The organism is Psychroflexus curvus (genome assembly GCF_020164585.1).
In the GTDB taxonomy this organism is placed as follows: Bacteria; Bacteroidota; Bacteroidia; order Flavobacteriales; family Flavobacteriaceae; genus Psychroflexus; species Psychroflexus curvus.
This window is the reverse complement of the sequence record NZ_JAIQZF010000007.1, coordinates 57,672-171,555: the sequence shown is the minus strand read 5'-3', so window position 1 is coordinate 171,555 and position 113,884 is coordinate 57,672. Positions and strand designations below refer to the sequence as shown.

At 38.8% G+C, this 113,884-nt stretch carries 103 protein-coding genes and 2 tRNA genes (1 of these 105 running past the window's edge); 64 read left to right on the top strand and 41 right to left on the bottom strand.

Features of this window, described 5'->3' with window-relative positions; all coding sequences use genetic code 11:
- Positions 1–551: 551 nt before the first annotated feature.
- The 5 genes from LB450_RS11950 to LB450_RS11930 all read right to left on the bottom strand — a co-directional run bounded on the left by LB450_RS11950 (position 552) and on the right by LB450_RS11930 (position 4,533).
- A complete protein-coding gene (locus LB450_RS11950; RefSeq protein WP_224489089.1) occupies positions 552–758 on the bottom strand; it encodes a hypothetical protein in 207 nt (68 codons plus the stop codon).
- 18 nt (positions 759–776) lie between these two features.
- The gene (locus LB450_RS11945) at positions 777–959 is read right to left on the bottom strand and encodes a hypothetical protein (RefSeq protein WP_224489087.1); all 183 of its coding nucleotides are present in this window, start codon (positions 957–959) and stop codon (positions 777–779) included.
- A 429-nt stretch (positions 960–1,388) separates the two neighbouring features.
- A complete protein-coding gene (locus tag LB450_RS11940) occupies positions 1,389–3,443 on the bottom strand; it encodes a M13 family metallopeptidase (protein WP_224489086.1) in 2,055 nt (684 codons plus the stop codon).
- Positions 3,444–3,498: 55 nt separating this feature from the next.
- The gene (locus LB450_RS11935; protein ID WP_224489085.1) at positions 3,499–3,987 is read right to left on the bottom strand and encodes a nuclear transport factor 2 family protein; all 489 of its coding nucleotides are present in this window, start codon (positions 3,985–3,987) and stop codon (positions 3,499–3,501) included.
- Positions 3,988–3,990: 3 nt separating this feature from the next.
- The gene (locus tag LB450_RS11930; RefSeq protein WP_224489084.1) at positions 3,991–4,533 is read right to left on the bottom strand and encodes a hypothetical protein; all 543 of its coding nucleotides are present in this window, start codon (positions 4,531–4,533) and stop codon (positions 3,991–3,993) included.
- 113 nt (positions 4,534–4,646) lie between these two features.
- Here LB450_RS11930 and LB450_RS11925 point away from each other — a divergent pair, with 113 nt between their 5' ends.
- The 3 genes from LB450_RS11925 to LB450_RS11915 all read left to right on the top strand — a co-directional run bounded on the left by LB450_RS11925 (position 4,647) and on the right by LB450_RS11915 (position 8,083).
- A complete protein-coding gene (locus LB450_RS11925; protein ID WP_224489083.1) occupies positions 4,647–5,603 on the top strand; it encodes an NAD-dependent epimerase/dehydratase family protein in 957 nt (318 codons plus the stop codon).
- A 188-nt stretch (positions 5,604–5,791) separates the two neighbouring features.
- Positions 5,792–6,709, top strand: coding sequence for a WCX domain-containing protein (locus tag LB450_RS11920; RefSeq protein WP_224489082.1), 918 nt, complete (start codon positions 5,792–5,794; stop codon positions 6,707–6,709).
- Between the two features lie 87 nt (positions 6,710–6,796).
- Entirely contained in the window at positions 6,797–8,083 is a 1,287-nt protein-coding gene (locus tag LB450_RS11915) for a M20/M25/M40 family metallo-hydrolase (protein ID WP_224489072.1), read from the top strand.
- A gap of 86 nt (positions 8,084–8,169) precedes the next feature.
- Here the strand turns inward: LB450_RS11915 and LB450_RS11910 are convergent, their stop codons facing one another.
- From LB450_RS11910 to LB450_RS11880, 7 genes are all read right to left on the bottom strand, one after another.
- On the bottom strand, positions 8,170–8,343 hold the full coding sequence (locus LB450_RS11910) for a hypothetical protein (RefSeq protein WP_224489070.1): 174 nt from the start codon (positions 8,341–8,343) through the stop codon (positions 8,170–8,172).
- 573 nt (positions 8,344–8,916) lie between these two features.
- Positions 8,917–9,105 (bottom strand): hypothetical protein, encoded by a 189-nt coding sequence (locus LB450_RS11905; RefSeq protein ID WP_224489068.1) that lies wholly within the window; start codon positions 9,103–9,105, stop codon positions 8,917–8,919.
- A gap of 7 nt (positions 9,106–9,112) precedes the next feature.
- Positions 9,113–9,316 (bottom strand): hypothetical protein, encoded by a 204-nt coding sequence (locus tag LB450_RS11900; protein WP_224489060.1) that lies wholly within the window; start codon positions 9,314–9,316, stop codon positions 9,113–9,115.
- A gap of 30 nt (positions 9,317–9,346) precedes the next feature.
- Positions 9,347–9,553, bottom strand: coding sequence for a hypothetical protein (locus tag LB450_RS11895; RefSeq protein ID WP_224489058.1), 207 nt, complete (start codon positions 9,551–9,553; stop codon positions 9,347–9,349).
- 206 nt (positions 9,554–9,759) lie between these two features.
- Positions 9,760–10,506, bottom strand: a complete 747-nt coding sequence (locus LB450_RS11890; RefSeq protein ID WP_224489056.1) for a succinate dehydrogenase/fumarate reductase iron-sulfur subunit — start codon at positions 10,504–10,506, stop codon at positions 9,760–9,762.
- A 7-nt stretch (positions 10,507–10,513) separates the two neighbouring features.
- Positions 10,514–12,517 (bottom strand): fumarate reductase/succinate dehydrogenase flavoprotein subunit, encoded by a 2,004-nt coding sequence (locus tag LB450_RS11885; protein ID WP_224489054.1) that lies wholly within the window; start codon positions 12,515–12,517, stop codon positions 10,514–10,516.
- A gap of 11 nt (positions 12,518–12,528) precedes the next feature.
- Positions 12,529–13,194, bottom strand: a complete 666-nt coding sequence (locus tag LB450_RS11880) for a succinate dehydrogenase cytochrome b subunit (RefSeq protein ID WP_224489051.1) — start codon at positions 13,192–13,194, stop codon at positions 12,529–12,531.
- 242 nt (positions 13,195–13,436) lie between these two features.
- On the opposite strand from LB450_RS11880, the gene LB450_RS11875 reads away from it, so the two are divergent.
- Both LB450_RS11875 and LB450_RS11870 read left to right on the top strand, forming a co-directional pair.
- Positions 13,437–14,732 carry an aminopeptidase P family protein gene (locus LB450_RS11875; RefSeq protein ID WP_224489049.1) on the top strand — a complete coding sequence of 432 codons (1,296 nt, stop codon included), beginning with the start codon at positions 13,437–13,439 and terminating at the stop codon, positions 14,730–14,732.
- Between the two features lie 114 nt (positions 14,733–14,846).
- The gene (locus tag LB450_RS11870) at positions 14,847–15,677 is read left to right on the top strand and encodes an alpha/beta fold hydrolase (protein WP_224489047.1); all 831 of its coding nucleotides are present in this window, start codon (positions 14,847–14,849) and stop codon (positions 15,675–15,677) included.
- Positions 15,678–16,030: 353 nt separating this feature from the next.
- On the opposite strand, the gene dgt is transcribed toward LB450_RS11870, so the two are convergent.
- The 3 genes from dgt to LB450_RS11855 all read right to left on the bottom strand — a co-directional run bounded on the left by dgt (position 16,031) and on the right by LB450_RS11855 (position 18,043).
- Entirely contained in the window at positions 16,031–17,377 is a 1,347-nt protein-coding gene (gene dgt, locus LB450_RS11865; protein WP_224489045.1) for a dGTP triphosphohydrolase, read from the bottom strand.
- Positions 17,378–17,458: 81 nt separating this feature from the next.
- Positions 17,459–17,851 carry a type II toxin-antitoxin system HicB family antitoxin gene (locus LB450_RS11860; RefSeq protein ID WP_224489044.1) on the bottom strand — a complete coding sequence of 131 codons (393 nt, stop codon included), beginning with the start codon at positions 17,849–17,851 and terminating at the stop codon, positions 17,459–17,461.
- A gap of 3 nt (positions 17,852–17,854) precedes the next feature.
- Complete coding sequence (locus tag LB450_RS11855) at positions 17,855–18,043, bottom strand: type II toxin-antitoxin system HicA family toxin (RefSeq protein ID WP_093368880.1); 189 nt, start codon at positions 18,041–18,043, stop codon at positions 17,855–17,857.
- 187 nt (positions 18,044–18,230) lie between these two features.
- On the opposite strand from LB450_RS11855, the gene LB450_RS11850 reads away from it, so the two are divergent.
- Both LB450_RS11850 and LB450_RS11845 read left to right on the top strand, forming a co-directional pair.
- Entirely contained in the window at positions 18,231–18,596 is a 366-nt protein-coding gene (locus LB450_RS11850; RefSeq protein ID WP_224489042.1) for a BlaI/MecI/CopY family transcriptional regulator, read from the top strand.
- On the top strand, positions 18,596–21,007 hold the full coding sequence (locus LB450_RS11845; RefSeq protein ID WP_224489040.1) for a M56 family metallopeptidase: 2,412 nt from the start codon (positions 18,596–18,598) through the stop codon (positions 21,005–21,007). The genes LB450_RS11850 and LB450_RS11845 overlap by 1 nt, the downstream gene beginning before the upstream one ends.
- Positions 21,008–21,093: 86 nt before the next feature.
- Here LB450_RS11845 and LB450_RS11840 read toward each other — a convergent pair whose 3' ends face one another.
- From LB450_RS11840 to LB450_RS11820, 5 genes are all read right to left on the bottom strand, one after another.
- Complete coding sequence (locus LB450_RS11840; protein WP_224489031.1) at positions 21,094–23,541, bottom strand: ribonucleoside-diphosphate reductase subunit alpha; 2,448 nt, start codon at positions 23,539–23,541, stop codon at positions 21,094–21,096.
- Between the two features lie 436 nt (positions 23,542–23,977).
- A complete protein-coding gene (locus LB450_RS11835) occupies positions 23,978–24,349 on the bottom strand; it encodes a four helix bundle protein (RefSeq protein WP_224489023.1) in 372 nt (123 codons plus the stop codon).
- 11 nt (positions 24,350–24,360) lie between these two features.
- On the bottom strand, positions 24,361–24,555 hold the full coding sequence (locus LB450_RS11830) for a hypothetical protein (protein ID WP_224489020.1): 195 nt from the start codon (positions 24,553–24,555) through the stop codon (positions 24,361–24,363).
- 64 nt (positions 24,556–24,619) lie between these two features.
- On the bottom strand, positions 24,620–25,600 hold the full coding sequence (locus LB450_RS11825) for a ribonucleotide-diphosphate reductase subunit beta (protein ID WP_224489018.1): 981 nt from the start codon (positions 25,598–25,600) through the stop codon (positions 24,620–24,622).
- A gap of 212 nt (positions 25,601–25,812) precedes the next feature.
- The gene (locus tag LB450_RS11820; RefSeq protein WP_224489016.1) at positions 25,813–26,382 is read right to left on the bottom strand and encodes a DUF3109 family protein; all 570 of its coding nucleotides are present in this window, start codon (positions 26,380–26,382) and stop codon (positions 25,813–25,815) included.
- A gap of 165 nt (positions 26,383–26,547) precedes the next feature.
- Here LB450_RS11820 and LB450_RS11815 point away from each other — a divergent pair, with 165 nt between their 5' ends.
- Positions 26,548–27,120, top strand: coding sequence for a MarC family protein (locus tag LB450_RS11815; RefSeq protein ID WP_224489015.1), 573 nt, complete (start codon positions 26,548–26,550; stop codon positions 27,118–27,120).
- 5 nt (positions 27,121–27,125) lie between these two features.
- Complete coding sequence (locus tag LB450_RS11810) at positions 27,126–27,326, top strand: hypothetical protein (protein ID WP_224489013.1); 201 nt, start codon at positions 27,126–27,128, stop codon at positions 27,324–27,326.
- Between the two features lie 105 nt (positions 27,327–27,431).
- Here the strand turns inward: LB450_RS11810 and LB450_RS11805 are convergent, their stop codons facing one another.
- From LB450_RS11805 to LB450_RS11790, 4 genes are all read right to left on the bottom strand, one after another.
- Positions 27,432–31,118, bottom strand: coding sequence for a M1 family aminopeptidase (locus LB450_RS11805; protein WP_224489004.1), 3,687 nt, complete (start codon positions 31,116–31,118; stop codon positions 27,432–27,434).
- Between the two features lie 5 nt (positions 31,119–31,123).
- Positions 31,124–32,026: an ABC transporter ATP-binding protein gene (locus LB450_RS11800; RefSeq protein ID WP_224489002.1), complete on the bottom strand. Its 903-nt coding sequence runs from the start codon at positions 32,024–32,026 to the stop codon at positions 31,124–31,126.
- Between the two features lie 108 nt (positions 32,027–32,134).
- Entirely contained in the window at positions 32,135–33,136 is a 1,002-nt protein-coding gene (locus LB450_RS11795; RefSeq protein ID WP_224489000.1) for a ligase-associated DNA damage response exonuclease, read from the bottom strand.
- 20 nt (positions 33,137–33,156) lie between these two features.
- Positions 33,157–33,843 carry a head GIN domain-containing protein gene (locus LB450_RS11790; protein ID WP_224488998.1) on the bottom strand — a complete coding sequence of 229 codons (687 nt, stop codon included), beginning with the start codon at positions 33,841–33,843 and terminating at the stop codon, positions 33,157–33,159.
- Positions 33,844–34,014: 171 nt separating this feature from the next.
- Here LB450_RS11790 and LB450_RS11785 point away from each other — a divergent pair, with 171 nt between their 5' ends.
- Positions 34,015–34,779: a UDP-2,3-diacylglucosamine diphosphatase gene (locus LB450_RS11785; RefSeq protein ID WP_224488996.1), complete on the top strand. Its 765-nt coding sequence runs from the start codon at positions 34,015–34,017 to the stop codon at positions 34,777–34,779.
- A gap of 40 nt (positions 34,780–34,819) precedes the next feature.
- Here the strand turns inward: LB450_RS11785 and LB450_RS11780 are convergent, their stop codons facing one another.
- Positions 34,820–35,020 (bottom strand): twin-arginine translocase TatA/TatE family subunit, encoded by a 201-nt coding sequence (locus tag LB450_RS11780; protein WP_224488987.1) that lies wholly within the window; start codon positions 35,018–35,020, stop codon positions 34,820–34,822.
- A 108-nt stretch (positions 35,021–35,128) separates the two neighbouring features.
- Here LB450_RS11780 and LB450_RS11775 point away from each other — a divergent pair, with 108 nt between their 5' ends.
- Genes LB450_RS11775 through rfbD form a run of 7 tightly spaced genes read left to right on the top strand, consistent with a single transcriptional unit; the run spans position 35,129 to position 42,501 of the window.
- Positions 35,129–36,001 (top strand): M23 family metallopeptidase, encoded by an 873-nt coding sequence (locus LB450_RS11775; protein ID WP_224488985.1) that lies wholly within the window; start codon positions 35,129–35,131, stop codon positions 35,999–36,001.
- Positions 36,002–36,009: 8 nt separating this feature from the next.
- A complete protein-coding gene (locus tag LB450_RS11770) occupies positions 36,010–37,500 on the top strand; it encodes a GH3 auxin-responsive promoter family protein (protein WP_224488983.1) in 1,491 nt (496 codons plus the stop codon).
- Positions 37,501–37,523: 23 nt separating this feature from the next.
- Positions 37,524–39,224, top strand: a complete 1,701-nt coding sequence (locus LB450_RS11765; RefSeq protein WP_224488981.1) for a DUF6909 family protein — start codon at positions 37,524–37,526, stop codon at positions 39,222–39,224.
- A gap of 3 nt (positions 39,225–39,227) precedes the next feature.
- Positions 39,228–40,247, top strand: a complete 1,020-nt coding sequence (rfbB, locus tag LB450_RS11760; RefSeq protein ID WP_224488979.1) for a dTDP-glucose 4,6-dehydratase — start codon at positions 39,228–39,230, stop codon at positions 40,245–40,247.
- Between the two features lie 2 nt (positions 40,248–40,249).
- Positions 40,250–41,104 (top strand): glucose-1-phosphate thymidylyltransferase RfbA, encoded by an 855-nt coding sequence (gene rfbA / locus LB450_RS11755; protein WP_224488977.1) that lies wholly within the window; start codon positions 40,250–40,252, stop codon positions 41,102–41,104.
- Positions 41,105–41,653, top strand: a complete 549-nt coding sequence (gene rfbC / locus LB450_RS11750; RefSeq protein WP_224488975.1) for a dTDP-4-dehydrorhamnose 3,5-epimerase — start codon at positions 41,105–41,107, stop codon at positions 41,651–41,653. It begins immediately after the preceding gene.
- Entirely contained in the window at positions 41,650–42,501 is an 852-nt protein-coding gene (gene rfbD / locus LB450_RS11745; RefSeq protein WP_224488974.1) for a dTDP-4-dehydrorhamnose reductase, read from the top strand. The genes rfbC and rfbD overlap by 4 nt, the downstream gene beginning before the upstream one ends.
- Positions 42,502–43,784: 1,283 nt before the next feature.
- Here the strand turns inward: rfbD and mfd are convergent.
- A complete protein-coding gene (mfd, locus tag LB450_RS11740) occupies positions 43,785–47,141 on the bottom strand; it encodes a transcription-repair coupling factor (protein ID WP_224488972.1) in 3,357 nt (1,118 codons plus the stop codon).
- A gap of 514 nt (positions 47,142–47,655) precedes the next feature.
- Entirely contained in the window at positions 47,656–48,483 is an 828-nt protein-coding gene (locus LB450_RS11735; protein WP_224488970.1) for an O-methyltransferase, read from the bottom strand.
- A 73-nt stretch (positions 48,484–48,556) separates the two neighbouring features.
- Here LB450_RS11735 and LB450_RS11730 point away from each other — a divergent pair, with 73 nt between their 5' ends.
- Positions 48,557–48,718, top strand: a complete 162-nt coding sequence (locus LB450_RS11730; protein WP_224488968.1) for a hypothetical protein — start codon at positions 48,557–48,559, stop codon at positions 48,716–48,718.
- Between the two features lie 40 nt (positions 48,719–48,758).
- On the opposite strand, the gene LB450_RS13725 is transcribed toward LB450_RS11730, so the two are convergent.
- The 4 genes from LB450_RS13725 to LB450_RS11715 all read right to left on the bottom strand — a co-directional run bounded on the left by LB450_RS13725 (position 48,759) and on the right by LB450_RS11715 (position 51,281).
- Positions 48,759–48,893, bottom strand: coding sequence for a hypothetical protein (locus tag LB450_RS13725; protein ID WP_262902919.1), 135 nt, complete (start codon positions 48,891–48,893; stop codon positions 48,759–48,761).
- A complete protein-coding gene (locus LB450_RS11725) occupies positions 48,890–49,084 on the bottom strand; it encodes a hypothetical protein (RefSeq protein ID WP_224488966.1) in 195 nt (64 codons plus the stop codon). The genes LB450_RS13725 and LB450_RS11725 overlap by 4 nt, the downstream gene beginning before the upstream one ends.
- On the bottom strand, positions 49,071–49,292 hold the full coding sequence (locus LB450_RS11720) for a hypothetical protein (RefSeq protein WP_224488964.1): 222 nt from the start codon (positions 49,290–49,292) through the stop codon (positions 49,071–49,073). Before LB450_RS11720 ends, LB450_RS11725 begins: the two co-directional genes overlap by 14 nt.
- A 117-nt stretch (positions 49,293–49,409) precedes the next feature.
- Positions 49,410–51,281 (bottom strand): ABC-F family ATP-binding cassette domain-containing protein, encoded by a 1,872-nt coding sequence (locus LB450_RS11715; RefSeq protein ID WP_224488962.1) that lies wholly within the window; start codon positions 51,279–51,281, stop codon positions 49,410–49,412.
- Positions 51,282–51,440: 159 nt separating this feature from the next.
- Here LB450_RS11715 and LB450_RS11710 point away from each other — a divergent pair, with 159 nt between their 5' ends.
- From LB450_RS11710 to LB450_RS11700, 3 genes are all read left to right on the top strand, one after another.
- Positions 51,441–52,433, top strand: coding sequence for an aspartate-semialdehyde dehydrogenase (locus LB450_RS11710; protein WP_224488961.1), 993 nt, complete (start codon positions 51,441–51,443; stop codon positions 52,431–52,433).
- A 381-nt stretch (positions 52,434–52,814) separates the two neighbouring features.
- Positions 52,815–54,944, top strand: coding sequence for a prolyl oligopeptidase family serine peptidase (locus tag LB450_RS11705; RefSeq protein ID WP_224488950.1), 2,130 nt, complete (start codon positions 52,815–52,817; stop codon positions 54,942–54,944).
- A 124-nt stretch (positions 54,945–55,068) separates the two neighbouring features.
- Positions 55,069–55,260: a hypothetical protein gene (locus tag LB450_RS11700; protein WP_224488949.1), complete on the top strand. Its 192-nt coding sequence runs from the start codon at positions 55,069–55,071 to the stop codon at positions 55,258–55,260.
- 421 nt (positions 55,261–55,681) lie between these two features.
- Here the strand turns inward: LB450_RS11700 and LB450_RS11695 are convergent.
- Positions 55,682–55,754: transfer RNA gene (locus LB450_RS11695), tRNA-Phe, on the bottom strand.
- A gap of 95 nt (positions 55,755–55,849) precedes the next feature.
- Between LB450_RS11695 and LB450_RS11690 the strand changes: the two genes are divergently transcribed.
- The 7 genes from LB450_RS11690 (at position 55,850) to LB450_RS11660 (ending at position 63,473) form a co-directional block, all read left to right on the top strand.
- On the top strand, positions 55,850–56,581 hold the full coding sequence (locus LB450_RS11690; protein WP_224488947.1) for a type III pantothenate kinase: 732 nt from the start codon (positions 55,850–55,852) through the stop codon (positions 56,579–56,581).
- On the top strand, positions 56,581–57,831 hold the full coding sequence (locus tag LB450_RS11685) for a lipid outer membrane transport protein FadL-like protein (RefSeq protein WP_224488945.1): 1,251 nt from the start codon (positions 56,581–56,583) through the stop codon (positions 57,829–57,831). Before LB450_RS11690 ends, LB450_RS11685 begins: the two co-directional genes overlap by 1 nt.
- A 12-nt stretch (positions 57,832–57,843) precedes the next feature.
- Complete coding sequence (locus tag LB450_RS11680; RefSeq protein WP_224488944.1) at positions 57,844–59,214, top strand: tetratricopeptide repeat protein; 1,371 nt, start codon at positions 57,844–57,846, stop codon at positions 59,212–59,214.
- 1 nt (position 59,215) lies between these two features.
- Complete coding sequence (lptC, locus tag LB450_RS11675; protein WP_224488942.1) at positions 59,216–59,773, top strand: LPS export ABC transporter periplasmic protein LptC; 558 nt, start codon at positions 59,216–59,218, stop codon at positions 59,771–59,773.
- The gene (locus LB450_RS11670) at positions 59,773–59,964 is read left to right on the top strand and encodes a hypothetical protein (RefSeq protein ID WP_224488940.1); all 192 of its coding nucleotides are present in this window, start codon (positions 59,773–59,775) and stop codon (positions 59,962–59,964) included. The genes lptC and LB450_RS11670 overlap by 1 nt, the downstream gene beginning before the upstream one ends.
- Entirely contained in the window at positions 59,964–61,253 is a 1,290-nt protein-coding gene (locus LB450_RS11665) for a hemolysin family protein (RefSeq protein ID WP_224488938.1), read from the top strand. Before LB450_RS11670 ends, LB450_RS11665 begins: the two co-directional genes overlap by 1 nt.
- A 126-nt stretch (positions 61,254–61,379) precedes the next feature.
- Positions 61,380–63,473 (top strand): peptidylprolyl isomerase, encoded by a 2,094-nt coding sequence (locus LB450_RS11660; protein ID WP_224488936.1) that lies wholly within the window; start codon positions 61,380–61,382, stop codon positions 63,471–63,473.
- Between the two features lie 59 nt (positions 63,474–63,532).
- Here LB450_RS11660 and LB450_RS11655 read toward each other — a convergent pair whose 3' ends face one another.
- Positions 63,533–64,444 (bottom strand): GYDIA family GHMP kinase, encoded by a 912-nt coding sequence (locus tag LB450_RS11655; RefSeq protein WP_224488934.1) that lies wholly within the window; start codon positions 64,442–64,444, stop codon positions 63,533–63,535.
- Entirely contained in the window at positions 64,444–65,754 is a 1,311-nt protein-coding gene (locus tag LB450_RS11650; protein WP_224488932.1) for a hydroxymethylglutaryl-CoA reductase, degradative, read from the bottom strand. The genes LB450_RS11655 and LB450_RS11650 overlap by 1 nt, the downstream gene beginning before the upstream one ends.
- Positions 65,755–65,958: 204 nt before the next feature.
- On the opposite strand from LB450_RS11650, the gene LB450_RS11645 reads away from it, so the two are divergent.
- The 4 genes from LB450_RS11645 to LB450_RS11630 all read left to right on the top strand — a co-directional run bounded on the left by LB450_RS11645 (position 65,959) and on the right by LB450_RS11630 (position 71,274).
- On the top strand, positions 65,959–68,148 hold the full coding sequence (locus tag LB450_RS11645) for a S9 family peptidase (protein ID WP_224488931.1): 2,190 nt from the start codon (positions 65,959–65,961) through the stop codon (positions 68,146–68,148).
- 202 nt (positions 68,149–68,350) lie between these two features.
- Entirely contained in the window at positions 68,351–68,824 is a 474-nt protein-coding gene (locus LB450_RS11640) for a DUF6036 family nucleotidyltransferase (protein ID WP_224488929.1), read from the top strand.
- 6 nt (positions 68,825–68,830) lie between these two features.
- Positions 68,831–70,735 (top strand): peptide MFS transporter, encoded by a 1,905-nt coding sequence (locus LB450_RS11635; protein WP_224488927.1) that lies wholly within the window; start codon positions 68,831–68,833, stop codon positions 70,733–70,735.
- Positions 70,736–70,740: 5 nt separating this feature from the next.
- On the top strand, positions 70,741–71,274 hold the full coding sequence (locus LB450_RS11630; protein WP_224488926.1) for a thioredoxin family protein: 534 nt from the start codon (positions 70,741–70,743) through the stop codon (positions 71,272–71,274).
- Positions 71,275–71,276: 2 nt separating this feature from the next.
- On the opposite strand, the gene LB450_RS11625 is transcribed toward LB450_RS11630, so the two are convergent.
- Both LB450_RS11625 and LB450_RS11620 read right to left on the bottom strand, forming a co-directional pair.
- On the bottom strand, positions 71,277–73,337 hold the full coding sequence (locus LB450_RS11625; RefSeq protein WP_224488924.1) for a ComEC/Rec2 family competence protein: 2,061 nt from the start codon (positions 73,335–73,337) through the stop codon (positions 71,277–71,279).
- A 16-nt stretch (positions 73,338–73,353) separates the two neighbouring features.
- Positions 73,354–73,866, bottom strand: coding sequence for a C40 family peptidase (locus LB450_RS11620; RefSeq protein ID WP_224488922.1), 513 nt, complete (start codon positions 73,864–73,866; stop codon positions 73,354–73,356).
- Between the two features lie 329 nt (positions 73,867–74,195).
- Here LB450_RS11620 and LB450_RS11615 point away from each other — a divergent pair, with 329 nt between their 5' ends.
- Entirely contained in the window at positions 74,196–76,112 is a 1,917-nt protein-coding gene (locus LB450_RS11615) for a polysaccharide biosynthesis protein (RefSeq protein ID WP_224488920.1), read from the top strand.
- On the opposite strand, the gene LB450_RS11610 is transcribed toward LB450_RS11615, so the two are convergent.
- Positions 76,113–76,574, bottom strand: coding sequence for a GAF domain-containing protein (locus LB450_RS11610; protein WP_224488919.1), 462 nt, complete (start codon positions 76,572–76,574; stop codon positions 76,113–76,115).
- A gap of 101 nt (positions 76,575–76,675) precedes the next feature.
- Between LB450_RS11610 and xrtF the strand changes: the two genes are divergently transcribed.
- The 17 genes from xrtF to LB450_RS11525 all read left to right on the top strand — a co-directional run bounded on the left by xrtF (position 76,676) and on the right by LB450_RS11525 (position 95,635).
- Positions 76,676–77,254 carry an exosortase family protein XrtF gene (gene xrtF / locus LB450_RS11605; RefSeq protein ID WP_322962782.1) on the top strand — a complete coding sequence of 193 codons (579 nt, stop codon included), beginning with the start codon at positions 76,676–76,678 and terminating at the stop codon, positions 77,252–77,254.
- Entirely contained in the window at positions 77,247–77,684 is a 438-nt protein-coding gene (locus tag LB450_RS11600) for an exosortase F system-associated membrane protein (protein WP_407692577.1), read from the top strand. The genes xrtF and LB450_RS11600 overlap by 8 nt, the downstream gene beginning before the upstream one ends.
- 29 nt (positions 77,685–77,713) lie before the next feature.
- On the top strand, positions 77,714–78,112 hold the full coding sequence (locus LB450_RS11595; RefSeq protein WP_407692576.1) for an HYC_CC_PP family protein: 399 nt from the start codon (positions 77,714–77,716) through the stop codon (positions 78,110–78,112).
- 88 nt (positions 78,113–78,200) lie between these two features.
- Positions 78,201–82,115, top strand: coding sequence for an efflux RND transporter permease subunit (locus tag LB450_RS11590; RefSeq protein WP_224488887.1), 3,915 nt, complete (start codon positions 78,201–78,203; stop codon positions 82,113–82,115).
- Positions 82,116–82,135: 20 nt separating this feature from the next.
- Positions 82,136–83,401 carry a TolC family protein gene (locus tag LB450_RS11585; RefSeq protein WP_224488885.1) on the top strand — a complete coding sequence of 422 codons (1,266 nt, stop codon included), beginning with the start codon at positions 82,136–82,138 and terminating at the stop codon, positions 83,399–83,401.
- Complete coding sequence (locus LB450_RS11580) at positions 83,398–85,167, top strand: efflux RND transporter periplasmic adaptor subunit (protein WP_224488883.1); 1,770 nt, start codon at positions 83,398–83,400, stop codon at positions 85,165–85,167. The genes LB450_RS11585 and LB450_RS11580 overlap by 4 nt, the downstream gene beginning before the upstream one ends.
- A gap of 28 nt (positions 85,168–85,195) precedes the next feature.
- Entirely contained in the window at positions 85,196–85,705 is a 510-nt protein-coding gene (locus LB450_RS11575; RefSeq protein WP_224488881.1) for a DUF3347 domain-containing protein, read from the top strand.
- Between the two features lie 70 nt (positions 85,706–85,775).
- Positions 85,776–86,192 (top strand): hypothetical protein, encoded by a 417-nt coding sequence (locus tag LB450_RS11570; RefSeq protein WP_224488879.1) that lies wholly within the window; start codon positions 85,776–85,778, stop codon positions 86,190–86,192.
- A gap of 189 nt (positions 86,193–86,381) precedes the next feature.
- Entirely contained in the window at positions 86,382–86,612 is a 231-nt protein-coding gene (locus tag LB450_RS11565; RefSeq protein WP_224488877.1) for a hypothetical protein, read from the top strand.
- A gap of 87 nt (positions 86,613–86,699) precedes the next feature.
- Entirely contained in the window at positions 86,700–88,361 is a 1,662-nt protein-coding gene (locus LB450_RS11560) for a multicopper oxidase family protein (protein WP_224488875.1), read from the top strand.
- A 96-nt stretch (positions 88,362–88,457) separates the two neighbouring features.
- Complete coding sequence (locus LB450_RS11555) at positions 88,458–88,958, top strand: DUF4175 domain-containing protein (RefSeq protein ID WP_224488874.1); 501 nt, start codon at positions 88,458–88,460, stop codon at positions 88,956–88,958.
- Between the two features lie 35 nt (positions 88,959–88,993).
- The gene (locus LB450_RS11550; RefSeq protein ID WP_224488872.1) at positions 88,994–89,206 is read left to right on the top strand and encodes an SHOCT domain-containing protein; all 213 of its coding nucleotides are present in this window, start codon (positions 88,994–88,996) and stop codon (positions 89,204–89,206) included.
- Positions 89,207–89,209: 3 nt separating this feature from the next.
- The gene (locus LB450_RS11545) at positions 89,210–90,526 is read left to right on the top strand and encodes an APC family permease (RefSeq protein WP_224488870.1); all 1,317 of its coding nucleotides are present in this window, start codon (positions 89,210–89,212) and stop codon (positions 90,524–90,526) included.
- A gap of 87 nt (positions 90,527–90,613) precedes the next feature.
- Entirely contained in the window at positions 90,614–91,891 is a 1,278-nt protein-coding gene (locus LB450_RS11540; RefSeq protein WP_224488868.1) for a permease, read from the top strand.
- 63 nt (positions 91,892–91,954) lie between these two features.
- Positions 91,955–93,970, top strand: coding sequence for a copper-translocating P-type ATPase (locus LB450_RS11535; RefSeq protein ID WP_224488866.1), 2,016 nt, complete (start codon positions 91,955–91,957; stop codon positions 93,968–93,970).
- 69 nt (positions 93,971–94,039) lie between these two features.
- Positions 94,040–94,735 carry a DUF3347 domain-containing protein gene (locus LB450_RS11530; RefSeq protein ID WP_224488864.1) on the top strand — a complete coding sequence of 232 codons (696 nt, stop codon included), beginning with the start codon at positions 94,040–94,042 and terminating at the stop codon, positions 94,733–94,735.
- A 186-nt stretch (positions 94,736–94,921) separates the two neighbouring features.
- Positions 94,922–95,635, top strand: a complete 714-nt coding sequence (locus LB450_RS11525; protein ID WP_224488862.1) for a heavy-metal-associated domain-containing protein — start codon at positions 94,922–94,924, stop codon at positions 95,633–95,635.
- A gap of 88 nt (positions 95,636–95,723) precedes the next feature.
- Here LB450_RS11525 and dinB read toward each other — a convergent pair whose 3' ends face one another.
- Positions 95,724–96,827: a DNA polymerase IV gene (gene dinB, locus LB450_RS11520; protein ID WP_224488860.1), complete on the bottom strand. Its 1,104-nt coding sequence runs from the start codon at positions 96,825–96,827 to the stop codon at positions 95,724–95,726.
- 133 nt (positions 96,828–96,960) lie between these two features.
- Between dinB and LB450_RS11515 the strand changes: the two genes are divergently transcribed.
- Complete coding sequence (locus LB450_RS11515; RefSeq protein WP_224488858.1) at positions 96,961–97,410, top strand: nucleoside deaminase; 450 nt, start codon at positions 96,961–96,963, stop codon at positions 97,408–97,410.
- Positions 97,411–97,497: 87 nt separating this feature from the next.
- Here the strand turns inward: LB450_RS11515 and LB450_RS11510 are convergent.
- The 3 genes from LB450_RS11510 to LB450_RS11500 all read right to left on the bottom strand — a co-directional run bounded on the left by LB450_RS11510 (position 97,498) and on the right by LB450_RS11500 (position 98,981).
- A tRNA-Arg gene (locus LB450_RS11510) sits at positions 97,498–97,569 on the bottom strand.
- Entirely contained in the window at positions 97,570–97,797 is a 228-nt protein-coding gene (locus LB450_RS11505; RefSeq protein WP_224488856.1) for a hypothetical protein, read from the bottom strand.
- Positions 97,798–97,862: 65 nt separating this feature from the next.
- The gene (locus LB450_RS11500; protein ID WP_224488854.1) at positions 97,863–98,981 is read right to left on the bottom strand and encodes an endonuclease/exonuclease/phosphatase family protein; all 1,119 of its coding nucleotides are present in this window, start codon (positions 98,979–98,981) and stop codon (positions 97,863–97,865) included.
- A 102-nt stretch (positions 98,982–99,083) separates the two neighbouring features.
- Here LB450_RS11500 and LB450_RS11495 point away from each other — a divergent pair, with 102 nt between their 5' ends.
- The 13 genes from LB450_RS11495 to LB450_RS11435 all read left to right on the top strand — a co-directional run.
- Positions 99,084–101,957 carry a TonB-dependent receptor gene (locus tag LB450_RS11495; protein WP_224488846.1) on the top strand — a complete coding sequence of 958 codons (2,874 nt, stop codon included), beginning with the start codon at positions 99,084–99,086 and terminating at the stop codon, positions 101,955–101,957.
- A gap of 20 nt (positions 101,958–101,977) precedes the next feature.
- Complete coding sequence (locus tag LB450_RS11490; protein WP_224488844.1) at positions 101,978–103,414, top strand: DUF5689 domain-containing protein; 1,437 nt, start codon at positions 101,978–101,980, stop codon at positions 103,412–103,414.
- Positions 103,415–103,930: 516 nt separating this feature from the next.
- Entirely contained in the window at positions 103,931–104,065 is a 135-nt protein-coding gene (locus LB450_RS13850; RefSeq protein ID WP_224488843.1) for a DUF3024 domain-containing protein, read from the top strand.
- Between the two features lie 323 nt (positions 104,066–104,388).
- A complete protein-coding gene (locus tag LB450_RS11480; protein WP_224488841.1) occupies positions 104,389–105,843 on the top strand; it encodes a lipopolysaccharide biosynthesis protein in 1,455 nt (484 codons plus the stop codon).
- A gap of 3 nt (positions 105,844–105,846) precedes the next feature.
- Positions 105,847–106,281, top strand: coding sequence for a dUTP diphosphatase (gene dut, locus LB450_RS11475; RefSeq protein WP_224488839.1), 435 nt, complete (start codon positions 105,847–105,849; stop codon positions 106,279–106,281).
- Positions 106,282–106,314: 33 nt separating this feature from the next.
- Positions 106,315–106,944 (top strand): hypothetical protein, encoded by a 630-nt coding sequence (locus tag LB450_RS11470; protein WP_224488837.1) that lies wholly within the window; start codon positions 106,315–106,317, stop codon positions 106,942–106,944.
- 11 nt (positions 106,945–106,955) lie between these two features.
- Positions 106,956–107,969, top strand: coding sequence for a sugar phosphate nucleotidyltransferase (locus tag LB450_RS11465; protein WP_224488835.1), 1,014 nt, complete (start codon positions 106,956–106,958; stop codon positions 107,967–107,969).
- A 5-nt stretch (positions 107,970–107,974) separates the two neighbouring features.
- Positions 107,975–109,339, top strand: a complete 1,365-nt coding sequence (locus LB450_RS11460; protein ID WP_224488833.1) for a tetratricopeptide repeat protein — start codon at positions 107,975–107,977, stop codon at positions 109,337–109,339.
- Positions 109,339–110,106: a DUF4292 domain-containing protein gene (locus LB450_RS11455; protein WP_224488832.1), complete on the top strand. Its 768-nt coding sequence runs from the start codon at positions 109,339–109,341 to the stop codon at positions 110,104–110,106. The genes LB450_RS11460 and LB450_RS11455 overlap by 1 nt, the downstream gene beginning before the upstream one ends.
- Positions 110,106–111,314 (top strand): murein hydrolase activator EnvC family protein, encoded by a 1,209-nt coding sequence (locus LB450_RS11450; RefSeq protein WP_224488829.1) that lies wholly within the window; start codon positions 110,106–110,108, stop codon positions 111,312–111,314. Before LB450_RS11455 ends, LB450_RS11450 begins: the two co-directional genes overlap by 1 nt.
- Before the next feature lie 149 nt (positions 111,315–111,463).
- Complete coding sequence (locus LB450_RS11445; protein ID WP_224488827.1) at positions 111,464–112,468, top strand: AAA family ATPase; 1,005 nt, start codon at positions 111,464–111,466, stop codon at positions 112,466–112,468.
- 94 nt (positions 112,469–112,562) lie between these two features.
- A complete protein-coding gene (locus LB450_RS11440; protein ID WP_224488825.1) occupies positions 112,563–113,426 on the top strand; it encodes a DUF58 domain-containing protein in 864 nt (287 codons plus the stop codon).
- A gap of 6 nt (positions 113,427–113,432) precedes the next feature.
- Positions 113,433–113,884: the 5' portion of a hypothetical protein gene (locus LB450_RS11435; protein WP_224488823.1), read on the top strand. It continues 1,189 nt past the right edge of the window; the window shows 452 of its 1,641 coding nt (coding positions 1–452); the start codon lies at positions 113,433–113,435; its stop codon lies beyond the right edge, outside the window.

The following is a 113,884-nucleotide window of genomic DNA, read 5'->3' as shown; positions in this document are numbered from 1 at the left end:
TGATCCAACTTATGATTGGACAAAAAAAAGACGAGACCGTAGCCCCGTCGCAGGATAGTCAGATAACTTCCTAAAGAATAAAAATATGAAAAAAACTTAAGATTGCTTGTGTTTTTACACAGTATCTTGAGGGAAGATTGAGATGGGTGTTTTTTAGTATTGGGGTAAGTGCCCTTTTTAAAAATGCAAAATCAATTTTTCTATCCAAAACACCATTATACATCTAGGGCTTGGTGTTGACTTTATAATAAGAAAAACCGCCTTGATGGGAGGCGGTTATATTGTATTAAGAATAATTAACAAATTTTCTAATTAGTAATGTATTTTAAAAATTATTTAGCTTTACTTTCATGCTTATGAATAATTATCATGGAATAGATTGACGATAATAATAGAATGATAACCATAAAATTTTTAAAAAAAATATCTTCAAAGTTAATATATAAAAGAAAAATACAGATTACGCTTAGAATTCCTAAAAAAGTTTTTTGTTTATTAGTCATAACACTAAATTAAGTGGTTGTAATACAAAATTAACCAAATTATTATATCTACTCATAGGCTCTATAAGCCAAATATCCAACACAACCAATAGTTAAGGCCGTAAAAATTCCTGAACTAACAGGACCTCCTAATACAAAAAGACCTAATCGTAGACCTATACCTGCACCACTCACCGCGACACATGCTCCTGTTGCAATATCTGAAATATCACCTCCTGATATATTCTCTAAACTATTTATTTCTAAAGTTTTCATGTTTTTTAATTTTTAGTTTTAGTCTCTACAGAAAGCTTCATTTGCAGCACCATTTACAGCTCCTCCAACTGCTAGAAAAGCTCCAATACCAACAGCAGCTACCCCTCCTGTTAGAATTGATACCACGCCTATTCCAATTACTATGCCCCATGTCGTTGAGGCATTGGCACATGTCCAACCACCCCCACTCAAATGTTCCATCTGAGTTAATTCTAAATTTTTCATAATTATAAGTATTAAATTAAAGCCAAGCATTTTTTGGGATTTAAAATTGGGCTTGGCGTTACCAATAATAAATTTGTTTATGTAAAGATGCATCCAAAAATCATTAACAGTTTATCCAAATTTTAATTAAACTATTTATTTTAAGCATAAATGTATAGAAATGATGAATGTTTTGGGCAAAACATTATAAAATAATGAGCAAAAAACCATTTTTCATGAATATGCGTAAGAAGTTTTTACGATATCTCTATTCAAACTTGATTAGTAGTTAAAAGCATGATTTGTATAAAATGTATTAATCAAAAGCAGAAAATAGGATAAATTATTTAAAACCAAAAAGCGGTTACAACTTGAGTTGTAACCGCTTTTTTATTGTAGCCGTTGTTGTTTACAAAAACAGAAAACTTACCAAATTCTGACTCGTTCTTCTTGAGCGATATATAGGCTATCCCCTTCTTTTACGTCGAAGGCTTCATAGAAAGCATCCACGTTTTGTAAAGGCACATAAGCTCTGTATTGCCCAGGCGAGTGCGGATCTGTTTTGACTTGTGTTCTCAAGGCTTCGTCTCTCACTTTGGTTCTCCAAACGGTTGCCCAGGACATGAAGAAACGTTGTTCAGGAGTGAATCCATCAATTTTTCCTGGCTTGTCTTCATTTTCATAATGCAACATCAATCCATCGTAAGCCCCTAACACACCACCAAGATCTCCAATGTTTTCACCAAGCGTAAATTTACCGTTGATGTAAACACTGTCCAAGACTTCAATGCTGCTGTAAAGCGCTGCTAAATTATCTCCACGTTCTGTGAATTTTTCTAAATCTTCATCGGTCCACCAGTTTTTTAAGTTACCGTTGGCATCAAATCTGGCACCGCTGTCATCAAAAGCATGTGAGATTTCATGACCAATAACGGCACCAATGCCCCCATAATTCACAGCAGCATCTGCTTTGTAGTCGTAGAAAGGAGGCTGTAAAATAGCAGCAGGAAATACGATCTCGTTGTATAACGGGTTAAAGTAAGCATTCACCGTTTGAGGTGACATACCCCATTCGGTTTTATCAACAGGCTCACCTATTTTGCTGAGGTTGTCTTTATAGCTCCACATAGAAACCGCTTGCATGTTTTCGTAGTAGGTGTTCTCTGGAGTTACCTTTAAGTCGCTATAATCTTCAAATTCGTCTGGATAGCCTATTTTCACAGTAAACTTATTTAGCTTTTCGATGGCTTTCGTTTTGGTTGAATCCTGCATCCATTCCAGGTTTTCAATTCTATTTTTGAAAGCAGTAATCACATTACCAACCATGTCTTCAGCTTTTTCTTTAGCTTCTGGCGGAAATTTTTGATCTACATATAATTTACCAACGGCTTCTCCTATACTACCGTTCACTACCGAAAGCGCTCTTTCGTCAAGAGGTCTTTGTGCTTTGGCACCGCTTAAGGTTTTGCTATAGAACTCCCAGTTAGTCGTAGCAATTTCAGTAGACAATTGATTGGCTGCGTCATTGATTGTGGACCAGGTCATTAAGGTTTTAAGCTCTTCTAATGGTGTTTCGGCAATCATTTCATCAAGAGCTTTCATATACTTGGGCTCCATCACTAAAACGGTATCAGGTAATTTTTCAATTCCTATGTCTGACATATAAGCCTTAAGATCTATGTTTTTAGTAACATCACCAAGGTCTTTAACCGCATATCGGTTATTGAAATTTCTGAAATCTCGTCTGGCGACTTTGTCCAGTCTTGGCTCAGCAAGTTCAGTTTCAAGCTTTAGGATAGTCTCTGCTTTATATTTTGCATCGTCTTTTGACCCTCCAAAATAAGCCATCATTTTTACGATGTGCTCTTTGTATTGCTCTCTTATTTCTTTGGATTTATCGTCTTGATCCAAATAGTAATCTCTATCTGGTAAACCAAGACTTCCAGTGCCTACATAAGCTACATTCGTATTGCTATCGTTGGGATCTGAATAGGCGGAAACTCCAAAAAACGGCGAAGAAATTGCTGTTGGATATTCTGCTAAAAGCTCTTGAATTTCCTCTTTGGTTTTTATTTCTTCAATAAGATCTAATTTGTCCATAATAGGATTTACACCAGCAACATCCCTGGACACAGTGTCCATAATAGAATTGAATACTGAAATCGCTTTGCCTTGGTCTGACGTTTTAGAGTATTTGCCCGACTCTTCCGCATTTTTTAAAATTTTCAAAACATCGGTGTCTGTCGATTTTCTCAAAATTTGAAATCCTCCCCATGAGGTGCGGTCGTCTGGAATTTCGTTTTCTTTCATCCAGCCGCCATTCACATAGCTATAGAAATCATCTTGCGGATTTACAGTGGTATCCATGTATTGTATGGCAATGCCTCTGCTTTCGTTTGAAGACCCATCATTGGAATCCTGACACGAAAAAAACAATGTTGAAGCACCAATGGCTACAAACATCAATTTTAATTTATTCATAGTTTATTATTTTAATTTGGGTTAAAAATACAGCTTTTTCCTGATGAAAGAAAACTCAGTGCTGAGACTCCAGGTATTTGTGGTCTAACTTTGACTTTTGCTCAACAAGTTGGTCGACCAACGGATTCGGTACAGCCAGCGAAAGCACATAATGTTTTATTTTCCATTCGCCATTTTTAGTCTGAATAAGTACTCCAGATCCTCTACACACTCCCATGTGATCAGAATTCAGAACTTCATCAAACCAGGCTATGTTTTGATTTTCATCGCTATAAACATTTCGGTTCACGGGTATAAACGTCCAGGCTTTGCCAGCATCAAAATAAGGCTTAGAAAAGGCTTTAAATTCTGTATAGTTCCAAACTTCAGAAGCATCTGAACCTACGAAAACGGCGTCATCGGTCATCAATCCAAAGTAAGTATTAAAATCAGCTTCCTCAGCAGCTTTATGCCATCTATCGATAGTAGAGTCTATCTTTTCAGTTTGAGCAAAGCCTGAGGCTGTAAATAGCAGCGAAAGGATTAAAAGGATTGGCTTTGTCATTGGTTATTGAGTTGAGTTAGTTTCAGATTGAACAGTGCTTTCTTGAATAATAAAAACCTCATTTAACTGAATGTTGAGGTTGTTAAAGTCTAATTTCAGTTTGGCACTCAGGTCCTCAATTTTTTTAGGGTTGGGTTCAATACGTTTTGAATTTTCCTGAAGTAATTTAGCATGTGTTTTAAGCGTGATGATCCTGGCCTTAATGGCATTGGTTTCAAAAGTTTCAGGAACTGTTACGGACAAGGAATCCACAACATCTTCTATGGTTTCTGAATTATTCACAACATCAAGAATGGTGTAATTCTCTAATCGTTCTACTTCAGAATTCAGAGCTATGTACATGATCCAATCTTCCGTTAGCCTTTTCGATTTTTCTGACAAGGCCACCGGCTTTATACTGTCCAGATTGATTTTTTTCTGAAGCTGAGCAGGAATTACAGCTTTACTTTCGCTTTTACCCTCTTCTTTTTTTTGGTCAGTACAGGATGCTGCAAGCGTCAAAATAACAAGAGCAAAAAAGCCAGCAACTAAAGATTTCAATTTCATAATTAATTATTTTCAAACCAAATGTAGAGGTTGAATCTCTAAGTTTATCATAATTACGAATTTTTTATTCTGATATCTCTTTCAAAGCTTAAATTTGCATAAAATTTAAAAATATGCCCTCTAAGATATTAATCGTTGGTGCTTGTGGTCAGATTGGTTCTGAACTCACTCTTGCTTTACGAGACATTCATGGTGAAGATGCTGTAATTGCAAGTGACATAAAATCATCAACTTCTCCTGAGCTTGCTTCTGGCCCTTTTGAAATACTGGACGCTACAGATTATGATAATTTCAAAACAGTGGTTTTAACACATGATATCGATACAGTTTATATGATGGCGGCCATGCTTAGCGGTACAGCCGAGAAGTTTCCGGAAAAAGGCTGGGATCTCAACATGACGTCTTTATTCAATGTATTGAATCTTGGTAAAGAGAAATTGGTAAATAAAATATTTTGGCCCTCAAGTATTGCTGTTTTTGGACCGACTACCCCAAAGGTAGATACGCCTCAACAAACCATCATGGAGCCAACAACCGTTTACGGCATAAGCAAACAAGCCGGGGAACGCTGGTGTGCCTATTATTATAAGCGCTACGGTGTGGATGTAAGAAGTATTCGTTACCCAGGATTAATAAGTTACAAAACACCTCCTGGTGGCGGAACTACCGATTATGCTATAGAAATATTTCATGAAGCACTTAAATCCTCAAGTTATACTTCTTTTTTATCCCAGGAAACCACTTTACCGATGATGTATATGGATGATGCTATAAACGCAACTATATCCATAATGGACGCTCCAACAGAGTCTATCAAAATAAGATCGTCTTACAATTTGGCGGGGGTTAGTTTTACTCCAGAAGAACTTTATGCTGAAGTCAAAAAACACATTCCAGATTTTGAAATGAATTATGAATCGGATTTTAGACAAGACATCGCCGATTCCTGGCCAAATAGTATTGATGATTCTGAAGCTGCATCAGATTGGGGATGGAAAAAAGATTTTGACTTAGAGATGATTGTAAAAGAAATGCTTGTAGGAGTGAAGTCAATGAAAGAAGTGAACTAATATTTACTTTCTCTTAAACCATTTAAATAGATACGATTTAAAAAAATAAGACACCTGTTCATATGCAGGTGTCTTTATTTACAGAGATTAGGATGAAGCTCTAGTAAATATCTTTTTCTTGTGCAAAGTTATATCCGATTGCCATTTTTCTTATATTTATTTTCTAAAACGACATAAAATGTCCAATCATGGGTGAATACTTAAGACGTTTGTCCTTTATTGTTAAGATTATTAAGGAAAATGAATACACATCAGAACAACTAATGATGATTCTAAGCGAAAAGGGATTTTCTGTGTCTCAGAGGCAATTGCAAAGAGACCTCAAATCTTTACAGGATATAGTACCTCATGATGAGGAGCTAAAAAGTTATTTCTTAGAGGGAAAAAAGTACTTTTATATCAAAAAATCATTAGAGCCCAATCTTAAGCCTGTTGGCTTTGATTCTGTTTATACAGAATCTACACGCTTCTATCATCAAAATCTTGATGTAAAAAAAGTCAAAGCTTTAGAAGGAATTGAAACAGCTATTTATCAAAGAAAGACATTAGAAATAGAATTGGTTAAAGACGATGAGACAGGACACAATTTAGATTTGGATGCTTCTAAACTGATTGTTTGTCCGGTAAAATTGATTCTGCATAGAGCTTCCTATTATCTAGCCTGTATGAATTGTAAAACCAAAACAGTTGAAGTTTATGGGATTCGTCAACTGGTACAGATCAATCTCAGCAAATCTTTTTCGGATTTTCAAAACATGAAAAATGCAGTCGATCAGGAACTCAATAAACGCTTCGGAGTCACCAAAAATATTGATGATCAGGTTCACGATATAGAAATTGAATTTACTTCTGCTACGGGTCGATTCATTGAAGACCATCACTGGCATTCTTCTCAAAAAATAACCAAAACTAATGGCACCTATCTTATGACAATGCATTGTGGAATCAACAGAGAATTGATGGGTTGGTTATTTCTTTGGATGTATAATGTTAGGATTATACGGCCCAAGATTTTGAAATCCCTGTATAAACAAACTTTACAGGAGTGTGAGTCCACACTTAAAGAACAAACGCCTTTTGTGTACAGAAATATATTTAAGAGTTAGTTTTAACTCTGTACTTATCAAAAGCTTTATCCGTTAGCTTGCCAATGTCCATTTAATTATATTTGGATTAATTGTAATTCTCAACTTATGAAATATCAGGTTTTATTTTTGGTGTTAATGACGACCATATCTACACTGGCTCAGGAAATTTCTTCAAAAGAAGAACAAATGCTTAATTTTCTAAAGTTGAATGAGCAGGAGCAAATAAATTTTCTTGAACAAACGGTCAATATCAATAGTGGTACACTTAACCTTGATGGCGTTCGTAAAGTAGGAATGTTATACAAAAAAGAACTGGAGTATTTGGGTTTCGATACACGCTGGATAAGCATGCCGGATAGTTTGAACAGAGCGGGTCATCTTTTTGCAGAAATTAAAGGCGGGAGCGGAAAAACTATTCTATTGATAGGTCATTTGGATACCGTTTTTGAGGAAGATCATGAATTTCAATCCTTCTCACGTTCAGGTAAAACTGCAGAAGGCCCGGGGGCTAATGATATGAAAGGCGGGAATGCCATCATCATTTATGCGCTCAAAGCTTTAGAGGCCGCTGGTGAACTGGATAACAAGCATATAATTGTAGCCTTTACCGGAGACGAAGAAAAACCTGGGAAACCCTTAAGTATTAGTCGACATGATCTTGTAGAAGCAGGAAAAAAAGCGGACATCGCTTTAGGTTTTGAGACAGCATCGGGAATGAATTATGCCACGGTTGCTAGGAGGGGCTCCAGCGGATGGACTTTGAAAGTGAAGGGTAAACAGGCACATTCATCCGGCATCTTTAACGAAAATACGGGAGCAGGTGCTATTTTTGAAGCCTCTAGAATACTCCATTCTTTTTATGAGGATGTCAAAGGGGAGGACCTGCTAAGCTTTAATCCAGGGGTTATTCTAGGGGGGACCAAAGTAGAGTACGATTCCAACACATCAACAGGAACCGCTTTTGGAAAAACTAATGTTGTCGCGAGTGAGCTCGAAGTTTATGGGGGCTTGCGTTTTATTTCTGAAGAGCAGAAAGAAAAAACGCGAGACAAGATGAGAGCGATTGTGAAAAATAATTTACCTCAGACGTCCGCGGTTATCAGCTTCTCAGATTCCTATCCAGCCATGGAACCCACCGAAGGGAATGCTAAGCTTCTTGAGGTTTTGGATGAGGTTAGTCAGAATCTTGGGTATGGAGAAGTCAAGGCTTATGACCCTGGTCGCCGTGGTGCCGCCGATATTTCATTTATAGCGCAGTATGTGGATGGTTTGGATGGTCTGGGAGCGATGGGCAATGGCGCTCATTCTCCATCCGAAACGGTCAACCTTGAAACCTTTATTCCGCTTACAGAGAGAGCAGCACTTTTAATTCATCGGCTTGGGAGTGAATAAAATAGCTAGTCAGAATTGGATTGGTTTTGAATTGATGAAAGACTTTATTGATAAAATTAGTCTTTAAGTTTACGCAATTCGTATATTTATTTTTGTCTTTTTCTATTGAAATAGTCTCTACTAATAAAATATAAACCAATGAGCATCAACACCGTAAATTCAATTTTATGTTGTTGGTAGGAAAGCTCTCCAAAGGCAAAAATCTTTATCAGAAGTATTGCAATACCAATGAGTAGAATGTTATAGAGTGCTTTTTTCATTGTCAACATCAGCTTTTAATCCATGACAACTAGTTATTTAGATTTTTTGTCATGATTGTGAATTACTACCATAGAATAAATCAGTGCCAGCGAAATTAGGATCACCATAAAATTTTTAAAAAATATATCCTCAAAACTAAAATAGAGTAGAAGGGTAGAAATAACCCCTAAAATACCTAAAGCAGTTTTTTGATTGTTAGTCATCCTCTTTTCAATTTAAAGATTGAATACGTTATTACCAGAAGAGTGACTATTATTAAGCACAGATTTATCCAAGTATTCATTATATAGAACTCGAAAATCTGATTTAACCCAAGAACTATTATCAATATTGTGGACAGTAATGCTAATACTTTGAATTTCATCATCTATCCTTTTTTTTCTCACTTACAAAATATAGTCTGATAAATATGAAACTCATTATAAAGTACAAACTAGCTTTCACATAATTTTGAAATGACATGAGGTCAATCAACTCCAAAATTAATAGAACAGTAATTATTAAAAGTAAAATAAATTCTATTTGATTAATCTTTTTCTTCATTCTTAGAGAGTGATAAACAAATTTCTAAGCTATTTTAATAAGCCGTATTTACTGGCAAAGTGATAAAATATTAATAATGCCCCAGTTCCATAGAATAGCATTCTGGATTGAATATCCACAGTTCCATTATGAATTAAAACTAAACCCACTAAGCCACTAATTTCTAATGTATAGACTATAATCTTTAATAGCTGTTGGCTTAAATTATTTTTTTTCATACAGATATTATTTTCCTCTTGAAATCGCTTTTAGTATCGAAAACCTGCATAGCACCAATGCCGCTAAAGAGGCTATCAAAACAATTTTGATGCCTTGATTTCCCTCGTCGAATAAAGTTTTTTCAACAGTGATAAAGTAAGCCACATTAATCCCTACCACGAAAACAATGGCCAAGTTTATTACAGAAACGAGGGTTTTTTTATTTATCATCAGATCAGATTTTTAATTCACGATTATTGCTTAAAAGTCAGTTTTCTTCTTATCCTTGATATAGTGCTGTTGTGCCACTAACGTAAAAGCCACAACCTGAATCATTGTAAAAATATAAACCGGTTTCTGATAAAAATTCAGATAACTGGCCTCTTCATCCACAAAAACAGCTACAATTAAAGATATCAGAATAACTGACGGGATAGCAATCAATACTTTAAATCTCTTAGTTAACATGTTCTTAGAATTAATTTAGATCTGACCGTATTTTCTTTCCTGAGTTTTTCAAAGGACTAATCCTCATGTCAAATAGGCTATCATCACTATGAAACAGCCTTCTTAAGCAAAAAAGCAATTATAAAGTTAAGAAAACTTGTACTAAAAAAAGCGTTTTAGAAGTTATCTAAAACGCTTTTTTTAATTTAATTCAGTTTATACAGAGCTTATCCGGCAACACTAGCGCTTAGATATTCTCGATTCATTCTGGCGATGTTTTCCAGAGAAATGCCTTTTGGACATTCAATTTCACAGGCACCAGTGTTGGTACAGTGACCAAAGCCTTCTTTATCCATTTGATGTACCATTTCTAAGACACGCTCGTGGGCTTCAATCTCCCCTTGTGGTAGTAGGGCAAACTGAGACACCTTAGCTGAAGTGAACAGCATAGCACTGGCGTTTTTACAAGCGGCTACACAGGCTCCACAACCAATACAGGTTGCTGCGTAAAACGCATCATCAGCTTTTTCCTTTTCAATAGGAATGGAATTGGCATCCTGAGTATTACCAGAGGTATTCACAGAGATATATCCTCCTGCATGTTGTATTCTGTCAAATGCTGATCTATCTATCACCAAATCTTTAATTACAGGGAATGCAGTCGCTCTGAAGGGCTCAATAACGATTTCATCCCCGTCTTTAAACTTTCTCATGTGGAGCTGACAGGTTGTTATACGTCTGTCTGGTCCGTGAGGTTCTCCATTGATTTGCAACGAACATGAACCACATATGCCTTCTCTACAATCGTGATCAAATTCAACAGGATCTACACCCTCGTTGACTAAATTATTATTTAAAACATCGAGCATTTCCAAAAATGACATATCGCCATCGATTCCTTCTACGTCGTAGTTTTGAAATCCTCCTTTATCTTGAGCATCTTCCTGACGCCATACTTTTAGTTTAAGCTTCATAAGTCAATTATTTATAGCTTCTTGTTTTTAATTCAATATTTTCAAACTCTAGCTGCTCCTTGTGAAGTTTGGCATCTCTTGGATTTCCAACATACTCCCAGGCAGAGACGAATTTAAAGTTTTCGTCATCTCTCAAGGCTTCACCATCTTCAGTTTGGTATTCTTCTCTAAAGTGTCCTCCACAAGACTCATTTCTTTCCAGGGCATCTTTAGCAAAAAGTTCACCGAGTTCCAAGAAATCTGCCACTCGTCCTGCTTTTTCTAATTCAGCATTTTTAGTTTCAGCTTTACCGGTTATTCTTACATTCTTCCAGAAATCCTCTCTTAATTCTTTGATTTCCTCCATCGCTTCTCTTAGCTCTTTCTCATTACGAGACATGCCGCATTTGTCCCACATGATTTTACCCAATTTCTTGTGGTAATAATCAACAGGATTCTTGCCTTTGGCATCAAACATCTTTTGGATTCTATCTTTGACCGCTTTCTCCGTGGTTTCAAACTCTTCCGTTTCTGTTGAAATTGGTCCCGTTCTAATGTCATCTGCCAGATAATCTCCAATGGTGTAAGGAAGAACGAAATATCCATCGGCAAGACCTTGCATTAAAGCTGAAGCTCCAAGTCTGTTAGCGCCGTGATCTGAAAAGTTAGCTTCTCCAGCGGCAAAACAGCCAGGTACTGTTGTCATTAAATTATAATCTACCCAAAGTCCACCCATAGTGTAATGCACAGCAGGGAAAATCATCATGGGAGTTTTGTAGGGGTTTTGGTCTGTAATCTTTTCATACATTTCAAATAAGTTACCATACTTGGACTCGACAACTTCTTCACCTAGTTTTATAATTTCTTCTTTACTTGGGTTTTTATGCCCGGAAGTAAATGCTTTTTCTTTCCCATAACGCTCGATAGCTGCTTTAAAATCAAGATAAACCGCCTGTCCTGTTTTGTTAACACCGTAACCTTCGTCACAACGTTCTTTTGCAGCTCTGGATGCCACATCGCGTGGTACCAGATTACCAAAAGCAGGATATCTGCGTTCTAAGTAATAATCTCTGTCATTTTCGTCTATTTCGGTAGGTTTCAGTTTACCTCCACGAATAGCTTTAGCGTCTTTTTCATGTTTTGGTACCCAAATACGACCGTCATTTCTCAACGATTCTGACATTAACGTCAATTTGGATTGTAAATCACCAGAAACAGGAATACAAGTCGGGTGAATTTGTGTAAAGCAGGGATTAGCGAAGAAGGCTCCTTTTTTATGAGCTCTCCAGGCTGCCATCACATTACTACCCATAGCATTTGTAGAGAGGTAAAAAACGTTTCCGTAACCACCTGATGCTAGAACAACAGCGTGAGCAGAATGTCTTTCAATTTCTCCTGAAACAAGATTACGGGCGATAATCCCTCTGGCTTTTCCATCTACAAGCACCAAATCCATCATTTCGTGCCTGTTGAACGTCTGGATCTTTCCTCTATTGATTTGTCTATTCATTGCTGAATACGCTCCGAGTAATAATTGTTGTCCTGTTTGGCCTTTAGCGTAAAAGGTTCTTGATACCAGGACACCTCCAAAGGATCTGTTATCCAAAAGGCCGCCGTATTCTCTGGCAAAAGGAACACCTTGTGCTACACACTGGTCAATAATATTACTAGACACTTCAGCAAGTCTGTATACATTGGCTTCTCTGGACCTATAGTCACCCCCTTTTACAGTGTCGTAAAACAACCTGTAGTCGGAGTCACCGTCACCCTGGTAATTTTTGGAAGCATTAATTCCTCCTTGTGCTGCAATAGAGTGTGCACGACGAGGGGAGTCCTGATAACAAAATGTTTTAACATTGTAGCCAAGTTCTGCAAAAGTTGCAGCAGCACTTCCTCCTGCAAGTCCTGTTCCAACGACAATAATGTCGATGTTTCTCTTATTTGCTGGGTTTACAAGGTTGATTTCGTTTTTATGTTTAGTCCATTTTTTCTCTATAGGACCTTCTGGTATTTTTGATTCTAAAACTGACATAATCCTTTCGCTTATAAGTTATTAAAGTAGTGAAATATCGCAATAAATACAAAACCCATTGGAATAACAATCGCAAAAGCTTTGGTAAATATCTTGATCCCCGGAGAGTATTTGTTGTTTAGACCCATAGTTTGGAAGGAAGAAGCAAAACCATGTAACAGGTGAAGCATTAAAAACACAAAACATAACGCATAAAAACCGGTTCTAATTGGGTCTCCGGCAAATTTTGCAACAGTTTCGTCGTAGTATCTGAATGGATCATCAGGATTGGTCTCTACATATTTATGAATCAGTTCCGGGATCCAAAAGTCATAAAAGTGCAAACCTAAAAAAGCCAGTACCACAATTCCGGAAAGAATCATATTTCTAGATACCCAAGAGGAATTTGCAGCCCCATTATACTTTCCATAACTAACAGATCTTGCCTTTTTTTGTCGAATCTCAAGGACAAATCCCATGATGAAGTGAAAAACTACACCTGCGATTAAAATAGGTTGAAGCACAGCCTGCACCAAAAAATTGGTTCCCATAAAATGGGAAATTTCATTAAATGTGGAAGGGCTTACGACCGAGGTAAAATTAATTGTAAAGTGTTGAGCTAAAAAAAGGACTAAAAAAAGTCCTGAAAGAGCCATAGCAACTTTTCTTGCTATTGTTGATTTGTTTATTCCAGCCATTATTCTGAATTTGATTTTGCACAAAAGTACACTACATCGCTTTCTGAAACAAATGAAGTCAGGCTTTTACGTATAATTTAGAATAGTTTTAAAACCTTTTGAACCAAAATAACGAAAACCTTGTCGTTAAATTTACCTTTTTAAAACCTTGTTTGTTCTTTTATGATATGTCCAAAGCTTTTTTTTTGCTCTAGCTGATTTTTTCAAAGGGCTTTCTTTACCTTTGAAAAAACTACTATTTTATGCGTTACGAGCCTATATCCAAAGAATTATTTATACAGAACCGGAAGAATTTTAGGAGTCAGATGCTGCCGGGAAGTCTGGCTGTATTCAACTCCAACGATATTTATCCCATAGGAGCAGACAGTACCATTCCTTTTCAGCAAGACCGAAATATTTATTATTTGTCTGGAGTGGATCAGGAAGATAGCATTTTGGTGTTATTTCCAGATGCACCAGATCCTAAGCATCGCGAAATTTTGTTTTTGACCGAAACCAATCCGCATATCGCGGTCTGGGAAGGGGAGAAACTCAATAAAGACCGAGCTCTGGAAACTTCGGGGATCACAAACGTTTACTGGAAGCAGGACTTTGAAAAAGTCTTTAACGAGTTGATGGCTCAAAGCCATACCGTTTATATGAATACCAACGAGCATTACAGAGCAGCTCACGCCACTCAAACGCGGGAAGACCGTTTCAATAAATGGCTTAAAGAAAATTATCCGGCGCATCAAGTCGCCAAGAGTAATCCCATTTTACAACGGTTGAGAGCCGTAAAACATCCCCTGGAATTGGAGGTGATGCAGAAAGCCTGTAATATTACCGAAAAAGGCTTTAGAAGAATTTTAGAATTTACAAAACCTGGCAAATGGGAGTATGAACTGGAAGCCGAGTTTATGCATGAATTTTTAATCAATAAATCTCGTGGTTTTTCTTATACGCCCATCATTGCCGGAGGAAAAAATGCTACCGTACTTCACTATATAGAAAACAAAGAACAACTGAAGGCTGGAGATTTAATTTTAATAGATGTAGGTGCAGAATATGCTAACTACGCCAGTGACATGACGCGTACCATTCCCGTGTCCGGGAAATATACCGACAGACAAAAGCAGGTGTATACGGCAGTCAATAAAGTCAAAAACCTGGCTACCGATATGCTGGTGCCTGGAACCATTTGGAAAGAGTTCCATATGGAGGTGGGTAAGTTGATGACTTCCGAATTATTGGACCTCAAACTTCTAGACAAAGCCGATGTTCAAAATGAAAACCCGGACTGGCCGGCTTATAAAAAATACTTCATGCACGGGACTTCCCATAATATCGGCCTTGACACTCACGATTACGGCTTGTTGCACGAACCTATGAAAGCCAATCAGGTGTTTACCGTGGAACCTGGAATCTACCTGCCCGAGGAGAATATGGGCATTCGTTTAGAAGACGATGTGGTGATTCAGGACAAAGGAAGTCCGAAAAACCTGATGGCCAACATTCCTATCGAGATGGAAGAGATTGAAGATTTGATGAATAATAAATAGTCTCTTAGTGGTGAGTTTTTAGACGTGAGTGATTTTTTACCGCTTTCTCACCTTAACGTTTTTTCCAGTCAACTGGTTTTCTAGTCTGCCAGTTGACTAGTTTTATTTAGATTCATGACCTTCACCTACAAGCAAACCAAAATTCACTATACCTCTTCAGGGGAAGGAGAACCCATTATCTTATTGCATGGATTTTTGGAGAACGCTACGATGTGGAGAACTCTTCAAAAGGAGCTTTCTAAAACACTTAGCGTTTACGCTTTAGATTTACCTGGTCATGGCGAGACTGAAGCTATCGGTTACATCCACAGCATGGAAGACTATGCGGCCCTGGTTTTAGCTTTTGCTGACTTTAAAAAGCTGGAGACTTTTAGTCTGATTGGACATTCCATGGGCGGTTATGTCGCCTTAGCTTTAGCTGAATTAAACCCGCGGGCGTGCCTTGGGCGGGTCCGCCTGCGTGCCTTGGACGGGCAGGCAGGTTCAGAAAAAATTGATAAGCTTATTCTTTTAAATTCAAGCTTTTTAGCAGATTCTGAAACCAAACAAAAGGAAAGAAACCGTGCCATCACGATGATTCAGAAGTATCCTGATGCTTTTATAAGCATGGCGGTAAAGCACTTGTTCCTACCCAAGGATCAAAAGCGATTGTCTGCGGAAATCAATACAGCTGTTCTGGAGGCTAAGAAATGCTCTCAACAGGGGATTATCAATACGCTGAAAGGCATGCGAGATCGTAAAGAGCGGACTGAAGTTTTGAAAAAACTCAAAGACAAAAGTCTTCTGATTTTAGGCAAAGAAGATAAGGTCGTTAATTTCGAAAAGACCAAATACCTAGCCGTAGAGATGGGTATTGACTTAGAAATCTTACCCGGCGGTCATATGTCATATATAGAGCATCCGGACTTGCTGCTGAGGACTGTCCAGGAGTTTTTGAGTCGGTGAGTTGTTGAGGATTTAGGTGGTAGGGATTAGGCTGTAGGAGTTATAACTTTCAGTATTTGGTACTAAGTAAAAAGTATTTAGTAAAAGTGGACCAGAAGCCAGAGTCAAATAAATTTGAAGTAACAGATTTGAAATTCGATATTCTGTATTCCATATTCGTGAACGAGTGAAATGGTGATGTAGCGGTGTAGTGATGGGGTGAACTGGTTATAATTTAAAATTCAGTATCCGGTATTCTCTATTCAAGGTTCAGTATTTATAAGCCGTGATTGGTAAGTGCTGAATCGTTCCTCCGCCTAAGGCGGGCTAGGGGGCTTTTGCTCCCCTCCCTGGGAGGGGCTGGGGGGAGGATTTTACAAATCGCTACCCGTCAATTTTCTATACGTTCTCAGCGCATTGCTATCGGTGAGGGAGGCGACAAACGAGCATACGTCGATCAGCCAGTCTTCGAGTTTACTTCCAGAAAAATCAAAATCCTTAAGAAAGTTTTTCAGAATCAGCTTGTCAAAATTGGAGGCATTCCCCGCGTGCTGATGTTCCACCGCCGTGGTAAAATCATCCAGAATTTTAGTCAGGATTTTATACCCGGCAATTTCTTTATCCAGCACTTCCTGACTCTGGTAAATATTTTTGATACTGATCTTAATGATGTCTTCAATCTGAACTTTATAGGCTGACTTGTCTAGCAGTGCCTGATGATAATCACCCTTCAAAATGGCGTCTTCGTTTTCCATAAACAGGGAAACCGCATCTTCAATCAAGGCACCAATGGCTAAGGATCGCAGATAGCTTATCCGGTTTTTGGTGGTCGACAGCTTTGAATACTTTTCGGTATTGATACTTTTGCTGACAATTTTAGACAGGTATTCCAGAGCGTATTCTTCCTGAATCAAGCCCAGATTAATCCCGTCCTCAAAATCGATGATGGTGTAGCAAATGTCATCGGCTGCTTCTACTAAAAAGGCAAGCGGATGTCTTTTGTAACGCACCTCATCACCGTCGGCATTTTTATCGAGACCCAGTTCTTCTGCCACATCCTGAAACTTCCCCTGCTGTTGATTAAAAAAGCCAAACTTCTTATCGGCAACCTGCTTTGTGGGTTTGTGAGGAAGTGAGGCCTTGGGATATTTGGTAAATGCCCCTAAAGTCGCGTAAGACAGTCTTAAGCCTCCTGGCGAGCCATAATTATCGTTGGTGAGTAATTTAAAACCGTTAGCATTCCCTTCAAACATAGAGAGGTCCTGGTATACCACTTCGGGGAGTTGATCTTTGAAGCGTTTTCCGTTGCCGAATTTGAAATAATCCCCGATGGCGCGTTCGCCGCTATGGCCAAAGGGTGGATTCCCAATGTCGTGGGCCAAAGCGGCCGCGGCTACAATGGCTCCAAAATCATTGAAATGATGCCCATGTGTTCCTTTCAATTGCGGATGTTTTTCCAGTACTTTTTTACCGACCAGGCGACCCAGAGATCTTCCAACCACCGAAACCTCCAGGCTATGGGTAAGTCGGGTATGTACAAAATCGGTTTTCGAAAGCGGAATCACCTGAGTTTTATCCTGTAAACTCCGAAATTCTGAAGAGAAAATCACCCGATCGTAATCGACTTCAAACCCCAGTCGGGTGTCGTCTTGTTCTTTACGTATGCGTTTGTTTTTATCGCCCTGGCGTTTCAGAGATAAGAGGGTTTCCCAAGTTGGCATGCTTTCAGTTTTAGGTCAAATGTAAGGAATTCTTGGACTAGGAGGGTAATGCCAGGCCCCGCAAATTTGAGAAGTGTATTTCTATGCAGTTTGTAATAAGTTAATTCCAGACAATTCTTGTCCGATTTGATGAATTCCACTTAAAATCTTTTCGGTTTGTTTTGCTGAAGGTTTTTTGGTACCCGAGACATACTGAGAAAGTAAAGTGGGGTTCATTCCAATTTTTTCAGCTAAAAATTTTGCGTTTATCACCTTATAATATTTAAAAAACTGCTTAAAGTCAATTTCAAAACCAACAGATTTTGGCTCTATATCAAGGTTTTCTTCCTCAAAGTACAATTCTACGGCTTCATAGGCCCTGTTTATTAATTCAGGAACAGAATGCCCGGTCGTAAAAATGGGATAATCCACAGCATATGCCGAAAAACCAGTATTGGTTTTCTCAACAGTCATTATTATTTTCTTATCAGTCATAATTTATAATTTGATTCCTGCGTCTTTAAGAATTTTCTTTTCCAATCCTTTACCCATTTCCTGGCTTCCGTGATTTGGAAATATGATTATGCCCTTTTTCGTCTTGTGTCGCATTTTTACGTGAGACCCTTTTTGAGATACTGCATACCAACCATTCTCTGTCAATAGTTTGTAAAGTTTAGAGCATTTCATACAGTTAAACTTTAATCCACTGCTCAAAGGTAAACTTTAATTTACTTTTTAACAAGCGTTTTAATTTTTTACAATGACTTTTAAGTTTGAATACAAGTATGTTATCACTCTAAATGTGTTAAAAACGGGTTTTTTAGTTTTATAACTGGAAATTTAGTTTACATTTGATTCAAATATTTTTTATCTCATGAAAAATTTAGAAAAACTAACTGCCAAAGAAGAAGAAATTATGGCGGTGCTCTGGAAGCTAAAAAAGGCTTTTGTAAAAGAAATTCTTGAAGAACTGGATGGAGAACAGCACTACAATACAGTTTCCACCTTGGTAAGGTTACTTGAAGATAAAGGCTTCGTTGCCCATCAAGCTTTTGGTAAAAGCCATCAGTACTTTCCTGTGGTGGATAAAAAAGCCTATAGCGAAAAAGTTATGGAACAAACCTCTACCAGATTTTTTGACGGATCATATAAGAATATGGTATCCTTTTTTGCTCAGCAGGATAAAATTTCAGAACAGGAACTGGAAGAAATTCTGGAACTCATTAAAAACAAAAGCTAATGGACTTACTCATCTATCTCGCCAAAGCTTCTTTACTTTTGACGCTCTTTTGGGTAGTTTATAAAGTAGTTCTGGAATCAGAAACTTACCACCGGTTTAAGCGAATTTATCTTCATGCAGGTTATGGTTTAAGCCTGATACTGCCTTTACTAAGCTATACCAAAATAGAAGTGATTACACTCAGTCCAGCTTTCCTGGCGCCATCTTCTTCGGAATTTGTCACTGCTGAAATCAAACCCACTACTTCAGAATTAATATGGTCGTTTATCACTGAACATGCTGTGCTTGAACTCATATACATCGGTATTTCCCTGGTGTTTCTGGTTCATTTACTGGTGAAATTCTTTAGGCTACTTAGCTTTTTGAGAGCTTCTAAAGCCTTTCAGACCGATGGTATTTTTCACATTCAAAAATCAATTCCTGAAGGTGCTTTTTCATTTCTGAATTATATCGTTTACAATCCAGAGCTTTATTCTGAAGACGAATTGAAAATCATTCTGGCTCACGAAAAAGCCCATGTGGCTCATAAACACAGCCTGGATATGCTCTTTGCTCATTTATACAAATGCGTGTTTTGGTTCAATCCCTTTGCCTGGCTGTATCAGAAGAGCTTAGTGCTCAACCTGGAGTATGAAGCCGATGCCAAGGTGGTTGATAATACCGCTAAGAAAGAGTATCTAATGACTTTATACAGCATTACTCAGCAACAGTTCAGATCTCAGTTACAACATTCCTTTCATCAATCCCCCATCAAAAAACGAATCGCTATGCTTAACAAAAACAAACACAATCAATCGTTCTGGAAACTGTTTATAGTCTCCCCCTTATTAGTGGTATTTTTTCTTCTTTTTCAAGTCGAAACCAAAGCCCAAATCAAGAATCCGATCACAACTACGGAAAGTAAGGTCAATCGAATTGAAATCACTTATGATGAAAATACCACTAAAGAAGAACTGGATTCTGATATTGATTTCCTAAAAAAAGAGTTTGATATCGATATGCGGTATTCTAACGCAAGCTTCGGCGCTAGTGGCCAGCTCAAAAGCCTCACTTTGGAAGTCAATTCCAACGATAGCTTTAAAGGCTCAGTAACTTCTCCCGATGTGGCTGAATTACCTGTTTATTTTTACAGAGATTATACCGAAGACGCAGAAACGCCATTCGGGGTAGGGATCAGGACTGAATCTGAAACCCCTTCAAAAACCGATTATAATACCATTAAAGATGCAGAAAACTTTATCATCAACGGTAAGCAGATCGATAAAGAAGAGCTTGTAAAAACTTACATCCCCGTAGAAACTTACAGTTATGATAAAAGTTCCAAAACACTGAACATAACTACTAAATCTGAATTTTCGAAACCTTACTTTTCAAAAATATCTGCTATCACAGAAGAGCTTGTTGATAAGTTTGGAAAAAACATTACTGAGAAGATGACTTTTATTAATATATCATCAGACCATGAGCCAGTTTTAATAATATTAGATAAGTTTGAAATTTCAGAAAATAAAGAAACTCCACTTGAAGATAATGAGGCAAAAGAAAAACCTGAAGATTCAAAAAGAGATTATAAGAATGCTGAAAACTTTGTAATCAATGGTAAGAAGATAGATAAAGTAAAGCTTGTTGAAAACTATATTCCTGTAGAAGATTACAGCTACGACTCTAACTCTAAAACCTTATCAATCAAGAATTCATCAGCATTTTCAGAGCCTTATTATTCACAATTCTTAGATTTAATGAATGACATTAAAGGTAATCGTGCAGATAACTTTTTGAAGGGATTAACCTACTTCAAATTGACCTCAGATTATAAGGTAGTTACTATGAAAGTCACTGATGTTAAAACTTCAGAAACACCGAATGATGCTTTAATTGATAAAAACATTTCCCTTTCGAATGGAGCGGGAAAAACAGAAAGGAAATTTTTAGATTTCAACAGCAAATACCAAAATCAGGATATGGTGATGTTTGTGGATGGGGTTAAGGTTGAAAAAGGTAAAACCGCCAATATTGATACAGACCAGATAGAATCTGTAGAAATCTTCAAATCCCCAGAAGAGCTTAAAGCCGAGGGTTATAACTCAAACTTTGTTAAAGGTGTTATTAAAATCACAACAAAAAAAGATAACGATATTAACGCTTCTCAGTACTCTAACTCAAATGAGCAATATAAGTCAGCTCTGAGCCGAAATAACAATACTATAATTTATAAAGTTGACGGAAAGGAAGTAGATTATAAAGACTTCTCAGGATTGGACCCTAAGCTAATTCAATCCATGGAAGTTATAAAATCTTCCTTTGATTTAAAAAAAGCGGGTTACGATACAAAAAAGGTTGACGGTCTAGTTTTAATTACCACCAAAAAAAGTAACTCTAAGCAAACAGATAAAATTAAAATCAGGAAATAATTTATAAATCATCTTCTAATTAGCCAATAAAAACCCCCAGTAAATCTTGATTTACCGGGGGTTTTATTATTTAATTAAGTTCCTAATTAAGATCCGCACATCAGGCAGTCATCGCCTTCAGATTCTTTGGACTGTTTGATCAAAGCTTTAAGTTCTTCTGGACTTAAAGACGAATCATCAGATACTTTTACCTGTTGGCTTTGCGCTTCCTGATAGGTCTTAGCCGCTTTTTCTGCCACCTGACTAGGAACTTCCTTTTCTTTCTTTTCGCTCTTCAGCGTAAATTTAATCGCGTCTACGGCAGACTTGGTTCTTAAGTAGTACATTCCTGTCTTAAGTCCGCTTTTCCAGGCGTAGAAGTGCATGGAAGTCAGTTTAGCAAAGGTAGCGCCTTCCATAAACAGGTTCAGCGATTGAGACTGATCGATAAAGTAACCTCTGTGTCTGGACATGTCGATGATGTCTTTCATAGATAATTCCCAGACCGTTTTGTAGAGTTCCTTGATGTCATCTGGAATAATGTCGATGTTCTGCACAGAACCATTGGCTCTCATGATGGCATCTTTTACATCGTCATTCCATAAGCCAAGACTTACCAAGTCTTTTAGCAAGTGTTTGTTTACAACGATGAACTCTCCAGAAAGGACACGTCTGGTATAAATATTAGACGTATAAGGCTCAAAAGCTTCGTTGTTCCCTAGAATTTGAGAAGTCGAAGCGGTAGGCATTGGTGCCATCAATAAAGAGTTACGCACACCGTGCTTCATGACTTTATCTCTGAGTTTGCTCCAGTCCCAGCGACCGCTTAAGTCCTTGTCTTTTAATCCCCAAAGGTTATATTGGAATTCTCCTTTGCTTATTGGCGAGCCTTCATAAGAGGAATAGGGGCCTTCAGCTTTTGCTAGTTCCATAGACGATTCTACAGCTGCAAAATATAAGGTTTCGAATATATCCTGATTTAGTTTCTTAGCCTCATCAGAGGTAAACGGCATTCTCAACATGATAAAGGCATCGGCCAGTCCCTGGATACCCAGACCCACAGGTCTGTGTCTCATATTGGAATTTTCAGCTTCTTTGACAGGATAGTAATTTCTATCGATGACCTTGTTGAGGTTTTTAATGACTCGCTTAGTTGTTTTATAAAGCTCCTTGTGATCAAAACTGTCATTCTTCACAAACATCGGTAAAGCGATGGAAGCCAGGTTACAGACAGCAATTTCATCTGGACTCGTGTACTCCATGATTTCAGTACACAAGTTAGAAGATCTTATTGTTCCTAAGTTCTTCTGATTTGACTTGCGGTTAGCTGAATCTTTATATAACATATAAGGCGTTCCCGTTTCAATTTGAGACTCCAGGATCTTCTCCCAAAGCTCTCTCGCTTTTATGGTTTTACGGCCTTTGTTTTCGCTCTCGTATTTCAGGTACAGCTCGTCAAACTCGTCCCCATGAACATTATAAAGATCCGGGCACTCGTTTGGACACATCAGCGTCCATGTTGAATTTTCCTCCACACGTTTCATGAATAGGTCTGGAATCCACATGGCATAAAACAGGTCACGCGCCCTCATTTCTTCAGCACCATGATTTTTCTTCAGATCCAGGAAGCTAAAAATATCAGCATGCCAGGGTTCTACATACATGGCAAAAGACCCTTTTCGTTTTCCGCCACCCTGGTCAACGTATCTTGCAGTGTCATTGAAGACTTTCAGCATAGGAACAATCCCATTTGAAGTTCCATTAGTTCCAGCGATGTACGAGCCTGTAGCCCTTATGTTATGAATTGATAGACCTATACCGCCAGCAGATTGAGAAATTTTTGCCGTCTGCTTTAAAGTGTCGTATATCCCATCAATACTGTCGTCTTTCATCGTTAATAAGAAGCAGGAAGACATTTGTGGTTTTGGTGTGCCAGCATTAAATAACGTTGGCGTGGCATGAGTAAAGTATTTTTTGGACATCAGTTCGTAGGTCTCCATAGCAGACTCCAGGTCATCGCCGTGAATACCGATGGACACCCGCATCAACATATGTTGTGGACGTTCTGCTATTTTACCATTTAGCTTCAATAGGTAAGAGCGCTCTAAAGTTTTAAATCCGAAATAATCATAGTTGAAATCCCTGCTATAAATGATTCTGGAATCGATTTCTTCTCTGTTATCATTGATGATTTTATAAACATCATCGGCAATGAGCGGGGACTTTTTATTGTTACGTGGGTTCACGTATTCGTAAAGATCGGTCATGACCTCACTAAATGTCTTTTTGGTATTCTTATGAAGATTGGACACCGAAATCCTAGCCGCTAAGTGAGCATAGTCTGGATGGCTTACCGTCATAGTTGCTGCAATTTCCGCTGCCAAATTATCGAGTTCACTCGTAGTCACGCCATCATAAAGACCCTCTATCACACGCATCGCTACTTTTGGAGGTTCCACAAGAGGGTTGAGTCCGTAGCATAGTTTTCTGATTCTTGCTGTAATTTTGTCGAACATTACAGGCTCTTTTTGTCCATTTCTTTTGATGACGTACATAATGATATAAGTTTATTGTGTTTCTGTTGTTGCTATTGCTTCTGTTGCTTCTGTTGTTTCTATTGTTTCTGTTGTCTCTATTGCTTCTATTGTAACTATAGCTTCTATAGGGACCATAGTGACTATAGTATCGTTTCTGTTGTTTCTATTGTTTCTGTTGTCTCTATTGCTTCTGTTGCTTCTATTGTAACAATAGCTTCTATAGTGACCATAGTATCATTTTTATAGCTTCTATTGTTCCTATTGTTCCTATTGTTCCTATTGTAACTATTGTCTCTGTTGCTTCTGTGGTTTCTATTGTTTCTGTTGCTTCTATTGTAACTATAGCTTCTATAGTGACCATAGTATCGTTTCTCTTGTCTCTATAGCTTCTATTGTTCCTATGGTTTCTACTGTTGCTATAGCGACCATAGCGACCATAGAAGTATCCCTAACCTCAAAAGTTCTTATTACTTTTTTCCAAAACTTGTAAAAAATTATTAATCTTTATTCCTAATCTTTGAAGGCGCTCATGAAGATTTTCATAAAGCCCTCGATCTTTTAATGAGTCTGTTTCGTATAGAATTTCAAGATGATCTATCGTTTCATCATTGGAGGATAACGCATAAATTATAAATCGGATATAATCATTAGTGTAACGTCTTCTTCCATATCCTTCTACAATATTTGACCTTACAGATTTCATTGACCTTCGAATTTGACTTGCTTCTTCATACATTTCAAATTTTGGTAACTGCATAGCCATCTTATGAACGTCTATAGTTAAATCACGAGCCAACTGCCATATCTCCAGTTTTCGGTAGCTCATAGACTCTTTAATTATAGTGTTTCTATTGCTGCTATGGTCTCTGTTGTTCCTATTGTTGCTATAGCTTCTATTGTTTCTATAGTAACTATAGTGACAATAGCGACTACAGTAACCATAGCGACAATAGTTTCCATAGTGACTATAGTATCGCTTCTAAGGTTCCTTTTGTCTCTATAGCTTCTGTTGCTTCTATTGTATCTATGCAACTATAGTGACAATAGCGACTACAGTAACCATAGACAATAGTTTCCATAGCAACCATAGATTCACTTAGAAATCAGCGTCGAAGCTAATTTTGCTGTCTTCTTCTTTATTTTTGTTCATGACACCCGCTTTTTGATATTCACCAACACGCTTTTCGAAGAAGTTGGTTTTACCTTGAAGAGAAATCATATCCATAAAGTCAAAAGGATTGGCAGTACCATATTCTTTCTCACAACCCAATTCAAAAAGAAGTCTGTCAGTTACAAACTCCAGATATTGGGTCATCAAGTTGGAATTCATACCAATCAAACTTACAGGAAGGGATTCAGTTACAAATTCTCTTTCAATATCAAGAGCATCTATTAAAATTTCTCTGATGCGTTCTTTTGGCACCTGGTTCACTAAATGTTCGTTATGCAAATGAACTGCAAAGTCACAATGAACACCTTCATCTCTGGAAATGAGTTCGTTTGAGAAGGTCAGTCCTGGCATCAATCCACGTTTCTTTAGCCAGAAAATTGAACAGAAAGCCCCTGAAAAGAAGATGCCTTCCACCGCAGCAAAAGCAATCAATCGTTCAGCAAATGAGTCAGATTCAATCCATTTTAAAGCCCAGTCAGCTTTTTTCTTGATCGCCGGGAAATTCTCAATAGCTTTAAAAAGCAAATCTTTTTCTTTATCATCATCAACGTAGGTGTCGATCAATAACGAATAGGTTTCAGAATGAATATTTTCCATCATGATTTGGAAACCGTAGAAAAATTTGGCTTCTGTGTATTGAACTTCGTTGACGAAGTTTTCGGCCAGGTTTTCATTCACGATTCCATCAGATGCAGCGAAAAAGGCAAGGATGTGTTTGATGAAATATTGCTCGTCCTCATTCAGTTTGTTTTTCCAATCGGAAAGGTCTTGGTGTAAATCAATTTCTTCTGCGGTCCAGAAACTTGCCTCGCATTTTTTGTACCATTCCCATATATCGTGATGTTTGATAGGAAAGAGTACAAATCTGTTTTCGTTTTCTTCTAAAATAGGTTCTGTCTGCGCCATAGGATAATGATTTTGAGAGGATTAATATTAGTAATCGCGGCTAACAAATATGTAAATAAATCACATAAAAATTCCTTGATTTGGACGAAAGTTATCCACAAAGTTATCCACAATTGCTCTTAACTTAGACCGAATAAGAGCTTCGAGAATTTATTAATTATAATTTTATGACTTGTTGAATTTCACCTTTGAAATTTGAGACCATTTAAACTTTAAGAATTCAATTCGTCAACGCGTTGTTCCAATTCGGAATACCAGTGTTCACCAAATTTTCTAATCAGTGCATTTTTGGTGAATTTATAGACGGGCATTTCAAGACTTTTTCCCAGGTCGCAGGCATCGCTACAAATATCCCAGCGGTCGTAATTCACCGCCTGTAATTCTGATAGCTTTTGAACCCGAATCGGGTAGAGTTCGCAGGAAACCGGTTTTTTAAAGTCGATATCTCCGGCGCGGTAAGCAGATTCGATACCACAGAGCGCTGTACCGTTTTCAGTAAAGTTGACGTAAGCACATTCCTTACTCCCAACCAATGGCGTTTCAGGCTCATTAAAATCGGAGAGGATGTGGGTGCCTTGTTCTTCAATTGCTTTTATGCCTTCCGGGCGCAGGTAAGGTTTTACTTTGGGGTAAATCGTTTTCAGGATGTCCAATTCGTGCTCATCCAGAGGGGCTCCAGCATCTCCTGCCACACAACATTCCCCTTTGCAAGCCGAAAGATTACAGGCAAATTCGGTGTCGATGATAGATTCAGAAATCAGGGTTTTGTCAATTTTAATCATGGGCGCAAAGCTAGCGAAATATAAACTGTGAATATCGATACGAGAAGCAATTTGACCAGTTAATTTGTAGTATTAAATTAACAAAAATTTCATATGCGAAGATTTTAAGTCGATTGTAAATCAATAAAACAGAATTACTTTTGCGCAAAAATTCAGAATTGCTTTATGTTTGATTTTAAACAAATTTTTACGGCTGGGATGATTCTTTTTGCAGTGATTGACATCGTAGGAAGCATCCCCATAATTGTTGACTTAAGAAAGAAAGTAGGCCATATTCAAAGTGAAAAAGCTTCGATTGTAGCCTGTGTTTTAATGATTGCTTTTCTCTTTGTAGGGGAAACCATCCTTAACCTCATTGGGATAGATGTGAATTCCTTTGCAGTGGCAGGAGCCTTTATTATTTTCTTTTTAGCCATTGAGATGATCCTGGGCATTCAACTTTATAAGGACGATGCTCCAGAAACGGCAGCTATTGTTCCCCTCGCCTTCCCCCTTATTGCCGGTGCAGGGACGATGACCTCTATTTTATCTTTGAAATCGGAATTTGATACCCCCAACATTATTGTGGCGATTATTCTGAATGTAATTGTCGTTTATGCTGTCTTAAAGTCTTCTAAAAAGATTGAAAAACTTTTCGGAAAACAGGGAATTTCGGTGATAAGGAAGATATTTGGTGTAATTTTGTTAGCCATTGCGGTGAAATTGTTCGCCACAAATATTCAGAGTTTATTCAATTAAAGATTATGAAGTATTTTATTTATTTCCTTATGCTTTCTGCAGTTGGACTTATGATATTCAGCGGGACTCTTGTGAATCCTGATGATTTGGTGGGAGATAAAAAGAGTTTTACTGGTATTCTTGGAATATTGGTTTGTCTGTGCATTATTATCCTGCTTTTTATCCTGCAACTGTCAAGAAAGCTCAAGCAAAAGTACGAGGAGTAGTTTTTGAGTCTTTGAGTGGTGAGTTGCGGGTATGGAATTATGAATTTTGACCAGCCCGCCTGACTGACGCTAGTCGGGCAGGTTGACCAGTTGACCAGTCTTTTTTCATTTTTCTTTGTTCTTGTCTCCTGACTCCATCTTCAGCTCCATCCGGTTATCTCCAGAATCGGTATCTATCAATTTATTATAAGGATCAAAGCCCACTTCCGTAGGGAATTCATCAACGATAATGGTGAACTCATTGGCTATTTCAGACACCAAGTGCTTTTTCAGATAGAGTACGTTTTCCTTTTGGATACCGTCTATCGTCTCATCGGTCTTTCCAAAAATGCCTATTTCAATATAATCCTGAAGCGGTAAAGACTTGAGTTCCTCCTCTTCTGTGTCTAAGCTTATACTTTTGCCTTCGGCATTGCTAAATTCCTTTTCTCCTTTTTCTGAAGATCTGTATTTCAGCGCATTTGTCTTGATCGTCACTTGATATGTTTCATCTTCAAGGACTTTATAAGTGGCTTCAGTCACCTTGTTGTCATACAAAGTGATAGTTTCAAACATGTCTTTAATCAAATACTGAAGCGAATCTGGAGTTTTTTCCTTCAAAAGATTGACAAATTCAACAGAAGTTGTGTAAGGCGGCTCCTGAAAGGCTACTTTGTCAATAAACGATTTCAAGATGTTATTCATTTTATTTTCGCCTAAATAATCGCTCATCGCATAAAGCACCAGCGAACCTTTGTTGTAGTGAATGTATTGTTGATTTTCGTTGTACATGAGTGGCAATTCCTTCTGACTTTCAAACCGGCGGCTTCTCAAATACTTATCCAGGGCATCTTTAAGAAAAACTCGCATCTGCTGTGCACCGTATTCTTTTTCTAAAACTTTGAGTGAACTGTATTCAGACATGCTTTCAGAAAGCAAAGTTGCTCCACGCACGTTGGCTCCAATCACCTGATGTGCCCACCACTGGTGAGCCACCTCATGTGCAGTGACACTAAAGGGGTAATCTACACTTTCGTTATCTTCATCGTCAACTTTGGCGATAAAACCAATCGCTTCAGAATAAGGAACGGTGTTGGCAAAAGACTGTGCAAAAGAACCTGAAGTCAGTGGAAATTCTAAAATTCGCAGCTGACTAAACTGGTAAGGGCTGAAATTTTCAGAGTAATAGGCTAAGGATTTTTTTGCTGCAGCAACCATTCGCTCAATATTATAGTCATGAGGCTTATGGTAAAACACCTGAATATCGACATCCTTCCATTGATCTTCATACACTTCATATGCTGCGGAATTAAACGCGTAAAAGTTCAATATTTTCTTATCCATTTTATAGCGGAAATACCTTCTGTCACCTTCGATCCACTCTTCCTTGAGATAGCCCGGAGCCACCGCAATCTGATCTTTTGATGTAGAAATCGTGGTTTCAAAATCTATCCAGTCGGCATCATCAGAAATGTAAGTGCTGCCTAAAGCGGTAGAGTCGAGCGGAGATTTCATACGTTCTTTAGGTTCTAAACCATATTTTTCCCGGGTTTTATTATTTTGAATTTCATAACTATCGCTATACCCAAAGCCAGGGAAAATTCCATTATTGATAAACGTTCCATTGCTTCTTACCGGTGAATTTGAATTCAAAAAAGTATTTGGTTTATTTTCCATGTCGAAAGTAAATGTCACTTCTTCACCAGGTTTTAAAGCCTGATGAAACTTGAATATTTCCAAATCATAAAGCGTATCTTTTAAAATGGTTTCTCCCTTTTTACCAAATGCATAGGACTGAGGGTAATCATTTAAAGAAACGACAATTGAATCAATAGGTTTTGACGTTTTGTTTTTCAGGATAAACTTACCTTTTGCCTTAAAATCACGCTTTTCAGGGAATAAATCCAGATCCACATTCACACTGGTGATTCTGGGCTGGTCTAGTTCAGTCAGATGCGCATATTCATTTTCATAATCGACCCGAAGTTGTTCTCTTTCATTGCCAGTGTAGCGTTCGTTGATGACATTGTCGTTGTAATAAATCCAGGAACCAATGCCTACAAAAACAACAAGGGATACGGCAATGATGGACGTGTATAAAGGATTTAGTTTGTCTTTAGCCCGTTCAATTCTTTGCGTGGCCGAGTAAGAAACACCTCTGCGATAAAACAAAATAGCTAGGATATAAAATACTGTTGCTAAGGCTAACCAATAGAGACGATATAAATAAAACCTCTTTATGCCAGGGCCATAACCCACCATATCGGAGTAGGTGGCACCTCCTCCAGAATTAAATCTGAATATACTTTGCTCAATACCAAACTGTGGGAAAAAGGAGAGTAAAATAAGAAAGGCTAAAAGGGAAATGAACCCAACAATATGGTTTTTGATAAGCGTGTGAAATAAAAACGCCACTACCGTCCAGGTAAGAACCCTTAAATAATCAATGGCAAAAAATTGAAATAAATACAAATCCAATTCCAGCTTGTAATATTCATTATACACCTGAACTCCGATTGCTAAAACCAGAGCCAAAATGTAAAACGAAGCTTGCATTTTGAATACCGCTATGAATTTGGCTAGTAGAAAGGACCAGTTGGGGAAGGGCGTCACATCTACCAGTTGGTTCATGTTGGCGCTCTTAGCTCTATTGACAAGCATTCCCACAATCAAAAATGTGATGATGATCATAAATCCACTGACCACACCCGATGCTGTTTGCATCATTTCGCGTGTAACGGGGTAGGTAGTTGTTCCGTAAATCGGATTCCGTACAGCTAGAGTAGTTAAAGTGATAAGAATTGTTACTAAAGCAAAAGAAATAAACACCCAATTTTTGAAAATATATCGAGCTTCAAAACGACTTTGCTTTAAGGCCATCTTCAACCAATGCTTGAAGTTGTAGGCTTTGTTTGCTTCGGGTAATTTAATCCGTAGAAGGCTTCCAAAATTTCTTTTGATCACACGTTCAGCTTTGCTTTTGAAAAGTCTAAACTGAATCGCCTGTTGGTTGAATTTGAATTTAAAAAACACAAAAGCAAAAATCAAAATACTTACCGCAGCCCATAAAATTCTGTTGTAGATGATGTAACCTTCGAAGGGAAGGTAGTTGTTGTTTTTATCAAAAACGGTCCAGTATTCAGTTTCAAGCCTTAGAGCCTGAGCTCCAAGCGGATCGATGAGTGCCGCTAAGGTTTTATTGTCGATATCTGCAGTTAAGCTTTGGGCAAAACTTTGGATGATAATTAAGACCAAAACGCTTATAAAGCCAATAAATATGTTTCTTGAAAAGGTCACAACAGCAAATACAATTGCACCGTATAAAATCAGGTTTGGAATCACAAAAAGCAAGAGCGGCTGGACGTAATTCCAAAGGTCAAACTCCGTAAACAAATCTGGATTTGTTCCTGGGAAAACACTCCCAAGGTACACTCCAAAACAGATGAAAAGAATAATGACCAGGACAATACTCAAAGCGCTTAGGAACTTAGCAAACAGATAGCTGGTTTTTGAAATAGGATAAGAATACAAAACTTGATGCATCTCGTATTTGAAATCTTTATTGATGGAGGCACCAATAATAGACGGCAGTAAAAAGTAGATAAAGACGGACAAACCATTGATCATGTCATTGAGGGCTAAAGCCGAATTTTGATAAGTAGGAGAAGTGGTTGTCACCGTAAAATTATCAAAAAGTCCCCCAGCAGAGGCCATCATGATCATGGCAAAAAGGAACATTAAGACGGTGTAGATATAGGTGATAGGTGTCCTTAGCCAGGACCTGATCTCGAATCTGAAGATAGTTGAAAACATAAGACTTAAGATTGAGAGTTAATGGCTTCAGTTTCATCCGCTTTGAGATGTACAAAATAAACATCGCTCAAATCTGGCTGTACCTTCATAAACTCTTCGCCAGGCTGGGTATCGCCGTAGACGCGAATATTCAAGGAATTATCCTGGTTATAGTTGGTCGAAATCAAATTGAATCCAGTTTCATACGTCTCTAAATCATCTCGATCTATAGTGAGTCCCCAGATTTTATCTTCCAGGTCCAAAACGGCATCAATAGGTTTTTTATGGCAAAGCAATTTTCCGCCATTAAGGATAGCCATATCTGTACATAATTCTTTGACATCGTCCACAATATGAGTGGATAAGATCACAATATGATTAGTGCCAATTTCTCTCAATACATTTAGAAAACGATGACGTTCTGCAGGATCCAGACCAGCAGTTGGTTCGTCTACAATGATGAGTTTTGGATCATTCAAAAGTAATTGAGCAATCCCGAATCTCTGTTTCATCCCACCAGAATAACCTGCCACATGTTTGGTTCTTACATCATAAAGATTTGTGATTTCCAAAGCGTAATCCACAATTCTTTTGCGTTCTTCTTTGTTGGAGAGCCCTTTCAATTCAGCAAAATAATGAAGTAGCTTTTCTGCTGAAAGTTTGGGATACACCCCAAAAGACTGTGGCAAATACCCCAAAATCTTTCTCAGTTCCATTTTTTGGTTGAGCACATCGATATCATCAAGATAGATTTCTCCACTATCGGGTTGCTGCAAGGTGGCAATGGTCCGCATGAGTGTAGACTTACCGGCTCCATTAGGACCTAACAAACCAAACATTCCAGAGTTGATTTCTATAGAAACATCATCCAAGGCCTTTACACCGTTCTTGTAGGTTTTGGAAACACTGAGTAATCGAAGTTGATTCATAACACTAGTTTTGGTTAGGGAAAATTATTACTTATTTGTAATAAATCCATAAAAATGTTACAAAAACATTATGAATTTTATTGATTACTCTAGAAAAACTTGCTGAAGTTACAAATCAGAATCTACAGATTCGCCTTCGTATTGGGTATCTTGTGTTCTGGCATCATAGCCTAGTTCACGCAAGTATTTAGAGAAAATATCGGTGTAACCGTGTGTGCAAATGACTTTTTCACAGCCAGTGGCTTTGATGCTGTTGAGCAAACCATCCCAGTCACAATGGTCGCTCATCACAAAACCTTTGTCGATGGCTCTTCGGCGACGAGCTCCTCTGAAGGTCATCCAGCCACTGGCTGATGCAGTGACATAAGGCACCATTTTCCGAATCCAGGTTCCCCCATGAGCGCTGGGCGGTGCTAGAACTAAATTGCCGTTTAACTCTTTTTTGGTGGTTTCTCTGGTCACTCGGGTAGTTTCAGGAAAATCGACCATTGCTCTTAAGACTTCGGTCATGTTTTCAATAGCACCATGAGTATAAATTTTTCCAATGTCTGGGTTGAGGTGCTTGAGAAGGCGCTGAGCTTTCCCGAGGGAATAACCAAATAAAACAGAGGTTCGCCCTTCTGCTTTATTGTCCTGCCACCACTGGTTGATGTCCTGCATCACTTCAGCCTGGGGTTTCCACTTGAAAGCAGGTAAACCAAAGGTACATTCCGTAATAAAGGTATCGCATTTTACAGGCTCAAAAGGAGCACAAACACCGTCAACTTCATCTTTGTAATCACCCGTAAATACCCATACTTCGCCTTTATGCTCTACGCGAATTTGTGAACTTCCTATCACATGTCCGGCAGGATGCAAACTGAATTTGACATTATTGATGGTAAAGGATTCGCCATAAGCTTTTCCCTCCACATCAATCTCTCCCAACCTGTGTTTCATGATGGGAATATTATGGTGGTGTGTGATGTACTTTTTGTTTCCCCAGCGGGAGTGATCGGCGTGACCGTGAGAGATAATGGCTTTGTCCACCTTTCGCCAGGGGTCCAGATAGACATCTGCAGCAGCGCAGTAAATTCCGTTGGCATTGAAGGCTAACAAAGGTTCTTTCATAAGCTTGAGATTGCTGTTTTTTATTCTATAACCTTTATTTTACCTCCCAATTTTACGCTCTGGCTGAGCGTTTCTGGATTGCCATAAATCATTATAGTTCCACCAGCATTTACACTCGCATTACACGCTTGAGTAGCATATACAGTAGCCTCTCCTCCAAAACCGAGACTTACGTTTGTTGTTTCGGTTTTTAATTTTTCACCATCAAAGGAGCCCCCGGTTTTCACTTCCACACGCGATGTGTCTGCGGAGCCAATCAAACTGACACTTGCTCCGGTAACAGACCTGACAGTTAAATCATCAACATCCAGTTCACCACCAATATAGCTGCCTTCCGAAGCTATTAAGCTGATTTTATTCTGATCTACTATTGAGATAAATTCAACTTCAGAGCCACTTCTAATTTTCAGTTCTTCCACATTTTTGGCATAGACGGTTACTAGAATTTCGGCTTCATAGAAAATCTGACCAACAGGCAAGCTAAGTTGTAGTTCACCTTTTTTAACTTCAATGTTGACTTTATCACGTTCAGATCCTTTGACTTCAATTTTATTTTCTTTTGAATTTGTCTCAATTTCTACAAAAAGACCAGTGGATACTTTAATGCTCGAAAAATCTTCACCAGGAGTGACCGTTTTGACCTGAGCAACTCCTGAAGTGGAGGCTATCAATAATAAGCAGACGACTAGGTTGATTTTAAATTTCATGAGTTCTGAATTTGATTCAAAATCAAAAATACTAGAATATCTCGTGAGCCTGCATTAAATTTTAGCCAAAAGTTAAACCCTGCTTTTGCATATTTAAGCTAAAATGCAGAAAGCGGTTTAAACGCATTTAATTTTTAAGCTTTCAGTATATTTGAGCCAGATTTATACTACATGAAACTTCCCGAAGGCAAAAAGATTTATTTTTCAAGTGATAATCATTTAGGAGCACCAACGCATTCTGAAAGTTTAGCACGCGAAAAACTATTCGTTTCCTGGTTAGATGACATAAAAAAGGATGCGCATGCTATTTTCCTTCTAGGAGATTTATTCGACTTTTGGTTTGAGTATCGCGAAGTTGTTCCTAAAGGGTTTGTGAGAACCTTAGGCAAACTGGCAGAACTAAAAGACTCCGGAATCGAGATTTACTATTTTGTAGGGAATCATGATTTGTGGATGAAGAACTATTTTAAGGAAGAACTCAACATCCCTGTTTTTTTCAAACCACAGGTATTTACATTCAATTCAAAGCAGTTTTTTCTTGGTCATGGAGACGGACTTGGACCAGGCGATAAAGGTTACAAACGCATGAAAAAAGTCTTTGTTCATCCTGTTTCAAAATGGTTTTTCAAATGGCTGCATCCCGATCTTGGGGTGAGATTGGCCAGGTACCTTTCTGTGAAAAATAAACTCATTTCTGGAGATGAAGATGCTAAGTTTTTGGGTGAGGAAAACGAATGGCTGGCTCAATATGCTAAGCGTAAGCTGGAAAACGGGCACTATGATTATTTCATTTTTGGTCATCGACATTTGCCGATGGAAATTCAGGTGGGAAAAGATTCTAAGTATATCAATCTAGGAGATTGGATTGCACATTACACTTATGGTGTTTTTGATGGAGAAGAGTTTTCTTTGGAAAAATTTAACAAAAAACCCTGAATACAATGTAAACAGGGTCTTTTTTATAGTCTGATCTAGTCTATTTAATAGACTTAGATTCATTTTTAGTTTCGCTGGTTTCATCTTCTTTGGAGGCATTTTTAAATTCTTTAATACCACTTCCCAAACCTTTCATCAATTCTGGTATTTTCTTTCCTCCAAATAACAGAAGAATTGCAACACCTATGATGATCCATTGCCACGGACCTACCATTCCCATTATTACGTTAAGTGTATTCATAACTTTAAATTTGCTACAAAAATAGTGATAAAAATCTAAATCAAAGGTTTATCAATCTAAAACCTACATAAATTAACTTTATTCTATCTTTGTACGAGTTATAATTCTATGAAATCACCAAAAAAAGACAAGCGAAAAATTAAGCAAAAACTGCTTCATAAGTACCGTTTAGTGATTTTGAATGAAGACACGTTTGAAGAACGGCTATCCTTCCAATTATCAAAGCTTAACGTGATTATTTTATCTGCCATCTCAGGCTTGCTTTTAGTGACTGGAACAGCGCTTTTAATTGCTTTTACACCTATAAGAGAGTATATTCCTGGCTATTCTTCAACAGCCTTAAAAAACAAAGCCACCCGTCTCACGCTCACAGTAGATTCTCTCACGACGGTAGTCAATAAAAACTCAGCTTACTTTCAGTCCATACGCAACATGCTTATTGGGGAAGTAGATTCTCTCGATATGAAACAGGCTTATACCCTTCAGGAGACCAAATCTATAGATCCTGATACTATTAATATGTCTGCTTCGCAGCAGGATTCTATTTTACGCGCTAAAGTAGAGCAGGAAGACAAATATAGCTTGTTGGAAAGAGCTACGTTCAACACAAATTTCACGTTGTTCCCTCCTGTTTCAGGACGAATTTCAGACGTCTATGATGCTGAAGAAAAACATTTTGCAGTTGATATCGTTACCGAAAAAAACGAGCCTGTTAAAGCCACTCTGGACGGTACAGTTATCTTTGCAGAATGGACTGTAGAAACAGGCTATGTCGTCATTATTGAACATAATTTAGGATTGATTTCTGTCTATAAGCACAACAGCTCTTTATTGAAAAGTCAGGGAGATTTAGTTACAGCCGGAGAAGCCATCGCCGTCGTGGGCGATACAGGTGAATTTTCTTATGGGCCACATTTGCATTTCGAACTTTGGGTAGACGGCTATCCTGTCAACCCTTCAGATTACATAAATTTTGAATAGCTACTAATATGTCATTAAAGTCCATTGCAGCAAAACTATTTGCGAAATACATTTCACATCAAATGCAAGGCTGGTCGTCTCGCCCTGAAGAAACTCAGTTGAAAGTATTTAACATGTTAATTCAAGAAGGGCGTAAAACCAGGTTTGGTGAAGATCATCATTTTGATACCATTAAAGATTATAAAGATTTTTTTGATAAAGTTCCCATTCAGGATTACGAGGGTTTAAAGCCCTACGTCGATAGGGTGGTTGATGGAGAACAAGATGTGTTATGGCCTGGGAAACCCTTATATTTTGCAAAAACCTCTGGAACAACAAGCGGTTCAAAATTTATCCCGCTTACCAAAGACTCCCTGCCCAATCATACCAATGCCGCAAGGAATGCGATTCTTAGTTATATCGCAGAAACGGGGCATTCTAGTTTTGTAGATGGAAAAATGATCTTTTTGCAAGGCAGTCCAGAACTCAAAGAAAAAAATGGAATCCATTTTGGAAGGCTTTCTGGGATTGTAGCTCACTTTGTTCCTAATTATCTTCAGAAAAACAGGCTTCCCAGCTGGGAAACCAACTCGCTGGACGATTGGAATGAGAAAATTGATGCTATAGTAGAAGAGACTTATGATCAGGACATGACGATCATCAGTGGAATTCCGTCCTGGGTGCAGACTTATTTTGAGAGACTTCATCAGAAAACAGATAAAACCATTGCAGAACTATTCCCGAATTTACAGCTTTTTATTTACGGGGGAGTCAACTACGAACCTTACCGTTCCAAGTTTGAAAACTTAATTGGAGTCTCTGTAGATAGTATCGAACTGTATCCGGCTTCAGAAGGTTTTTTTGCTTTTCAGGATTCTCAAAAAGAAGAAGGAATGCTTTTACAACTGGACTCCGGAATGTTTTATGAATTCATAAAAACCGATGAATTCTTTGATGAAACCCCAAAAATTCATAGTATTGGTGAGGTGGAGATAGGTGTCAATTATGTAATGGTGGTTTCCACAAATGCAGGTTTATGGCGTTATAATGTTGGAGATACAGTGATGTTCACCAACACAAAGCCTTATCGATTAAAAGTATCAGGACGAATCAAACACTTTACCTCAGCCTTTGGAGAGCACGTGATAGCTCAGGAAGTAGAGCAGTCTATCATTAAGGCTTCAGAAGAATTTGACGTTCAAATCAATGAATTTACAGTGGCTCCGCAAATCAATCCAAAAGAAGGCTTACCTTATCATGAATGGTTTATCGAGTTTGAAAAAGAACCTGATGATTTTAAGGCATTTGCACAAAGAATTGATGACTTGCTCCAGGAGCAAAATTCCTATTATAAAGACCTGAAAAAGGGGAATATGCTCAAAACACTCGTGATTACTAAGGTTCCTAAAAATGGATTTCAGAAGTATATGAAATCTGTTGGGAAGCTCGGCGGACAAAACAAAGTGGCTAGATTATCCAACGATAGAACACTAGCAAAAGAATTAGAGAAACAAATTTAGATTAAAAAGACAATAAGACATATATGAGAGAATCTTTCAACATAGGCAGAAATAGAGCGCAGGAAAGCACCAATGCCATAGAGCGCATGTACATCACCATGAGACACCTTTTTATAAGAGGGTTTTATAAACCCATGGGGGTTTCCGGCGAAACTTTGCGTGAAGCCTTGCTCACCCTTCGACCAGAAATTTATGGTACGATTGCAGAATCCAAGGTTGAGCTCAGTGGACTTCAGTACATTATCGAAAGGTTGCCTGAAGGCATTGAAGAATGTAGTTTTATCAATCTCACCAGTGATGAAGGCTACTCCGATTCACACTTTAAACCTATTGTTCCCCCAAAGCGAAGAAGGAATTGCTACCGGATTGATGAGGAACAAATGAACATTGAAATCACCCGTGGCCGATCTGAAATCTATGATATCCTGACACACCTTACGTTTATGTTTATCGAGTCTCATAAAATCATGCAGAATGTAGTGATTAACGAAGCTGGGCAGACTTCAAGAGATTGGGAAAAACTAAGCGGAGCAGTTTTAAAAGAAGGCGATTTAAACCAGAAGGAAAAAGAAATTGCCATAACACACACCGCCAATATTTTAGGAAGAACCTTTGCTGAAATCAATCAAGTTTATGACAGATTTGCAACCAAAGATAACCCTCATAAGTTTCTACATCTTATTCATAATCTAGGGAAACTGGCTATTCGTGAAGTTATTCACGGCGATAAGCGTGTTATTACCTTTAGCCCGATTGTTCGTGAACGTTTAGGGCATCATATCCACGGAGAAGTCTGGGCAGATAACATCAAGAAAACCTTGCATGAGCATGGCTTGTTAAATAGGGAATTACACATCATCAGTGCCAATATGCACTCTGTGATGAACACGCTTTTCTCACCGATTGCTTTAAAAGAATTACTCGAAGAAAAATCCAATTTTGAAGTTTATGAACAACTGAGTAATGCTAAAAACGAGGAATTAAGGCAAACGGTTATCAAAAAAGCCAAAGAAGAAGGAATGATTGAGCTGTATGATACAAGTGGAACCAACATTGATGTTCAGATCTTCGATCTTGCTAAGTTGAGCCATTATAAAGGAGACAGCAATCTCAATGGAAAAGAAGATGCGCCGGTTATCATTGTGATGGATTATGCCTTTGGTGAGCAGGCTTATGAAACCATGGACGAGCTTCTAAAACCTTTCAAAGAAGAAGACAAAATTTCAATGAATGTAGACTCCATATCAATTATGGGGAAAGCAGGAATTCTGGAAGGTGGAAAAGGAGACTTGATGATTCCAGATGCTCATTTATTTGAAGGGACAGCAGATAATTATCCGTTCTATAATGAATTAAAAAAATCTGATTTTGAGGATCAGGGCTTACGAGTTTTTGACGGATCTATGGTGACTGTTTTAGGAACTTCACTTCAGAATAGAGACTTGCTGAAGTTTTTCCATGATTCGACATGGAATGTTATCGGCCTTGAAATGGAAGGAGCCCACTACCAAAAAGCCATACAAGCTGCGGCCAGGTTGAGGGGGAATATTTCTCCTGAAGTTAAATTAAGATATGCCTATTACGCCAGTGATAATCCTTTAGAGACAGGAAGCACATTAGCTTCCGGAGGACTTGGAACTGCAGGCGTGAGACCTACTTATTTAATTACTGAAAAAATATTAGAACAGATTTTTAGTGATGCTATTCAGAATCTAAACTCCTAAACCATGAAAAATATCCTTGTGACAGGTGGTGCAGGATTTATTGGATCCAACTTTCTAAACCTTTACGTTCCTGAAAAAAAGTACCATTTTGTCAACCTGGACCAACTGACTTATGCAGGGAATTTGGATAATATTCAGGTTTCAGAATATAAAAATTACAGCTTTATTGAAGGGGATATTTGTGATATTGAGCTGCTAAACAATTTATTTTCAACTTATAAATTTGAAAAGGTTATTCATTTTGCTGCAGAATCTCATGTCGATAACTCGATTACCAACCCCGATGCCTTTATAAAAACAAACATTACCGGAACTTTCAATTTATTGCATCAGGCTTACCTGCTGTGGATGGAATCGCCTTTCAAGTTCAGAACCGGATTCGAAAACTCGAGGTTCCTTCATGTGTCCACCGATGAGGTGTATGGAACTTTAGAAGATGACAACAGCTTATTTACAGAAGATACCCCTTACGCTCCAAACAGTCCGTACAGCGCTTCAAAAGCCTCCTCCGATATGATTGCCAGAAGTTATTTTCACACCTATGGTTTTCCGGTGATCACCACCAATTGTTCTAATAACTATGGGCCTCACCAGCACGATGAAAAGCTGATTCCAACTATTATTCGAAAAGCAATTCAGAAGCAGCCCATTCCCATTTATGGTGATGGTAAAAACGTGAGAGACTGGCTGTATGTGGACGATCACTGCAAAGGAATTGACATTGCCCTACATTCTGGAAAGCTAGGTGAAACCTACAATATTGGAGGTAAAAACGAGCGACAAAATATTTATATCGCTAACAGAATTTGCGAGCTACTAGATGAGTTGAGGCCAGAACAGGCGCCTCATAAAGAGTTGATTAACTACGTTACAGACAGGCCTGGTCATGATTTTCGCTATGCGATAGATGCAACTAAAATCGAAATTGAATTAGGATGGAAAGCAGATGAGACCTTTGAAACAGGCATCCTAAAAACAGTGAAATGGTATCTTGAAAAATATAACCAACTTCAGAATTCATGAGCATGAAAGGAATTGTTTTAGCAGGAGGATCCGGCACTCGACTTCATCCCTTAACGCTTGCGGTAAGTAAGCAGTTGATGCCTGTCTATGATAAGCCGATGATTTATTATCCCTTGTCAACTTTGATGTCAGCAGGAATCCGCGAAATCCTGATCATTTCGACACCTAACGATTTACCGCTTTTTGAAAAATTGCTTGGAGATGGTTCAGCTTTGGGATGCCAATTTGACTATGCGGTACAGGCAGAACCCAACGGACTGGCCGAGGCTTTTATCATCGCCGAAGATTTTATAGGAGACGATAAAGTCGCTTTGATTCTGGGAGATAATATTTTCTACGGAACAGGTTTAGACCAGCTCTTACAAGACAATACCAATCCAGACGGAGGTATTATTTACGCCTATCACGTTTACGATCCGGAACGTTACGGGGTGGTAGATTTTGATCATAGCGGACAGGTGATTTCTATTGAAGAAAAACCAAGACAGCCCAAGTCGAATTATGCCGTGCCCGGCATTTATTTCTACGATAATGACGTTGTCCGTATTGCCAAGTCTATCCAGCCAAGTGAACGCGGAGAACTTGAAATCACCGATGTGAACAATGCCTATCTCCAAAAAGGAAAACTGAGTGTCAGTATTTTAGATAAAGGCACAGCCTGGCTGGATACAGGCACCTTCAATTCTCTGATGCAGGCGTCTCAATTTGTAGAGGTTATTGAGGAACGCCAGGGCCTTAAGATTGGTTCCATTGAAGAAACTGCCTATAAAATGGGCTTTATTTCAAAAGAGCAACTTAAGAAAATCACAGAGCCCTTTTTAAAAAGCGGCTATGCTAAAAATATAAATCCAAAATAAATGACGGTTAAACAATCACCACTTAAAGACTGTTTTGTTATTGAACCCTCAGTTTTCGAAGATGAGAGAGGAAGTTTTTTTGAGAGTTTTAATCAAAAAGACTTTGAAGTAAATACAGGTATAGACATTGAATTTGTCCAGGACAATCAGTCTATTTCACAGTATGGAACCATTCGCGGACTTCATTTTCAAACCGGAGGCTTTGCTCAGGCCAAATTGATACGAGTTGCGAAAGGCAAAGTGCTCGATGTGGTGGTAGATATGCGACCGGATTCAGAAACGTATTTAAAACAATTCAGTTATGTATTGACTGGCGAAAACAATCATCAACTCTATGTCCCCAGAGGCTTTGCACATGGCTTTGCCTGTCTTTCGGATGATGTGATTTTCGTTTACAAATGCGACAATTATTACCATAAAGCTTCAGAAAGCGGTATTTTGTTTAATGATAAAACTTTAGATATCGACTGGCAAATTCCGAAGAAAGATCAAATCGTTTCAGAAAAAGACCAAAATTTACCCACCCTTGAAACCTATTTAAACCCATGAAAGTTTTAGTCACAGGCGCCAACGGACAACTGGGGAAATGCCTTCAGAAGCAGTCCAAAACTACTACTGGAATTGAATTTCTGTTTGAAACTTCACAGACCTTGGATATCACTTCTGAAGAGGCTTTAAAGACTTACTTCAAAGAACATCAACCTGATTTTTGCGTCAATTGTGCGGCCTACACCAACGTAGAAGCAGCCGAAGATTACGAAAACCTGGCATTTCTGGTGAATTCTGAAGCAGTAAAATCACTGTCCAGACTTTGTAAGAGTTACCAAACCAAACTCGTTCATGTCTCTACGGATTATGTGTTCGATGGTTTGAAACTGAGTCCCTATCTGGAAACGGATTCAGAAAATCCAATCAATGTTTACGGGGCGTCCAAGCTTCAGGGTGAAACTATGGTTTCAGAATATATGGATGCATTTTTTATCCTGAGAACAAGCTGGCTGTATTCTGAATTTGGTCATAATTTCTTCAATACCATTCTGAAAAAAGCTGAAGATCGTGCAGAACTCAACATCACAACCGAGCAAATTGGGACGCCCACCAATGCTAACGACTTAGCAGAATTTATTCTGAATTTGATCACCGCAGACTCCGAGGCTTATGGGCTTTACCATTACAGCAACACCGGAGAAGCCACCTGGTATGATTTTGCCCGACTGATTTTGGAAGCGAAACAGCTTGAGAAGGAAGTCAGTTTAAAAGCCACATTTTCTTACCCTACCAAAGCTAAACGACCAAAATTTAGTGTTTTGAACAAAACTAAAATTGAGACTACGTTTGAGACCAAAATCCCGCATTGGAGGGAAAGTCTTGTGGGGTTGTTGAAGGAAGGGGAGTAGTTTTTGAGTCTGTGAGTTATTGAGGGTATGAGGGTTTAGGTCGTAGGGAGTAGGTTGTAGGAGCAATAAATTTAAAATACGGTGTTTTGTATTCGATATTCAGTAGTTGGTGAGTCTGTGAGTTACTGAGTTATTGAGGGTTTAGGTCGAAGGGAGTAGGTTGTAGGAGCAATAAATTTAAAATTCGGTGTTCTGTATTCGATATTCGATATTCAGTATTTAGTAGTTTTTGAGTCCGTGAGTTTGTGAGGGTTTAGAGGGTAGGGATTCGGCCGTAGGAACTATAACTTTCAGTATTAGGGACTGAGTAAAAAGAGTCAGCAGAGAAGTCAATTTCCAATTCAACATTCAGGGTTTCATGTTCGATATTCAGTATTCACAAGTATTTGAGGTGTGTCCCGCTAGGGACTCTATATCTGTAAAAACCAGTACGTCACTTATCCAGTGTGCCGTTAGGTACGCCATATGATTTTGGGTTCTGCTTCGTCAATGTTTTAGTCATGAGAGGTTCATCAATCGCTGAAAAAGCTCCTTTTCCCGCCTTAGGCGAAAGGGCAGGCTGAGTGACAGAATCAGCAGTCGGTGCTCTATATTCGATATTCAGTATTCAGTAGTTGGTGAGTCTTTGAGTTATTGAGTTATTGAGGGAGTAGGTTGTAGGAGCAATGACCTTCCCTAAATAGCGTTGACCGTTTAAAACCACGAAAGATATATTCACAAGTTTTTGAGTTATGTCCCGCTAGGGACTCTATATCGGTAAAAACTAATGCGTCACTTATCTAGCGTGCCGTTAGGTACGCCATATGATTTTGGGTTCTGCTTCGACGAGCCTGCCTGCGTTTCCTTGGCAAAGGCAGGGAATCTTTTTAAGACACGAGAGATTCATCAGTCGCTGAAAAAGCTCCTTTCCAACTAAAGCAAGCTGAATGATAGATTCAAAATTCGGTGTTCGATATTCAGTAGTTGGTGAGTCTGTGAGTTATTGAGGTTTTAAGGGGGGGGGGAGGAATTAGGCTTAGGCATTTTAACTTCAATATTTGTTATTCAGTATTCGATATTAAGTGTTTTTATGAACCGCGGAGACCCAGAGTTCGCAAAGATTGATTTTATCGCAATTGAGTCTGGTGGCTGAGGCTGACTGCGTTGCGTGATTTTCGGCAGAAAATTGTATCGAAGTCACGGTGCTGGGATTGTGAATAGTCAACAACGAAGACATAAAGTTAACGAATATGTTCCCCCTCCTTGGGAGGGGTTAGGGGGGCTTTTCTCCGCCTAAGGCGGACTTAGGGGGATTTTTGCTCCAGCGGCTGAAGCAACTTCAAAGCTTTATCTACAGATTTTACATTGTCGAATGTCAATAGCAGGCGCAATCCATTTCTGGTTTGTTTTTCTTTCATCTGGCACTGTCTTGGATGAGATTGAACGTATTGCAGAATTTCTCTAAATCGGCCTGAATTGTAAAATCCAGAGTCCTGGTTGGAAAGAAAATAGCCAATCATTTTATCCTTTTTCAAAACCAATTTTTCCAGTCCGACACTTGCTGCAATCCATTTTAAACGAACGCTGTTAATCAAATCCTGAGCTTCTTTTGGTAAGTCGCCAAACCTGTCCCTCAATTCTTTTTCAAAGTTTTGAAGGCCTTCTTCGTCGTTAATGCTGTTCAGTTTTGTGTATAAACTCAGGCGTTCTTTGATGCTATTGATATAATTATCGGGAAACAAAATTTCGAAATCGGTGTCGATTTGAGCATCCTTTACAAAGACTTTATCCTCTTCACTTTCTTCATCCTGATATACAGATTTGAACTCGTTTTCTTTCAATTCCTGTATGGCTTCGTTCAGAATTTTTTGGTAGGTATCAAAACCGATATCACTGATGAACCCGCTTTGTTCTCCTCCCAGTAAATCCCCGGCGCCACGAATTTCAAGATCTTTCATAGCGATGTTGATGCCACTGCCCAAATCAGAAAACTGTTCCAGAGCTGTCAAACGTTTTCTGGCATCGTCGGTCATCATCGTGAGGGGAGGAGTAATCAAATAACAAAAAGCTTTTTTGTTGCTTCGGCCAACGCGACCACGCATTTGGTGAAGATCGGACATGCCGAAATTATTGGCATCGTTGATCAAAATGGTATTGGCGTTGGTCACATCCAAACCGCTTTCGATGATGGTGGTGGACACCAAAACATCAAACTCATTGTTCATGAATTTCAGCATTAATTGCTCTAGTTTTTTCCCTTCCATCTGCCCGTGGCCAATGCCTATTTTGGCGTCGGGAACCAGTCGCTGAATCAAGCCTGCTACTTCCTGGATGTTTTCAATTCTGTTGTTGATAAAAAACACCTGTCCACCTCTTTGGATTTCGTATGACACGGCATCTCGAATCTGATCTTCAGAAAAGCGAATCACATGGGTTTCTATCGGGTAACGGTTGGGCGGTGGTGTTTTGATGGTCGATAAATCTCTTGCCGCCATCAGGCTAAACTGAAGCGTTCTGGGAATAGGAGTGGCTGTGAGTGTAAGCGTATCTACATTGGCTTTGATGGTTTTCAATTTATCTTTGACCGCAACCCCAAATTTTTGCTCCTCATCGATAATCAAAAGTCCGAGGTCTTTGAATTTTACGGCTTTATTCACCAATTGATGCGTGCCAATCACGATATCTACGCTTCCATTTTCCAGTCCTTCCAAAACCGTTCTTCGTTCTTTGGCAGTTCGGAATCTGTTGAGGTAATCCACTGTCACTGGGAATTCTTCTAAACGCTCAGAAAAGGTTTTGTGATGCTGAAAGGCGAGAATGGTGGTTGGCACCAAAACAGCGACCTGTTTTCCGTTATCTACCGCTTTAAAAGCTGCCCGGATGGCCACTTCTGTTTTTCCAAAACCTACATCTCCACACACCAGGCGATCCATGGGTTGTTCTTTTTCCATGTCGCTTTTCACATCCTGAGTCGCCGTGCTTTGGTCTGGGGTATCTTCATAAATAAAGGAAGCTTCCAGCTCGTGTTGCAAATAGGAATCGGGGCCGTATTGAAACCCTTTTTCCAATCGTCGCTTGGCGTAGAGTTTAATCAGGTCGAAGGCGACTTTTTTAACTCTGGCTTTGGTTTTTTTCTTAAGGCTTTTCCAGGCTTTGCTTCCCAGTTTATAGACCTGAGGGGGCTTGCCATCCTTACCATTGAACTTCGAAATCTTATGCAAAGAATGGATGCTGAGGTAAAGAATATCTCTGTCGCCGTAAATCAATTTAACGGCTTCCTGCATTTTGCCTTCCACATCAATTTTTTGGAGTCCGCCAAATTTTCCAATACCGTGGTCGATGTGAGTGACATAATCACCAATTTCTAGACTGGTTAATTCTTTAAGGGTGATGGCTTGTTTTTTGGCGTAGCCATTTTTCAAATGGAACTTATGATAGCGGTCAAAAATTTGATGATCGGTATAGCAAACCAGCTTATTGACTTCATCGATAAAGCCTTCATGCATAGAAAGGACAAGCGTTTTATAATGTACTTCCTGGTCCTGATCCTCAAAAATATCTTTAAAGCGTTTCGCCTGCTGGTCACTGGTGCACAGAATACAATTCTGGTAGCCCTTTTCGTGTTTGGCATTCAAGTCTTGAATCAGTAAATCGAATTTTTTATTGAAAGAAGGCTGTGGACTCGTTGGATAACTAATGGTCTGATCGGGCTTCAAAAAAGCCTGAGTACCAAGCTCAACTAGGCTGAAGTCCAGAAGTTGTTTTTTCAAAAGGCTACCTTCACAAAAAAGCTCGTTGGGTTTGCTGTGTTTAATGTCGGTAGAAAGCTCTTTAAAGGCTTTTTCAGCTTTAGCAAAAAGATCATCTATCGTATTGGAGAGCACATCCATATTTTTCACAAATACGGTGGTGGAATTGCTGATATAGTCCAAAAACGTTTCTCTGACCTCATCCAGCTGTTTTTTTTCAACATTTGGCATAATGTCGATCCGCTTTTTCTGCTTGGTCGATAACTGCGTTTCCACATCAAAAGCCCGTATACTATCCACTTCATCCCCAAAAAATTCGATACGGTAAGGCTCGTCATTACTGAAAGAAAACACATCTATGATTCCGCCTCTTACTGAAAATTCTCCGGGTTCGGTCACAAAATCAACGCGCTTAAATCTATATTCAAAAAGGACTTCATTGACAAAATCGAGAGAGAGTTCGTCGTTTACTTTTATTTTTAAAATCGTGCGATCCAGCTCCTTTTTGGTCACTACTTTTTCAAAAAGCGCCTCAGGATAGGTAACGATGATGGAAGGTTTTTTTCTGGAGTTGATTCGGTTAAGCACTTCAGACCTTAACAGTACATTGGCATTGTCGGTTTCTTCAATCTGGTAGGGTCTTCTGTAGCTCCCCGGATAGAACAATACATTTTTTTCATCTACCAGTTGCTCAAGATCATTAAGATGGTAAGCGGCTTCTTCCTTGTCGTTGAAAATCAAAAGGAAAGGCCTTTCGGAAGAAAGGAAGGCTTCTGCCTGAACAAAAGACACTGCAGAACCTACGAGACCTTTTAAGAATATGGATGGGTTATCCGGTGAAGCCAGAGCTTCTTTGAGCTCCTTGAGGGCGGGATTTTTCGAGATTTCCTCTGTAATATCAGCTTTTGTCATCGGGCGCAAAGATACTAGAAAAACTCAAATGCGTAAGCTTGACTTAGGGAAGTGAAAAATTTTAATCTTCCTTTTTATTTTGTTTTTTCTCGTAGAAATTTCGTCTGAAATCTCTGTTTTTCCGGCCGTATTGTTTTTGCTTATTGCGCTTATTATTAAAAAACACTAAGAGGAAAAGCACGGCGATAATTATAATAACGATAATAAACTGTGTGTCTGGTGAGAATTGCTCGAGCATGATTTAAATTTTTATAAACATAACTTTTTTTTGAAAGCTGAGGTAAGATAGTTTTTATCACTTAGAACTTTCTGTTTACCCTCATGCGTTCTGGTAATGTTTTTTATTTGCTGCAGAGACGTAAAGATTGAAAGGATTCAGTCAGATCTCAGATTTAACTATAAATCGTATGTGGGTCAGTCCCGTTAGGGACTTCATGTCGGTGACAAGAATAGGGAGAATCGGATACCTTTGTGCCGTAGGTACAACATATGGCGTTCATACTCCAGCATATAATCAAACGCGAATCACAAAGTCCTGTTTGACCTGTTCTTTTCTGAAAAACACAAGCCCCCACTGAAAGGTGTCAATCGTGACCTGAACTTCTTCATGAGCTTTGATCTGCTTCCAGGCCATTTCCATAGATGGTGACCAGTGAATATCATCAAAAATAAACAAAGAATCGTTGTGTTTATGTTTAAGCAGACTTTCAAAATACTTCAGCGTAGCCTCGCCATCGTGATGTCCGTCGATAAAAATCAGATCGAATTTTTCTTCGAATCCTGCCTGCCCGTTCAAGACACGCAGGTGGGCCCGTCCAAGACACGCGGGCGGGTCTAATTCTGCAAGACTTTCAGCAAAAGAGGAATGGATACGGGTGATATTCGTAAGTTTCAAGGTTTCAAACAGGCTTTGAGCATAGGCTGAAGTCGCCGAACAAGCTTCAATGGTTGTTAAATGAGCCTGACCGGAACCCGCTATGCTGACGCTCCCCAAACCTATGGAAGTCCCAAGCTCGAGTGCGTTTTTTACAGACAGATAATCCACAAGCCGAATCATCAGTCTGGCCCGTTTTCGAGAAATGGAGACGTGTTTGGCGATTTTAGAAACGAGTCTCAAATTACTTTTAAAGATTTTAGACCCGGCTCCGACATCCTGCACTTGCAGGACTTTACCAGACTCTAAAACGTCCTTTTTAGCTTTGTCCCAAAGTTCATAAGCTTCAAAATGTTTCTTATTGTAGAAGCATTTGGTAATCAACTTATATACAAAAGGAGAATGGATTCCATGTTGATTTTTGGAATGCCATAGAAATTTTAGAAATGCTTTTGCTTTAAACCACATTAGTTACATTTAACTGACAAAAATCATACTTTTTGATCCTATCAAGCGGTAAAATTGCATAAAATATCTAAATATGTTTCTACAAACACTTTTCGTCAATTGGTCAAACGGGGCTTTTATCATGACCGCTATTTTTGGACTCGTCATTGTAAGTCTGGTGGGTTTTGTGATTTATTATATCTCAAAAGCCAGCAAGAAAGAACGAAAAGAAAAGCAGGAAGAGGAAAACGCCTAAGCTTCCAACTTTCAAATAATAGAGGGTTTTTAGTTTTGGATTACTTATAAAAATCAAGTAATTCATTTAGATCTTTAGGATCGCTTTTGTTATTCCAGAATAACAATAAATTAATTTGCTGATCCTGTTCTAATTTTTCAAAAAATAAAGTGGTTTGTTTTATACTACGATTCATCTTAGATTTTTCTCGGAGCTACTTCCTTCGATAATTCCAGATTGAAGTTTTTCCACAATATCATCCACCATCTCCATGAACTTGAGGAATTCTTTAGTATTCCATTTTAAATTGATGAATTCCAGCTCTCTGCTGAAAGATTCCTCTGCTAATAGCGTCCAGTTAACTCGGTACGACTTATTCGGAGACATCGAATTTCTTTCTATACTTTTCTCTTATTGTTTGATGAGATGTAAGTTTGCCTTGGTCAGCTTCTTTTCTGCTTAATTCAAGTAAATCTTGTACTTCTTTTGGCAATTCATCAAAAAAGTCATCTTCCGAATTTTTAGAGTAGGTTTCATAAAGTGAATCCACCATGAGCAAAAACTTATCATCGACTTCAGAAATCGACATCTTCATTTCTCCCTTAGTTCTAAAATTCCAATAACAATTATCGTCTACTCAAATATAACAAACATCCTTTTCAATACATAGAAATGATTTTTCCGGATAAATCATTAAACATCGTGAAAACCCTTAAGCCTCCAATTTCATAGACAACTCAAACCATTGCTCTGTTTTATCTTCCAGTTCGGTCTGGATGTTTTGAAGCGCCATGGTCTTTTCTTTAATCTCTTCCGGACTTAAGTCTTTAAGGAATTCGGCTTCGAGCTTTTCCTTTTTCTTTTCCAGGGTACTGATTTCCTTTTCCAGCTTTTTATAGGTCTTTTGCTCGTTGAAGCTGAGTTTGTTTTTTGGCTCTGTATTCGGTTTGGATTTGGTCGGGGTTTCAGAAGAGGTTTGACTGCTTTCTTCGTATTTAGCTTCCAGCTCCAAGGCTTTTAAATCTCTGTAATCGGAATAGTTTCCTGGAAAATCTGTGATCTTGCCTTCGCCAAACACAAACAGGTGATCTACGATTTTATCCATAAAATACCTGTCGTGACTCACCACAATAAGACAGCCGGGGAAGTCTAAAAGGAAATTTTCAAGCACATTCAGAGTTACAATATCGAGATCGTTGGTAGGCTCATCGAGAATTAAAAAGTTGGGATTCTGGATCAACACCGTACATAGATATAAGCGTTTTTTCTCACCACCACTTAGCTTTTCAACAAAATCATATTGCTTTTTACGATCGAATAAGAATTTCTCCAGTAATTGTGACGCTGAAATTTGTCTTCCTTTGGATAAGGGAATGTAATCACCATAATCACGAATCACTTCGATGACTTTTTGGCCTTCTTTGGCTTGAATACCCCCTTGAGTGTAATAACCAATTTTTAGCGTTTCACCATGAACCACCTTTCCCTGGTCTGTTGTTAAGCCCCCAGTCAAAACATTTAGGAAGGTGGATTTACCAGTTCCATTTTTCCCAATAATACCGATGCGTTCGTTTTTCTTAAATATGTAATCGAAATCCTGAAAGAGGTAATTGTCTTCAAAACCTTTGGAGACGTGATGCATTTCTAAAACCTTGGAGCCCAGACGCTCCATATTAATTTCAAGCTCAACTTTATGGTCACTTCGACGTTTCCCTGCTCTGTCTTTGATCTCTCCAAAGCTTTCAATTCTGGATTTGGACTTGGTGGTTCTCGCCTTCGGCTGACGTCGCATCCAGTCCAGTTCTTTCTTGTAGAGTTGTTTTGCCTTAGCCGTTGTGGTTTGTTCTACCTCAATACGTTCAGCTCGTTTTTCAACGTAGTAGCTGTAGTTCCCTTTGTAATTGTATAAAGTTTTGTCTTCCAGTTCTATGATATGGTTACACACCCTATCCAGGAAGTACCGGTCGTGAGTGACCATAAACAAGGTCAGGTTTTCACTTTTTAAGAATTCTTCCAGCCATTCAATCATTTCAAGATCCAGGTGGTTGGTAGGCTCATCGAGAATCAGTAAATCTGGTTTTCCCAGCAAAAGATTGGCGAGTGCCAAACGTTTCTTTTGTCCGCCAGATAAGTCACTCACCTTTTTGGATAAGTCGTCTAATTTCAGTTTGGAAAGAATTTGTCGGTAGGTAGTTTCAAAATCCCAGGCTTGCTTCGCTTCCATCTGGTCAAACGCCTTTTGGTAAGCTTCGGCGTCATCGGGATTTTGCAATGCTTTTTCGTAAGCATTAATAATGCTCAGGATTTCATTATCAGAAGAGAGGATAGTTTCTTCAACACTAAAGGTAGGCTCTAAGTCAGGCTCCTGAGGTAAAAAGCCAATTTTTACGCCTTTTCTGTACACCACCTGGCCATTGTCCGGGGCTTCTTTTCCCGATATAATGTCAAGTAAGGTGGTTTTCCCCGTCCCGTTTTTGGCAATAAGGGCTATTTTTTGACCTTGGCTTATGCCAAATGATAAATTCTCAAAGAGCTCGAGCGTGCCGTAAGATTTAGAAACTTCTTCAACCGATAAATAATTCAATGCTATATTTTTTGCAAAAGTACTCAAGTTCGCTTGAAATAGCTAATCCTTAGCTTTATATTGGATATCAATTCGACATAATTATATCAAAATCAGGCAACCACTTCATTTCAAAAGTTTAATTTTGCCGTTTCATTAAATCTTTAAAAGCAAATTCAAATGAAAGTAGCTGTTGTAGGCGCTACCGGAATGGTAGGCCAAGTGATGCTCCAGATTCTTGCGGAGCGTAATTTTCCTTTAACTGAGTTAATTCCTGTGGCTTCAGAGAAGTCGGTAGGCAAGTCAATTAGTTATAAGGACAAGTCTTATAAGGTTGTAAGCTTAGCAGACGCAGTGAAACGAAAACCAGAAATTGCTTTGTTCTCTGCTGGTGGCGATACCTCTTTGGAGTGGGCGCCAAAATTTGCAGAAGCAGGCACAACTGTGATCGATAATTCATCGGCATGGCGTATGGATCCCAATAAGAAATTGGTGGTTCCAGAAATAAATGCTTCAGAAATCACAGAAGAAGATTTAATTATCGCTAACCCTAACTGTTCTACAATTCAGTTGGTTATGGCTTTACAGCCACTGCATAAAGCCTACGAAATTGACAGGGTTGTCATTTCGACTTACCAGTCTATTACAGGTACAGGAGTAAAAGCTGTTGAGCAACTGGAGAACGAATATGCAGGGAAAACAGGCGAAATGGCGTATCCGTATCCGATTCATAAAAATGCAATCCCGCATTGTGATGTGTTTTTGGAAAACGACTATACCAAGGAAGAGATGAAACTGACCAATGAAACCAAAAAGATCTTATCGGATGATAGCGTAAAAGTGGCAGCCACGGCAGTCAGAATTCCAGTTGTTGGAGGCCATTCGGAATCGGTTAATATCGAATTCAAAAAGGCATTCGAAGTATTAGATGTCAAGAAGCTTTTAAGTGAGACAGAGGGCATCACGCTTCAAGATAATCCTGGAGTCAATACCTACCCAATGCCAATTTACGCGCATGGCAAAAACGATGTCTTTATAGGGAGAATCCGAAGAGATTTCACCAGAGACAATGCACTTAATATGTGGATTGTTTCAGATAATTTAAGAAAAGGTGCGGCAACCAACGCCGTACAAATCGCTGAATTTCTTTTAACGACTCGTTTTAAAGCTTAAGCTTTCGAAATTATTCAATATTAAACCGCCTTTTGGAACTTCTGAAAGGCGGTTTTTTTAATTCCGTGCCTAATCTGAATTTCATCAAAACTTAATTATTGCTGATGCGAGATTTTCGCTCGTGTACTGGCGAGTCATTGTCCTCCTGAACCTAGAGTATCGGGGTGGAGAATCTCTTTCCAGTAGACCACTAACCAGTTGATCAGTTCACCAGTTGAAAAACCTCCTAATCTGCCTGAGGCGGAGAAATTTATCCGTTAATTTATGCTTTCGTTTTTGTCTTGGTCTTTGTTTTTTAAATTTAGTTCACCAGTAAATATAAAACAAAGCCTTATGGCAGATGGCTATGATTCGCTATATTTACGGCCAAAACCAAAACCAATGAAACACATACTCATGCCTATTGCAGCTGTTTGCCTCCTGGCTTCCTGTAATGATGGTAAAAAAAATCAAGCAACATTGACATACCCAGAAACTAAACAAGTCGACAGTGTAGATTCTTATTTCGACACGAATGTGAAGGACCCTTACCGCTGGCTCGAAAATGACCGAAGCGATGAAACAGAGGAATGGGTGAAAGCTCAAAATGATTTAACCTTTGGTTATCTTGAGAGCATTCCTTACCGCGATTCCTTAAAACAGAGATTGACTGAGGTTTGGAATTATGAAAAAATTGGAGCGCCTTTCAAAAGAGGCGACTACACTTATTTTTCTAAAAACGACGGATTACAAAACCAATCGGTTTATTACCGGTATAAGAATGATGAAAGTCCTGAAGAGGCGCAGGTGTTTTTGAACCCTAATACATTTAGTGAAGACGGAACCACTTCTATGGCAGGAATGAGTTTTACAGAAGATGGTGAATTGCTGGCTTATTCTATTTCTGAAGGTGGAAGCGACTGGAGAAAAATCATTGTCCTGGATGCAGAAACCAAAGAACAAAAAGGGGATACCATTGTAGATGTGAAGTTTAGTGGCATCTCATGGAAGGATAAAGACGGGTTCTATTACTCCAGCTACGACAAGCCTGAAGGAAGCGAATTATCTGCAAAAACAGATCAGCACAAGCTTTACTATCACGAATTAGGAACTCCACAAAGCGAGGACGAATTGATTTATGGTGGAACAGAAGAACAAAAACACAGGTATGTGTCTGGAAGTGTGACTGAAGACAATCGCTATTTGATTGTTTCGGCATCCAAATCAACTTCGGGAAATCGATTGATGATAAAAGATTTGACCAAGTCAAATTCTGATTTTGTAAGCGTTATCGACACTTATGACAGTGACGTTTATGTAATTGATAATAAGGGAAATAAGCTGTTCCTGGTGACAGATAAAGGAGCTCCCAACAAAAAAATAGTAACTGTAGAGGCGAGTTCGCCTCAGCCAGAAAATTGGGTAGATTTTATTCCTGAAACTAAAAATGTATTGTCACCTTCCACAGGAGCCGGATACATTTTTGCAGAATATATGGTAGATGCCGTTTCTAAAGTGAAGCAATATAATTATGATGGCGAGCTCGTGAGGGAAGTAGAGCTCCCTGGAGCTGGTTCTGTTGGTGGTTTTGGCGGAAAAGAGGAGGCTGAAGAGCTTTACTATTCGTTTACGAACTATACAACCCCCGGCACCATTTATAAATATGACCCAGACAACGGGACTTCTGAAGTCTATCAAAAGCCCAATATCAATTTTGATACAGACGCTTATGTGAGCAATCAAATATTTTACACGTCGAAGGACGGCACTAAAATTCCTATGATTATCACGCATAAAAAAGGAATTGAACTGGACGGGTCGCATCCGACTATGCTTTACGGATATGGCGGTTTCAATATTTCGTTGACACCTTCATTTAGTACAGCCAATACCGTATGGTTGGAAAACGGTGGTATTTATGCTGTTGCCAACCTGCGTGGTGGCGGAGAATATGGAAAAGAGTGGCATAATGCAGGTATCAAGATGAAGAAGCAAAATGTGTTTGATGACTTTATCGCAGCTGCCGAATATCTGATAGATGAAAACTACACGTCGTCAGAAAAATTAGCGATTCGCGGAGGATCTAACGGTGGACTTTTGGTAGGCGCGACGATGACTCAACGACCAGAGTTGATGCAGGTGGCTTTACCAGCAGTTGGTGTTTTGGATATGTTGCGTTACCATACTTTTACTTCTGGTGCAGGCTGGGCTTATGATTATGGAACTTCGGAAGATAGTCCAGAAATGTTCGACTATTTGAGAGGTTATTCACCTTTACATAACATAAAAGAAGGAACAGAATATCCTGCAACCCTGGTCACCACTGGAGACCATGATGACAGGGTGGTTCCTGCACACAGTTTCAAATTTGCTGCTGAATTACAAAGCAAGCAGTCTGGAGATAACCCAACCTTAATACGTATCGAAACGGATGCTGGACATGGCGCAGGAAAGCCTACGTCTAAAATCATTCAGGAATACGCAGATATATTTGCCTTCACGTTTTACAATATGGGTTACGAGGAGTTATAAGCTAAGAATCAAAATTCAAAATCATAAAAAGGGATAAGCATATGTTGCTTATCCTTTTTTATTCTAAAAAATTCATTTATTGACTATATTAAGCCTATCTTAAATAAATAAATATTAAAAAACCATGAAATTACTTGGAACTATTTTATTGATAGCCGGAATACTGGGAACTATTGTCTTTGGCATTCGGGCCTTAGAGGACTCTGAAAGCTTCAACCTTTTGGGCGTAGATGTCGCTGTAAGTTCTGCCAACTGGACTCCGGTGGTCATAAGTGTCGTGGTACTAATTGTGGGTCTTTTGCTCAGGCGTAAGTAGGCATAGTAGCTAAAGGAATGTGTGTTTTAAAGGTATATTTAGAATACAGGGTTCTAAGAAACCATGTGATAGATTTAGTATTATGTGTGCTCTTTTTTTTAAGGTTATCATCTACTTAAAGTTGAGTTTTAAAAGGTGGTGCCTCCAGTCCCCAACGCCTTGGGGAGAACCAGCGAGACATATTTTCACGCATAAAAAAACCCCAACTAGTAAGAGTTGAGGTTTAAAAGGTGGTGCCTCCAGTCCCCAACGCCTTGGGGAGAACCAGCGAGACACATTTTCACGCATAAAAAAACCCCAACTAGTAAAAGTTGAGGTTTAAAAGGTGGTGCCTCCAGTCCCCAACGCCTTGGGGAGAACCAGGGAGACATATTTTCACGCATAAAAAAACCCCAACTAGTAAAAGTTGAGGTTTAAAAGGTGGTGCCTCCAGGAATCGAACCAGGGACACAAGGATTTTCAGTCCTTTGCTCTACCAACTGAGCTAAGGCACCAGTTTTATTGCGGATGCAAATATAAAACCATTATTTAATTAAACAAAAGAAAAGATGAATTATTCTTATACTTATCTTTGAGCTTTAATTTAGATATGAACTTAGTCGTTGACGTCGGGAATACCCAAATCAAATTTGCCGTTTTTAAAGGAGATGAGCTCATAGAAAAGAGTGCAACTCATTTAGAAAATGCAGTTGAATCTCTTCTGAAGATTTTAGAGTCTTATCCTAAATTATCCAAGGCTATTATTTCTTCTACAAGTGAAGTCACAGCTAACTTTGAAAACCTGCTTACAGAACATGTAGATCTTTTAGAATTTACGCATCACAGCAAAGTGAATTTCATCAATGATTACAAAACGCCAGAAACTTTAGGACTAGATAGAATGGCGCTGGTGGCAGCGGCAGCTTACCTCTATCCTTCGCAAAACGTATTGGTTATAGATGCAGGCACCTGCATTACCTATGACTTCATAAACGAAACGTCGGTTTATTTGGGAGGAGCGATATCTCCAGGCTTACAAATGAGATATAAAGCCATGCATACGTTTACCAAAAAGTTACCCTTAGTCAAAGAAACCTTTCAGCCCCCTATATATATAGGTAAATCTACCAAAGAAGCGATGCAAATTGGAGTTTGTAAGTCAATCTCTTATGAAATTGACGGGTATATTGAAGATTATCTAGCTGATTATGAAGATTTAACAGTTGTTTTAACAGGGGGAGATTATAAATTGTTGTCAGCATCTATAAAAAATAGCATATTTGCGACTTCTAATTTTTTATTGAAAGGATTAAATAAAATTCTACAACTCAACTCAAATTAATGTTCACAAGATTTATTCTTTTTTTCTCGATACTACTTATAGCAGTCTCTTCTAGCTCAGCTCAGGAAGGCTCCTCATCACCTTATTCATTTTTAGGCATAGGAGCCAAAGGTTTTAGAGGAACTGTTGAAAACAGGTCCATGGGTGGTTTAGGCATGTTTTCAGATAGTATTCACCTCAACCTTAAAAATCCTGCCGCTTATGCAGACTTGGAATTAACTGCATTTACCGCTGGAGCAACTTCCAACTCTGTAGAGCTACAAACCAATTCCAGTTCTGATGATATTGATTACTTTACGTTTGATTATTTAGCGATTGGATTGCCCTTTAATAACTTTGGCGTAGGTTTTGGCGTGAAACCAAGAAGCGCAGTGGGTTATGAACTGGAAGAAAGAACAGCTACGCGCATTTCGAGATTTGAAGGGCGTGGAGGTTTTAACACCGTTTATTTTTCAGCTGGTTTTGAGCCCTTCGAAAACTTTAGGCTTGGCGCTACTGCCAATTATAACTTTGGGGACTTAGAAAACAAAGCCGTCATTTTCAGAGATCAGGTACAGTATGCGTCAAGAGAAATCAATTTTACAGATATAAGCGGATTTTCTTTTGAAACTGGAGTATTTTACGATTTAAAGCTTTCTGAGAAATTGACCTTAAAGACTTCTGGAAGGTATGAAACAGGGTCATCATTGAATGTAAACAGAAGAAGAGAGCTGGCAACTATTCAACTTGGGCAGAATGAGACTGAGGTTGTTGTTAATCAAATTGAAATAGAACCCGCAGAAACTGAAATCGAACTGCCGGAATTGTATGCCTTTGGTTTAGGTCTTGGCCAGGAAAGGAAATGGTTTGTAGGTTTAGAATATGAAAACTACACTGCTGGAGATTTTTCTAACCTAGGCTTCAATTTTGGAACGGAGGTAATTCAGAAAAAAGCCAATGTGTTAAGATTAGGTGGCTTTTATATTCCACGTTACAATGATCCTGTAAGTTACTTTAAACGAATAGTTTACAGGGCTGGAATAAGGTATGAAGAGAGTGGTTTGGAATATAAAGGTGAGGATATAAATGAGTTTGGCATATCATTTGGTTTAGGTTTACCTGCCGGTCGGGTTTTTACCAATGCCAACTTAGGAGTTGAATATTTTGAAAGAGGCACAACCTCAAATAATTTGATACAAGAAAATTTCATTAGTGTATTTTTGAGTTTCTCTTTCAACGACAAATGGTTCATTAAATCTAAATATAATTAAATACTTAAAATTATGAAGTTCAAAATTGCTTTTACACTTTTAGGATTAGTGTTTGCTTTTAACGTAGCAAGTGCTCAGGATTGCAGAGTGACACTTAGTTTGTTTAACGAAAGTGCCAAAGTAAAAAACTTTAGCGATGCTTATCCTAAGTATAAGGATTTGCTGAAAAACTGTTCAGATTACCACATCCTTATTTACAAGCGTGGAGAAAAAATGCTTGAAGGAATGATAGATGTAGCTGAAACTGAAGAAAGAAAACAAGAGTTGATACAAGAATTTATCAACAACCAAATGATGCGTCTGGAAAATTTTCCAAACGACACCAAGGAAGGAGCTATGTTAGCTGATGTTGCTATGATCAAGTACAAACATGAAATAGGCACTCTGGAAGAAAGGCTTAAAGCCTTTGAAGATGTTGCGGAGGCAGACAAAGATAACTTTTCTTCACCTGTAGCTATCTATGCTTACTTTAGAACGGCTAACGATCTTAATGATACAGGAGAGAGAGACATTCAGTTTTTGTTCGATAAGTACGATGAAGTAATTGAGCTCATAGAAATTCAGGAAAACGACAAAGCTGCAGAGGCTCAGCCTTTAATTGAAAAAAAACAGTCTCAGCAAGAATTGACCTCAAGAGAATCCAGAATACTTAAAAATTCTGAAATCTACCTAAGAAACTATACAAAAATCAAAGGCAGTGTAAATTCTTTATTAGGATCTAAAGCAGATTGTGATAATTTGATTCCTTTATACAATAAAGAGTTTGATGAGAAAAAATCTGACGTGAGCTGGTTAAGAAATGCCAATGCCAGATTGTCTGCAAAAGACTGTACTGAAGATCCACTATTCTTTAAAGTTTCTGAAGCTTTACACAAAAAAGAACCATCTGCAAACTCAGCCTATTCTTTAGGTCAGTTGGCAGAAGCTGAAGGAAACAGAGCTAAAGCTTTGGAGTATTTTAATGAAGCTGCAGAACTTGAAACTAGCAAAAGCAAAAAGTCTAGAATATATTACAGAATAGCCAATAATTATAAAGACAGAGGAAACTATTCTCAGGCTAGAAGTTATTATAGAAGAGCACTAGATAGTAAACCTTCTTTAGGTATAGCTTATCTGAAGATTGCAGACATGTATGCTAAGAGTGCAAACGACTGTGGTAAAACAGTTTTTGAAAAAAGAGCAGTTTACTGGTTGGCAGCAGATTATGCAACTAGAGCAGGTATTGTGGATCCATCTATTAGCTCTAATGCAGATGCAACTGCAGAAAGCTACAAAGCAAGAGCTCCACAAAAATCTGACATCTTTCAAGAAGAAGCTGCAGGTAGAAAAATCTCATTTTCAAATTGCTGGATAAGGGAAAGTGTAGTGGTTCCAAACATCTAGAATGACTATTCAAAAATCATTTTTATACAAAAGCATTGCTGTAAGTTTTTTTACAGCGATGCTTTTTGCTTGTGAGGGCAATCTAAAGAATGTCAAGGAAATGGAGAAAGATTTCCTTGAGCCACAATCCAAAGTTTACAATCTCAATCTCTTTTATACAGATAGCGGGTCGGTAAAAGCTAACTTAAGAAGCCCGGAGATGCTCGATTTTTCCAATAGAGAATTTCCTTTTAGAGAATTTCCACAGGGTGTAGAACTTGATTTTTTTGAAAAAGACTCCAGCAAGAATACCATTACTTCAGACTATGCTATCCAATATTTAGAAACAGGATTGATAGACCTGAGAAAAAATGTAAAAATTGTTACTTCAGATAGTGTGATTTTGACGGGTCCTCAACTCTACTGGGACCAAAAGCAGGAATGGTTATTTACAGACAATACGTATAATTTACAATTATCCAATGGTGCTAGAAACGAGGGTGAAGGCTTTGATTCTGACCAGAAATTTAGTACTTTCAATTCGAGAACAAATACAGGAATCCAATACATACAAGACTGATGAAATATTTTAAATACTTTGAGTTTGCTTATATCGCTTTTGCAATTTTCTTTATCATAGAAGCTATTCGGATATGGGCAGAAAGCGAAAGCAGAGCTTACCTATACCTGTTCTTTTCTGTATTAGCCATGTTTATGTTTTTCTTCAAAAGGCGCTTCAGAAAAAAAATGGAAAATAAAAATAAAAAATAATGAGTACAGAAGTTCTTATTATCATTTCATGTCTTTTATTTTCAGCTTTTTTTTCTGGGATGGAGATTGCCTTTGTCTCTGCCAATAAAGTTCACATAGAGCTTCAGAAAAATCAAACTGATATAATCGCCAGTGTTTTAAAAACATTGACCAAAAAGCCCTCTAAATTTATAGCAACGATGTTAGTTGGTAATAACATCGCCTTGGTGGTTTATGGGTTTTTCATGGGAGATTTAATCATGAATTGGTTTATAAGTATGCAGCCAGTTCAAAATGAATTTTTAAGCTACTTTATTACCGATGCGAGCTTGTTCACTCAAACTTTGATATCGACTTTAGTCATTCTATTTACCGCTGAATTTCTTCCAAAGGTGTTTTTTCAAATTTATGCCAATGTGCTTCTAAAAGTATTTAGTATACCAGCTTTTATATTCTATTATTTATTCAGTTTTATTTCTGGTTTCGTCATTTGGATTTCTGATTTCATTTTGAAAAAAGTTTTTAAAATGGAGGGAGACAAAGTTCAGTTAAATTTCAGCAAGGTCGAACTTGGGGACTACATCAGTGAACAGATGGAAACTGTAGGGTCTAAGGAAGATATAGATTCTGAAATCCAAATTTTCAGAAATGCTTTACAATTTTCTGAAGTAAAAGCACGTGAGGTCATGATTCCTCGCAATGAAATTGTAGCGATAGATATTTCGGAGGACACTAAAAATCTTACAGAAATATTCACGAGAACGGGGCTCTCTAAACTATTGGTTTATAAAGAAAGCAACGACGATATTGTGGGTTACATTCATTCTTTTGAGATGTTTCGCCAGCCTCAAGATATCCAAAGCATTTTGATGCCTGTTGTTTTTGTCCCCGAAACTATGCTTGTAAAGGAAATCCTAAATGTACTTATTAAAAAAAGAAAAAGCATAGCTGTGGTAGTTGATGAATACGGTGGGACCAGTGGTATGATGACTGTTGAAGATATTGTAGAAGAGCTATTTGGAGAGATTGAAGACGAGCATGATTCTGTCATTTTAGTGGAAGAAATCATCAGAGAAAATGCGTATAAATTCTCTGCCAGATTAGATGTGGATTACATCAACGAAAAGTACGACATCAATCTTCCGGAAAATGAAAATTATGAAACCCTGGGCGGAATGATCGTCAATACAACAGAGGAAATCCCCGAAGTAGGAGAGGATGTGATTATAGGCCAATTCAAGATAAAAATCCTGGAAGCCTCCAACAAGAAAATTGATTTGGTGTCTATTAAAGTCAATACTGGTGATTAAAAATTTAAACCTATTCTTCACACGTTCACTTCTGCATACAACGAATTAAATATTTTAAACAACAAGGTTTTATATATGGGCTAATTATCTTACTTTCGCCCCCAATATTTCTTAAAATACCCTAAAATGGCAATACTTAGTAAAATTAGAGAACGCACAGTTTTCCTCATAGTCATCATAGCCTTAGCTTTATTTGCTTTTGTGCTTACAGACTTATTCAAAAACGGCGGTTTTTCTGGAGATAAAGCAACCAGCGCTGTGGGTGTGATTGGTGATGAAGAAATAACGAGAGAAGGCTTTGCTGCAGAAGTTGAAAGCATTGTTCAGCAAAGCCAAGGAAGGATAAGCACTCTTCAGGCCGCAAAACAAGCCTGGGATAATAACTTGAGAAGAACCTTGCTTAAGCAAGAATTCGAAAAATTAGGACTTGAAGTTGGAGCAGATCAAATCACAGAGGTTATGTCTCAGCAGTTGGCTGGCGACCCTAGATTTTCCAACCAAGCAGGGGTTTTTGATGAAGCAAAATTAAAGCAATTTATTGCAGAGTTAAAACTGACTTCTCCTGAGCAATACCAGCAATGGTTGAATTTTGAGAAATCCATGGCAGTCAATGCAAAGTCCCAACTTTATTTCAATATGATAAAAGCCGGGGTAAAAGCTACACTGCTTGAAGGACAACAGATTTACCATCAAGAAAATGATAACCTTACTTTTGAATTTGTAAAAGTTCCTTTTGATAAGGCCGAAGAAGTTGAAGTGACAAAGTCTGATATTAAATCTTACATCAGCAATCACAAAGAGCGGTTTCAGCAAGATGCCAAAAGGGATATCGAATACGTATCTTTCGAAGAAGAGCCTTCAGAAGAAGACAATACTTTAATCTTAGCTGAGGTTGAAAAACTAGTTACTGAAGGTGATCAAAATTTCAAGACAACAGACGACGTTCAGCAGTTTTTAGCATTAAACTCAGAAACACCTTATAACGATACGTTTGTATTCGAATATAATTTGAGTGGTGAATTTGCTCAGGATATTTTAGACTTAGACATCAATGAAGTTTATGGTCCTTACTTTGAAAATGAAAGCTACAAATTGACTAAACTTCTTGAGCGCTCTCAAAAGCCAGATTCAGTACAAACAAGTCATATTCTTGTAACTTACGACGGTACTCGTGTAGATGGTTCTGTGACAAGATCCAAAGAAGAGGCCAAAAGCCTTGCAGATAGTATCACATCTGTCGTGAAAAGGAACTCTTCAAAATTTTCAGAGTTGGCAGCTGAATTTTCTTCAGATCGTCAAAGCGCTGCTGATGGAGGAAATTTAAACTGGATTACTTACGGAGCTTTGGTTCCAGAATTCAACGATTATGTTTTTGAAGAAGCTAGAGTAAACAGTTATGGAGTTGTAGAAACTGACTTTGGATACCACGTTATTTATGTTGAAGACAGAACATCTCCAAAAGATGTTGTAAAGTTGGCTACAGTGACCAAAAGAGTTGAAGCATCAGATAAAACTTTAAATGAGCTTTACCGTTCAGCGACTAAATTTGAACTTGGCGCTAAAAAAGGTGATTTCCGTGAGGAAGCAGTGGCTATCGAGAAAACTGTAAAACCAGTAAACGGTATTAATAAGCTTGATGAAACCATTCCAGGTGTGGGTAGACAAAGATCTATTGTGAAATGGGCCTTTGAAGGGGAAACCAAGGTCGGTGACGTAAAGAGTTTTGACACAGGTAATGGCTATATCGTTGCCAGAGTGACCAAGAAAACAAAGAAAGGTTTAAAGTCACCAGAAGAAGCTTCTGCTGTTGTCACTCCTATCCTCAGAAAGCGCAAGCAAGCAGAGAAAATCATGTCTCAGATCGAAGACAATAACCTTGTTGCAGTAGCAGCTGCTTTTGGACAAACTGTACAAAAAGCTACATCTATAAATATGAGCAACCCGATTATTCCTGGTGGTGGTAGAGAGCCGAAAATTGTTGGTGCTGCTTTTGCCATGGAAGTAGGCGAAGTGTCACAACCACTAAAAGGTGATTCAGGGGTTTATTTGATAAACCTATTAGAAAAGAATAAAGCAGAACAGCTGCCTTCTTACCGTTCTATAGCCAAGGAAGAGACCGAGAAAAGAACACGGACTTTGCTTAACCCAAGGAACAGCCCAATCATTGAGGCTTTAAAGAACAGCAAAGAGATTGAAAAAAACATTCACTTAGTCTACTAAGAAGCAGAATTAAGAGAAATAATAAAACGCCCTGTTACACCATGTGACAGGGCGTTTTATTATAAAGACATGTCTTCGAATTTAAGGATGGTTTTATAAGCTTTATTATTGAAGTAGGAGGTTGGGTCTGCTTCACAGATTGCCATTACAAAATCTCCACCCCAAGCTCCAAGGCTTTTTATACTGCCTTCGAAATCCGGGAATAATCTGGATTGAACAGGTTCAATTTGAAGAATTTCTGAAAGACACTCTTCATGATTTGCTATCAATTTGTGAGCTTTCTCCAGTGTGTTTACTTCCTGAAATTCATCTGTGATGCTATTTATTTTTGAAACAAATTCTCCTAGGCTGTTTGGCTTTGCCTTCCTGTAGTTGGCTATAGCCTCCCTGCTATTTTGTTTCTGCTCCAAATGGACAAAGTATATAAAAGGCTTAATAAAGTTTGGAATTTCTGCGGTTTCCACTCTAGGAGTTCCATTTTCTATAGCATAGACCAAAGCTGAATCTGAATCTGCACAGGCGATATCATATCCGCTTCCGCCAAAGGTTTTGGCTAATAATTTATAGGGATTTACGTCAGCCCATTTTGCCAGGTTAGCGATAAGCGTAGAAGAGGTGCCAAGCCCCCAGTTTTTTGGAAATTCGATTTGAGTCTTAAACTCATAATTCTGAGTAAATACATCAGGATTAAGTCGACTGGTTTCTCTCAAAATTTGAAAAAGCCGATGTTCAACATCATTTTTACCTTGAAGTTTCTGGGTAATGACGTCTAAAAGATCAAACTCAAGGTGTAACCAGATTTGATTTTGAAAATCATAGCTCACCCATGTTGAAAAGTCTCTTTTTGAGGGCTTTACTTCCAGATGCTGTCCAAACTTACAGGGTATAGCCAGTGCCTTGGCAGTATCCAAAACCAGATATTCGCCAGTGATTAAAAGTTTGCCGTGACTATAAAAATGTTGACTATCCACTACGATCTCATTTTTTCAAGTAAATGAATCACTTCTGAATGAGTGACGGTATTCGTTTTGAAATATTCGATAGCTTTTGTTCTTTCGGTTTCGTTAGCCTCAAATTGATTGAGAATATTCATCAGGTGCATTTTCATATGGCCTTTTTGAATACCTGTGGTGACCAATGAATTCACAGCCGCAAAATTCTGAGCGATTCCTGCCACTGCAGCAATCCTCATAAGCTCTTCGGCTGAGGGGTGGTTGAGCATTGCCATAGAAAGTTTCACAAGCGGATGTAAGCTTGTAAGTCCGCCAATGGTCCCTAAAGCTAAAGGAACTTCAATCCAAAACCTGAATATTCCATTTTCGACCCTTACATGGGTCAGGCTGCTGTAGTGTCCTTTTCTGGCAGCATAGGCATGCACCCCAGCTTCCACTGCTCTAAAATCGTTGCCAGTAGCCAAAACAACGGCATCTATGCCGTTCATGATCCCTTTGTTGTGAGTTACAGCTCGGTATGGCTCTATTTCTGCGATTTTTATAGCGCGAGAAAACTTCTTCACAAACTGTTCGGCTTCTGCTTTTGTTTCTCCTAACTCTGCAACCGGACAGGAGACTTCAGCTCTGACCAGGCATTCTGGAACATAGTTGGATAAAATACACATAATCACTTCAGGAAAAGTTCCTTCAGCAGCCAAAGCTTTATCAGCTCTAGCTTCGGCCTCAAGAGTTTGACCAAATTGCTCCAGACAGGAATTGATGAAATTGGCGCCCATTGCATCCACAGTTTCAAAGGTACAGTAGAGCTGATAATAATTCTCTAAGTCGCCTGTTTTATCGATGAGCTGAATATCCTTGATGCCGCCACCTCGCTTTTCCATGTTTCTGGTGATGGAAGTGGTAGCCGCAAAAAATTGAGTTTTGATGTTTTTAAAAAATTCTTCGAGCTGTTTTGAATCTCCATAATAATTGAAATGTACATGTCCAACTTTGGTAGTTCCAAGTATTTTGGTGTTGAAACCGCCTTTATCCAGCCAGAATTTAGCAGCCTTACTAGCCGCAGCAATCACAGAGCTTTCTTCGATGGCCATAGGAATGGCGTAAAGCTTATCGTCTATATTGAAATTGGGAGCTATACCAAGAGGCAGGTAATAATTAGAAATCGTATTTTCAGTAAATTCATCATGAAGCTTTTGTAGGGCTTCATCAGTATTCCAATACTGCTTGATGATGGTTTTGGCCTTCGGATAATCGCTTAAATAATGAGTGGTAAGCCAATCTATTTTTTGAAGTTTGGACAGCTTAGAAAAACCAGATATTTGTGACATTAGAATTCTTTAAGTAATGAATTACAAAGATACACTTCATAAGTTATCAAGCACTTGAACAGGAGATCACTATTTTATTCTGATGCTTTTTATAGATTTTATTGATCAGACCTTCTTGAAATCTCATTTCATTTGAGTTTTTAGTAAGAAAAGTAAACGATTTTTGATGTTTTTTTAGTAAAATTGACCTCCAAAGTAAAATCTATGAGAACCCAAAAAATCATATTAAGTTTATTCGTCATTTTTTTGACTAACTCATTTATATCAATCCATGCTCAGACAGAGGACATTTCCTTAGAAGACATTTGGAGTGGTGAGTTTAGTCAGGAGCGAATGCAAAACCTGCAATCATTAAAAGATGGCAAGTCTTACATCGTTCAGGATTATGACAGAGCAAGTCAAACTATGAAGGTTGACGTCTTTAGTTATAAAACCGGAGAAAAAACAGCAACTCTTTTTAGTAGTAATTCAATTCCAGGTTTATCTATTTTTCAAACCTTTTCCCTGAGTAAGGATGAGACTAAAGTTATTTTAGGGACTGAAGTAGAGCCCATTTTCAGACATTCAACAAAGGGCATCTATTATGTATATGATTTAGAGTCTAAGAAATTGACCCAACTTGACGATGCTAAAATTCAATCTCCAACGTTCTCACCTGATGGAACTAAAGTTGGTTACGTAAAAGACAACAACATTTTTTATAAAAATCTCGAAACGAATTCAACAGTGAAAGTCACCACAGATGGTGAGAAAAACAAAATCATCAATGGCGTTACAGATTGGGTGTATGAAGAAGAATTTGCTTTTGTGCGTGCTTTTGAGTGGAACCGGGGCGGAACCAAAATAGCCTACTTGAAATTTGATGAGACTAAAGTTCCTGAATTTTCTATGGATTTATATGGAAGATACGGCCAAGACCTGTACCCCTCTCAGGAGGTATTTAAATATCCTAAAGCCGGTGAAGACAACGCAAAAGTAAGTCTTCATCTTTTTGATTTAGAGTCCAAAAGCAATTCTGGAATAGGTCTGGATGCTTATGAATACCTGCCCAGATTGAAATGGACTCAGGATGAAAATCTGTTTAGCATTCAAAGCTTTAACAGACATCAAAATGAAATAAAACTATATCTCATAAATGCTGAAACTAAAGAGGCAAGATTGGTTCTAACTGAAACGGATAACGCTTATGTAGACGTTACAGACGACTTAACTTTTTTAAAGGATAACAGTTTTATCTGGACCAGTGAAAAAGATGGCTGGAAGCATATTTATCATTATGCAGAAGATGGAAGCTTGATCAACCAGGTGACTGATGGAGCCTGGGAGGTGACCAATTATTATGGTTTTGATGACAAGTCTGGACGAATTTATTTCCAAAGCACAGAAAATGGGAGTGTGAATCGCGATGTCTATTCCATAGTAGCCAACGGAAAAAATAAAGTAAGACTTACCCGGAAAACAGGAACCAACAGAGCAGATTTCAGTGCGGACTATACGTATTTTGTCAACACATTTACCAATACAACTACACCTGCTGTTTACACGCTGCACAAAGCGAAAAACGGAAAGCTGGTAAGAGAAATCAAAGATAATTCAGCTTTGCTAACTAAGCTGGATGGGTATAATTTGTCGCCAAAGGAGCTTTCAACACTAGAAGTCAACGGCAACGAATTGAATACCTGGATGATAAAACCACCAAATTTTGATCCTGAAAAAACCTACCCTTTGTTGATGTTTCAATATTCTGGCCCTGGCTCACAGTCGGTATCCAATACGTTTTTTGGAACCAATGACTATTGGTATCAGATGCTCGCACAGCAGGGGTATATCGTAGCCTGTGTAGATGGAAGAGGAACAGGATTTAAGGGAAGGGATTTCAAAAAAGTGACTCAAAAGGAACTTGGAAAATACGAACTCGAAGATCAAATTTCTTCAGCCAAATTATTTGGAGCAAGAGACTATATAGATGGCGATAGAATAGGGATTTGGGGATGGAGTTACGGAGGCTTTATGTCCACCAATGCGATTTTTCAGGCGAACGACGTTTTTAAAGCAGCTATTGCCGTAGCACCAGTGACCAGCTGGAGGTTTTATGACACGGTCTACACAGAGCGTTATATGACAACTCCTCAGGAAAACCCTTCAGGCTATGATGATAATTCACCGATTACCCACGTAGATGAATTCGATAAGGGGAATTATCTATTAGTTCACGGGAGTGGTGATGACAATGTGCATGTTCAAAACACCATGCAGCTTATCGAAGCGTTGGTGCAGGCCAACAAACAGTTTGACTGGAGAATTTATCCAGACAAAAATCACGGCATTTACGGAGGAAATACACGCCTTCATCTGTATACGTTGATGACAAATTTTATTAAAGAAAACCTATAATGGAAATCAGGTTTCAAACAAAAAAAGAAAGTAAACAACAACAACAGCAAGTTTTTTTAAACCTATCTGGCGAAGAACGTTTTATGAAGTTTTTGGACTTATCTAGAACCATAAACCGCTTACCCGTGAAAACCAGAAGCTCCTTTGAACACCGGTATAAAGGCAATTTTTTGTTGACTGAAAAAGACAAGAAAAAATAAGCATGAAATGGAATGAAAACATTGATAACTTCATTAAGCTGGCCAATAAATTTGAGGTGAGAATGATAATGATAGGTGGTGGCGCTGTAAATTTTCATGGGTATCAAAGACATTCTGCAGATGTTGATTTTTGGATAGATGTCACTGAAGACAATATGTATAAGTTGAAAAATGTTTTTAATGAGATGGGCTATGAAATTGAACAGTTCCCCAAAGAAGTCATAGATAAAACGCAAAATATTTCAGTTAAATTTTCTCCATATGATTTGGATTTAGAATTAATCACGAGATTTTCTATAGGTAAAAGTTTTGATGAGGCTTATTCGGAAAGCATAGTTACAAAGACCAAGGGAGAAAGTCTATTGAAATGGAATGTTATAAGTTATGAAGATTTAATTACAAGTAAAATAAAATCAGGTCGACCTAAAGACCTTTTAGATATTCAGCAACTAGAATCTACAAGAAAAAACGAATAAATACATATGAACACAAAACCAGCCCATCAAAAAGAATTATTTGGCCACCCAGCAGGTCTTTATATTTTATTTTTCACAGAACTTTGGGAACGCTTTTCTTATTATGGAATGCGAGCCATTCTTACCCTCTACATGCTCGCCAAAGTGAGTTCCGAAAATCCTGGTCTAGGCTGGGAAGAAGGAAAAGCGCTGGCTATTTATGGATGGTATACCATGCTGGTTTATGTGGTTTCTATTCCCGGAGGAATTATAGCCGATAAAATTTTAGGACAAAAACAATCGGTTATGATTGGTGGATGGCTTCTGGTAGCAGGACACGGGGTGTTGTCTATTGAACAGGACTGGGCGTTTTATACAGGCCTTTTGCTTATCGTTCTTGGAGTTGGTATGCTGAAGCCAAACATTTCCACCATGGTTGGAGGTCTTTATAGAGAAGGCGATGCAAGACGTGACAAAGGCTTTTCTATATTTTATATCGGTATAAACGTAGGGGCGGCTGTTGCTGCGATTCTAGTGGGCTATATCGCTTCAGAATATGGATGGCATTATGGATTTGGTCTTGCTGCCATTGGAATGGTTTTGGGTCAGGTGGTTTATATATTTGGTCAGAGGTACCTTACTCATGTAGGGAATAAGCCTAGCAGTTTGATTTCTGCTAACGAACCCTCTGTGTCTATCAAAGAGATTTTTCAAACCATGCTTTCTACCAAAAAATCACTTGCAGTACTTGTTCTTCTCCTGGCTTTATCTTTTATAATTCCAATCCAATTTATGGATACAGAAGTCAGTGCTTATATTGTCTTTTTTATATTTTTATCGATTGTGGTAGGTTTTATGATGACTGTTTACGAGGATTTGAACGGCAAAGTTGAGAAAGACAGATTCATTGTCTTATTGCTTTCCTTTTTAATTGTCATTGTCTTTTGGGGAGCCTTTGAGCAGGCTGGAGGATTATTGAATATTTATGCACAACAAAAAACAGATCGATTTTTACCGGTCTTCGATTACACAGTACCAGCGGCCTTCTTTCAATCGCTTAATCCTTCTTATATCATTATTTTTGGTATTCCTGTGGCCTTATTTTGGGCCTGGATGAAAAAACGTGGAAAGGAAGCCTCTTCAATTTTCAAAATGGCTATTGGGGTGATTGTCATGGGACTTGGATTTGTCTTTATGGTATTTGCTACTCTGCAGTACGAAGCTAACGGTGAAGCTGCTATTTACTGGCTTATTTTTGCCTACTTGCTTCATACAATTGGAGAGCTTTCTGCCTCTCCTGTCGCTTTGTCTTTCATTACGAAACTGGCGCCTTTGCGTTACGGGGCCTTGATGATGGGACTTTATTTTGCAGCTACAGGTCTGGGAAACAAAGTCGCAGGAATTATAGGTGAATCTTCTCAAGCCGAACGCATAGAAATTGAACTTAGTGCAGAACAAAATCAGCTTTCACAGTTTGTGGCTAATGAAAGTGCGGAAGAGGTTTTCAAAAACAATAAAGCCTTTACAATTGAAACCCAGCTTTATTCAAATTCATCTGGCGAGGTTGTTTTTGAAGAAGTAAAAACTGGCAAAAACATCAATTCTATATTTACATTTGAAGGCGATAAATCCCAGTCTGAATTACTCAGCAGAATCCAACCTTATGAAACTTCTGGGGATAATAAGCTATTGACTTATTTGAAGTTTGATTACAAAGAGGGGCAATATGTCGGGGTAATAGCTATAGATCAATTTCAAACCGATCTCGAGTTTAAAACCTTTATGGGTATTGTGATTTTCACAGTTGCTTTTGGAATTTTAGTTATATTGTTACTCAAGCCATTGAAACGTCTAACTCATGGTGCTGAAGAAAAAGAAATTGAAGGACTCGAAGCCGAAGGTTTCGAAATCGCAGATGATGAAGTAAAATAAAAGAAATGAAGTATTTGTATTTAGGATTTATGTTTTTCATGCTTCATTCCGCGCATGCACAAATTGAATGGATGACAATGAATGAAGCTTTGGAAGCTCAAAAAAAAGAGCCTAAAAAAATATTTGCAGACGTTTATACAGACTGGTGTGGGCCTTGTAAACTGATGGACAAAAACACCTTTTCAAATCCAGACTTGGTAAACTATGTCAACACTCATTTTTATCCTGTAAAATTTAATGCTGAAGGCACAGAAACAGTGGATTATCAGGGCTTCGAATATACCAATCCAAATTATAGACCAGAGAGAAAGGGAAAGCGAAATGCACAGCATTTCTTTGCTAATGCGTTGAAGGTTTCCGGATACCCAACGGTTGTTTTCTTTGATGAAGAATCCGACGTAATTGCCCCTGTGGTAGGCTACAGAACTGCAGAACAGCTTGAGATTTACCTCAAAATGATTGCTTCAGATGATTATAAAGACTTAACTACAGAGAAAGCATGGCAGGAGTATCAAGCTGATTTCGAAGGCACATTTTAAAACTAATTTTTAAGTAGTACAAAGGCACCATTTTCCCAGGTGGAATGAAATTTTACATCAAATTCCTTTGCTGAGGCCTGCCAGCGTTCTACATCTGTTTTGTAATTACTTCCATCAGCAATGATTTGTTTAGGTTTCAATTCTGATATAAGCCTATCCAGGTTGATATTGGGGGAGTTTTTTAAAAGAAGGTAATGTGGCTGAAAGTTTGATTTAGGATAGACAGGAATACTGTCTAAAACAAACAAGACTTCAGCTGAGTTAAGCTTATAAATATTTCTAAAGCCAGACAATTGGATTTCGTCTATTCCTTTTAGTGTTTTGTAATTTTTGATGTGGTAAGCATCTTTAATGGAGTCTTTAGGTTGAATCTTATCGCTATATAAATTCAGAATCGATCCCTTCAGAAGACCGAGTTGTGAGTTTCTGTAGGTTTGGAAAACCACAGTTTCTTCCTGCTGAAGTTGACTCCGTTTTTCAAGATAAATACAAACCAATAAGGCTAGCAGGGATACATTCAGAAGAGAATAGCTCCATAATTTGTGTTTCGAATTCCAAAGCACTAAGCTGAAAAACAAAACAAGACTGGCGATAAGCATTGATTTTGTAAAATAAATATCAGAAAAGACAAGGCCTTCTTTGGAAGCAATCCAATTGACAAAACCTAGAAGAAGGTCTAAGAGTTGACCATATAAAGAGGCTAAGAAGTCTGGTAGAATTCCTGACAGACTTAAGACGATAACTAATATCCCTCCGGCAAGAATAATCCCAAGCCCTGGTAGAATTACCAAATTACTGACCAGGAACAAGCCTGGAAACTGATGAAAGTAATACAGGCTTACAGGTAAAACGCCTAGTTGAGCAGTTAATGTTACGGTAAGGATGTCCCAAATTTTCTGATCTGCAAAGAATTTGGGTTGATACAATTTGGAAAGCCCAGGCTGAAGTGTAACTATGCTTATTACTGCCAGGTAACTTAACTGAAAACCGACTTGATAAATAAAATAGGGATTGATGCTAATCAAAAAAATAGCCGAAAGCGCCAGGGTATTAATGGCACTTGTTTTTCGTCTGTAATTGAGGGCGAGGCTCAAAAACGAAAACATAACCGCAGCTCTTAAAACAGACGGCGTGAATCCAGCCAGAGTTGCAAATCCCCAAATACCCAGTAAAACAGAGATTTCTCGTAAAAACCTCCCGTATTTTACTCTCAGTAAACCTTTTGTCACAAATTGTAAAATGAGTAGAAGGATTCCCACATGTAAGCCTGAAACAGCAAGAATATGAACGACACCTGCCTTAGAGAAGCTATCATAAGTTTCTGGGTCTATATCTTGCTTTTGACCTAATAGTAAAGCCTGAATAATATCCATCTGGTCTTTTGTAAACCCATGCTTATCCAGAGATGCTTGAATTTTGCGTCTGGCTCTTTCTCCGAAGCTCATAAAACTAAATTCGGAATGTGTTTCAACTCTGATCTGAGCAGCCTCAGAGTCGATGGTATGGCTCATCTGTTGTGTAAACATGTAGTGCCTGTAATTGAATTGTTGAGGATTCTGAGGGTCTTCAAAGACATTCAGTTTTCCGAAGCCTGAAATTTTTGAGTTTGAGGTAATACAGAGTTCGTTTGAAACAGGAATTTGAAATAAGACGTTGCCTTTGGTGGTTATGCCTTGCACAGAAATCAAGCTGACTTCATATTTATCTTTATAAGCACTAGACTTTAAAGGCTTAACGACTTCCCCTTCAAAAGTGATAAAGCCACCATTGCTTAAGTCTTTTGACAAGAGATGCGTGAAATGATTTTCCTGATGTTTTGGTAAATGTATTGTAGTATTTAGGGCTCCCAGGCTAAATAAAAAGAGAACAGCCATAAGGGTAAATAGAGATGTCAATTCTGGATATGGCCTGGTTAACAGGAAAGAAATGACGAAGAGAACGAAAAGTGATAAGTTTATAAGCAGGTAAGTCGAAAAATCAAGTCCAAAGTCAGTAAAACCAAACCAAACCCCCAAAAAGAATACTAAGCAAACCTGCAGTAAAGGAAGATTAGTATACTTCATAGGATGTTAGTCTAGGTTAATTAATCACTCGCCTGCTTTTTACATAATTTTTTCTCCAGTACGGGTTATTGATGGAGGATATCATCACACCTTGAGAAGAACTGGCATGTATAAAATCTATTGATTTTTGTGTCCGGTGAACCACTAACCCCACATGGTTTATCCTTCTGCTGGTTTTGGATGTTCTAAAGAAAACAAGATCTCCAACCTTTACGTGTTTTAATTTTATTTGATCACCTATTTTCGACATTTTTCTGGTAGTTCTTGGCAACTCAATACCATAGCGTAAAAAAGAGAGGTGAAGCAATCCGGAGCAATCTATCCCGGAAGGATTCATGCCTCCATATTTATAGGGTGTGCCGAGATAAGTTTTGGAATAATTGACCACATTATTTACAGTATTAGCTCTTTCAATTTTGGCTTGTCTGGCTTTTTTAGCACCTCCGCATGAGACAAGTGTTAGTGCAAAAACACAAAAAAGAAGCTTAAAACTTATTTTTTTTAAATTATGAATTGTCAAAACTTCCAATTTTTTGTTTTTAAATGATTTGCACCTAACAATAAAAAATAACACAACTCCCAAATTTACTAGTTTTTTTTGTTCAAAAAAAGTGCAAACAGAATTGTATCCGTATATTTCAAGCTCATAACTTATAGCCTTGTGTCTGTGTGTTTCAAGATTAGAGTGAGATGTCTTATCAAAATAACTCTTAACAAATACAACTAACTACATTTTGAAATTAAAAGTAAAGTAAGTTTCTTATTAGTGCGGAATTTTAAGGAGTAAATTTAAAAAATCAGGAAAATGTCTAAATTATCATTAAGTTTGTTACTGCATTTGAATCTTAACCAATTGAAATGAAACTCATCCTTAAATTAAAAAGTACTTTTTTTAACATCCTAAAGCGCTTAGCACGTAATTACGTGCCAAGAGGTGTCATCTTTATTATAGATGTTTGCATTTCCATATTTGCAGCTCAAGCCACATTTTTTCTTATATCATCCGTTGGTAACGGAAGCCTCAAGTTTATTCACCTCGATTGGGAATTTTTAAGCCTTGTCGTCATTCAGGTTTTGTTTTTTATCATCTTTAAATCTTACGCGGGAATCGTTAGATACACTGGATTTAAAGATTCTATCAAGCAACTTCAAACTACCATAGCTACGGTAACTGCTCTAATTCTCATCAATGAATTGATATTCAGAGTTTATGGAACCAAAATGCTGGTGAATGGAGGAGCTATCATCTACGGTTTTATTGTTTTTTCTTTATTGTTTTTATTCCGAGTGGTTGTTAAAAGAGCTTATCAGCTCATTCATGCTGATTCTTCCTATACTAAAGCTTATATTTTAGGAACTAGTCTGGCAGATGTTGCGCTAGCAGAAAGCATTATTTCAGATTCACGAACGAGTTTTGATATTGTAGGTTTTATAAGTGAGCTTACTAAATTGAAAAAAACCAGAATCCTCACCTTGCCCATAGTGACTCTGGACCAACTGGAACATAAAAATATAAGAGGAGGAACTTCAGTTATAGTATCCAGTCAGAAACTTAGAGAACTTGCCCCTGAAGAGTCCAATATCTTGAATAAGCTTTTGGAGCTCAACCTTAAAATCTATAAGTTACCAGACCTTCAGGACTGGAATGGAGAATCTATTTCTTCTGAAATTAAAAAAGTAAACCTGGAGGATTTACTTCAAAGAACTCCTATAAAACTTCAGAAAGAAAAATTAAAATCGATTTATAATGGCAAGGTTATTCTGGTGACCGGGGCTGCCGGGTCAATTGGAAGTGAAGTTGTAAGACAATTGATTCCTTTTGGACCTAAAAAAATACTCTTGTTAGATCAGGCCGAAACGCCTTTACATCACATGAGTTTGGAATTAGAATCCAATCATCCCAACCTGAATTTTGAAAAAGTGATAGCTAATGTTCGCTGCTATAAGCGTCTGGAAGCTATTTTCGATGAATTTGAACCAGATTTGATTTTCCATGGGGCTGCCTACAAACACGTCCCAATGATGGAGGCCAATCCTGTAGAAGCTTTAGATGTCAATTTTTTAGGAACCAAAAACCTGACTGATTTAGCAGTTCTTTTCAAGGTTTCACGATTCGTATTCATTTCTACCGACAAGGCTGTGAACCCCACTAATATTATGGGGGCTTCCAAGCGAAGTGCCGAAATATACATACAATCTGTAGCAAGAGATAGATCTATACAGACAAGGTTTATAACCACCAGATTTGGTAATGTTTTAGGGTCTAATGGTTCTGTGATTCCTCACTTCAAAAAACAAATAGAAAACTTTGGTCCTGTAACGGTAACCCATCCAGATATTACAAGGTACTTCATGACAATTGATGAAGCTTGTCAGCTTGTTTTAGAAGCGGGAGCAATGGGAAATGGTGGTGAGATTTATGTTTTTGATATGGGTAAACCTGTCAAAATCATTGACCTGGCTATGCAAATGATTCGTTTATCTGGATTTGTGCCTTACGAAGATATAGATATTATTTACACAGGTTTAAGACCAGGAGAAAAACTTTACGAAGAACTGTTAGCAGACAAGGAAAATACCCTGCCCACACACCATCAGAAAATTCTGATAGCAAAAGCCAGTTATGATTTCGATAGTGAAAAATTGATTTTACTCAAAAATTTTCAAAATCAAATATGTAACAACAACGTTTTAAAATCCATTGAAATTCTAAAGAAATTAGTGCCAGAATATAGCTCGTTTACTGAAGAAACGAGACAGAAAAACGTGATTTAATTAGGCTTCAAGCTGTTGGCTAACCTGTGTATTCACCCAGGCTAAAAAGTCTTCATCTTCTTTAGAAAAAGCTTTTTTGGTGTTGGAATCAATGTCGATCTGACCTATATTTTCCCCGTTGAGAAACAAAGGAATGACCACCTCAGATTTCACATTGATACTACAGGCGATATAATTGTCCTGGGCTGAAACATCATCCACCACAAAATTTTGATTAGACTCCGCTACCTGCCCACATATTCCTTTTCCGAAAGGAATAACAGTATGGTCGGTTGGTTCGCCAGCAAAAGCTTTTAGAATAAGCTCTCTTTTATCCCCGTTTTTAAAATAAAAACCAACCCAATCGTAAGTGTCAACCTGTGTCTGGAGAAGATCGCAAACCTCTGTAAGTCTATGATTTATATCTAAATTCTCTTGAGAAATAATGCTTTTTAGTTTTGGCTTTAAGGCTTCAAAGTTCATGTAGTCATTTTTATACAAAAGTATTTAATATGGGAGCATTTCAAATGGTTGATTTTCTATAAATTTGTTAAATATTTTTAAGAATTTCATCGATAATTCTGATGGTTCAAAATCGAAATAGCAAAAAATTGGAAATTTTTAAAAAAAATAAAGCAGTGATTAAGTTTCTCGGAGTTTTCTTCGGGGCTTATATCGTGCTAACTTTGGTTTATCAATTTTATCTGGATTCTGTAGTATCAGAAGTCTATTTTCCTGAACCTATAACTCATATTGTAGCTTTACAAACTGAGAGTTTGATAAGTTTCTTTGGGTATGAAACCAAAACAATCCCGAGCCATTACGATCCTTCTATGCTTCTAGGTCTTAATGGAGAATACGTGGTTAGAATTGTAGAAGGCTGTAACGCCGTGAGTGTCATCATCCTTTTTTTGTGCTTTATTCTGGCTTTCAAAAAAGACTGGAAATCTACCTTACTGTTTATTTTTGCAGGGAGTGTTTTAATTTATGCTTTCAATGTTTTGCGTATCGCTTTACTCACCATTGGTATTTATGAAATTCCAGAACATAAAGAATTAATGCATGGAACGCTTTTCCCTCTTTTTATTTATGGGTTTGTGTTCTTGCTCTGGATCCTTTGGATCAGGAATTATAAAATCAATGAAAACCATAACAATGCATAAATTCTTGAGATATGGTTTACTGGGGCTTTTGGTAGTTGCATTGGCTCTTGTTCGCTTTTTCGAACATGAGCTTTTCTCAGACCCACTTCTCGAGTTTTATAGCTCAGAGTACAGCTACTCTGAACCACCAGAGTTCAATACGATGCAGGTAATAGGAACCACAAGCTGGAGGTTTCTCATAAATTCAATTCTTTCTTTAGCCATCATCTGGCTGGCATTTCCTTCCCCAAAAACCATTTTATTTTCTTTAGCTTTTTTTGGCTTTGCTTATGTGATTCTAACCTCCCTATTTTGGTTCTTCATCACAGATATAGAAGCCGAAAATTATCTTGTCATCTTTTATATCAGACGGTTTTTAATACAACCCATATTCGTAATAATATTATTACCAGCTTTTTACTATCAAAAGACTATTGTTAAAGAAAAATAATTTCAATTAAAAATGTATACTTTTGTAGTGTGAATTTATTCGTTTCCAAAATAACCTCTCTTTTATTAGCGCTTCTTGTGCTATTTTCAACCCTATCTTTTACGGTTGGAACTCACTATTGCGGAAACATAATGATAGATAAAGCTATTTTATCTAAAGCACAAACTTGTGAAATGCATCAGGAAATGCCTTCAGAAGAAAAGTCAGAATGTTGTGGTGATGAGGTTGAGATTATAGAAGGTCAAGACGTTCTTCAGTTTTCCAAAGCTGAATTTGATCTCGATATCCCTGTGGAATTTGCAATATTTAGCTTAATTCACTTTAGTTCAACTGGTTTTTTCGCCAAAGAAATCGCCACAGCTGAAGTTTACGACCCACCTCACTATTACCAAGACTTTCAGATACTACACCAGGTCTTTCTTATTTGATCTATTAAAACTCATCGCCTTGATTTCTACTGAATTAAATTCAGAATAGAAACCAAAAACCGTGTATATGTTTTAATATCAAATACTTATGTTAAATAAAATTATCAATTTTTTTCTGAATCAGCGACTGGTGGCATTTATACTGCTAGCAGCTATCGTGATTGGGGGCTTAATCGTTTCTCCATTTCAATGGGCAGATTCTTTTTTACCAAAAAACTCTATTCCAGTTGATGCGATTCCCAATACGGGAGCCAATCAGCAAATCGTTTTTACAGAGTGGCCAGGGCGATCTCCGCAGGATATAGATGACCAAATCACCTATCCACTTACCACGTATTTGCTTGGATTACCAGGCGTAGAATCTGTGCGCAGCACCTCTATGTTTGGATTTTCCAGTATTTATATCATTTTTGAAGAAGATGTGGAATTCTACTGGTCGCGTTCGCGTATTCTCGAAAAACTCAGCTCCATTCCCAAAGGACTTCTGCCTGCTGAAGCCAAACCAACGCTGGGACCAGATGCTACAGCCCTTGGGCAGGTGTACTGGTACACACTGGAACCCAGAGATAAAAATAACGAACCTACTGGCGGCTGGAATCTGGATGAAATCCGGAGTGTACAGGATTTTTATGTCAAATATGGATTGAGCAGTGCCAAAGGTATTTCTGAAGTGGCCTCCATCGGCGGTTTCGTAAAAGAATACCAGATTGATGTCAATCCCGATGCCCTGAAATCCTACAATATCTCTTTGATGCAGGTTGCGAAAGCCGTGAAAGAAAGCAACCGGGATGTAGGAGCCAAAACTTTAGAGATCAACCAGGTGGAATATATTGTTCGTGGTTTGGGTTATCTGGAGAACCTCGAAGATTTTGAGTCTATCGTGGTCGATGAAACCAACAATGTTCCTATTTATCTCAAAGATGTTGCTAAAATCAAAACGGGTCCTGCCCAGAGGCGAGGAATACTCGATAAGGCTGGAGCCGATGTGGTTGGAGGAGTTGTGGTTGCCAGGGATGGCTTTAATCCTATGGAAGCTATCACCAACATAAAAGAGAAAATTACAGAAATTTCGCCGGGTTTACCCAGCAAAACTCTGGCAGATGGTACCGAAAGTCAACTCAAAATCGTTCCCTTCTACGACCGTTCAGAATTGATTAATGAAACCATTGGAACTCTGGAGGAAGCCATCAGCCTTCAATTGATTATCGCCCTATTGGTAGTGATTATTATTGTTTTCAATTTAAGAGCTTCTTTGGTGATTTCGGCGGTGTTACCGATTTCGGTTCTATTGGTGTTTATCGCGATGAAATTCTTTAATGTACAAGCCAATATTGTTGCTTTATCCGGAATCGCCATTGCTATCGGTACCATGATCGATCTAGCCATTATCCTTTCTGAAAATGTGCTGAAGAAACTTGAAGACTCCCCCACTGATTCTTTAGTCAAAAACATTTATGAGGGTTCAGCTGAGGTGAGTTCAGCGATTTTGACTGCTGTTCTTACCACAGTCATCAGTTTTGTCCCCGTTTTTGCTTTGGAAGCAGCGGAGGGAAAACTCTTTATTCCGTTGGCCTATACCAAAACTTTTGCCTTGATTGCCGCATTTTTAGTTACTGTGCTGGTTTTACCAACCCTGATTTACGTGGCTTTTAGGATTAAAATCAACACAACTAAAACAGCTTATTACCTCAACGCCTTCCTCGGATTGGTAGGAGTTTGGACGATTTTTTATGAGTTTTGGCTGGGCTTGTTTATTCTTCTTTATGCTATAAGTTATTTCTTGTCGTATCAAACTTATTTTAAAAAATTACGAGTCAAAAACCTTCACTTCTACGTGCTGGTGGCTGGTGTTTTAGTTCTGCTTTCGAACCTTTGGTTGCCTTTAGGCCCTCAGCAATCGATGTTTTCCAACTTGATTTTCGTAGGGGTTCTGGTTGGCGTGTTACTGGCATTTTATCTCCTGCTTCAAAAGTATTATGCTCAAATCCTGACTTTATTCTTGAAGCATGTTAAGGCGTTCTTAGTCTTGCCATTGCTTGCGATTTTAATAGGACTTATGATCTGGCTTGGCTTTTCGAGTGTATTTCAATGGTCACAAACAGCTTCCAATGCTGTGGGTTTTCAAATTGAAAATACTAAACTTTGGAAGGCAATAGACGAAACGTTTCCTGGAATCGGTAAAGAGTTTATGCCAAGTCTTGCTGAAGGGAGTTTCATTCTTATGCCGACCAGCATGACGCATTCAGGTATCGAATTCAATAAAGAAAAACTTCAACAAATGGATATTTTGGTGAAGCAAATTCCGGAAGTGGAAACCGTGGTAGGAAAACTGGGACGGGTGGAATCCGCGATTGATCCAGCTCCAATTTCCATGTTTGAAAACCTGATTACTTACAAAACAGAATTTATCCTGAATGCGGATGCCAACCGCCAGGCTTTCGAGGTAAATGAAGAAGGGCTTTTCAAACTACAAGGCTTGAAAGTTCAAAACAATCAGGTTGAAATCACTAAAAATGCAGAAGATGTCTTGTGGTTTGATAATTCTGAATTTGTTTTTCAGAATAAATCAGGTGAGGCATTTTCAGATGAAATTCAATCTGATATTTTATATGAAATCGAAACTGATTTCAAGGTTTTTCTTGTAAAAGACAAAGACGGAAACTACTTCAGAAATTGGCGTCAACACATCCAGTCGCCAGATGATATTTGGAATGAAATCGCTGAGGTTACCAAGATTCCGGGAATTACTTCTGCGCCCAAACTGCAACCTATTGAAACGCGTCAAATCATGTTGCAGACGGGAATGCGTGCACCGATGGGCATCAAAGTTTCGGGACCAGATTTGCAAACCATCGAAGACTTCGGTAAAGAATTGGAAGGTATTTTAAAGCAGGTATCCGATATCAAAACCCAAGCGGTTTTTGCCGATAGAGTTGTGGCAAAACCGTATTTACATCTCAATCTCAACAGGGAAAATCTAGCCCGATATGGCTTGAGCATCACTGATGTGCAAGACTACATTTCTGTGGCGATTGGCGGGCAAAACCTCACTCAAACAGTGGAAGGTCGTGAGCGTTACGGCGTGAGAATTCGTTATCCACGAGAGTTAAGAAACACTCCCGAAGCCATTGCAAATATGCTGATTTCCACCTCTGCCGGAACTCAGGTTCCACTTGGAGAGCTGGTCGATATTGAATATGAGCGCGGTCCCCAAATGATCAAAAGAGAAGATACGTTTCTAAATTCTTATGTGCTTTTTGATCGTGCCGAAGGTGTTGCGGAAGTCACTGCTGTAGAGTCTGCTAAAGCTGCCATCACTTCTGAAATCGACAACGGAAACCTAAACGTACCGAGTGGCGTGAGCTACAGATTTGCAGGAAGTTTCGAAAATCAAGTACGTTCAGAAAAACGACTATCCATGATAATTCCAGTGGTTTTTGTCGTGATTTTCCTGATTTTATACTTCCAGTTTAAGTCTGTGCCCATTAGTATGATGGTGTTTTCTTCAATTGCTTTAGCCTTTAGTGGTGGATTTATCATGATTTGGCTGTACGGTCAAGGCTGGTTTTTGAATTTTAGCTGGTTTGGAGAAAATCTGCGAGATATTTTTCAGTTGAAAACGATCAACATAAGTGTGGCGGTTTGGGTTGGGTTTATCGCCTTATTTGGTATTGCAACTGATGATGCGGTGTTGATGGCAACCTATTTAAGGCAATCTTTTAAAGCTAATCCAACCAAAACAAAAGCTGAATTGCGCGAGGCTGTGATGGAAGGTGGGCTTAAACGTATTCGACCAGCAGTGATGACTTCGGTAACCACCGTGATCGCCCTTTTACCGGTTTTATCCTCTACAGGAAAAGGATCCGATATTATGGTGCCTATGGCCATTCCAGCTTTTGGTGGCATGTTGATGGCGAGTTTGACTTATTTTTTACTGCCTATTTTATTCTATATCGTCTACAGCAGACAGTTGAAAAACACTTCTGAAATTGATCTTAACTAAATTCAATAAACGATAAACCTATGTTTAAAACATATCATATAAAACCGATGAGCATCTCAACTCAACTTATGTTGGTTGTAGCTTTGCTATGCTTTGGTTTCAATTTGAAAGCGCAGAGTCTTTCAGAATTGAAAACTACTTCAGCTGAAAATAATCTGAACCTCAAAGCACAATTCAAAGCCTTTGAAGCACAGCTTGAAGGCGTCACCCAGGCCAAATCCTGGCAAGACCCTAACCTGAGTTTTGGCTATTTCATCAGCCCAATCGAAACCCGCGTTGGTCCGCAGATTGCCAGATTTTCACTCACGCAAATGTTGCCCTGGTTTGGGACTTATAAGGCCAAAGGGGATATCGCTGCATTTAGGGCTGAGGCTGAATACGAAAAGTTTCAAGACCAAAAATTGAAGTTATATCTAGAGGTTGCACAGCAGTATTACGATCTCTCTGCTTTAAGACATATCGCAGACCTTGAAGCTAAACAGCTTCGAATCTTGAAAGATTTGAAATCTGTTATAGAATCTAACTACGAAAATAATAAGGCAAATCTGGTTGATATTTTACGAGTTGAACTCCAGATCGATAAACAATTGAGTGTGATTCAGGTGTTGAAAGACCAAGACCAGGCTTTGGTCACTCAACTGAATCAATTGATGAATAGGCAGTTAAAAACTCCTGTGCTCATTTCAAATCCGAAGCAAATTCTGGAAGAAAAGGAGGTCATGCAAACGGATTCTGTTTCCAAAAATCACCCCCGGCTGGAAGCCATTCGCCAATTGCAGAAATCCAACAAAGCTGAAAGTGAGTTAGCCAAAAAGCAAGCCATGCCTCAGTTCGGTTTGGGCTTGGACTATGCCATAATTCAAGATCGAAATGTTCAAAATGCAGATGCTGGTCAGGACGCATTAATGCCTATGCTTTCGGTGAGCTTACCCATTTTCGGGAAGAAAAATAAATCCAGAAAAAAAGAAGCTCTGCTTCAGGGCGAATCCCTTCAATTTCAATTGGAGAACGAAAAAACACGCCTGGAATCAGAGATTCAAGTCGCTCACTATAAGCAAGATGAACTTTACAGCCTTTTAGATTTATATGATAAGCAATTGTTGAATTTAAAAGATATTTTACAACTTTCAGAAGTTGCCTTAGCCAATGCTTCCATGGAGATTGAAGAAGTTTTACGCTTAGAAGAAGAGCGGTTGCTTTACGAAAAGCAACGGGTTAGAACCCTGGCAAATCTTCACAAAACAGACGAAACATTAAGTTACCTCACATCAAATTCAGAATTATGAAAACGCAATACAAATATTATTTAGGCTTTGTCATCATATTTATCATCGGTATTTTTCTTGGCGTCACCTTATTTTCTCCCTCAGACCAAAAAAATGAAGACAACCATAATCATTCTCAAGAGCAGGCAGATGAAACGGTTTGGACCTGCTCTATGCATCCACAAATTCGTAAAGACGAGCCGGGCGATTGTCCTATTTGTGGAATGGAACTTATTCCTGCGAATGAAATGGAAGAAGGCGTAGATCCAGATGCGATAAAGATGAGTAAAACAGCTCGAAAACTTGCTAAGGTGGAAACCATGCTTATCGGCAATCAAGGCTATTACTCAAGTCTTAATTTATCGGGTCGTTTGAAAATCAATCAGGATAAAACGTCCTCAGTCTCAGCAAACTTCAACGCAAGAATCGAAAAGCTTTACGTCAACGAAGAAGGAGAGCAGGTAAATAGAGGACAGGTGATTGCAGAATTGTATGCGCCAGAAATTCAGGTGTTGAAAGAAGAACTGGAACTAGCTACGCGGCAGGAAAACGAAGTTCTTCTGAATAGCATTACCAGAAAAATTAAAAATTATGAATTATCGGTCACTGATGTAAAGTCGCTGGACAACGGCAGGTTGAAACTGAGATCCCCGAAAACAGGTGTGATTTCAAGTTTAAAGGTGACGCAGGGCGATAATTTGAAGGCAGATCAAAATTTAATGAGTATTGCAGATTTATCTACACTTTGGGCTATTGTTGATATATATGAAAGTGATCTCAACAAAATAAATGTTGGGGATAAATTAACTATACAAACGCCAAACTATCCCGATATTTCTGGAGAAGTCACCTTCATTTCGCCAGTTCTGGATGCTAAATCAAGATCGGCAAAAGCGCGAGTGGTTGTCAATAATCCAAATCAAAACTTAAAGCCAGGTGTTTTTATAACGGCTGAGCTGGCTACTACTGAATCCAACTCATCCTCTGATGAAGCTTTAATGGTTCCAAAATCAGCAGTGCTCTGGACGGGCAAACGTTCGGTGGTTTACCAGCAATTAGAGAACGAAAACGGGGTCTATTTCAAGATGAAAATTGTAGAAACCGGTTCATCATCTTCAGATGATGTTGAAATTCTCTCAGGTTTAGAAGCTGGAGATGAAATTGTAACTCATGGGGCATTCAGCATAGATTCTGAAGCTCAACTGGCAGGAAAAACAAGTATGATGAATCCTGAGGGCGAAACCATGGCATCGTCTGGTCACAATCATGGCTCCATGGAAATGGATAATAAATCGTCAGAGTCAAAAAAGACAAATCAAACAAGCTCATCTATAACTATTAGCATGGAGGGCAAAGAAGAATTAAAACCTGTTCTGGACGATTATTTAGCATTCAAAAATGCTCTGACGAATGATGATTTTCAAAGAGCTCAATCTGCAGGTATTCAACTTAGAAAAAGAATAGCTCAGGTAGATATGACTGTTTTTAAAGATGATGCGCATACCGAATGGATGCAGTACAATAGCAATTTGAAAAAGATACTTGAGCATGTTCAGCATCAAAGTGATATTGATGACATCAGGAAGGTTTTTCAGCAGGTATCAGACGCAATGATTCCCCTTGCACAACTATTTAAACCCTTAACCAATGATTTATATATTCAATTTTGTCCAATGGCAGATTCAAATAAAGGAGCATTTTGGTTAAGTGAAAATAAAGAAATTATAAATCCTTATTACGGTAAATCCATGTCGAAGTGTGGTGAAGTAACCTCTGTAATTAAATAATGCACCTTAAATTTTTAAAATCAAAAGAATGAAAAATAGAAAAACAATTTTAGCCCTCGCCCTGACCTTTATTGGTTTTGGAGCATTTGCCCAACAGGATCATGCTCATCATGGGGAGCAAAAAGAAATGAATTCAAACATGGAAATTGAGTTTAGGGACCAGCAGCTAGGTGATGTTTTTGAGCCTTACATTCTTTTAAAAGAAGCTTTGGTAGCTTCAAAAACAGAAGAGGCCCAAAAAGCGGCAGGTAAGTTAGAAGCATCACTTGGAGATGTAAACGGCGGTGAAAAAGCAAAAGCAGCAGTGACCAAATTGAGTTCATCCTCTACTTTGGAAGAACAGCGAGAAGCCTTTAAGGGACTGAGTCGAGAAATGCTTTATTTAGTAAAAGCGGGAGAGCTTTCTAAAGGGGAGGTTTATTTGGAGCATTGTCCTATGGCAAAAGCTTCATGGTTGTCCACCAGCCAGGAGATTCGCAATCCTTATTATGGCGATAAAATGTTGAAATGTGGAAGCGTAAAAGAAACCATCAAATAACTAAACATTAGTTAATGCCTTAATAATTATTAATTTTTTCAATACCTTTTAACCTAATAACGTTTAAAACATGACACTGAAAACTATATTAACAGCATGTACACTCCTGCTTTTTCTTGTGAGTTGTAACTCCAATTCAGAAAAAGAAAACAAAACATCTACATCCGGGCTATCGGAACACATAGACCAGTCCAAAAGTATAGCGATTGGGGATAAAGTCCCAAATGATCGAGTTTGTATGGTCAATGACGCTTATATTGGTATTGAACAAATCCCTGTCCCGGTAAGTGGTAAAACTTACTACGGCTGTTGCGATATGTGCGTCGATAAATTGAATACGATAGATGAAGCGAGAATTGCAATTGATCCTTACAGTGGGAATCCGATAGATAAATCTGAGGCCTTTATTGTGCTGTCTAACTCAAAAGGCTCTGTGACCTATTTCGAATCTGAATCAAATTATAAAGCTTATACGCTGAGTCCTTAGTATATAAAAATACAGGAATTTATAATCCAGGGGTTCAGGTTTATAAACAAGTTTCAGACGTATTGCTTTCATGAAAATGGGTAGTTCATTTGTATTTGGTCAGAAGTTTTTGACTGAAACGGCTTTTTATTTATATAAATTTTTAAAAAGGACGATAACACGTAAACAAAATACCAAAACCTAAAAACTATGAGAGCATCAGTAAATCATTTCCTAAAGACTCTGGTCATGCTTGTTGTTGTCTTTTTTGCAATTTCATGTACCGATAAGAAAAAGGAAAATAACCAGAGAGATGAGGGTCAAACCGACATCATTGAAGATGATGTTTATATGCATCACAATCATGAGGAAGGAAGGACTCATGACGACACAAGTAATGACAGTACGTCACTAGATATGGATAAGAATAAAAAAGAATAGAAATTATTTAATACTTATGAAATAATATAAACCACTGAGATAATAGCAGGAAACTAATAGTAATCTTTTTTCAAAACCTTGTTTGCAATGAAAAAAACTGAACAACCTAAACCATTTAACCGAAGAGCATTCCTTGAAACCGCAGGCTATGGTGCGGCAACCCTTATGCTTTGGCCATTCATTTCCTCCTGTGATGGACAGTCCTCAAATACAGCATCACCTGTGGTGAATCCAGACTTCAGGCCTGATATAGATTTAGAATTAAGCGCTGTTGAGCGGGAGATACCTATCCTATCAGGTTCCAAAACAAAAGCCTGGGTATTTGAAGGAAGTGTAATAAAAGGGGATAAGGAGGCCTTACAAACAACTGAGGGAAGTTATCTAGGGCCTACTATTAAAGTAAAGAAGGGACAAAAAATACGTATTCGTTTTCAGAATACTATCCCTGAAGAAACCATTGTTCACTGGCACGGCATGCACGTTACATCAGAGAATGATGGTCATCCTAAGGATGTCATACATAGTGGAGAAACCTACATTTATGAGTATGAAGTGATGAATCGTGCGGGGACCTATTGGTATCATCCGCACCCACATGGTCGAACAGGACCTCAGGTTTATAATGGCCTGGCCGGGCTTTTACTGGTCACGGATGAGGAAGAAGAACAACTCAATTTGCCACAAGGCGAATTTGACAGGCCTATTGTGATTCAGGATCGCTCTTTTGATGAAGATAATCAGTTGGTTTATATTCAAAGCAGAATGGATAGCATGCGCGGCTTTTTAGGTGAACAGATCTTGATTAATGGGACTGCTGAAAAAGTCCTGAATCTGAAATCAGGTTGTGCTTACCGACTTAGATTACTGAATGGCTCCAATTCAAGAATCTACAAGTTGGCATGGGAAGATGGAAGTCCGATTACTGTCATAGGGATTGATGGAAGTTTATTAAGTGTTCCAAAAGAATTGCCCTACCTTATGCTTGGCCCTGCAAAAAGAGCTGATGTCTGGCTGGATTTAACAGACAAGCCTGAGGGTACCCGGTTGACGATGAAAAACGCTTCTTTTCCTTTGGAAGTGATGTCCGGAGGTATGATGATGGATGGAGGAGAAACTTCTTTACCTCAAGGAAGCGAATATGAAGTGTTTACTGTAAAGACAACTAGTTCTGGCAGTAATGAGTATAGCTTACCGCAGCAATTAGTCAAATCCAACTATCTCGATCCGTCTACGGCAGAAAATCTAAATAATCCAAGGCAGTTTAGCTTCGCCATGGATCACATGGACTGGACGATCAATGGGCGCACCTGGGAAACTACAGGCGTAGTCGATGAAGAAACCGTAAAGCTAGGGAGTACAGAAGTATGGGAGTTGATCAATAGCTCTTCCATGATGGGTAATAATCGTGGCGGCGGTATGATGGGTAATGGTGGCATGATGGGCGGCGATGATGGTATGATGAGTGGCGGCATGATGGGTAACATGATGCAAATGCCACATCCGGTTCATATTCATCAGGTGCAGTTCAATATTTTGGAAAGAGATGTAAGTGATGTAGACCCGCAATTATGGGAGGCTATAAAAGAGGGTTTTATTAATGAAGGCTGGCAGGACACGGTCTTGTTAATGCCAGGTATGAAGGCTAAAGTTATCATGGAGTTTAAGGATTTCAAAGGCTTGTTTGTTTATCACTGCCATAACCTGGAACACGAAGATATGGGGATGATGAGAAACTTTAAAATCACGTAAAAAAGGAGTAAGAATTAGCTATAAAGAAAATGTTTCTTTTTGGTTTTAAAACACCAGAAACTATTTAAAACAAATTTTAACTAAATAAATTTAACAATGAAAACAATTTCGAAAACACTAATGGTAATAGGAATAATGGGGGCGTTTGTAAGCTGTAAATCCAGCTTTGATGCTGCTGAAACCATGGAACTTCAAAACAACAGACAGGCCGTTTACCAGGAAATCATTTCAAATTCTGAACAAATGAAAGAGTTTACTCAGATGGCTCAGGAAGATCAAGGCGCTCGGAAAATAATGATGCAAAGCCATATGGAAATGATGGAGTCTGGAAAACTAATGGAGATGATGAAAAACAATCCAGAGATGAAAGAGCAGATGAAAGAAAACATGCAGAACATGATGCAGAACAACCCGGAAATGATGGAGAAAATGCAGTCGAAAATGACTGAAAAAATGATGAAAAGCGCTGAGGGTAGAAAAAAACTGATGAAGGTGATGAAAGAAAATTCTGACATGAAAAAAGAAATGATGCAGGAAATGATGCAAAACATGCACAATGGAGGCATGATGGATGAAAAGGAAAATGACAAGCAGTAAAACTTAATTTTTAATAACACTAAAATTCAAAAATTATGATGTACGGATGGATTATTGGGTTAGTGCTCATAGTTATTTTATTTGCAGCTGTAAGGCGAAGTGGCGTTTTTAAAAGAAGGCCTGACTCAACTGTAAATAACAGCTCGACTTCAACGCCATTAGAAACCCTCAAAAACCGTTACGCTAAAGGTGAAATTGATGATGAGGAATTCGAAAAGAGAAAAAAGGAACTGGAAAAAGCAGGATAACTCATGGGCCAGTATAAAAAGGGGAGTTTGAGCTTATTAGGATCTGTCGCTCTGGGGACGGGTGTCATGATAGGAGCAGGAATATTTGCACTTCTTGGTCAGGTAGCAGAACTTTCGGGTACATGGTTTCCTTATATTTTTCTGCTGGGAGCAGTCATTTCTGGCTTTAGTGCATATTCTTATATCAAAGTTTCCAATGCGTATCCTTCTGCAGGAGGCATTGCTATGATTTTGCAAAAAGCCTATGGCAAAACGACCATTACGGCTTCTGCTTCTTTATTGATGGCTTTATCGATGGTGATCAATGAAAGTCTGGTCGCCAGAACCTTTGGCTCCTATACGTTGCAACTTTTTACCGTTGAAAACAAAGCGCTTTGGATTCCCATTTTGGGTGTAGGATTGTTAATTGTTGCTTTTTTGATAAACATTTCCGGTAATCGACTGATTGGAAAATCGTCGTTGGTGATGGCATTTGTCAAAATTGCAGGGATTTTGATTTTTGCAGTTGGAGCTTTGTGGGCAGTAAGCTTTTCATTAGAGGGTCTGATACCTAAACCTTCTGAAAGCACAGACTATTCAGCAGCCAGTTATATCGGAGCTTTGGCTCTCTCTATTTTGGCTTATAAAGGATTTACCACCATTACCAATAGCGGAGATGAAATCACCAAGCCTAAGAAAAACGTAGGTCGATCTATTATTATTTCATTATTGATATGCACGGTGGTATATTTCTTAGTTGCTTATGCCGTAAATTCCAGTCTTTCGATTTCCGAAATTATTAAAGCTAAAGATTATTCTTTAGCTGAAGCTGCAAAGCCTGCTTTTGGGGATTATGGCTTGTATTTTACAGTGGGTATTGCCATTGTAGCAACCATTTCAGGAATAATTGCCAGTATTTTTGCCGTTTCCAGAATGACAGCGATGCTCACCGACATGAAATTGATTCCACACAGCCATTTTGGAATGCCTGGACGAATTCAGAAACATATGCTGGTTTACACGGTAGTCATCGCCATTGTCCTGACTGTGTTTTTCGACCTGTCCAGAATTGCATCTATGGGAGCTATATTTTATTTGGTTATGGACATGATGATCCACTGGGGGGTTTTAAAACACTTAAGAAAGGAGGTGAAGGCCAACGCTGTTATTTTGATAACCGCACTGATTTTAGACCTTATTGTTCTGGTTGCTTTTTTATGGATAAAATTGTCTTCCGATATTTTGGTATTGATGGTTTCCGCAGCCATTATGCTTATCGTTTTTATAGGTGAAAAATGGTTTTTGAATAGAACTGACAAATCTGAATCCAGTAAAAGTTGAAGCATGAATCCCGCCTAAAATAAATGACAGATTTTAAAATGAGTTTAGTATTTCTTAATTATTAATTCAAAAAAATTCTAATCTAATATGAAAAATAAAGCAATAATTTTAGCAGGTCTATTTGCGATTTTTCCAATGCTGTCTTTTGCTCAAGGGGATTCTGAAGGTTTTTTTAGTCTTTGGGGAGAAAGCGCCAAAACCGCAGTAGGATTTTTCTGGAAGGCAGGCTGGGCTTTTGTGTTGGGCTATATAATAAGTGGTGCTATTCAGGCCTTTGTCCCTAAAAAGAAGCTTACACGTCACATGGGTGAGAGCGATGTGAAAAGCGTGTCATTATCTACATTATTTGGAACCATCTCTTCGTCCTGTTCTTTTGCGGCACTGGCGGCAGCCAGATCGCTATTTTTGAAAGGCGCACACTTTGTAAGTACGATAGCATTTATGTTTGCTTCCACCAACCTTGTCATCGAACTTGGGATTTTAATATTCATTTTTCTAGGCTGGGAATTTGTACTGGCAGAAATAATTGGTGGATTATTACTGATTGCTATAAGTTCTATTATCATAAAATTCACTTATCCAAAAAAATGGATCAAAGCTGCCCGGGAGAAAGTTGAGGAGGAATCATATGAAGAAGAAGACTTCGACTGGAAGCAACGCATACAATCGAAGGAAGGCTGGTTTTTGGTTGGTAAAAACTTTGTCATGGAATGGAAAATGGCCTGGAAAGACATCCTGATTGGTTTTACGGTAGCTGGCTTTGTGTCGGTATTAGTACCCCAGTCGTTTTGGGAGGCTATTTTTCTTAATAATTTGCAAGGGGAGATACCCGACTTTGTCATTCGGATAGAGAATGCGCTTGTAGCTCCTTTTGTGGCTGCCGCCACCTTTATTGGGTCTATGGGAAACATCCCTCTTGCCACAGTGCTTAACGAAAATGGAGTGATGTTTGCCGGACTTATGGGGTTTATTTATTCGGATCTTATGGTACCACCCCTGGTCAATATCAACAGAAAATACTATGGTCCGCGTATAGCCCTTTATATAGCCGGGGTGATGTATGTGAGTATTGTTATTACAGCCTTAATACTCAATTATAGCTTCGAATTTTTTGGGGTTTTGCCCGAAGGCAGCCGCAAGGTAGCTGAGGTGACACAATTTATGATGGATTATACTTTCTATTTTAATATTCTATTTGCCGTTCTTGCCGCGCTGATGCTTTATTTCAATTTTAAAACCAAGAACATGAAAGAAGGTGGAGGTCATGATCACGATCATGGAAGTGGCGGGATTTCATTTAAAAAAGTCGTTGTTTATCTCTTTATCTCAATTGTTATTATTGGTTTGATTTTATATCTGATTTAGCCTTAAAAAGATACATAATTACAAAGAGTTCTTCTAAATATCTAACTTGTAAAACTAAAAATTATGGAACACCATCAAAACAATCATTCAAAAGATGAGCATGAGCATTCAGGTGACGATCACTCTCATCACGACCATCATAAAATGATGATTGAAGATTTCAAAAAGCGATTTTGGATTTCATTAGTCATCATGTTGCCCATTATAGTTTTGGCTCCGATGATACAAGATTTAGTTGGGTATGAATTTCGATTCAAGTGGGATCGCTATCTTCAATTTGGACTTTCTTCCTTTGTTTTCTTTTATGGAGGCTGGCCATTTTTAAAAGGTTTAGTTGATGAAATTAAGAAGAAAACACCAGGTATGATGACCTTGATTGCGCTGGCTATTTCGGTGGCTTATTTTTACAGCTCTGCGGTGGTCTTTGGTTTGGAAGGTAAAATATTCTTTTGGGAGTTAGCCAGTTTAATTGTGATTATGCTTCTGGGGCACTGGATAGAAATGAAATCGGTGATGGGAGCCTCCAATGCTTTAGAAGAACTGGCTAAAATGATGCCTTCCACCGCTCGTCGAATAAAAGAAGATGGGGAACACGAAGAGGTTTCTATAGACGACTTACAAAATGAAGATGTTATTCTGGTAAAACCAGGTGAAAAGATTCCAGCTGATGGTCAGGTGATTGAAGGAGAAAGCCATGTGAATGAATCGATGCTCACAGGGGAGTCCAAGCCCGTTGCCAAGCATGAAGAGGATGAAGTCATCGGGGGATCAATAAACGATAAGGGCTCTTTAAAAATCAAAGTGCAGCACACCGGCAAAGACTCTTATTTGTCAAAAGTGATTGGCATGGTGGAAGAAGCTCAAAAAACCAAATCCAAAACTCAAAACCTGGCAAATAAAGCAGCGGCTTGGTTGTTTTATGTGGCGTTAGGTGCAGGTATTATCACTTTGATTGTTTGGCTGAGCCTTGGGAAAGAATTTGAATATGCTTTAGAGAGAACGGTGACGGTCATGATTATTTCCTGTCCACATGCACTCGGTTTAGCAGTACCTTTGGTTGTTGCGATTTCTACGGCAGTTTCTGCCAAAAACGGACTTCTGATTCGAAACAGAACTGCTTTTGAAAATTCAAGAAAAATCTCAGCTATTATTTTTGATAAAACAGGAACCTTAACCAAAGGAAAATTTGGGGTGACGCGTTATACATCTGTTTTAGAAAATCAATCAGATGATGAACTGCTTCAAATCGCAGCTTCGCTTGAAAACAGCTCAGAACACCCGATTGCTTCAGGAATAGTTCGAAAAGCCAAATCTCATAATCTGGATTTACAGGAAGCATCAGGCTTTCAAAATATCACAGGGAAAGGAATTAAAGCAACTTTAAATGAGCAAGAAATTAAAATTGTGAGTCCGGGAATGTTGAAAGAACAGGATATCGACATTCCTTCAGAGGCTTTCAAATCTAAAGATGAGACGGTGGTTTTTGTGACGATAGATGCTAAGTTGGCTGGATTTATTGCTTTAGCAGACGAAATCAGACCTGAATCCTTATCCGCTATTAAAACCTTAAAAGACAGAGGCATTAAAGTGATTATGGCCACTGGAGACAATGAGCAAGTGGCTAAAGCGGTAAGTGAAGAGCTTTCCTTAGATGATTATTATGCTGAAGTTCTTCCTGAAGACAAACAAAGCATTATCAAAGACTTGCAGGAAAAAGGGGAGTTTGTTGCCATGACGGGTGACGGGGTGAATGATGCACCAGCTCTGGCTCAAGCCGATGTTGGTATTGCGGTTGGTTCTGGAACGGATGTTGCAGCAGAAACAGCAGACATTATTTTGGTCAACAGTAATCCTAAAGACATTGCAAACCTAATTTTATTTGGCACAGCCACGTATAAAAAAATGATGCAAAACCTTTGGTGGGCAGCTGGGTACAACATTATTGCTGTTCCGCTGGCAGCTGGAGTTTTGGCTGGAGTAGGAATTATCTTAAGCCCCGCCGTAGGTGCTGTTTTGATGAGCTTGAGTACGGTAATTGTGGCAGTCAATGCGCAACTCTTAAAAAAACAAATGAAGTAATCAACGCGAAAAGTTGGTTATAAAAATGAACAATTAACTAGTTAACCCTTAATTCAAAATTCAATAACAATGAAAAATGTAAATGCAATCTTATCGAGAACAGTTTTAATCGGACTCATGACACTATCAGTGGCATGTGTCGATAAGAAAAAAGAAGACAATACGGATGCGGACCACCTGCATGACCAGGAAATGCATGATGAACAAATGCATGATGAACAAATGCATGATGAACAAATGGATCATGATCATGAAATGATAGATGATGATGAAATGATGGATGAAGCGAATAATACAATGACTGAGGAGTCTGATCTAATGGTAAAAGAAAGCAAAACTGCTTCTTCCTTAATCGATAACTATTTAGCCATTAAAAATGCGCTGGCAGATGATGATAAAGATGCCGCAGCCAAAGCAGGTGAACGTTTAGTACAATCTGCTAATGCATTTGAAATGAGTCAAGTTGAGACTTCACAGCAACAGGAAATGAAAGAAATTTTGGAAGTGATGAAAGAACACGGAGGGCATATCTCTAAAAGTGATATGGTACATCAAAGAGAGCATTTTGCCCAGATTAATCGTGATATGAAAGCTATGTTAGCTATCACTGGTTCAGACAGAATGCTTTATCAGCAGTACTGTCCGATGTATGCTGATAATACAGGAGGCGCCTGGTTAAGCGCATCTAAAGACATTAAAAATCCACTTTTCGGAAGCAAAATGATGAAATGCGGTGCTGTAAAACAGACGATTGCTTTAAAATAAGAATGACTTTAGTTCCTATTCAAGCTATTTAGCTAAATTTCCTGAGTGTATTCAAAGAATTTAGCTGAATAGCTTCAGTATATTCAAGGAGTTTATATGAATTGCTCAGACAATATTAGTATTTACTGTTATGTTGATGATAATGTTGTATGCAGCTTTTTGACTAATAGTATTTAAAAATAAAAAATGACACATACCTATAAAGTTTCCGGCATGACTTGCCAGCATTGCAGAGCCAGTGTAGAAGAAAGCCTTAAAGATTTAGAACATGTGAAATCGGTGAGTGTCGATTTGGAAGCTGAAGAAGCTAAAATCGATATGGAAAAGCATATGGATTTGGAGACGCTTCAAAAGGCACTTTCAGATAAATATACGATTTCAAAAAAATCTGATTTTGCAGATAAATCTGGAGAAAATATCCAGGACCAGTCCAAAGCACAGCAGCTGTTTCCCTTGTTTTTGATCTTTGGTTACATCACTGCAGCTTCCATTTTGCTGAATTTCAGCGACTGGGAACTCAGCAGTTTTATGTTTGACTTTATGGGCCTGTTTTATATCGTCTTTAGTTTTTTCAAATTTCTGGATTATACCGGATTTCCAGAATCCTTTAGGATGTACGACCCTCTAGCCAAAGTCCTGCCTGCTTATGGGTGGGTGTATCCGTTTCTAGAAACCGCTCTTGGACTCATGTTCCTGATGCGATTTGAAATCGATATAGCTTTGGTCGCCACGATTGTTGTTCTAGGAATTACCACGATAGGTGTCACCCGCTCTCTGTTCTCCAAAAAAGTCATCAAGTGTGCCTGTTTGGGAACAGCCCTCAATCTTCCTATGACCGAAGCGACCTTTATTGAAAATACCATCATGTTAGTGATGGCGGTCTGGATGTTGTTGTTTTAAAGTAAACTTTGTGATTTTTGTACCTTTGTTGTAATTTTTCACCACGAAGACACAAAGGGCACGGATAAACCTCATATGAATTAAGTTTTTAAAACGGCAATTTCAATTGTTCTTCTTTGAGAATTGCTGATGTTTTAACCGATTTGGATTGGTCTGTGTTGAGGTTGGATAATGAAATTCCGAGCAACCGAATCGAATCTTTGATAGGTTCCTGATAAAGTAAGGTCCTGGTCTCTTCCATTATTAGAGCTTTGGAGGCTATGAAAAGCTTCAGGGTTTTACTTCGGGTTTGTACGCTGAAATCGCTGTATTTCAATTTCAAGGTGATGGTTTTTCCTGCAACCCGACTGGTTTTGAGCCGTCTCTCGACTTCCTCCGCGATATCCTCAAGCTTTGCGAGCATATAAATTTCAGAAGAAATATTTTCAGAAAAGGTGCGTTCGGCGCCGAGTGATTTGCGAATTCGGGAGGTCTTAACTTCACTTAAATGAATGCCGCGCACCACATTATAGTAATGCAATCCGCTTTTTCCGAAGTGCTCCTGAAGATAGTCCAGGGTTTTGAGCTTAAGGTCAGCGCCGGTGAAAATGCCTAGTCTGTACATTTTATCCTGGGTCACTTTCCCCACACCATAAAATTTCCTGATGTCCAGCTGTTCCAAAAAGGCGATAACGTCTTCCGGAGGTATTGTTTTTTGACCGTTGGGTTTATTGATGTCGCTTGCCACTTTGGCAATAAATTTATTGATGGAAATTCCGGCGGAGGCATTGAGTCCGGTCTTAGTTTTAATTTTCTCTCTGATTTCCCTGGCCAGAACCGTCGCACTGGGGAAGTTGAATTTATTTACCGTAACATCCAGATAAGCCTCATCCAGAGAAAGCGGCTCGACCAAATCGGTGTATTCAAAAAAGATTTTGCGGATTTGCTGAGAGATATCCTTGTAGCGCTCAAATCGTGGTCTTACAAATATTAAATGTGGACAAAGCCGAGCGGCCTGCTTTCCACTCATCGCACTTTTAACGCCGTGTTTCCGGGCCTCATAACTCGCCGCTGCCACGACTCCGCGTTTGGAACTTCCACCAACGGCGAGGGCTTTGCCTTTCAAACTGGGGTCATCCAATTGTTCTACAGAGGCGTAAAAGGCATCCATATCAACGTGGATAATTTTGCGAAGATGTTCTCGAAAATCCATAGACAAAAATACGCAAAGCGAAAGGAAACCTTCATGATTAAAACAATCCTTAAACACATAGTGAAATGCTTATAATCATTATCAAAGTTTCAGGAATCAGAATAGTTTTGATTTAGAAATACTATTTTTGACTATGCTAAACCCTTTTGACGATACCTATTTTATGAAAAAAGCCCTGGAAGAAGCCCATATGGCTTTGGAAAAGGGCGAAGTTCCTGTGGGGGCCATCATTACGCATAAGAACCAAATCATTGCCAGAAGCCATAACCTTACAGAACTTTTGGTCGACGTCACCGCCCACGCCGAAATGCAGGCGATTACTTCAGCGGCTAATTTTATCGGTGGGAAATACCTCAGAGATTGCAGCATGTACGTCACTTTGGAGCCCTGCCAGATGTGCGCCGGGGCTTTGTACTGGAGTCAGTTGTCTCGACTGGTCTTTGCTGCCGAAGATGAAGTCCGTGGCTATAGAGCCATGCAGACAAAGCTTCATCCTAAAACCAAAGTGGACTCTGGAATACTTCAGGAAGAAGCCTCCAAACTGCTCAAGGCCTTTTTTATACAGAAGCGGAATTTGAATTGAGGGATTTTAGTAACTGGGGTACGAACTTAGCATTTCTTAAAGACCCGACTAACTGAAGTGTATGACTTTGGAGGATCTCGAAAATAGTAGCTCCGCTAAGAATCGAACTTAGATCTAAAGTTTAGGAAACTTTTGTTCTATCCATTGAACTACGGAGCCTTAGTTATTCTCTTCTGACTTTGGACGATCTTCATACCAGTCCCTGAAGGTTTTATCGGTCTGGTAGTCGTCGGTGAGCACTTTATACACTGCAAACACAAGCGTAGCCTGTCCTAAAACAGTGAGGTAAAACACCCAGGAAAAAGCCATGCCAAGTGCTGCAAAGATAGTAACTAGAATCAGAATTAAGGTGGTAAGGATCAATAAAGGTATACCGGGATTTTTCATTTTTAAACTAAAATTAAATGAATTATGTCGACAGTACTGATAAATAGGTATTAAAATAATCTTATTTATTCAGAAGGATTGACTTCAGCAGAAGCGGTTTTCTTTTTGATGAGGTAGACAAAGACAGGGAAGTGATCGCTATAGCCTCCTGTGAATCCACCGTCGGCAAAGGCGCGGTAAGGATAACCTTTGAAGCGGCCTTTTGGGTTTTGTAAATAAAAGGGATTGAAAATATGAGCCTGGTAAAGCCTGTACGCGCTGTAGTCTTTTGTATTAATTAGAGGTTTGGTCACCAGGATCATATCGAACAGGTCCCAGGTATCCATCCAGGCAATAGTACCTACTCCTTTTTTGTAAAGCTTTTCGAAAGGATTGTAAAGGTCGGTGAGATTGACATCGTCGGCATGCGCTTTAGCTTCCAGCACTTCTTTTATGCTTTCATTGTAAGGCCCGTCATTAAAATCACCCATGATCATAAGTTTAGCATAAGGCTGCTGTATGAGTATAGAGTCTTTAATGGCTTTGGCAAGCCTTGCCGCTTCTATTCTATGGGGACGACTTCTTTTTTCACCCCCGCTTCTGGATGGCCAGTGGTTCACAATAAAATGCATGTCTTCGCCGTCCAGTTTGCCTTTGACGTGAAGCTGGTCTCGGGTATATTTTCGTTTACCGCTGTCAGAATCGCTAAAAAGTACAAGTTCGTGGGCTTTGGAGTAGGAGGGGCGGAAAAGGGACTTTTGATATAACAGTGCAACGTCTATGCCTCTGGCATCCGGAGAATTGTAATGGATGATGCCATAATCGTAAGGGGATAATCGTTTATCGTTGACAACATCTTGCAGGACTTTGAAATTTTCAATTTCACAAACGCCGATTACCGCTGGTGGCCTTCCCGTGACCTCAGCACCTATATCGGCAATCACTTTAGCCATATTGGCAACTTTCTTTTGGTAAACAGCATCGCGTTCACCTTCAGAAATCTCCATAATAGGTGAGGATTCATCAAATTTATTCGGATCGTCTTCGGTGTCAAACAGGTTTTCCAGATTATAAAACGCAATGCTGGTGATGAAAAAATCATCTTTTTTTTGGTCGGTCGATGCTGTGTTTTGAGTTGACTGACAACCCGTCAACACCAACAGAAAACCTGTCAAAAATGCCAGTGGTTTTATGCCTGATCTCATTTTGAAGCTGTTTATGAGAAACTTTTTTTGAATGCCTAAGATACAACTTATCTATTATTTAAATATCTTAGTAGTATTCAAGCATTTGATAATCAGTTAAATATGACAAGGTTTGAGCGAATACTTGTGATATTAGTGTTGACACTAAGCAGCTTTGGGTTTTATGCTCAAACCACAGATGTTGTGGGCGTCATCTTAGATCTAGACACCGAAGAACCACTTCCGGGAACCAGGATTTTTATAGAAGGATCAGGAATAGAGGTCCTCACAGATGCGGAGGCTAAATTTTCCTTTGTCAACCAAAATTTACCTTTAGGAGAACAAGTTTTAGAGGTCAGTCGAACCAATTACGAATCAAAACGCTATCCGATTATCATTGAGGAGGGAAAAATTCTTAATCTCGGCGACCTGTTTTTGGAAGTTGATATGAGTGAAGTCAACCGACAAATTGGAACCATTTCTTTATCTGAAGATGAACTCGATGGGGATGATGCTTCTTCTTTCAATATTTCCGGACTTCTGGCGTCTTCTCAGGATACGTATTTACGGGCTGCGGCTTTCGATTTCAGCGCCGCTTTTTTTAACCCGCGAGGCCTGGATAATGCCAACGGGGAACTCCTGATCAATGGTCTGGAAATGAACAAGCAATTCACCGGAAGACCCAACTGGGCCAACTGGGGAGGACTTAATGATGTGCAGAGGAATCGGGTGTTTTCGATGAGTACATCAGCCAGCGACTATACTATTGGAGACGTTGCCGGGGTGTCCAACATAATCATGAGAGCTTCCAAAATGCGAAAAGGGGGGCGTGTGTCTTATGCGAGTTCCAACAGGAGTTACCGGGGAAGGGTCATGGCAAGCTATAATACTGGCCTGATGAATGGGGGCTGGTCGTATTCTTTGCTGTTATCCAGGCGATTTGGTGAAGAAGGCTTTAGAGAAGGAACGCTGTACGATGCCAATTCAATAGCACTTTCCGTAGAAAAGCGCATCACTGATAAACACAGCTTAAATTTTACCGGATTTTATGCGCCCAACCGAAGAGGGATGGGAACCCCCGTCACTCAGGAAGTGGTGGATCTAAAAGGGATTGCATATAATCCAAACTGGGGGTTGTTAAATGGTATCCAGAGGAACTCCAGAATCCGAAAAACGGAGGAACCTGTTTTGATGTTGAATCATTATTGGGACATAAGCGACAGGCTTTCGCTCAATACGAATATCGGTTACCAGTTTGGGTTTTCTTCTACAACCAGAATTGATAATGGTGGCACACGACTTTTTGAAGACCCGGCTACGGGGCAACAGGTTTTCCTGGGAGGCGCCCGAAATCCGTCACCCATTTATTATCAAAATTTACCGAGTTATTATTTGAGAAACCCAAATCCTTCACCTTTCGATTATCAAAGTGCCTATCTGGCTCAAAGAGAATTTCAGGCTGAGGGGCAGTTCCCCTGGACGGAACTTTATTTTGCAAACCATTTGAACCAGTCCAGAGGAGGGAATTCTACGTATGCCTTGCAGTCTGATAGGGTAGAGGATAAAATGTTTATGGCTAATTCGATTTTAGATTATAAAGTAAAAGACAATATCACCATCAATGCCCGACTCAACTACAGAAGTCTGGAAAGCGAAAACTTTGCCCGGATGGAAGATCTTCTGGGCGGTGAACGCTTCCTGGACGTCGACTTCTTTGCGGAGGAAACAGATTTACTCTCAGGTTTGGGGTCAGATTTGGCCCAATCCAACTTAAGAACTCCCAACCGGACGGTGCAGGTGGGAGACCGGTATAAATACAATTACAAAATCGATGCTGCAGTCATGGATGCCTTTGCTCAGGCCCAGTTTCAATTTCGAAGCCTTGACTTTTATATGGGCTTAAGTTTTGGAAAAACCCGCTACCAGCGCACAGGACTTTATGAAAACGGATTTTTTCCCGGAGACAGATCGTTTGGGCCAGGAGAAGAACTGGATTTCACTACTTATGCGCTTAAGGCTGGAGCCACTTATAGATGGTCCGGGCGACATATTTTTACCTTAAATGCAGCCTATTTCCAGAACGCACCAACCCTTCGAAATTCTTACAGCAATGCCAGACAAAACGGGGATACGGTGGACGGTATCTCAGAAGTGAACATCCAGTCAGCAGATGTAAGTTATATCTATAAGTCCCCGGTTTTAAGCGGCCGCGTCAGTGGGTTTTACACCGGTTTTCAGGATGAAACCAATGTAGGCTTTTATTATACGGAGGAGCTGACAGGCCTGCCCTCGGCCAATAACCAAAACAATGCCTTTGTGCAGGAAGTGATGACGGGGATAGACAGGTTGCATTACGGTATTGAGTTTGGGGTGGAAGCCCAAATCTTATCAACCTTGAAACTAAAAGCGGCTGGTTCGTTTGGGCAGTATATCTACACCTCCAATCCAGAACTTTACTTAACGAGTCAAAATTTTCCAGACCTGCAGCTGAGTTTTGGAGATGGAAAAACAGACCTGAAAGATTTAAGAGTTCCGGGAGGACCAGAGCGAGTGTATCAACTGGGATTTGAATACAGAGATCCCAACTACTGGAATCTTGGCCTGACTGTCAACCACTTTTCTCATTCTTACATAAGTCCGAGCGGTTTGTTGAGGTCAGATAATTTTGCCTTGGATACCGACGGGATTGTCTATAACGACTACGATGAAGAGGTAGCGGGAGGAATTTTAAAACAAGAACGATTTGATCCATATAGGCTTGTCAATGTCATTGCCGGGAAGTCCTGGAGAGTCGGTAGCTATTATGTTGGTTTTTTTGGAGTCATCAATAATGTACTTGACCAGGACTATAAAACCGGAGGCTTTGAGCAGTCCAGAACCAGCAATTTTAGAAGTCGAGGAGAAGACCTCAGCAGGGAAAACGGAGCATTATTTGGTAACCGCTATTTCTTCGGCTTTGGAACGACTTATTATCTAAGTGCTTATATACGATTTTAAAAAAACTTAAAACTAAAGCGATGAAAACTTTCAATCCATACTCAGTTTTTTTCTTCCTCGGTTTAGGTGTGTTATTTTCATTCTGTTCCTGCGTGGAAGATGATGAGTTTAGCGCACCACAATTTGAGCAAAGTCCACCTCAAATCGAAGGAAATAAAGTGAGTCTTTCTGTTTTAAAAGGCATTTTGGCACAAAATGCCAACGGTCCTTATACTTTTGAAGACACTCAGGATTATGTGGAAGCCTATGTGATTTCTAACGATGAATCCGGGAATTTCTTCAGAGAACTAATCGTTCAGGACAAGCCAGAAAATCCAACCTTTGGCATAGCGGTTCAGGTGGATAAGAATCCGCTTTTTACCAAATATGATTTTGGAAGAAAGGTATACATCAGACTGGAAGGACTTTCGGTAGGGCAAAGAGAGGGCAGCGAACCAAGACTGGGTATCGCCGATGGCATCGATATTGGAAGAATCCCCGAAGCCCTGGTGGAAGAAGCGATTCTAAGAGATACACTTGTGGCGGATATCATCCCCCTGCAAAGACAGCTTTCAGAGCTATCCTTTTCAGAGGTGAATACCTATGTTGAGCTGACAGAAGTTCAATTTTCCAAAGTTTATTTTTCAGAAAATTCAACAGCAACCTACGCTTCAGAAACCACAGATAGTTTTGACGGGGAGCGTGTTTTGGAAAGTTGCACAAGCGCTTATAAAGTGATTTTTAGCACCAGTACCTTTGCAGATTTTAAGACCCTGAGTCTGCCTTCGGGGTCTGGTTCTATGCAGGGCATTTTAACAAGAGACTTCCGTGGAGATTTTTTCACGTTCTACATCAACTCGCCGGAAGCTGTGGATATGACTGGAGAACGCTGCGACCCTCTTGTGTTTTCGTGTGGTTTGGTTACTTCCACGGCAGCCAACGCCTTCATCATTATAGACTTTGAAGATCAAAGAAGGAACAGACCCATCGCTATTTCTGGCTGGACCAATTATATCGAAGCCGGAACTGAAACCTGGGAAGCTTACGCTTCGCGAAGTGATAGCAGCAACCCTTCCCTGGGCATTTCTGCAAGGGTAAGGTCTGCCAATTCCGGGGATGCAAATACGATTTCCTGGTTAATCACTCCCGAAATTCCGGTAGAAACCAATTCCAAAATCACCTTAGAATTCAAAACCTCCAACAGTTTTGCGGATGCCAGTTTTATGGAGGTCCTGTATTCTGTGAATTGGGATGGCACCGAAGAAGGCGTTTCTACGGCAGAGTGGGGTGTTGTTGCTGATGCGACTATTGTTTCAGACGATCAGTTTTTTGGAGACTGGGTGAGTTCCGGCCTTGTGGACATGTCGTGTTTTGAAGGAAGTGGTTACATCGCTTTCAGATACACGGGCAAGGATACCGAAGATGGTGAGTTTAACGGGGTTTATGAATTGGACGATATCGCGATTCATGTGGAGTAAATTTTTTTTATTCTGAATTTGCTTCCGTTAGCTTGTGTGCTCATAGATACATTTCTTCGCGCTCTTTCTTAACTTGATGCGGATGTTCGGATCTAGATAGCCTGGTTGATATCAACTTCAAGTTAAAAGAGAACTAACCTGAATTCAACAAGAAATATGGCTAATAGTTAAACGGGGCGTAGCCCTGACATCTTGTTTTGGATGTATTTGAGATATCAGGGCGCTGCCCCCCAAAATCCTCCTTGAGGTTTATATGCTTTAATTTGCAAAATATTTTCCAAATAGGGGCGCTAGCCCTGCTATCTTCTTAGAAAAATAGGTATCACAAAGTTCAAGGGGCGTAGCCCTGACATCTTGTTTTGGATGTATTTGAGATTAGTGGACGCTGCCCAAAACATATTGCTTGCCATTCTTTATGAAATTCGACCTGTATGGGATAAACCAGGTGAAATACAATATATAGAGTTTGCTAAAATGAGATTTTATAAATCCAGGCAAAAATGAATTTTATATTGGATGCGCACAAGTGCTAAATGGGAACTTTATGAACCTTTTCCAGAATCCACAAACCCTGACAATATCATCAAAATAGTAAAGGAAGATCAAAACGCTTGCTTTTCTGGACAAAAGCTAAAAGTAATAATGGGCTAAATAGGGTTTTTTAAAAATCTTGTAAGTAGCCAGTGTTTTTAAAACATTGATAATTAAAGATATATCTCACGCCAAGTTCGCAAAGAAAAAACGCAAAGCCAGGCAAATAAGTGATAGTCATCACTATATAAATCTGCGTTCTTTGCGTGAAAAATACGTGTATGATACTGATTGGTTCCAAAGTCTTTAATGGGTTTACTGTCATAAGGCGTTGACTTTTAATCTATTGATACGCGTTCTTATTCTTATCACATAAACCCAGAGCTTCAATTGTCGCTTTTTAACTTGATATTTTGCTACATTTGAAAACTCAATCTTAGTACGTGAATATCTACAAAAAGCTTTTTCAGAATACCTTTATTTATGGAGTAGCCACCGTCATCCCTCGGATGCTATCGGTGATTTTAGTTCCCCTTTACACAGGTGTTTTGGCCAATACGTCATTTGGAGATTATTCGATTATCTTCTCCTATTTTGTGATCTTTAATGTGATTCTGGCCTACGGCATGGAGACGGCTTTTTTTAGGTTTTACAACAAAGAAAAAGACAAATCCCAGGTCGTTCAAACCTCCACCTGGTCGATTATAGTGACAACCACAGCCTTTGTTATTTTGGCTTATTTGTGTATGTCATCGATTCAAAATTTCACGAGGATAAGTTCCCGAAATCTAGAATTAATCATTTGGATTTTAGCTTTAGATGCTTTGGCCATTATTCCCTTTGCCTGGCTCAGAGCCAATAGCAAACCGGTGAAATTTGCCATTATAAAAACGGTAAACGTCGCTATCAATCTAGGCTTAAACGTATTTTTCCTTTTGTATCTGAAAGACTTAGCAGCATCAAGTGCGTTTTTTAATTCCATTTATATCCCTGGTTTTGAAGTCAGTTACATCTTTATTTCTCTCATCATCGCCAGCGCAATAACACTTTTGCTTCTGACGCCTTTTTACAAACGCATTCAGTTTCAATTTGACTGGGAACTATGGAAATCCATGCTGAAATATGCACTTCCGGTATTGGTGGCTGGAGTTGCCTTTTCTGTCAATGAAGTTGTGGATCGCTTATTTCTAGAGCGAATGTTACCAGAAAACATAGCCAAAGAACAAATAGGAATCTACTCGGCCTGTTACAAACTGGGTATGTTTATGACTCTGTTTGCCACCGCTTTTCGATTAGGCATAGAGCCTTTCTTTTTTAGTCATGCTTCCAGCAAAAGCCCAAAAACGGCTTATGCCATGATTACGAAATATTTTGTGATTATAGGGACGCTTATCCTTTTGTTCGTGATTGTATTTGTAGACCTTTTCAAAGTACTTTTAATTCAAGATGAAAGTTATTGGGAGGCGATGAAAATTGTTCCTATTATTCTTTTAGCCAACTTATTTCTGGGCATTTATCACAACCTTTCGGTGTGGTACAAAGTCACTGATAAGACGCGCTATGGCGCTTACATTTCGTCCATCGGTGCGGTATTTACCATCGGAATCAACTTGTGGCTCATCCCGATTATCGGTTACGTAGGTTCAGCCATCGCGACACTGGCCGCTTATGGAAGCATGATGCTGATTTCATTTTTCCTGGGTCAAAAGCATTATGCCATTCCTTATAAATATGGTAAAATGCTAATTTACCTCTGCGTTTCCGTTCTATTTTCTCTAATTTCGTTTTACTATTTCAGAGAAAATTATGCTGTTGGCATCATGCTTATTTTAATATTTTGTGCGGGTATATTTTTTAATGAAAAAAAAGAATTATTCAGGCTTATAAACAGCAAATAACATATGAAAGTAAATATCATTAACCGCTCGGGATACGATTTGCCTCAGTACGAAACTTCGTTATCTGCGGGCGTAGACCTCAAGGCACATATCGAAGAGCCTATTCATCTGGAAAGTTTGGAGCGCTGCCTTGTCAAAACAGGTTTGTTCCTGGAACTTCCATCGGGAATCGAAGCTCAGGTGAGGCCCAGAAGTGGTCTGGCCCTCAAAAAAGGAATTACAGTACTCAACTCGCCCGGCACTATCGATGCAGACTACAGAGGCGAAGTGGGAGTGATTCTCATCAATTTATCCAAAGACAAATTCAGCATACATCCTGGCGACCGCATTGCTCAACTGGTGTTTGCAACACACGAACAAGCCGATTTTCAGGTTGTTGATTCGCTTTCTGAAACCCAAAGAGGTACAGGCGGATTTGGAAGCACAGGAGAAAACTAATGAAGTTGAAATTACTTTAGTTAAAATTGACCTATGAAATTTAGCAAAGAATTCAAAGAAGCTATCAGTCATTTGCCTGCTAGGGAAAAGGACAAACTCTTATTTCGTTTGCTCAAAAAAGATCTTATTTTGGCTAAGCGATTGGAATTTGAATTAATAAGCCCCCAAACGGTTGATGAGCGTCGTGCTGAAATGAAACAAAGCATTACAGAGGAAGTTCAGCGTATTTCTGCCAACTTTTATTCACCCGGTTACCTCAATATGGACATCAGGTACATCAGTGGTTCAATCACAGAACATGTGAAAATTACCAAAGATAAATTTGGAGAAGCCAGTCTGAACCTTCATTTGCTGATCGAAGTTTTGAAAGGCAATAGCCAGAACATCTCAAATCAGTCTTTTCATAAAGCCAGAAAGCTGTGCGTTGCCATCATTGCCAGAGCCTATAAGATATTACTGCTAATTTATAAGTTGCATGAGGACTATTTTATCGATCTTGAAGACGAGTTAAAAGAACTCGGTCTCTTGATTGGAAAGAACCATTATCTAATGAAACATGCCATTTTTAATGGTTTTGATGTGAATTGGCTGATACAAGGCGAAATACCAGAAGATATTGTTGAATTTCATAAAGACTTAAAATCAAAAGGTTACCTTAAATAAAAAAACATTCTATGAAGATTATAGTTCCCATGGCCGGAAGAGGCTCAAGATTAAGACCACATACCCTTACCATCCCTAAACCGCTTATCCCTATCGCAGGAAAACCCATTGTTCAACGCCTTGTGGAAGGTATTTCTGAGGTTCTGGAAGAAGAAATCGACGAAATCGCTTTTATTATTTCTGAAGATTTTGGAGTGGAAATTGAAGAAAAGCTGAAAGAAATCGCTAAAGGACTTAAGGCTAAACCGACTATTTATTACCAGGATAAGCCACTTGGAACCGGGCACGCCATCATGTGTGCCAAAGACTCTTTGGAAGGGCCTGCTGTTATAGCTTATGCGGACACTTTGTTTAAAGCTGATTTTAAACTGGATAAGGAGGCCGATGCGGTGATGTGGGTAAAAAAAGTCAATAATCCCGAAGCCTTTGGAGTGGTCAATTTAAACGATGAAGGCCATATCACAGAGCTTGTGGAAAAACCTAAAGACTTTGTTTCTGATTTGGCTGTTATTGGAATCTATTACTTTAAAGACGTCAGTCAGCTTAAAACTCAGCTGGAAAAAGTGATTGAAGAAAACATTATGCATGGCGGCGAATATCAGATCAATGATGGAATCAAAAAGATGCGGGAACATGGAGCCATCTTTAAACCAGGTCAGGTAGAGGAATGGATGGATTGTGGAAACAAGCAGGTGACTGTCGAGACCAATTCCCGTATGCTAAACTTCATTCACGAAGAGCAGAAAGAAAAACTGATTTCATCTTCACTCAAAATTCATGATGCTGAAATCATTGAGCCTTGTTTTATCGGTGAAAATGTATTTTTAAAAAATGCCAAAATCGGACCTAACGTTTCTATTGGAAATGGCACGGTTGTCGATAACTGTACTATCAAAAATTCTTTGATCCAAGAACACTCCGAAATTACCAATGCCAAGTTAGACAAAGCCATGATAGGTAATTTTGCTAAATTTAATGGAGAGTTCACCTCAGTGAGTATAGGAGATTATTCCACTTTAGAATAAAATATATGTCCCAGCTTATTCGTCTTTTTCTTTTTTTGGGCCTTATGATGGTTTCTATTGGCAATGCTCAGGATAAAGACAATCTATCTGAAGAGATCAATATCGACGATCTCGGAAATAACACAGACGAATTTCAGGAGGTGTTTTTTAAAGCTATTGCTCAACGTGCTGTAGAAAATCCAGAAAAAGCTATAGAAGCGCTGGACAAATGTCTTGAGTTAAAACCGAACAGCACGGCAGTTTTTTATGAGTTGGCAAAAAACTACATCGATCTTAAAGACTACGAAAAGGCAGAAAATTTTATAAAGAAAACCTTAGAAGACCCAGCGTACCAGAACAATGTGAACATTCACAAGCAATTGTTTTATGTCTTTTCCATGCAGAAAGAGTACAGTGAGGCGATAAAAGAAGCTCAGTTTATTTCTGAATTTGATCCCGTTTACTTTCAGGAATTGGCCAATTTATATTTGCTTCAGAAAAACTATCAATCTGCTTTGGGGGCTTTAGACAAATTTGACACAGTGAATGGCATCGATGAATTTCGAGATGATTACCGAATGATTATTTATAAAGAAGGCTCGCTTTTGGGGCAGGGTATTGAATTCTTCAAAAATCGATTTCAGAATTCTAAAGAAGACAGCAGAGCCGCCATTTTATTGATGCAGCTTTACAGACTCAGCAGTTCGCCTCAAAAAGCCATTGAAATTGGAAAAGAACTGGAACAACAGTCGCCACCTGCATCTGAACTCTATGTTGAAATGGCTTTGGCACACCTGATAAGCGAAAATATTACTGAGGCCAAAACCTACAGTAGAAAAGTGGTGGAGAGCCTTACGTTGGATGAAAAAGACAAGCTGAAAGTAATTAACACATTTAAAGCCTTAGCTTTACAAAATACGGAGGCTCAGGCTGCTTTTGTAGCGGTACTGGATTCTGCGCTTTCTTCAGAAAAAAATTCTTCAAGCAAAGCGGAGTTAGGTGAGTTTTATAAATCCAGAGATAAGGATAAAGCCCTGGAAAATTTTAAGTCTGCTCTGCGCAATAAGCCTAACGATTTTAAGTTGATTAAGAATATATTGGAATTAGAAATAGAATTACAAAACTATAAGGAGGTGTTGGCAACAAGTGACAGGGCCTTGCAAAGCTTCCCTTCTCAGGCCTACTTATATTTCACAAAAGGTCTGGCCCTGGGCCGATTGAATAATCACCAGGAAGCAGTGGATGTTCTGGAAGAGGCTTTGGATTATATTTTTGATGATAACACGCTTAAGCAAAAAGTGTACAGCGCGTTGAAAGAATCCTATCTTGCTTTAGGAAAGCAGGAAAAAGCCGAGGCTTACAGACAAAAATTAATCATAATCTCAAATTAATGCATAAACGATTTTTTAAAATAAGTTTTGTTTTAATCGTATTGATAACTTTTTCAAGTTGTAAATCTTCTAAAGTAACTGGCACAGGTACAAAAGAAAAATCGGCCAGAGTGGTCCTGAGAACTTTTGAAGATAACTTAGCAGATTTTAAAACGGTGAGTGGAAGAATAAAAGCCGGTTATAAAACTGAAGAGGATTCCCAGTCCATCAGCATTACGTATAGAATTGAAAAAGACAAAGCCATCTGGATGAGCGCCAAAGTGATGGGTTTATTGCCTGTGGCTAAGGTTTATATTACGCCAGATCGGTTTCAGTATTACGAGAAGATAAATGGAACTTATTTTGATGGAGATTTTTCCATGGCAAAAGAATTTTTGGGAGTGGAAGTCAATTTTGAAAACCTTCAAAACCTGCTCATCGGCAGACCCATGTATGAACTCAAGAGAAATCAGATGCTTTTTGACGATAATGCCTATGTCTTTCTGCAAAATATAAGGTCTGTTTTGGCCTATTCAGCAATAATTGACAGCCGCCAGTTTGAAATGAAATCTCAATCCTTACAAAATGTAAAGAATGAAAGTTTGAAAGTGAATTATTCAAGATTTCAATCCGTCGACAAAAAAAAATTTCCGGGCAAATTGCTGATGACTGCTAAAAAAGAGGGTGAAGTAATTTTGATAGATTTAGACTATCGCTCTGTTGTTTTTGATGAAGAGCTTACCTTCCCATTTTCAATTCCTAATAATTACGAACGTTTAGAACTTTGATGAAATACCTTCAGTACATACTTTTTTTTATAACGCTCACTACCAGTTTAACTTTTCAGGCTCAAACAAGGGAAGAGCTTGAAGCCAAACGTCAGTCTATTCAGCAGGAAATAGATGAAATCAACAGCATCATCCGAACTGCCGAAACCAAGGGGCGCTCTGCCTTGAATGAGTACGAAGACCTTCAGAAAAGAATAAAAGTAACAGAACGTTTAATACAGGTCAACAACCAGGAGGCCAATTTATTGACCAGAGAAATCAATGCCAATGCCAATAAAATCGACAGGTTGAGGAATGAGCTGGAACAGCTTAAGAGCGATTATGAGCAGATGATTCAAAAGTCATACAGAAGCAAATCCGACAAAAGCAGAATTATGTTTTTGTTTTCTTCAGAGTCCTTTTTACAGGCTTACAAGAGGATTCAATATATGAAGCAGTTTGCTCAATATAGAAAAAAGCAGGGGAAAGAAGTCATGAAGCAAACCAAAGAGCTTCAGGGTATCAATAATAAGCTGTTTGAACAACGCAGAGATCAGGAAAAAATTCTTGCTGAAAACCGAAAAACAAAGTCCAAATTGGTGAGTGACAAAAACAACTTGAACCAATTGCTGGCGAGTATCAATAAGGAAAAAAAGAAATATGCAAAGGAACTTAAGCAAAAGCAGCAGGAAGCTAACAGGATAGATCGAGAAATCAACCGATTGATTCGAGAAGCCATTGCCAGGGAAAATAAAAAAAGTGGTTCAGATGCTAAATCGACTTTCAATCTAACTCCCGAAGCCAAAGCCCTTGCCAAAGATTTTGCACAAAATAAAGGTAAGTTGCCCTGGCCTGTGAGGTCTGGAGAGGTGTCTATGCGTTTTGGTGAACGGCCACATCCTATTGTAAAAACCATAAAAATCATGAGTAACGGTGTGAGAATAGACACCGAGAAAAATGGGAAAGCCAGAGCTGTTTTCGAAGGTGAAGTCAGCCAGGTGAGCAAAATTCCTGGAGCTAATGTTGTGGTTATGGTTCGTCATGGAGACTATTTGTCCATTTACAATAATCTGCAAAAAGTATTCGTCAAATCTGGAGACAAAGTAGCCAGGGGCGAAGAACTGGGCGAGGTAGGAATCAATTCTTCCTCAGGCAAAACCACCCTTATTTTTCAGTTATTCAAAAACACCACCAAGCTCAATCCCGAGCAATGGATTTATAAATTATAGTCAGGATTACTTCAAACAAAATTTGAATTATTTCATAAGCTTATCGTAATACGCTGATTTTTAACCAAGCCTTAACAACAGAGAATGGATATAATTTTCATTTTGCAACCAATTATAAGAATAGATTATAACGTTATAAGAATTTTAATATGGAACAGGATCAAACTAATGTAGACATTGCCTCCATCAACGAAAAGATAGAAAAGGAAAGTGCTTTTGTTGACTTGCTAACCAATGAAATGAACAAAGTCATTGTCGGGCAAAAGCATATGATAGAAAGGCTGCTCATAGGGCTTTTGGGTCAGGGTCACATTTTACTGGAAGGTGTTCCGGGTCTGGCAAAAACATTAGCCATCAATACATTGGCTAAAGCTGTACAAGGCAGCTTTAGCAGAATTCAGTTTACTCCAGATTTACTTCCTGCCGATGTTGTGGGAACGATGATCTACAATATGAAAGAAAATGACTTCAGCATAAAAAAGGGTCCGATTTTCGCCAATTTTGTGCTGACAGATGAGATCAACCGCGCTCCTGCCAAGGTGCAGTCAGCCTTGCTGGAAGCCATGCAGGAAAAGCAAGTGACCATTGGTGACGAAACCTTTATTCTGGATAAGCCATTTTTAGTCATGGCAACTCAAAATCCAGTGGAGCAGGAAGGAACCTATCCATTGCCTGAAGCACAAGTCGATAGATTTATGCTGAAAACGGTTATCGATTATCCGAATTTTGATGATGAACAACTGGTGATGAGAGCCAATCTTAACAACAGTTTCGGGAAGATAAATCCAGTGGTTTCCACAGATCAGATTCTGCGAGCACAAAGCGCTGTGAGGGAGGTGTATATGGATGAGAAAATTGAGAAATATATCCTGGATATAGTTTTTGCAACGCGTTATCCAGAAAAATACAAACTGGCAGAGATTAAGCCCCTTATTAGTTTTGGAGCTTCGCCAAGAGGTAGTATCAACCTGGCCATTGCTGCCAAATGTTATGCGTTTATCAAGCGAAGAGGTTATGTGATTCCAGAGGATGTTCGTGCCGTCGTTTATGATGTGCTAAGACACAGAGTTGGGATTACTTACGAAGCCGAGGCAGAAAACATAACATCTGAAGACCTGATCAGCAAAATTATAAACGAAGTAGAGGTTCCTTAAAATTTCTTCTGACTAGAACCAGAACAAGCTTTTAAGCTTTTAGATAATGCTTTTGCGATTTAGTTTTAAATCGAATGACAAGTACTTACACTCTATGGATACCAAATCACTTTTAAAAAAGGTAAGAAAAATCGAAATCAAAACACGGCGTTTGAGCGACCACGTGTTTGGTGGAGAATACCATTCTAAGTTTAAAGGTCGGGGAATGACTTTTAGCGAGGTGCGTGCTTATCAATTTGGAGATGACGTCAGGTCCATAGACTGGAATGTGACAGCGAGATACAACGAGCCCTTCGTAAAAGTATTTGAAGAAGAACGCGAACTGACGATGATGCTGCTTGTGGATATCTCCGAATCGACAGCCTTTGGAACTCGGGAAACCTTTAAAAAAGATATTATTACAGAAATGGCGGCAACACTTGCTTTTTCTGCGACTAAAAATAATGATAAGATTGGATTGATGTTGTTTTCCGATCAAATCGAACTTTATATTCCCCCAAAAAAAGGGCGAACGCATGTGTTGAGGATCATCAGAGAATTGATAGAATTTAAACCCTCACACAAAACGACCAATCTTTCCAAAGCCTTCAGGTACCTTATCGATATGATGAAGAAAAAGGCGATTGTGTTTGTAATGTCCGATTTTTTGACAGACGATTATGAGCATACCCTGAAGATTCTGGGTCAAAAGCATGATGTCACAGGTATCAGAATTTACGATGAACGTGAGGAAGAACTACCCAACCTGGGCATGGTGCAAATGAAAGATGCAGAAACCGGGCAGGCGATGTGGGTGAACACCTCCAGTGGGTCCACAAGAAAGACATACACCAAGCATTATAGAGATAGAGTAGATTATTTTCAAAGGTCTTTTAAACTGAGTGGTTCAGGATTTTTGAGTACCCGTGTAGATCAAAATTATGTAGTAAAACTACTAGGATATTTTAAATCCAGATAAAAGTATATGAAGAGAAAATTACTTAGTTATAGCATTGACTTCACATCAAAATTCCCTTTGTTTTTGATGTTGTTTTTGGTTTGTGGCTATGCGTATTCTCAGGAAGTGAGTTACAAAACCGATAAGGATAGCATCCAGATTGGTGAGCAAATAGAATATGAGATCAAGGTGAATGAGGTAACGAATGAAGATCTGGTCGTTTTTCCTAAAGACCAGACCTTTGTTCCTTTAGAAATGGTGGAAGCCTATAAAATTGACACTTTAAATCCACAGGCCAAAACCTTCACACTCACCAAACTTTACAAATTAACTCAGTTTGATTCTGGAACCTATTCAGTTCCGCCTCAACTTGTGAAAATCAATGATAAAGCTTTTTATACCGATACACTCAAAGTAAGGGTTAATGATGTGGTACTGGATACGGCCAATCAAAAGCTATATCCTATCAAGCCCTCCAT

Bases quoted from the DNA above. Each gene is read 5' to 3' on its own strand.
- LB450_RS11450 (WP_224488829.1), top strand. From the start codon at position 110,106: ATGAAATACCTTCAGTACATACTTTTTTTTATAACGCTCACTACCAGT.
- LB450_RS11845 (WP_224489040.1), top strand. From the start codon at position 18,596: ATGGACTTACTCATCTATCTCGCCAAAGCTTCTTTACTTTTGACGCTC.
- LB450_RS11850 (WP_224489042.1), top strand. From the start codon at position 18,231: ATGAAAAATTTAGAAAAACTAACTGCCAAAGAAGAAGAAATTATGGCG.
- LB450_RS11600 (WP_407692577.1), top strand. From the start codon at position 77,247: ATGCATAAATTCTTGAGATATGGTTTACTGGGGCTTTTGGTAGTTGCA.
- LB450_RS11500 (WP_224488854.1), bottom strand. From the start codon at position 98,981: ATGAGATCAGGCATAAAACCACTGGCATTTTTGACAGGTTTTCTGTTG.
- LB450_RS11800 (WP_224489002.1), bottom strand. From the start codon at position 32,026: ATGAATCAACTTCGATTACTCAGTGTTTCCAAAACCTACAAGAACGGT.
- LB450_RS11815 (WP_224489015.1), top strand. From the start codon at position 26,548: ATGTTTGATTTTAAACAAATTTTTACGGCTGGGATGATTCTTTTTGCA.
- LB450_RS11795 (WP_224489000.1), bottom strand. From the start codon at position 33,136: ATGAAAGAACCTTTGTTAGCCTTCAATGCCAACGGAATTTACTGCGCT.
- LB450_RS11835 (WP_224489023.1), bottom strand. From the start codon at position 24,349: ATGAGCTACCGAAAACTGGAGATATGGCAGTTGGCTCGTGATTTAACT.
- LB450_RS11820 (WP_224489016.1), bottom strand. From the start codon at position 26,382: ATGATTAAAATTGACAAAACCCTGATTTCTGAATCTATCATCGACACC.
- LB450_RS11570 (WP_224488879.1), top strand. From the start codon at position 85,776: ATGACACTGAAAACTATATTAACAGCATGTACACTCCTGCTTTTTCTT.
- LB450_RS11610 (WP_224488919.1), bottom strand. From the start codon at position 76,574: ATGAACTTTGAAGCCTTAAAGCCAAAACTAAAAAGCATTATTTCTCAA.
- LB450_RS11910 (WP_224489070.1), bottom strand. From the start codon at position 8,343: ATGAAAAAAGCACTCTATAACATTCTACTCATTGGTATTGCAATACTT.
- LB450_RS11875 (WP_224489049.1), top strand. From the start codon at position 13,437: ATGCGTTACGAGCCTATATCCAAAGAATTATTTATACAGAACCGGAAG.
- LB450_RS11900 (WP_224489060.1), bottom strand. From the start codon at position 9,316: ATGATAAATAAAAAAACCCTCGTTTCTGTAATAAACTTGGCCATTGTT.
- LB450_RS11855 (WP_093368880.1), bottom strand. From the start codon at position 18,043: ATGAAATGCTCTAAACTTTACAAACTATTGACAGAGAATGGTTGGTAT.
- LB450_RS11630 (WP_224488926.1), top strand. From the start codon at position 70,741: ATGAAGTATTTGTATTTAGGATTTATGTTTTTCATGCTTCATTCCGCG.
- LB450_RS11940 (WP_224489086.1), bottom strand. From the start codon at position 3,443: ATGAATAAATTAAAATTGATGTTTGTAGCCATTGGTGCTTCAACATTG.
- LB450_RS13725 (WP_262902919.1), bottom strand. From the start codon at position 48,893: ATGAATCGTAGTATAAAACAAACCACTTTATTTTTTGAAAAATTAGAA.
- LB450_RS11945 (WP_224489087.1), bottom strand. From the start codon at position 959: ATGGAACATTTGAGTGGGGGTGGTTGGACATGTGCCAATGCCTCAACG.
- LB450_RS11735 (WP_224488970.1), bottom strand. From the start codon at position 48,483: ATGTGGTTTAAAGCAAAAGCATTTCTAAAATTTCTATGGCATTCCAAA.
- LB450_RS11775 (WP_224488985.1), top strand. From the start codon at position 35,129: ATGAAATCACCAAAAAAAGACAAGCGAAAAATTAAGCAAAAACTGCTT.
- rfbA (WP_224488977.1), top strand. From the start codon at position 40,250: ATGAAAGGAATTGTTTTAGCAGGAGGATCCGGCACTCGACTTCATCCC.
- rfbC (WP_224488975.1), top strand. From the start codon at position 41,105: ATGACGGTTAAACAATCACCACTTAAAGACTGTTTTGTTATTGAACCC.
- dinB (WP_224488860.1), bottom strand. From the start codon at position 96,827: ATGGATTTTCGAGAACATCTTCGCAAAATTATCCACGTTGATATGGAT.
- LB450_RS11680 (WP_224488944.1), top strand. From the start codon at position 57,844: ATGAAGTTCAAAATTGCTTTTACACTTTTAGGATTAGTGTTTGCTTTT.
- mfd (WP_224488972.1), bottom strand. From the start codon at position 47,141: ATGACAAAAGCTGATATTACAGAGGAAATCTCGAAAAATCCCGCCCTC.
- LB450_RS11650 (WP_224488932.1), bottom strand. From the start codon at position 65,754: ATGTCACAAATATCTGGTTTTTCTAAGCTGTCCAAACTTCAAAAAATA.
- LB450_RS11575 (WP_224488881.1), top strand. From the start codon at position 85,196: ATGAAAAATAGAAAAACAATTTTAGCCCTCGCCCTGACCTTTATTGGT.
- LB450_RS11935 (WP_224489085.1), bottom strand. From the start codon at position 3,987: ATGACAAAGCCAATCCTTTTAATCCTTTCGCTGCTATTTACAGCCTCA.
- LB450_RS11645 (WP_224488931.1), top strand. From the start codon at position 65,959: ATGAGAACCCAAAAAATCATATTAAGTTTATTCGTCATTTTTTTGACT.
- LB450_RS11555 (WP_224488874.1), top strand. From the start codon at position 88,458: ATGAAAACAATTTCGAAAACACTAATGGTAATAGGAATAATGGGGGCG.
- LB450_RS11840 (WP_224489031.1), bottom strand. From the start codon at position 23,541: ATGTACGTCATCAAAAGAAATGGACAAAAAGAGCCTGTAATGTTCGAC.
- LB450_RS11705 (WP_224488950.1), top strand. From the start codon at position 52,815: ATGAAACACATACTCATGCCTATTGCAGCTGTTTGCCTCCTGGCTTCC.
- LB450_RS11635 (WP_224488927.1), top strand. From the start codon at position 68,831: ATGAACACAAAACCAGCCCATCAAAAAGAATTATTTGGCCACCCAGCA.
- LB450_RS11780 (WP_224488987.1), bottom strand. From the start codon at position 35,020: ATGAATACACTTAACGTAATAATGGGAATGGTAGGTCCGTGGCAATGG.
- rfbD (WP_224488974.1), top strand. From the start codon at position 41,650: ATGAAAGTTTTAGTCACAGGCGCCAACGGACAACTGGGGAAATGCCTT.
- dgt (WP_224489045.1), bottom strand. From the start codon at position 17,377: ATGCCAACTTGGGAAACCCTCTTATCTCTGAAACGCCAGGGCGATAAA.
- LB450_RS11690 (WP_224488947.1), top strand. From the start codon at position 55,850: ATGAACTTAGTCGTTGACGTCGGGAATACCCAAATCAAATTTGCCGTT.
- LB450_RS11730 (WP_224488968.1), top strand. From the start codon at position 48,557: ATGTTTCTACAAACACTTTTCGTCAATTGGTCAAACGGGGCTTTTATC.
- LB450_RS11915 (WP_224489072.1), top strand. From the start codon at position 6,797: ATGAAATATCAGGTTTTATTTTTGGTGTTAATGACGACCATATCTACA.
- LB450_RS11455 (WP_224488832.1), top strand. From the start codon at position 109,339: ATGCATAAACGATTTTTTAAAATAAGTTTTGTTTTAATCGTATTGATA.
- LB450_RS11540 (WP_224488868.1), top strand. From the start codon at position 90,614: ATGAAAAATAAAGCAATAATTTTAGCAGGTCTATTTGCGATTTTTCCA.
- rfbB (WP_224488979.1), top strand. From the start codon at position 39,228: ATGAAAAATATCCTTGTGACAGGTGGTGCAGGATTTATTGGATCCAAC.
- LB450_RS11545 (WP_224488870.1), top strand. From the start codon at position 89,210: ATGGGCCAGTATAAAAAGGGGAGTTTGAGCTTATTAGGATCTGTCGCT.
- LB450_RS11530 (WP_224488864.1), top strand. From the start codon at position 94,040: ATGAAAAATGTAAATGCAATCTTATCGAGAACAGTTTTAATCGGACTC.
- LB450_RS11590 (WP_224488887.1), top strand. From the start codon at position 78,201: ATGTTAAATAAAATTATCAATTTTTTTCTGAATCAGCGACTGGTGGCA.
- LB450_RS11700 (WP_224488949.1), top strand. From the start codon at position 55,069: ATGAAATTACTTGGAACTATTTTATTGATAGCCGGAATACTGGGAACT.
- LB450_RS11460 (WP_224488833.1), top strand. From the start codon at position 107,975: ATGTCCCAGCTTATTCGTCTTTTTCTTTTTTTGGGCCTTATGATGGTT.
- LB450_RS11925 (WP_224489083.1), top strand. From the start codon at position 4,647: ATGCCCTCTAAGATATTAATCGTTGGTGCTTGTGGTCAGATTGGTTCT.
- LB450_RS11725 (WP_224488966.1), bottom strand. From the start codon at position 49,084: ATGTCTCCGAATAAGTCGTACCGAGTTAACTGGACGCTATTAGCAGAG.
- LB450_RS11890 (WP_224489056.1), bottom strand. From the start codon at position 10,506: ATGAAGCTTAAACTAAAAGTATGGCGTCAGGAAGATGCTCAAGATAAA.
- LB450_RS11905 (WP_224489068.1), bottom strand. From the start codon at position 9,105: ATGAAAAAAAATAATTTAAGCCAACAGCTATTAAAGATTATAGTCTAT.
- LB450_RS11625 (WP_224488924.1), bottom strand. From the start codon at position 73,337: ATGAAGTATACTAATCTTCCTTTACTGCAGGTTTGCTTAGTATTCTTT.
- LB450_RS11465 (WP_224488835.1), top strand. From the start codon at position 106,956: ATGAAGATTATAGTTCCCATGGCCGGAAGAGGCTCAAGATTAAGACCA.
- LB450_RS11440 (WP_224488825.1), top strand. From the start codon at position 112,563: ATGGATACCAAATCACTTTTAAAAAAGGTAAGAAAAATCGAAATCAAA.
- LB450_RS11525 (WP_224488862.1), top strand. From the start codon at position 94,922: ATGACACATACCTATAAAGTTTCCGGCATGACTTGCCAGCATTGCAGA.
- LB450_RS11920 (WP_224489082.1), top strand. From the start codon at position 5,792: ATGGGTGAATACTTAAGACGTTTGTCCTTTATTGTTAAGATTATTAAG.
- LB450_RS11515 (WP_224488858.1), top strand. From the start codon at position 96,961: ATGCTAAACCCTTTTGACGATACCTATTTTATGAAAAAAGCCCTGGAA.
- LB450_RS11640 (WP_224488929.1), top strand. From the start codon at position 68,351: ATGAAATGGAATGAAAACATTGATAACTTCATTAAGCTGGCCAATAAA.
- LB450_RS11885 (WP_224489054.1), bottom strand. From the start codon at position 12,517: ATGTCAGTTTTAGAATCAAAAATACCAGAAGGTCCTATAGAGAAAAAA.
- LB450_RS11550 (WP_224488872.1), top strand. From the start codon at position 88,994: ATGATGTACGGATGGATTATTGGGTTAGTGCTCATAGTTATTTTATTT.
- LB450_RS11805 (WP_224489004.1), bottom strand. From the start codon at position 31,118: ATGTTTTCAACTATCTTCAGATTCGAGATCAGGTCCTGGCTAAGGACA.
- LB450_RS11710 (WP_224488961.1), top strand. From the start codon at position 51,441: ATGAAAGTAGCTGTTGTAGGCGCTACCGGAATGGTAGGCCAAGTGATG.
- LB450_RS11580 (WP_224488883.1), top strand. From the start codon at position 83,398: ATGAAAACGCAATACAAATATTATTTAGGCTTTGTCATCATATTTATC.
- LB450_RS11495 (WP_224488846.1), top strand. From the start codon at position 99,084: ATGACAAGGTTTGAGCGAATACTTGTGATATTAGTGTTGACACTAAGC.
- LB450_RS11930 (WP_224489084.1), bottom strand. From the start codon at position 4,533: ATGAAATTGAAATCTTTAGTTGCTGGCTTTTTTGCTCTTGTTATTTTG.
- LB450_RS11685 (WP_224488945.1), top strand. From the start codon at position 56,581: ATGTTCACAAGATTTATTCTTTTTTTCTCGATACTACTTATAGCAGTC.
- LB450_RS11535 (WP_224488866.1), top strand. From the start codon at position 91,955: ATGGAACACCATCAAAACAATCATTCAAAAGATGAGCATGAGCATTCA.
- LB450_RS11880 (WP_224489051.1), bottom strand. From the start codon at position 13,194: ATGGCTGGAATAAACAAATCAACAATAGCAAGAAAAGTTGCTATGGCT.
- LB450_RS11870 (WP_224489047.1), top strand. From the start codon at position 14,847: ATGACCTTCACCTACAAGCAAACCAAAATTCACTATACCTCTTCAGGG.
- LB450_RS11565 (WP_224488877.1), top strand. From the start codon at position 86,382: ATGAGAGCATCAGTAAATCATTTCCTAAAGACTCTGGTCATGCTTGTT.
- LB450_RS11790 (WP_224488998.1), bottom strand. From the start codon at position 33,843: ATGAAATTTAAAATCAACCTAGTCGTCTGCTTATTATTGATAGCCTCC.
- LB450_RS11560 (WP_224488875.1), top strand. From the start codon at position 86,700: ATGAAAAAAACTGAACAACCTAAACCATTTAACCGAAGAGCATTCCTT.
- LB450_RS11720 (WP_224488964.1), bottom strand. From the start codon at position 49,292: ATGAAGATGTCGATTTCTGAAGTCGATGATAAGTTTTTGCTCATGGTG.
- LB450_RS11785 (WP_224488996.1), top strand. From the start codon at position 34,015: ATGAAACTTCCCGAAGGCAAAAAGATTTATTTTTCAAGTGATAATCAT.
- LB450_RS11665 (WP_224488938.1), top strand. From the start codon at position 59,964: ATGAGTACAGAAGTTCTTATTATCATTTCATGTCTTTTATTTTCAGCT.
- LB450_RS11770 (WP_224488983.1), top strand. From the start codon at position 36,010: ATGTCATTAAAGTCCATTGCAGCAAAACTATTTGCGAAATACATTTCA.
- LB450_RS11615 (WP_224488920.1), top strand. From the start codon at position 74,196: ATGAAACTCATCCTTAAATTAAAAAGTACTTTTTTTAACATCCTAAAG.
- LB450_RS11860 (WP_224489044.1), bottom strand. From the start codon at position 17,851: ATGACTGATAAGAAAATAATAATGACTGTTGAGAAAACCAATACTGGT.
- LB450_RS11670 (WP_224488940.1), top strand. From the start codon at position 59,773: ATGAAATATTTTAAATACTTTGAGTTTGCTTATATCGCTTTTGCAATT.
- LB450_RS11950 (WP_224489089.1), bottom strand. From the start codon at position 758: ATGAAAACTTTAGAAATAAATAGTTTAGAGAATATATCAGGAGGTGAT.
- LB450_RS11585 (WP_224488885.1), top strand. From the start codon at position 82,136: ATGTTTAAAACATATCATATAAAACCGATGAGCATCTCAACTCAACTT.
- LB450_RS13850 (WP_224488843.1), top strand. From the start codon at position 103,931: ATGCGCACAAGTGCTAAATGGGAACTTTATGAACCTTTTCCAGAATCC.
- dut (WP_224488839.1), top strand. From the start codon at position 105,847: ATGAAAGTAAATATCATTAACCGCTCGGGATACGATTTGCCTCAGTAC.
- LB450_RS11660 (WP_224488936.1), top strand. From the start codon at position 61,380: ATGGCAATACTTAGTAAAATTAGAGAACGCACAGTTTTCCTCATAGTC.
- LB450_RS11505 (WP_224488856.1), bottom strand. From the start codon at position 97,797: ATGAAAAATCCCGGTATACCTTTATTGATCCTTACCACCTTAATTCTG.
- LB450_RS11445 (WP_224488827.1), top strand. From the start codon at position 111,464: ATGGAACAGGATCAAACTAATGTAGACATTGCCTCCATCAACGAAAAG.
- LB450_RS11810 (WP_224489013.1), top strand. From the start codon at position 27,126: ATGAAGTATTTTATTTATTTCCTTATGCTTTCTGCAGTTGGACTTATG.
- LB450_RS11895 (WP_224489058.1), bottom strand. From the start codon at position 9,553: ATGTTAACTAAGAGATTTAAAGTATTGATTGCTATCCCGTCAGTTATT.
- LB450_RS11490 (WP_224488844.1), top strand. From the start codon at position 101,978: ATGAAAACTTTCAATCCATACTCAGTTTTTTTCTTCCTCGGTTTAGGT.
- lptC (WP_224488942.1), top strand. From the start codon at position 59,216: ATGACTATTCAAAAATCATTTTTATACAAAAGCATTGCTGTAAGTTTT.
- LB450_RS11470 (WP_224488837.1), top strand. From the start codon at position 106,315: ATGAAATTTAGCAAAGAATTCAAAGAAGCTATCAGTCATTTGCCTGCT.
- LB450_RS11825 (WP_224489018.1), bottom strand. From the start codon at position 25,600: ATGGCGCAGACAGAACCTATTTTAGAAGAAAACGAAAACAGATTTGTA.
- xrtF (WP_322962782.1), top strand. From the start codon at position 76,676: ATGGTTCAAAATCGAAATAGCAAAAAATTGGAAATTTTTAAAAAAAAT.
- LB450_RS11765 (WP_224488981.1), top strand. From the start codon at position 37,524: ATGAGAGAATCTTTCAACATAGGCAGAAATAGAGCGCAGGAAAGCACC.